Origin of the sequence: Pseudomonas sp. TMW 2.1634, from assembly GCF_001703595.1 — a bacterium.
Classification (GTDB): domain Bacteria; phylum Pseudomonadota; class Gammaproteobacteria; order Pseudomonadales; family Pseudomonadaceae; genus Aquipseudomonas; species Aquipseudomonas fragi.
The window spans coordinates 969,102-1,083,467 of record NZ_CP016849.1 but is presented as its reverse complement, the minus strand read 5'-3'; the positions used below and the strand labels follow the sequence as shown (position 1 = coordinate 1,083,467).

General features: G+C 57.4%; 111 protein-coding genes and 2 pseudogenes (2 of these 113 running past the window's edge). 70 read left to right on the top strand and 43 right to left on the bottom strand.

What is annotated here, in order from left to right:
* The 9 genes from BFC21_RS05185 to BFC21_RS05145 form a co-directional block, all read left to right on the top strand.
* Positions 1 to 682 carry the 3' portion of an AAA family ATPase gene (locus tag BFC21_RS05185; RefSeq protein ID WP_070413562.1) on the top strand. It extends 623 nt beyond the left edge of the window, so 682 of the gene's 1,305 nt are visible here — the last part of the coding sequence; the start codon falls outside the window, past its left edge; its stop codon occupies positions 680 to 682.
* On the top strand, positions 679 to 1,485 hold the full coding sequence (locus BFC21_RS05180) for a hypothetical protein (RefSeq protein ID WP_070413561.1): 807 nt from the start codon (positions 679 to 681) through the stop codon (positions 1,483 to 1,485). Before BFC21_RS05185 ends, BFC21_RS05180 begins: the two co-directional genes overlap by 4 nt.
* 248 nt (positions 1,486 to 1,733) lie before the next feature.
* Positions 1,734 to 2,600, top strand: coding sequence for a formyltetrahydrofolate deformylase (gene purU / locus BFC21_RS05175; RefSeq protein ID WP_070413560.1), 867 nt, complete (start codon positions 1,734 to 1,736; stop codon positions 2,598 to 2,600).
* Positions 2,597 to 3,517: a bifunctional methylenetetrahydrofolate dehydrogenase/methenyltetrahydrofolate cyclohydrolase FolD gene (gene folD / locus BFC21_RS05170; protein WP_070413559.1), complete on the top strand. Its 921-nt coding sequence runs from the start codon at positions 2,597 to 2,599 to the stop codon at positions 3,515 to 3,517. Before purU ends, folD begins: the two co-directional genes overlap by 4 nt.
* Complete coding sequence (locus BFC21_RS05165; protein WP_070413558.1) at positions 3,499 to 4,740, top strand: FAD-dependent oxidoreductase; 1,242 nt, start codon at positions 3,499 to 3,501, stop codon at positions 4,738 to 4,740. Before folD ends, BFC21_RS05165 begins: the two co-directional genes overlap by 19 nt.
* Positions 4,741 to 4,764: 24 nt before the next feature.
* Entirely contained in the window at positions 4,765 to 5,067 is a 303-nt protein-coding gene (locus tag BFC21_RS05160; protein ID WP_070413557.1) for a sarcosine oxidase subunit delta, read from the top strand.
* Positions 5,064 to 7,961 (top strand): 2Fe-2S iron-sulfur cluster-binding protein, encoded by a 2,898-nt coding sequence (locus tag BFC21_RS05155; RefSeq protein WP_070413556.1) that lies wholly within the window; start codon positions 5,064 to 5,066, stop codon positions 7,959 to 7,961. Before BFC21_RS05160 ends, BFC21_RS05155 begins: the two co-directional genes overlap by 4 nt.
* Position 7,962: 1 nt before the next feature.
* The gene (locus BFC21_RS05150) at positions 7,963 to 8,568 is read left to right on the top strand and encodes a sarcosine oxidase subunit gamma (RefSeq protein ID WP_070413555.1); all 606 of its coding nucleotides are present in this window, start codon (positions 7,963 to 7,965) and stop codon (positions 8,566 to 8,568) included.
* Between the two features lie 110 nt (positions 8,569 to 8,678).
* Positions 8,679 to 9,467 carry an IclR family transcriptional regulator gene (locus BFC21_RS05145; RefSeq protein WP_078468118.1) on the top strand — a complete coding sequence of 263 codons (789 nt, stop codon included), beginning with the start codon at positions 8,679 to 8,681 and terminating at the stop codon, positions 9,465 to 9,467.
* Here the strand turns inward: BFC21_RS05145 and BFC21_RS05140 are convergent.
* Both BFC21_RS05140 and BFC21_RS05135 read right to left on the bottom strand, forming a co-directional pair.
* A complete protein-coding gene (locus BFC21_RS05140) occupies positions 9,464 to 10,240 on the bottom strand; it encodes an acyl-CoA thioesterase II (protein ID WP_078468119.1) in 777 nt (258 codons plus the stop codon). The genes BFC21_RS05145 and BFC21_RS05140 overlap by 4 nt on opposite strands.
* A 371-nt stretch (positions 10,241 to 10,611) precedes the next feature.
* On the bottom strand, positions 10,612 to 11,586 hold the full coding sequence (locus tag BFC21_RS05135; protein ID WP_054895803.1) for a cyclase family protein: 975 nt from the start codon (positions 11,584 to 11,586) through the stop codon (positions 10,612 to 10,614).
* Positions 11,587 to 12,215: 629 nt separating this feature from the next.
* Here BFC21_RS05135 and BFC21_RS05130 point away from each other — a divergent pair.
* On the top strand, positions 12,216 to 12,929 hold the full coding sequence (locus BFC21_RS05130) for a FadR/GntR family transcriptional regulator (protein WP_054895804.1): 714 nt from the start codon (positions 12,216 to 12,218) through the stop codon (positions 12,927 to 12,929).
* A gap of 215 nt (positions 12,930 to 13,144) precedes the next feature.
* Here BFC21_RS05130 and BFC21_RS05125 read toward each other — a convergent pair whose 3' ends face one another.
* From BFC21_RS05125 to BFC21_RS05080, 10 genes are all read right to left on the bottom strand, one after another.
* Positions 13,145 to 13,834: a DUF3313 family protein gene (locus BFC21_RS05125; protein WP_256670882.1), complete on the bottom strand. Its 690-nt coding sequence runs from the start codon at positions 13,832 to 13,834 to the stop codon at positions 13,145 to 13,147.
* A gap of 252 nt (positions 13,835 to 14,086) precedes the next feature.
* Complete coding sequence (locus BFC21_RS05120; RefSeq protein ID WP_078466820.1) at positions 14,087 to 14,599, bottom strand: acyloxyacyl hydrolase; 513 nt, start codon at positions 14,597 to 14,599, stop codon at positions 14,087 to 14,089.
* Between the two features lie 151 nt (positions 14,600 to 14,750).
* Positions 14,751 to 15,080 carry a multidrug efflux SMR transporter gene (locus BFC21_RS05115; RefSeq protein ID WP_054895806.1) on the bottom strand — a complete coding sequence of 110 codons (330 nt, stop codon included), beginning with the start codon at positions 15,078 to 15,080 and terminating at the stop codon, positions 14,751 to 14,753.
* Positions 15,077 to 15,424 carry a multidrug efflux SMR transporter gene (locus BFC21_RS05110; RefSeq protein WP_070413552.1) on the bottom strand — a complete coding sequence of 116 codons (348 nt, stop codon included), beginning with the start codon at positions 15,422 to 15,424 and terminating at the stop codon, positions 15,077 to 15,079. Before BFC21_RS05110 ends, BFC21_RS05115 begins: the two co-directional genes overlap by 4 nt.
* A gap of 26 nt (positions 15,425 to 15,450) precedes the next feature.
* Positions 15,451 to 16,086, bottom strand: coding sequence for a membrane integrity-associated transporter subunit PqiC (locus tag BFC21_RS05105; protein WP_070413551.1), 636 nt, complete (start codon positions 16,084 to 16,086; stop codon positions 15,451 to 15,453).
* Positions 16,083 to 17,774 carry an intermembrane transport protein PqiB gene (locus BFC21_RS05100; RefSeq protein WP_070413650.1) on the bottom strand — a complete coding sequence of 564 codons (1,692 nt, stop codon included), beginning with the start codon at positions 17,772 to 17,774 and terminating at the stop codon, positions 16,083 to 16,085. Before BFC21_RS05100 ends, BFC21_RS05105 begins: the two co-directional genes overlap by 4 nt.
* Entirely contained in the window at positions 17,767 to 18,387 is a 621-nt protein-coding gene (locus BFC21_RS05095; protein ID WP_054895808.1) for a paraquat-inducible protein A, read from the bottom strand. The genes BFC21_RS05100 and BFC21_RS05095 overlap by 8 nt, the downstream gene beginning before the upstream one ends.
* On the bottom strand, positions 18,384 to 18,989 hold the full coding sequence (locus tag BFC21_RS05090) for a paraquat-inducible protein A (RefSeq protein ID WP_070413550.1): 606 nt from the start codon (positions 18,987 to 18,989) through the stop codon (positions 18,384 to 18,386). Before BFC21_RS05090 ends, BFC21_RS05095 begins: the two co-directional genes overlap by 4 nt.
* A gap of 448 nt (positions 18,990 to 19,437) precedes the next feature.
* A complete protein-coding gene (locus BFC21_RS05085; protein WP_120265761.1) occupies positions 19,438 to 20,559 on the bottom strand; it encodes a cell wall metabolism sensor histidine kinase WalK in 1,122 nt (373 codons plus the stop codon).
* A 56-nt stretch (positions 20,560 to 20,615) separates the two neighbouring features.
* Positions 20,616 to 21,317, bottom strand: a complete 702-nt coding sequence (locus BFC21_RS05080) for a response regulator transcription factor (protein ID WP_120265760.1) — start codon at positions 21,315 to 21,317, stop codon at positions 20,616 to 20,618.
* A gap of 84 nt (positions 21,318 to 21,401) precedes the next feature.
* On the opposite strand from BFC21_RS05080, the gene BFC21_RS05075 reads away from it, so the two are divergent.
* The 4 genes from BFC21_RS05075 (at position 21,402) to BFC21_RS05060 (ending at position 27,982) form a co-directional block, all read left to right on the top strand.
* Entirely contained in the window at positions 21,402 to 22,910 is a 1,509-nt protein-coding gene (locus BFC21_RS05075; protein WP_197432295.1) for an efflux transporter outer membrane subunit, read from the top strand.
* A complete protein-coding gene (locus tag BFC21_RS05070; protein WP_070413656.1) occupies positions 22,907 to 23,740 on the top strand; it encodes a MipA/OmpV family protein in 834 nt (277 codons plus the stop codon). The genes BFC21_RS05075 and BFC21_RS05070 overlap by 4 nt, the downstream gene beginning before the upstream one ends.
* Before the next feature lie 88 nt (positions 23,741 to 23,828).
* Positions 23,829 to 24,899 carry an efflux RND transporter periplasmic adaptor subunit gene (locus BFC21_RS05065; RefSeq protein WP_070413657.1) on the top strand — a complete coding sequence of 357 codons (1,071 nt, stop codon included), beginning with the start codon at positions 23,829 to 23,831 and terminating at the stop codon, positions 24,897 to 24,899.
* Positions 24,896 to 27,982 carry an efflux RND transporter permease subunit gene (locus BFC21_RS05060; protein WP_070413658.1) on the top strand — a complete coding sequence of 1,029 codons (3,087 nt, stop codon included), beginning with the start codon at positions 24,896 to 24,898 and terminating at the stop codon, positions 27,980 to 27,982. Before BFC21_RS05065 ends, BFC21_RS05060 begins: the two co-directional genes overlap by 4 nt.
* 1,009 nt (positions 27,983 to 28,991) lie before the next feature.
* Here BFC21_RS05060 and BFC21_RS05055 read toward each other — a convergent pair.
* Positions 28,992 to 29,180 carry a hypothetical protein gene (locus BFC21_RS05055; protein ID WP_070411906.1) on the bottom strand — a complete coding sequence of 63 codons (189 nt, stop codon included), beginning with the start codon at positions 29,178 to 29,180 and terminating at the stop codon, positions 28,992 to 28,994.
* A gap of 353 nt (positions 29,181 to 29,533) precedes the next feature.
* Between BFC21_RS05055 and BFC21_RS05050 the strand changes: the two genes are divergently transcribed.
* From BFC21_RS05050 to BFC21_RS04990, 13 genes are all read left to right on the top strand, one after another.
* A complete protein-coding gene (locus BFC21_RS05050) occupies positions 29,534 to 30,514 on the top strand; it encodes an IS5 family transposase (protein ID WP_034113392.1) in 981 nt (326 codons plus the stop codon).
* Between the two features lie 905 nt (positions 30,515 to 31,419).
* Complete coding sequence (locus BFC21_RS05045) at positions 31,420 to 31,698, top strand: hypothetical protein (protein ID WP_070411907.1); 279 nt, start codon at positions 31,420 to 31,422, stop codon at positions 31,696 to 31,698.
* A gap of 285 nt (positions 31,699 to 31,983) precedes the next feature.
* Positions 31,984 to 32,739, top strand: a complete 756-nt coding sequence (locus BFC21_RS27140; RefSeq protein ID WP_070411908.1) for a hypothetical protein — start codon at positions 31,984 to 31,986, stop codon at positions 32,737 to 32,739.
* Between the two features lie 109 nt (positions 32,740 to 32,848).
* Positions 32,849 to 33,079, top strand: a complete 231-nt coding sequence (locus BFC21_RS05035; protein ID WP_070411909.1) for an AlpA family transcriptional regulator — start codon at positions 32,849 to 32,851, stop codon at positions 33,077 to 33,079.
* Between the two features lie 4 nt (positions 33,080 to 33,083).
* A complete protein-coding gene (locus BFC21_RS05030; protein ID WP_070411910.1) occupies positions 33,084 to 33,926 on the top strand; it encodes a ParA family protein in 843 nt (280 codons plus the stop codon).
* A 70-nt stretch (positions 33,927 to 33,996) separates the two neighbouring features.
* A complete protein-coding gene (locus BFC21_RS27750; RefSeq protein ID WP_070411911.1) occupies positions 33,997 to 34,206 on the top strand; it encodes a hypothetical protein in 210 nt (69 codons plus the stop codon).
* A 14-nt stretch (positions 34,207 to 34,220) separates the two neighbouring features.
* Positions 34,221 to 35,807 (top strand): ParB family protein, encoded by a 1,587-nt coding sequence (locus tag BFC21_RS05020; RefSeq protein WP_070411912.1) that lies wholly within the window; start codon positions 34,221 to 34,223, stop codon positions 35,805 to 35,807.
* Complete coding sequence (locus BFC21_RS05015; RefSeq protein WP_070411913.1) at positions 35,804 to 36,352, top strand: DUF2857 domain-containing protein; 549 nt, start codon at positions 35,804 to 35,806, stop codon at positions 36,350 to 36,352. The genes BFC21_RS05020 and BFC21_RS05015 overlap by 4 nt, the downstream gene beginning before the upstream one ends.
* Positions 36,349 to 37,539, top strand: coding sequence for an STY4528 family pathogenicity island replication protein (locus tag BFC21_RS05010; protein WP_070411914.1), 1,191 nt, complete (start codon positions 36,349 to 36,351; stop codon positions 37,537 to 37,539). Before BFC21_RS05015 ends, BFC21_RS05010 begins: the two co-directional genes overlap by 4 nt.
* A gap of 264 nt (positions 37,540 to 37,803) precedes the next feature.
* Entirely contained in the window at positions 37,804 to 38,559 is a 756-nt protein-coding gene (locus BFC21_RS05005; RefSeq protein ID WP_070411915.1) for a PFL_4669 family integrating conjugative element protein, read from the top strand.
* Complete coding sequence (locus tag BFC21_RS05000) at positions 38,556 to 39,074, top strand: DUF3158 family protein (RefSeq protein WP_070411916.1); 519 nt, start codon at positions 38,556 to 38,558, stop codon at positions 39,072 to 39,074. Before BFC21_RS05005 ends, BFC21_RS05000 begins: the two co-directional genes overlap by 4 nt.
* Positions 39,071 to 39,541 carry a single-stranded DNA-binding protein gene (locus BFC21_RS04995; RefSeq protein ID WP_070411917.1) on the top strand — a complete coding sequence of 157 codons (471 nt, stop codon included), beginning with the start codon at positions 39,071 to 39,073 and terminating at the stop codon, positions 39,539 to 39,541. The genes BFC21_RS05000 and BFC21_RS04995 overlap by 4 nt, the downstream gene beginning before the upstream one ends.
* Before the next feature lie 217 nt (positions 39,542 to 39,758).
* Positions 39,759 to 41,726, top strand: coding sequence for a DNA topoisomerase III (locus BFC21_RS04990; protein ID WP_070411918.1), 1,968 nt, complete (start codon positions 39,759 to 39,761; stop codon positions 41,724 to 41,726).
* 39 nt (positions 41,727 to 41,765) lie between these two features.
* Here the strand turns inward: BFC21_RS04990 and BFC21_RS04985 are convergent, their stop codons facing one another.
* Entirely contained in the window at positions 41,766 to 42,023 is a 258-nt protein-coding gene (locus tag BFC21_RS04985; RefSeq protein WP_070411919.1) for a hypothetical protein, read from the bottom strand.
* A 209-nt stretch (positions 42,024 to 42,232) separates the two neighbouring features.
* On the opposite strand from BFC21_RS04985, the gene BFC21_RS04980 reads away from it, so the two are divergent.
* From BFC21_RS04980 to BFC21_RS04925, 12 genes are all read left to right on the top strand, one after another.
* Positions 42,233 to 42,574, top strand: coding sequence for a helix-turn-helix domain-containing protein (locus tag BFC21_RS04980; protein WP_070411920.1), 342 nt, complete (start codon positions 42,233 to 42,235; stop codon positions 42,572 to 42,574).
* A 902-nt stretch (positions 42,575 to 43,476) separates the two neighbouring features.
* Complete coding sequence (locus tag BFC21_RS04975) at positions 43,477 to 44,058, top strand: STY4534 family ICE replication protein (RefSeq protein ID WP_070411921.1); 582 nt, start codon at positions 43,477 to 43,479, stop codon at positions 44,056 to 44,058.
* 71 nt (positions 44,059 to 44,129) lie between these two features.
* Positions 44,130 to 44,387 carry a hypothetical protein gene (locus tag BFC21_RS04970; protein WP_058426001.1) on the top strand — a complete coding sequence of 86 codons (258 nt, stop codon included), beginning with the start codon at positions 44,130 to 44,132 and terminating at the stop codon, positions 44,385 to 44,387.
* Positions 44,388 to 44,487: 100 nt separating this feature from the next.
* Positions 44,488 to 44,982, top strand: coding sequence for a DNA repair protein RadC (gene radC / locus BFC21_RS04965; protein WP_058426002.1), 495 nt, complete (start codon positions 44,488 to 44,490; stop codon positions 44,980 to 44,982).
* Between the two features lie 52 nt (positions 44,983 to 45,034).
* Positions 45,035 to 45,781 (top strand): ABC transporter substrate-binding protein, encoded by a 747-nt coding sequence (locus tag BFC21_RS04960; protein ID WP_078466823.1) that lies wholly within the window; start codon positions 45,035 to 45,037, stop codon positions 45,779 to 45,781.
* Positions 45,782 to 45,887: 106 nt separating this feature from the next.
* On the top strand, positions 45,888 to 46,430 hold the full coding sequence (locus tag BFC21_RS04955; protein WP_058426004.1) for a PilL N-terminal domain-containing protein: 543 nt from the start codon (positions 45,888 to 45,890) through the stop codon (positions 46,428 to 46,430).
* Positions 46,427 to 47,098 carry a chemotaxis protein gene (locus tag BFC21_RS04950; protein WP_078466824.1) on the top strand — a complete coding sequence of 224 codons (672 nt, stop codon included), beginning with the start codon at positions 46,427 to 46,429 and terminating at the stop codon, positions 47,096 to 47,098. Before BFC21_RS04955 ends, BFC21_RS04950 begins: the two co-directional genes overlap by 4 nt.
* Before the next feature lie 9 nt (positions 47,099 to 47,107).
* On the top strand, positions 47,108 to 47,827 hold the full coding sequence (locus BFC21_RS04945; protein ID WP_070411925.1) for a TIGR03759 family integrating conjugative element protein: 720 nt from the start codon (positions 47,108 to 47,110) through the stop codon (positions 47,825 to 47,827).
* On the top strand, positions 47,809 to 48,357 hold the full coding sequence (locus BFC21_RS04940) for a lytic transglycosylase (RefSeq protein ID WP_070411926.1): 549 nt from the start codon (positions 47,809 to 47,811) through the stop codon (positions 48,355 to 48,357). The genes BFC21_RS04945 and BFC21_RS04940 overlap by 19 nt, the downstream gene beginning before the upstream one ends.
* Positions 48,354 to 48,869, top strand: a complete 516-nt coding sequence (locus tag BFC21_RS04935) for an integrating conjugative element protein (RefSeq protein ID WP_078466825.1) — start codon at positions 48,354 to 48,356, stop codon at positions 48,867 to 48,869. The genes BFC21_RS04940 and BFC21_RS04935 overlap by 4 nt, the downstream gene beginning before the upstream one ends.
* Positions 48,870 to 48,878: 9 nt before the next feature.
* Positions 48,879 to 50,984 (top strand): type IV conjugative transfer system coupling protein TraD, encoded by a 2,106-nt coding sequence (traD, locus tag BFC21_RS04930; protein ID WP_070411928.1) that lies wholly within the window; start codon positions 48,879 to 48,881, stop codon positions 50,982 to 50,984.
* An 86-nt stretch (positions 50,985 to 51,070) separates the two neighbouring features.
* Entirely contained in the window at positions 51,071 to 51,802 is a 732-nt protein-coding gene (locus BFC21_RS04925) for a TIGR03747 family integrating conjugative element membrane protein (protein WP_070411929.1), read from the top strand.
* 208 nt (positions 51,803 to 52,010) lie between these two features.
* Here BFC21_RS04925 and BFC21_RS04920 read toward each other — a convergent pair.
* The 5 genes and pseudogenes from BFC21_RS04920 to BFC21_RS04895 all read right to left on the bottom strand — a co-directional run.
* Positions 52,011 to 52,205: pseudogene (locus BFC21_RS04920) on the bottom strand (transposase domain-containing protein); the annotation flags it as partial.
* A 291-nt stretch (positions 52,206 to 52,496) separates the two neighbouring features.
* Positions 52,497 to 52,871 (bottom strand): hypothetical protein, encoded by a 375-nt coding sequence (locus BFC21_RS04910; RefSeq protein ID WP_070411930.1) that lies wholly within the window; start codon positions 52,869 to 52,871, stop codon positions 52,497 to 52,499.
* Positions 52,872 to 53,100: 229 nt separating this feature from the next.
* Positions 53,101 to 53,514, bottom strand: a complete 414-nt coding sequence (locus BFC21_RS04905) for a hypothetical protein (RefSeq protein ID WP_140915275.1) — start codon at positions 53,512 to 53,514, stop codon at positions 53,101 to 53,103.
* A gap of 58 nt (positions 53,515 to 53,572) precedes the next feature.
* On the bottom strand, positions 53,573 to 53,896 hold the full coding sequence (locus tag BFC21_RS04900) for a hypothetical protein (protein ID WP_070413470.1): 324 nt from the start codon (positions 53,894 to 53,896) through the stop codon (positions 53,573 to 53,575).
* Positions 53,897 to 54,100: 204 nt separating this feature from the next.
* Positions 54,101 to 55,147: a helix-turn-helix domain-containing protein gene (locus tag BFC21_RS04895; RefSeq protein ID WP_083294012.1), complete on the bottom strand. Its 1,047-nt coding sequence runs from the start codon at positions 55,145 to 55,147 to the stop codon at positions 54,101 to 54,103.
* Between the two features lie 535 nt (positions 55,148 to 55,682).
* Between BFC21_RS04895 and BFC21_RS04890 the strand changes: the two genes are divergently transcribed.
* The 9 genes from BFC21_RS04890 to BFC21_RS04850 are packed head-to-tail and all read left to right on the top strand — an operon-like array spanning position 55,683 to position 63,144.
* Positions 55,683 to 56,018 carry an RAQPRD family integrative conjugative element protein gene (locus BFC21_RS04890; RefSeq protein ID WP_070413469.1) on the top strand — a complete coding sequence of 112 codons (336 nt, stop codon included), beginning with the start codon at positions 55,683 to 55,685 and terminating at the stop codon, positions 56,016 to 56,018.
* A complete protein-coding gene (locus BFC21_RS04885) occupies positions 56,015 to 56,254 on the top strand; it encodes a TIGR03758 family integrating conjugative element protein (RefSeq protein ID WP_070413468.1) in 240 nt (79 codons plus the stop codon). The genes BFC21_RS04890 and BFC21_RS04885 overlap by 4 nt, the downstream gene beginning before the upstream one ends.
* A 17-nt stretch (positions 56,255 to 56,271) precedes the next feature.
* Positions 56,272 to 56,643, top strand: coding sequence for a TIGR03745 family integrating conjugative element membrane protein (locus BFC21_RS04880; RefSeq protein ID WP_070413467.1), 372 nt, complete (start codon positions 56,272 to 56,274; stop codon positions 56,641 to 56,643).
* Between the two features lie 7 nt (positions 56,644 to 56,650).
* Positions 56,651 to 57,064, top strand: a complete 414-nt coding sequence (locus tag BFC21_RS04875) for a TIGR03750 family conjugal transfer protein (RefSeq protein WP_070413466.1) — start codon at positions 56,651 to 56,653, stop codon at positions 57,062 to 57,064.
* Positions 57,061 to 57,702 (top strand): PFL_4703 family integrating conjugative element protein, encoded by a 642-nt coding sequence (locus BFC21_RS04870; RefSeq protein ID WP_070413465.1) that lies wholly within the window; start codon positions 57,061 to 57,063, stop codon positions 57,700 to 57,702. The genes BFC21_RS04875 and BFC21_RS04870 overlap by 4 nt, the downstream gene beginning before the upstream one ends.
* Positions 57,699 to 58,511, top strand: a complete 813-nt coding sequence (locus BFC21_RS04865; RefSeq protein ID WP_070413464.1) for a TIGR03749 family integrating conjugative element protein — start codon at positions 57,699 to 57,701, stop codon at positions 58,509 to 58,511. The genes BFC21_RS04870 and BFC21_RS04865 overlap by 4 nt, the downstream gene beginning before the upstream one ends.
* Positions 58,501 to 60,015: a TIGR03752 family integrating conjugative element protein gene (locus BFC21_RS04860; protein WP_070413463.1), complete on the top strand. Its 1,515-nt coding sequence runs from the start codon at positions 58,501 to 58,503 to the stop codon at positions 60,013 to 60,015. Before BFC21_RS04865 ends, BFC21_RS04860 begins: the two co-directional genes overlap by 11 nt.
* On the top strand, positions 59,978 to 60,394 hold the full coding sequence (locus tag BFC21_RS04855; protein ID WP_058426018.1) for a TIGR03751 family conjugal transfer lipoprotein: 417 nt from the start codon (positions 59,978 to 59,980) through the stop codon (positions 60,392 to 60,394). Before BFC21_RS04860 ends, BFC21_RS04855 begins: the two co-directional genes overlap by 38 nt.
* Complete coding sequence (locus BFC21_RS04850; protein ID WP_078466827.1) at positions 60,394 to 63,144, top strand: conjugative transfer ATPase; 2,751 nt, start codon at positions 60,394 to 60,396, stop codon at positions 63,142 to 63,144. The genes BFC21_RS04855 and BFC21_RS04850 overlap by 1 nt, the downstream gene beginning before the upstream one ends.
* Here the strand turns inward: BFC21_RS04850 and BFC21_RS04845 are convergent.
* Both BFC21_RS04845 and BFC21_RS04840 read right to left on the bottom strand, forming a co-directional pair.
* On the bottom strand, positions 63,131 to 63,412 hold the full coding sequence (locus BFC21_RS04845; protein ID WP_070413164.1) for a chorismate mutase: 282 nt from the start codon (positions 63,410 to 63,412) through the stop codon (positions 63,131 to 63,133). The genes BFC21_RS04850 and BFC21_RS04845 overlap by 14 nt on opposite strands.
* Before the next feature lie 3 nt (positions 63,413 to 63,415).
* Positions 63,416 to 64,357, bottom strand: a complete 942-nt coding sequence (locus tag BFC21_RS04840) for a prephenate dehydrogenase/arogenate dehydrogenase family protein (RefSeq protein WP_162939287.1) — start codon at positions 64,355 to 64,357, stop codon at positions 63,416 to 63,418.
* Between the two features lie 314 nt (positions 64,358 to 64,671).
* On the opposite strand from BFC21_RS04840, the gene BFC21_RS27745 reads away from it, so the two are divergent.
* From BFC21_RS27745 to BFC21_RS04810, 6 genes are all read left to right on the top strand, one after another.
* Positions 64,672 to 65,115, top strand: a complete 444-nt coding sequence (locus BFC21_RS27745) for a MarR family winged helix-turn-helix transcriptional regulator (RefSeq protein WP_078466828.1) — start codon at positions 64,672 to 64,674, stop codon at positions 65,113 to 65,115.
* 220 nt (positions 65,116 to 65,335) lie between these two features.
* Entirely contained in the window at positions 65,336 to 66,838 is a 1,503-nt protein-coding gene (locus BFC21_RS04830; RefSeq protein WP_070413166.1) for an acyl-CoA carboxylase subunit beta, read from the top strand.
* A gap of 12 nt (positions 66,839 to 66,850) precedes the next feature.
* Positions 66,851 to 68,077 carry a hydroxymethylglutaryl-CoA reductase gene (locus tag BFC21_RS04825; protein WP_070413167.1) on the top strand — a complete coding sequence of 409 codons (1,227 nt, stop codon included), beginning with the start codon at positions 66,851 to 66,853 and terminating at the stop codon, positions 68,075 to 68,077.
* Between the two features lie 2 nt (positions 68,078 to 68,079).
* Complete coding sequence (locus BFC21_RS04820; RefSeq protein ID WP_078466830.1) at positions 68,080 to 69,561, top strand: acetyl/propionyl/methylcrotonyl-CoA carboxylase subunit alpha; 1,482 nt, start codon at positions 68,080 to 68,082, stop codon at positions 69,559 to 69,561.
* Between the two features lie 23 nt (positions 69,562 to 69,584).
* Entirely contained in the window at positions 69,585 to 70,148 is a 564-nt protein-coding gene (locus BFC21_RS04815) for an acetyl-CoA carboxylase biotin carboxyl carrier protein subunit (protein ID WP_078466831.1), read from the top strand.
* 72 nt (positions 70,149 to 70,220) lie between these two features.
* Positions 70,221 to 71,615, top strand: a complete 1,395-nt coding sequence (locus BFC21_RS04810) for an MmgE/PrpD family protein (RefSeq protein ID WP_070413169.1) — start codon at positions 70,221 to 70,223, stop codon at positions 71,613 to 71,615.
* Between the two features lie 69 nt (positions 71,616 to 71,684).
* On the opposite strand, the gene BFC21_RS04805 is transcribed toward BFC21_RS04810, so the two are convergent.
* The 3 genes from BFC21_RS04805 to BFC21_RS04795 are packed head-to-tail and all read right to left on the bottom strand — an operon-like array spanning position 71,685 to position 77,118.
* The gene (locus tag BFC21_RS04805; RefSeq protein WP_070413170.1) at positions 71,685 to 75,182 is read right to left on the bottom strand and encodes an indolepyruvate ferredoxin oxidoreductase family protein; all 3,498 of its coding nucleotides are present in this window, start codon (positions 75,180 to 75,182) and stop codon (positions 71,685 to 71,687) included.
* The gene (locus tag BFC21_RS04800; protein WP_070413171.1) at positions 75,179 to 75,457 is read right to left on the bottom strand and encodes a DUF2783 domain-containing protein; all 279 of its coding nucleotides are present in this window, start codon (positions 75,455 to 75,457) and stop codon (positions 75,179 to 75,181) included. Before BFC21_RS04800 ends, BFC21_RS04805 begins: the two co-directional genes overlap by 4 nt.
* Positions 75,454 to 77,118 carry an FAD-dependent monooxygenase gene (locus tag BFC21_RS04795; RefSeq protein ID WP_070413172.1) on the bottom strand — a complete coding sequence of 555 codons (1,665 nt, stop codon included), beginning with the start codon at positions 77,116 to 77,118 and terminating at the stop codon, positions 75,454 to 75,456. Before BFC21_RS04795 ends, BFC21_RS04800 begins: the two co-directional genes overlap by 4 nt.
* A gap of 415 nt (positions 77,119 to 77,533) precedes the next feature.
* On the opposite strand from BFC21_RS04795, the gene BFC21_RS04790 reads away from it, so the two are divergent.
* A complete protein-coding gene (locus BFC21_RS04790) occupies positions 77,534 to 78,583 on the top strand; it encodes an EthD domain-containing protein (RefSeq protein WP_070413173.1) in 1,050 nt (349 codons plus the stop codon).
* Positions 78,584 to 78,626: 43 nt separating this feature from the next.
* Positions 78,627 to 80,006, top strand: a complete 1,380-nt coding sequence (locus tag BFC21_RS04785; protein ID WP_070413174.1) for a class II 3-deoxy-7-phosphoheptulonate synthase — start codon at positions 78,627 to 78,629, stop codon at positions 80,004 to 80,006.
* Positions 80,007 to 80,068: 62 nt separating this feature from the next.
* On the opposite strand, the gene BFC21_RS04780 is transcribed toward BFC21_RS04785, so the two are convergent.
* The 3 genes from BFC21_RS04780 to BFC21_RS04770 are packed head-to-tail and all read right to left on the bottom strand — an operon-like array spanning position 80,069 to position 83,654.
* Positions 80,069 to 81,196: an NADH:flavin oxidoreductase gene (locus tag BFC21_RS04780; protein ID WP_070413175.1), complete on the bottom strand. Its 1,128-nt coding sequence runs from the start codon at positions 81,194 to 81,196 to the stop codon at positions 80,069 to 80,071.
* 52 nt (positions 81,197 to 81,248) lie between these two features.
* Positions 81,249 to 82,052 (bottom strand): SDR family NAD(P)-dependent oxidoreductase, encoded by an 804-nt coding sequence (locus BFC21_RS04775; protein WP_070413176.1) that lies wholly within the window; start codon positions 82,050 to 82,052, stop codon positions 81,249 to 81,251.
* A gap of 33 nt (positions 82,053 to 82,085) precedes the next feature.
* Positions 82,086 to 83,654 carry an MFS transporter gene (locus tag BFC21_RS04770; protein WP_070413177.1) on the bottom strand — a complete coding sequence of 523 codons (1,569 nt, stop codon included), beginning with the start codon at positions 83,652 to 83,654 and terminating at the stop codon, positions 82,086 to 82,088.
* A gap of 167 nt (positions 83,655 to 83,821) precedes the next feature.
* Here BFC21_RS04770 and BFC21_RS04765 point away from each other — a divergent pair.
* Positions 83,822 to 84,124: pseudogene (locus BFC21_RS04765) on the top strand (conjugative transfer ATPase); the annotation flags it as partial.
* A gap of 86 nt (positions 84,125 to 84,210) precedes the next feature.
* The gene (locus tag BFC21_RS04760; protein ID WP_331712685.1) at positions 84,211 to 84,522 is read left to right on the top strand and encodes an HU family DNA-binding protein; all 312 of its coding nucleotides are present in this window, start codon (positions 84,211 to 84,213) and stop codon (positions 84,520 to 84,522) included.
* 129 nt (positions 84,523 to 84,651) lie between these two features.
* Here BFC21_RS04760 and BFC21_RS04755 read toward each other — a convergent pair whose 3' ends face one another.
* Positions 84,652 to 84,924, bottom strand: coding sequence for a LasR-specific antiactivator QslA (locus BFC21_RS04755; protein WP_070413180.1), 273 nt, complete (start codon positions 84,922 to 84,924; stop codon positions 84,652 to 84,654).
* 168 nt (positions 84,925 to 85,092) lie between these two features.
* Here BFC21_RS04755 and BFC21_RS04750 point away from each other — a divergent pair, with 168 nt between their 5' ends.
* From BFC21_RS04750 to BFC21_RS04730, 5 genes are all read left to right on the top strand, one after another.
* Entirely contained in the window at positions 85,093 to 85,347 is a 255-nt protein-coding gene (locus tag BFC21_RS04750) for a helix-turn-helix domain-containing protein (protein WP_078466833.1), read from the top strand.
* 108 nt (positions 85,348 to 85,455) lie between these two features.
* Positions 85,456 to 86,412: a TIGR03756 family integrating conjugative element protein gene (locus BFC21_RS04745; RefSeq protein ID WP_070413157.1), complete on the top strand. Its 957-nt coding sequence runs from the start codon at positions 85,456 to 85,458 to the stop codon at positions 86,410 to 86,412.
* Positions 86,409 to 87,791, top strand: a complete 1,383-nt coding sequence (locus tag BFC21_RS04740) for an integrating conjugative element protein (protein WP_078466834.1) — start codon at positions 86,409 to 86,411, stop codon at positions 87,789 to 87,791. The genes BFC21_RS04745 and BFC21_RS04740 overlap by 4 nt, the downstream gene beginning before the upstream one ends.
* A gap of 3 nt (positions 87,792 to 87,794) precedes the next feature.
* Positions 87,795 to 88,103, top strand: a complete 309-nt coding sequence (locus BFC21_RS04735) for a hypothetical protein (protein WP_070413459.1) — start codon at positions 87,795 to 87,797, stop codon at positions 88,101 to 88,103.
* Between the two features lie 10 nt (positions 88,104 to 88,113).
* Complete coding sequence (locus BFC21_RS04730; protein ID WP_070413458.1) at positions 88,114 to 89,670, top strand: conjugal transfer protein TraG N-terminal domain-containing protein; 1,557 nt, start codon at positions 88,114 to 88,116, stop codon at positions 89,668 to 89,670.
* Between the two features lie 8 nt (positions 89,671 to 89,678).
* On the opposite strand, the gene BFC21_RS04725 is transcribed toward BFC21_RS04730, so the two are convergent.
* Positions 89,679 to 90,044 (bottom strand): DUF3742 family protein, encoded by a 366-nt coding sequence (locus BFC21_RS04725; RefSeq protein ID WP_078466835.1) that lies wholly within the window; start codon positions 90,042 to 90,044, stop codon positions 89,679 to 89,681.
* Positions 90,045 to 90,501: 457 nt separating this feature from the next.
* Between BFC21_RS04725 and BFC21_RS04720 the strand changes: the two genes are divergently transcribed.
* Together BFC21_RS04720 and BFC21_RS04715 are read left to right on the top strand one after the other, a co-directional pair.
* Entirely contained in the window at positions 90,502 to 90,831 is a 330-nt protein-coding gene (locus tag BFC21_RS04720; RefSeq protein WP_070413457.1) for a hypothetical protein, read from the top strand.
* 130 nt (positions 90,832 to 90,961) lie between these two features.
* Positions 90,962 to 91,921 (top strand): ArdC family protein, encoded by a 960-nt coding sequence (locus BFC21_RS04715; RefSeq protein ID WP_070413456.1) that lies wholly within the window; start codon positions 90,962 to 90,964, stop codon positions 91,919 to 91,921.
* A gap of 137 nt (positions 91,922 to 92,058) precedes the next feature.
* Here the strand turns inward: BFC21_RS04715 and BFC21_RS04710 are convergent, their stop codons facing one another.
* Complete coding sequence (locus tag BFC21_RS04710) at positions 92,059 to 92,256, bottom strand: hypothetical protein (protein WP_007901093.1); 198 nt, start codon at positions 92,254 to 92,256, stop codon at positions 92,059 to 92,061.
* 224 nt (positions 92,257 to 92,480) lie between these two features.
* Between BFC21_RS04710 and mobH the strand changes: the two genes are divergently transcribed.
* Positions 92,481 to 94,205, top strand: coding sequence for a MobH family relaxase (mobH, locus tag BFC21_RS04705; RefSeq protein ID WP_070413455.1), 1,725 nt, complete (start codon positions 92,481 to 92,483; stop codon positions 94,203 to 94,205).
* Positions 94,206 to 94,953: 748 nt separating this feature from the next.
* On the opposite strand, the gene lpdA is transcribed toward mobH, so the two are convergent.
* The 5 genes from lpdA to BFC21_RS04680 form a co-directional block, all read right to left on the bottom strand.
* Positions 94,954 to 96,345 (bottom strand): dihydrolipoyl dehydrogenase, encoded by a 1,392-nt coding sequence (gene lpdA / locus BFC21_RS04700; protein ID WP_078466836.1) that lies wholly within the window; start codon positions 96,343 to 96,345, stop codon positions 94,954 to 94,956.
* 10 nt (positions 96,346 to 96,355) lie between these two features.
* Complete coding sequence (locus BFC21_RS04695; RefSeq protein WP_070413453.1) at positions 96,356 to 97,585, bottom strand: pyruvate dehydrogenase complex dihydrolipoamide acetyltransferase; 1,230 nt, start codon at positions 97,583 to 97,585, stop codon at positions 96,356 to 96,358.
* The gene (locus BFC21_RS04690; RefSeq protein WP_054895865.1) at positions 97,585 to 98,070 is read right to left on the bottom strand and encodes a VOC family protein; all 486 of its coding nucleotides are present in this window, start codon (positions 98,068 to 98,070) and stop codon (positions 97,585 to 97,587) included. The genes BFC21_RS04695 and BFC21_RS04690 overlap by 1 nt, the downstream gene beginning before the upstream one ends.
* A complete protein-coding gene (locus BFC21_RS04685) occupies positions 98,067 to 100,259 on the bottom strand; it encodes a thiamine pyrophosphate-dependent enzyme (protein WP_070413452.1) in 2,193 nt (730 codons plus the stop codon). Before BFC21_RS04685 ends, BFC21_RS04690 begins: the two co-directional genes overlap by 4 nt.
* A gap of 62 nt (positions 100,260 to 100,321) precedes the next feature.
* Positions 100,322 to 101,164: an SDR family NAD(P)-dependent oxidoreductase gene (locus BFC21_RS04680; RefSeq protein WP_078466837.1), complete on the bottom strand. Its 843-nt coding sequence runs from the start codon at positions 101,162 to 101,164 to the stop codon at positions 100,322 to 100,324.
* Positions 101,165 to 101,598: 434 nt separating this feature from the next.
* Here BFC21_RS04680 and BFC21_RS04675 point away from each other — a divergent pair, with 434 nt between their 5' ends.
* Complete coding sequence (locus BFC21_RS04675) at positions 101,599 to 102,429, top strand: shikimate dehydrogenase (protein WP_070413451.1); 831 nt, start codon at positions 101,599 to 101,601, stop codon at positions 102,427 to 102,429.
* 28 nt (positions 102,430 to 102,457) lie between these two features.
* Positions 102,458 to 103,198 carry an SDR family NAD(P)-dependent oxidoreductase gene (locus BFC21_RS04670; RefSeq protein ID WP_070413450.1) on the top strand — a complete coding sequence of 247 codons (741 nt, stop codon included), beginning with the start codon at positions 102,458 to 102,460 and terminating at the stop codon, positions 103,196 to 103,198.
* A 140-nt stretch (positions 103,199 to 103,338) separates the two neighbouring features.
* Here BFC21_RS04670 and BFC21_RS04665 read toward each other — a convergent pair whose 3' ends face one another.
* The 4 genes from BFC21_RS04665 to BFC21_RS04645 form a co-directional block, all read right to left on the bottom strand.
* Positions 103,339 to 104,376 carry an AraC family transcriptional regulator gene (locus BFC21_RS04665; protein WP_070413449.1) on the bottom strand — a complete coding sequence of 346 codons (1,038 nt, stop codon included), beginning with the start codon at positions 104,374 to 104,376 and terminating at the stop codon, positions 103,339 to 103,341.
* A gap of 291 nt (positions 104,377 to 104,667) precedes the next feature.
* The gene (locus tag BFC21_RS04655; protein WP_161952160.1) at positions 104,668 to 105,876 is read right to left on the bottom strand and encodes a DSD1 family PLP-dependent enzyme; all 1,209 of its coding nucleotides are present in this window, start codon (positions 105,874 to 105,876) and stop codon (positions 104,668 to 104,670) included.
* Between the two features lie 59 nt (positions 105,877 to 105,935).
* Positions 105,936 to 107,264, bottom strand: coding sequence for a D-arabinono-1,4-lactone oxidase (locus BFC21_RS04650; protein ID WP_161952161.1), 1,329 nt, complete (start codon positions 107,262 to 107,264; stop codon positions 105,936 to 105,938).
* Positions 107,265 to 107,341: 77 nt separating this feature from the next.
* A complete protein-coding gene (locus tag BFC21_RS04645) occupies positions 107,342 to 107,710 on the bottom strand; it encodes a cytochrome c5 family protein (protein WP_070413445.1) in 369 nt (122 codons plus the stop codon).
* Between the two features lie 684 nt (positions 107,711 to 108,394).
* On the opposite strand from BFC21_RS04645, the gene BFC21_RS04635 reads away from it, so the two are divergent.
* Positions 108,395 to 108,736 (top strand): hypothetical protein, encoded by a 342-nt coding sequence (locus tag BFC21_RS04635; protein WP_070413443.1) that lies wholly within the window; start codon positions 108,395 to 108,397, stop codon positions 108,734 to 108,736.
* An 11-nt stretch (positions 108,737 to 108,747) separates the two neighbouring features.
* Entirely contained in the window at positions 108,748 to 109,917 is a 1,170-nt protein-coding gene (locus tag BFC21_RS04630) for an MFS transporter (protein ID WP_070413442.1), read from the top strand.
* A gap of 1,168 nt (positions 109,918 to 111,085) precedes the next feature.
* Here BFC21_RS04630 and BFC21_RS04615 read toward each other — a convergent pair.
* From BFC21_RS04615 to BFC21_RS04595, 4 genes are all read right to left on the bottom strand, one after another.
* Positions 111,086 to 111,706, bottom strand: a complete 621-nt coding sequence (locus BFC21_RS04615; protein WP_070413440.1) for an NADPH-dependent F420 reductase — start codon at positions 111,704 to 111,706, stop codon at positions 111,086 to 111,088.
* A 177-nt stretch (positions 111,707 to 111,883) separates the two neighbouring features.
* Positions 111,884 to 112,849, bottom strand: a complete 966-nt coding sequence (locus BFC21_RS04610; RefSeq protein ID WP_070413439.1) for an SDR family oxidoreductase — start codon at positions 112,847 to 112,849, stop codon at positions 111,884 to 111,886.
* Positions 112,850 to 112,898: 49 nt separating this feature from the next.
* Positions 112,899 to 113,534, bottom strand: coding sequence for an NADPH-dependent F420 reductase (locus BFC21_RS04605; protein ID WP_070413438.1), 636 nt, complete (start codon positions 113,532 to 113,534; stop codon positions 112,899 to 112,901).
* 435 nt (positions 113,535 to 113,969) lie between these two features.
* Positions 113,970 to 114,366: the 3' portion of a class I SAM-dependent methyltransferase gene (locus BFC21_RS04595; protein ID WP_070413437.1), read on the bottom strand. The gene runs 236 nt beyond the window's last position; 397 of the gene's 633 nt are visible here — the last part of the coding sequence; the start codon falls outside the window, past its right edge — the gene reads right to left on this strand; the stop codon is at positions 113,970 to 113,972.

Here is a 114,366-nt window from a genome sequence, read left to right as displayed (position 1 = left end):
TTTGATTGCCTTCATCAACAACGGTGAACTTTTACCCCACGGGTCACGAATCAGCAGAATCAGTTCTGAGGAAATAATCTTTGTCGATGGGAACGGCAACGAGGTCAGTGTTGATTTCCTCAGCGATGGCTATCGCTCAATTCTCAGCCTCACCTTTGAGCTGATTCGCCAATTGACCATCAGTTACGGCCAGGCGGCTGTAGCACAGGAAATTCAGACCGGCGCCATAAGCCTACCAGGTATCGTAGTCATAGATGAGGTCGACGCGCACCTGCACCCATCCTGGCAAAAACGTATAGCACCCTGGTTCTTGAGCGTGTTTCCTAGGCTGCAATTCATCGTTACCACTCACAGCCCTATCATCTGTCAAGCCGCCGAACACGGCTCCGTATGGCGCCTACCGACACCAGGCACTGATGAATCGGGTGGGAAAATCCAAGGCGATACACTCAATCGTTTGATCTTCGGCAACATTCTTGAGGCTTACGACACTTCCTTTTTTGGAGTCGATGTGAGCCGCTCCGAAACCTCGCGCTCCCAGTTGCTGGAGTTGGCGCAGCTTAATCGCAAGCAAGCATTTGGTGAATTGAGCGAAAACGAGTCCATGAGAATAGCCGCGTTGCGTGCAACGATGCCCACTGCGGCATCGGTGGCCGAACGGTCGGGACTGGAGGTGGAATGATTCAGCTCCCTTACACGGATGTTCCGCAGGAAATGCTCTCTGGCTTGGCCGACTACCAGAGGGTTGTCGACAGTCAAGCCTCGTATGCGGAGCGAGTTGCCAAGGCCAAATCCGAGTTTTCCACACGTAACAAAAAAACCAACATGGTTTTCAAAGAAGTGCGAGCTGCACTGTCGAGGATGTGCACGAACACCCGCCGCTGCTGCTATTGCGAAGATTCGATGGCGGACGAAGTCGAGCATATCGCGCCTAAAGACCTTTACCCTGAACGGGTGTTTGACTGGCAGAACTATCTATATGCCTGCGGGCCGTGCAACAGCCCAAAAGGCAGCCAGTACGCAGTCGTAACAGCCACCGGCGAGCTACAGCCAGTCAATCGACCTAAGGGTGCTCCAGTCACCCCTCCTATGGGCGGAACACACGCGCTGATCAACCCGCGATTGGAAAACCCTCAAGACTTCTTATGGCTGGATATTGTCGACACGTTCAATTTTGTCGCGTTGGCTGATCCAGGAACCATTTCGGAGAGAAGGGCCATCTATACATGCAAGATTTTGGCGCTGAACAATCGTGATGTTCTCATTGAGGCCCGACGTGTAGCGTTCGGCTCATACCGAGCACGGCTTTTTGAGTACATCCATAAACGCAACGGTGGCGCCGAAGACGCTGAATTGCTCAGACTGATTGCCGGTTTGAGGTCAATGGCAAATCCAGCAGTATGGGCCGAGATGAAAAGGTCGCATGCGGCACGTCCTGAGATCAACCAGTTGTTCATTCAAGCGCCAGAAGCTTTGACCTGGTGATTTTGATCTAGCTTGGCAATCTGCCTCTGGTCGTGTGACCCACGACCTTAAAAATTTTCCCACCAGTTAAAAAAGTTTCCAGAAACCTCTGGACGCGTTGTCTCCTTTCGCCTATAAAACAGCCTTCATGAATATTTAATTCCTGATAGGAATTTTTATTCATCTGCAAAATACCCGTTCACCCCTGAATTTTTCGCGCTGATCGTTATCCGTTTGCTGAACTACCGCCATCTTCCAGAGGACATGCCATGCAACACGAAAAGAACCATTTCATTCTCAAGATCAGCTGTCCGGCGACCTCCGGCATCGTTGCGGCGGTCACCTCTTACCTGGCGGGCAACAGCTGCTACATCGGTGAAATGGCGCAGTTCGACGACGAATTCAGCGGCAAATTCTTCATGCGCGCGGTGTTCCGTTTCAACGACGGTCACGCCGGCGAGATCGCCCAGCTCAAGGCCGGTTTCGAAGACGTGGCCAAGGCGTTCGATATGCAGTGGGAACTGCACGACACCCGCGAGCCCATGCGTGTGCTGCTGATGGTGAGCAAGTTTGATCACTGCCTCACCGACCTGCTCTACCGCTACCACAAGGGCGAGATGGAAATGACCATCACCGCCATCGTTTCCAACCACCTCGACCTGCGCCCCATGGCCGAGCGCGAAGGCATTCGTTTCATCTACCTGCCGGTGACCAAAGACACCAAGGCCCAGCAGGAGGCGGCGCTGATGAGAGTGGTCGACGAGACCGGCACCGATCTGGTGGTCCTCGCCCGCTACATGCAAATCCTCTCCGATGACCTGTGCAAGCAACTGTCGGGCCGAGCCATCAACATTCACCACTCGTTTCTCCCTGGCTTCAAAGGCGCCAAGCCTTATCACCAGGCTTACGAGCGTGGCGTCAAGCTGATCGGCGCCACCGCCCATTACGTCACCAGCGACCTGGACGAAGGCCCGATCATCGAGCAGGAAGTGCAGCGCGTGGATCACGTCTACCTGCCGGATGATCTCGTCGCCACAGGTCGTGACACCGAAACTGTTGCCCTGTCGAAGGCGGTGAAATACCACCTGGAGCATCGGGTTTTCCTCAACAAGGACAGAACGGTAATCTTCCGGTGAGCACTTCCAAAATAATCGATGGCAAAGCCGCAGCCGACCGCGTACTCGCTCACGTCAAAGCCGACGTGCAGAAACTGAAACTCGAAGGCATTGAGCCTGCGCTGGCAGTGATTCTGGTGGGTCAGGACCCGGCCAGTCAGGTCTACGTGCGCAACAAGATCCTGCGCGCTGAAGAGGCCGGGATTCGCTCGCTGGAGTACCGCCTGAGCGCCGACACCTCTCAGGCGCAGCTGCTCAAGCTGATCGCCGAACTGAACGCAGATGACGGCGTCACCGGCATCCTCCTGCAGTTGCCGCTGCCTGCACACGTCGAAGAAACCCGTGCCCTGCAGGCCATCGCGCCGGGCAAGGACGTCGACGGTTTTCACAGCGAAAACGTCGGCGGCCTGAGCCAGGGGCGCGATGTACTGACGCCCTGCACGCCCAGCGGCTGCATGCAGTTGCTCGAAGACGCCTGCGGTGACCTGAGCGGCAAGCACGCAGTGGTCATCGGTCGCTCGAACATCGTCGGCAAACCCATGGCCGCCCTGCTGCTCAAGGCCCACTGCTCGGTGACCGTGGTGCATTCACGCAGTGTCGACGCCAAGGCTCTGTGCCGTCAGGCCGACATCGTCGTCGCCGCCGTCGGCCGCCCACGGATGATCGACGCCAGCTGGCTCAAGCCAGGTGCAGTGGTCATCGACGTCGGCATCAACCGTATTGAAGAAGATGGCCGCAGCCGCCTGGTGGGTGACGTCGATTTCGACAGCGCCCTGCCCCAGGTTTCGGCGATCACCCCGGTGCCGGGTGGCGTCGGCCCGATGACCATCGCCTTCCTGATGAAAAACACCGTGACCGCTGCCGTTCAGCAGGCCCACGCGCAGCGGTCCCAATTGCACAGCAGCACCTCGGAGGCCGTATGCCTTTCAATCTCCTGAAATACGGGCTCAGCTCGGAATACCCGGTCGAGGTCGATCTGCCTGCGCCGAAAGAACTCAAATCCTCTTACGACGTGGTGATCATCGGCGGCGGCGGCCATGGCCTGGCCACCGCGTACTACCTGTCGAAATACCACGGCATCACCAACGTCGCGGTGCTGGAAAAAGGCTATCTGGGTGGCGGCAACACGGCGCGAAACACCGCCGTGATCCGCTCCAATTACCTGACCAGCGAAGGCGTGCGTTTCTACGCCGAATCGGTGCGCATGTTCGAAGGCCTCTCCAACGAGTTTGACTTCAACATCATGTATTCGCACCGGGGCCAGCTGACCCTGGCCCACACCGACGCCACTGTGCGTTCGTTCCGTCAGCGCGCAGAGGTCAACAAACACTTCGGCGGTCGCACCGAGATGATCGACCGCCAGCAGATTCGCGAACTGGTGCCGTCGCTCAACCTTGATCCGGGGTACATCCCCGTACTTGCCGGCCTGTGGCACATCGACGGCGCCACGGCGCGGCACGATGCCGTGGCCTGGGGTTACGCCAAGCAGGCGGCCAAGCGTGGCGTGGAGATTCATCAGCTCACTGAAGTTCAGGAACTGGTCATCGAAAACGGCACCATCACGGCGGTCAAAACCAATCGCGGCACCATCAAGTGCGGCTGCGCGGTTCAGGCGGTCGCAGGCATGAGCTCGCAGCTGATGAAGAAGGCCGGGATTCGCTCGCCGATCCAGACCTTCCCGCTGCAAGCCATGGTCACCCAGCCATTCAAGCCCTTCCTCGACCCGCTGGTGAGTTCGTCCGCCCTGCACTGCTACGTGCAGCAGACCAGCCGGGGCGAAGTGGTGTTTGGGGGCGGGTCTGATCCCTACCCGCTGTTCAACACCCGCTCGACACTCGATCTGAAAGAAAGCCTGCTGGCCCACGCCATCGAAATGTTCCCGTTCCTGGCCAACGCCAAGCTGATGCGCCAGTGGGCCGGGATCACCGACATGACCCCGGATTACAGCCCGATCATGGGCCTGTCGCCGGTGAAGAATTACTACCTGGACGCTGGCTGGGGCACGTGGGGTTTCAAGGCCACGCCGATTTGCGGCAAGACCATGGCTGAGCTGGTCGCCAGCGGCGGCAAGGTGCCGGAACTGATTAGACCGTTCGGTCTGGAGCGGTTTTCGACCTTCCAGCAAGTCAACGAAATGGGCGCGACAGCGGCCAGTCACTGACCGCCATTGAGTAAGGAGAGAGAGATGAAAGTCATGACTTGCCCGCTCAACGGGCCGCGCAATATCAGCGAATTCACCTACGGCGGAGAGTTCAAGCAGATGCCCGATCCTCAGACCTGCAGCGACGCCGAGTGGGCCGATTACGTGTTCAACTGCGAAGACGTTCTGGGTGTGGTTCGCGAATGGTGGATGCACAATCCGTCCAGCTATTGGTTCCTGGCCGAGCGCCACACCGGCAGCGACGAAATCCTGCGCACCCTCGATCCCAAAGAGCTGTTCAGCCAGCGCGTCGAGTTCATCGCCGCTGCCAAGGAGACCGCCCGATGAGCCGCCTTCCCGCCCCCATGGGTCTGTTGATCGACCGCAATCAGCCGCTGGATTTCACTTTCGATGGCAAGCCGTATCAGGGCTTTGCCGGCGACAGCATCGCCAGCGCCCTGCTTGCCAACGGCCGCTTTCTGCTGTCTCGCTCGTTCAAATACCACCGCCCACGCGGCCCCCTGACCATGGCCGGGCAAGACGCCAACACGTTGGTGCAGCTGCCCAGCGAGCCCAACGTGCTGGCCGACAGTCACTTGCTGGAAAGCGGCGTTCAGGTCACCGGGCAGAACTTCAACGGCTCGCTGGACAACGACAAGGACGCTTACCTCGGCAAGTTCTCCAAGTTCATGCCGGTGGGCTTTTATTACCGCTCGTTATACAAGCCCAAGGGCGCGTGGAAACTCTGGGAGCCGATCATTCGCAAGAAGGCCGGCCTGGGTGTGCTCGATCTGAAATTCCAGCCCGAGTATTACGACAAAGCCTATCTGTTCGCTGATCTGGCCGTGATCGGCGCAGGCCCTGCCGGTCTTCAGGCCGCACTGACTGCCGCCAACGCTGGCGCCAAAGTGCTGCTGATCGAGCAACAGCCGGTCCTCGGCGGCTCGCTGACTTACGCCCGCTTCGATCTCGAAGGCACTCGCTCCGAGACCGTGCGCACTGAATTGGTCAGCGCCGTCGAAGGCCACGCCAACATTCGCGTGCTGAAAAAAGCCACCTGCAACGCCTGGTTCACTGACAACTACCTGCCGGTGATTCAGGGCATGCGCATGTACAAAGTGCGCGCCGCGCAATGCCTGATCGCCAGTGGCTCGTTCGACCAGCCGGTGATTTTCCGTAACAACGATTTGCCCGGCGTGATGCTGACCAGTGCCGCGCAACGCCTGATGAAGCTCTACGCAGTCAAGCCGGGCAAGCGCGCTGTGGTGCTGACGGGCAACGATGACGGTTATCTGGCCGCGCTGGACCTGCACGATCAGGGCGTTGAAATGGCTGCGCTGGTGGACATGCGCAGCAACCCCGCCGACCGCGCCCTGCTGCTGGCGCTGGAAAAGCGCGGCATCACCTGCCATCTCGGCAGCACGGTATTTGAGGCGCGGCACGAAAAAGGCATGCGTCACGTCAGCGGCGCCGACATCCGCACGATCACCGGGCAAGGTCAGGTCGCCGGCAGCGGGTTGGTTCTCGATTGCGATCTGCTGTGCATGTCCGGCGGCTATATGCCGGTCTATCAGTTGCTGTGTCAGGCGGGCGGCAAGTTGGCCTACGACGACCAACTGGCGGAATTCACCCTCAGCGGCCTGCCGAAAAACCTCAGCGTTGCGGGGTCGGCCCATGGTTATCACGCGCTGGACAATGTGCTGGCCGACGCTATTCATGCCGCTGCCGATATCGTCATGGCGCTTGATCTGGAACTGGCCGCCAAGCCTCTGGCGATGCGCCCTGAAGCGCAGGTCAACTTCCCGTGGCCGATCTTTCCGCACCCCAAAGGCAAGGATTTCGTCGACTTCGATGAAGACCTGCAAGTGCGCGACATCATCAACGCCACCAAAATCGGCTATCGCGACGTGCAGCTGGTCAAGCGCTACTCCACTGTAGGAATGGGCCCATCCCAAGGGCGTCATTCGGCATTGCCGACAGCGCGACTGGTTGCTGCCTCGACCCAGCGCAGCATCAGCGAAATTGGCGTCACCACAGCTCGTCCGCCCTTTGAGGCCGAGAAACTGGCCCACGTCGCAGGGCGTGCGTTTGACCCGTACCGGCAGACGCCAATGCACAAACGGCATGTGGAGGCTGGCGCGAAAATGATGCCCGCCGGCATCTGGCAGCGTCCGGCTTATTACGGCAAGACCACCGAGCGTGAGGCCTGCATGCAGGCCGAAGCGCTGCACGTGCGCAACAAGGTCGGCATCATCGACGTATCGACCCTGGGCGGTCTGGACGTGCGCGGCCCGGACGCCGCCGAATTGCTCAACCGCATGTACACCTTCGCCTTCCTCAAGCAGCCGATCGGTCGCTCCCGTTATGCGCTGATGACCAACGAGCACGGCGTGGTCATTGACGATGGCGTGTGCGCACGCTTCGGCGAGCACCATTTTTACGTCACCGCCACCACCAGCGGCGTTGATCGCATTTATCAGCAAATGCTCAAGTGGAACGCACAGTGGCGCCTGAATGTGGACATCGCTAACGTCACGGCGGCGATTTCGGCGGTCAACGTGGCAGGACCGGATTCACGCAAAGTGCTGGAAAAGGTCTGCCAGGATCTGGATCTGTCGGCTGAAGGTTTTCCTTATCTGGGTGTGCGTCAGGGCACCGTGGCGGGGATCAAGGCGCGCTTGCTGCGGGTCGGTTTCGTCGGCGAACTGGGCTATGAAATCCACGTTCCCGCTCGTCACGCATTGAAGCTGTGGGACGCATTGATGGAAGCCGGCAAGGCCTTCGATATCCGCCCGTTCGGCGTCGAAACCCAGCGTCTGCTGCGTCTGGAGAAAGGCCACGTGATCATCAGTCAGGACACCGACGGCATGACCCATCCGGGCGAGATCGACATGGGTTGGGCGGTGAGCCGTACCAAGCCGTTCTTCGTCGGCCGCCGCTCGGTGGATATCCTCGAAGCCCAGCCGCAGAAACGCAAACTGGTGGGTTTCACGCTGCCCAAGGCCAGCCCGCAACCGCTGGAAGGCCATCTGGTGCTCAGCGGTCCGGACATCAGCGGCAACGTGACGTCCTGCGAGTACTCGCAATCCCTGGACAAGATCATCGGTCTGGCCTACGCCGCGTTCGATCAAAGCCAGCCAGGGCAGCAGATTCCGATTCGTGTCGAGGACGGCGTGATCGTCCAGGCCACCGTGGTAAAACTGCCTTTCTTCGATCCTGAAAACCAGCGCCAGGAGCTCTGACATGTCGAGCCTCAACACAGAAAGCTACATCGAACCCGCTCCGCTTCAGCTCGGCGCTCTACAGCAATGTGTGCTCGTCGATCTGACCGAGATGCCGAGGGTTGGTTTTCGCGGTCAGCAGAGCGCCGATTACTTGCAGGCCCGTGGCTTCAGCCTGCCGGATGCGCCGAACCGGGCGGTCACTCAGGCCGATGGCAGCCATGTGGCACGTCTGTCACAGACTGAATACCTGATCCTCGGCAGTCTTCAGGACCGTGGCGAACGCGTCGCCGATGAGGAAGCGCGCTGGGAGCTGGATCACAGCGCCAACTATCTGCTGCCCCGGGAGGACAGCCACGCCTGGCTGCACTTGAGCGGCGTGTGCATCGCTGAGGTCATGGCCAAGCTCTGCGGCGTCGACCTGCGCCCTGCCGCCTTCCCGCCGGGCGCAGTTGCGCAGACCTCTGCGGCGCGCATCAACGTGATCGTAATCAATCTGGGATCGAAAGGACAACCGACATTCCAGATCCTCTTCGACCGTGCGTCTATTAAATATTTCAAGGACGCGGTGCTGGATGCCATGGCCGAATTCGATGGGCAGGAGCTGGAGATAGAAACACTTCAGTGAGCTCTAACCTTGCAGCAAATCATTTTACCGGCAGTGGCGATTTCAATGATGTCACCGCCTGCAAACCATGGGACCACAGACAGTACAAAGGTCGTTATCAAGGAGTATCCATGAACATAGCTGAAGTGCCTGACAAGGAAGCCGACTACAGCGTCCCCGCCCTCGCCCGCGGTCTCAGCGTACTGGGTATGTTCAACGCCCACACACGCAGCCTGAGCCTCCAAGAAATCGCCGAGCGACTGGGCGTTAGCAACTCGGCGGTTTACCGCATTCTGTTCACGTTAACCAACATGGGTTATCTGAACAAGCACAACACCCAGTACGAACTCGGCGCGCGGGTCATCAGCGACGGCTTCAGTTACCTGGCAAGTCGAGACATCGTCGAAGTGGCGATGCGGCACCTCAACGAACTGCGTGATCGCACCTCGTTGTCCTGCCACCTGAGCATTCGCGAGCAGACCGATAGCCTGTACCTGTATCGCGCGTTTGCCGCGCAAAGGCTTTCCGTGAATATTCCAGTAGGTACCCGCATCGCCTGTCACTGCACGGCTATGGGCCGCATGCTCCTCACCTCATTGAGTGAAATAGAGCTAGGGCAGTTATATCAGCTTGTCCGGCTGGACGATTATCCAGCACCCGCACCGCGTACGTTGCTTGAGCTACAAAATTTGATTAGCGAAGACCGAGACAGGGGCTGGGTATTGCACCGATCCGATTACTCAACCGCAATTGCCGCGCCGATCAGAGATCATAACGGACACGTCGTGGCCGCGATCAATCTCTCCGGCCCAGATGCGGTGATGGACTCTGAGGACGTTAAAGAGCAATTTCGAGCTTTACTACTGGCAAGTAGTATAAGCATCAGTAATGAACTGGGTTATTCCCATCCATTTGGTTAGATGAAAATAGCGACTGTTTGGCGTCCCGTTAATACCTGCACTCCACTCTCATCCCACACATCTAAGCTCTGCAAAGAGTAACCATTACCGGCTTTTCGGCTAAATGTACGTATCAAAAACCAGCCACCTACAGTCGAAGGATTTGGTAAATCGAATGTCCAAGAAACAGTGCTAAATAACGCGGGCGCATCAAAACAAGCACTGACACCCGGTGGCACGCAATCAGCGAGTGCAATCAGCGCAACAGTGGAGTCGATGCCTTCGGCGTCAACATGTCTAGCCCAGACGATTAACTCTGGTATCGCTGCACCTGAAAACGGTAACGCACCGCCTGCCGGACGAAATTCAAAGTTTTGAGCGCAAGGAGGAGCATTATGGTCTAACACTAAAGTTGGGAAGATATGCGGACCACCTACATCAGGCATTCGCGTAAAATCGTGGATAATCTTACTCACCCGGGGGCGAGCAAACTGCATGACCATATGTAGAATATGCCTATCTTCAGACACAGTGTCTGCCACCATTGAGATCAGCGACTTCCCCTCATACAAGTGCGTCGCGCTGAACGTCTGAGATGCAGAGCAAGGACCCAAAAATGACACATGGGCAGACATCAGGGGGGGCAGTTCCTCTGGAGCCTCTAGCATCGCTGTATGCAACGAAAGCGCGGCGGACAAGCCACCATAAACGGTTCGTCCTTGAAGCCAGTCTGATGGTGGGGAAAACGGTTCAGTTGCTTTAAACTGCTGGAAAATATGGGTTAACGAACTCATTGCGTTCCCCGATCAGATGTATTGGGAATTAGAAGGATTGAACTTCAAACTTTACAAAGACTATCGAACCGAAATCATCAAGCCTATTAGCACTCTGAGAGATTGCTGTGGCTGTGTGACCGGTTGATTACGCGAACGAGCAGGAGTACAGCTGGGCGACAGGCGGTACTTATAGCGGTATGTTAGGTCTATTGTCGGAGTTTAAGCCACGGCGGCGGAAGCTGGCCATTATGGCGATCGGACTCCAGAAAAGCACAAAAACTGTCAAGCACTAGAATAAACGTTAGCTCATATTTTTGTGGTCGGCGCTGACCCCATTCAGGCCAGCGCCAGACTATCTATACAATTACCTTATACGAACTTCCTCGCCCTCACTTAATCACGATAGGGTTGACCGGAGCCCCGCTACCGCCTACAACCTTTAGTGGTGCTGCTGTATAAAGAAAAGTCCATTGACCATCACGTACGCAGTCTTCAGCGAGTGCATCCAGCGCGATGATCTCGCTGAATGTCACTCCTAAATTTCGCATAAGTGCATTATGCAGAGGTAACTGGACGCCGCTCACCGGATCAACAGTAACTTCGTTGGCGATTGTGTCGGTTACAAGGTTAGGAATTTCCATTTCATGAAACCAATGCACCAGCTCTGGGCTGAAGGTGAGACCAGGCTCTAGAAAATTGTCATAGAACTCTTCCGCTGAAACTTTATAAAACTTACCAATCCACCCAGTCCTGATAAGCAAAATATCATGCTTCTGGATCTCGACCCCCTGAGCCTTCGCGGCAGCGACGAGATCAACATGGTTGAATGTTTCACCTCGGTCCAAATATTCCTTGCCGCGGAATCTGGCCATATCGATCAAAATGCCACGGCCAACAATACCCCGCTCCGCTAATGGGAGGACGCTAGCCTTGCTAAGTCCTCCTACAGTCGTCATAGCATCAAATCCGTTATAAATCTGATCGCCATACCACGTGTGCCCGAGGGCATCGTACTGACTGGAACCTTGCAGATACATAACCATCATGTCATCGGCGTATTGAAGCCCTCCGGCAAGCGCGTCCGCCTTCCCGGCAACGTACATCCCTCGATCCATAACGTTCATTCGTTTTGCTCCGGTACGGCCCGGCCACACAGGGTCTCCATGGGGAGACCCCATGGGAACCTGCAGGGTAAACGTCTTACCCTGTCTGATGGCCGCAGCGCCCCGTAATACTTCATATGGATTTAGGAAGTTGAGCGCGCCCACCTCATCATCGTCCCCCCAACGACCCCAGTTTTTTGGCAGTTTTTCAAACAGTGCCGCGACACCTGGCACGTTACTTACGTCAGTACTTTCACACATAACGGACACCTTTTATTTTTATAGCCTACGAGGCGTTGATGGATCTTGTGTTCAGCCAACAAATGGCTGGTTTTCTACGCTCCATCGAATATGACGACAAACGTGCAGCCGATGAGAGCCTCTGAGCGGGTGGGGTTCTACCGCACTCAACCCATAGAAAATTTCCCAAAAAGTCTGTTAATAAGAACTTTTTTCTGAGCGCGCAAAAGTGGGTCGGTGAATGACACTCCTATCACGTCACTTGACCTTTGGATCGGGAGGGATGAACGCGCGCAGGAAAAACCTGAGATCAATATGAAGCGGCATCTGAGAGGCATCTGAGGTGCAAGGCCAATGCTTTTCAGGGGCTTTTTTTGCGTGGCTATGGATGAGAACCATGTGCAACCTCATATTTTTATTCTTTCTGGTCATACATCATTGATACATGTCTTACCAGATAGAAAAGCTAGCTACACCCAGCAAGCTTGTCAACTACAAAAAGTCGCAGCAAGCTCTTTGAACGCAACCTACCAGGCATATTGCACGAAGAAAAGGCGGCCTTGTCATGCAGCATTGGACTTGTAAGACCACCCTAAAATCCGCCACTATTCGGCATTACTGTTGCGCATGCTCAAAAACAGGATGGACAGATGAAAAGTGCGACCTCTCAAACGCCACAGCCGCTTCCGCTGGAAATCGTTCATTGGCTCACGGGGGAAATAAATTCAGGTCGATTGGCCACAGGTGATCAGCTGCCGAGCGAACGAAAACTGTGCGAACAGTTCTCCGTTAGCCGAGCTGTGGTGCGTGAAGCGCTGTCGCAACTCAAATTTGAAGACCTGATCACAACGCAACAGGGCAAAGGTGCCTTTGTCGCCAAGCGCGGAGAGCGGCACGCTTTTAGGCTGAGCGAGGTCTCGTTGGGCGAAGAAAACTCGCTCCTGCACATCTTGGAGTTTTTGATCACCATCGAAGTAGCTGCCACTCGTCTGGCGGCAACGCGTCACACCGCTGAGGACCTCAAAAGGATTCGCCAAGCTCTGATTGGCATGGAATATGCTATTGTCAACGATCGGCTAGGTGATGAGGAGGACTATGCGTTTCACCAGGCAATCTTTGCAGCGGCACATAACCCCCACTTCAAAGCGCTGAATGAGTATCTGGATCATAGTGTCCGTCGTCTTATACGCGAAGCACGAAGCAATACTGCCAAAAACTACCATGAGCTGGTCCAGGACGTACAAAACGAACACCAAGCAATTTTTTTGGCGATCCAAGCTAGAGACTCGGTGAAGGCGGGCGAAGCGGCAGAGCGGCATCTGCGTAATGCAGGCAAACGAATGAACATGTACATCGAAGACTGACACTCACGCCTTCTGTTCGATCCATCCTCTATCGGGTGACTTAACACCTGTGCGGAGAACGACGACCAGTGCTTATAATTGATCACAGATATAGAGGCTGGAGTGGAACGAACGCCTACTGGGCGGCGTCAACAGTTGATCAATACTACCACCATCATACAGCCGCTCCCCCGCTGCGCCGTTCGCTCCCATGCCGCCAATAGAGGGCAATGCGTTTATTGCAAGGGTCTGCCAAACGGAGACAAAAACTGCGTTGCTTCGACGGAAAATCTAGCAGCAAGTGTCAGCGCGTGTGAACTTCGACTGTAATTGCCGAAAAACTCTTTTATGCCACCCGAGTCTGCCCACAGTAGCATCGCCTTCTGTTGCCCAGTCACCCCATCAACCGCCTCCAACTCAACAGCCAAAGCGCCGTTGAGTAATGGACCAATCGCGAGGGAGGTAAGCGTGTTCAGCACTGGAGAGGCTTCCGTGATACGCGTAATGCGTACTTTGACACGAAGGATGGGATCAGCCACCCCCTCCCCGCCTGACAGGTAGAATTGTTTCTGCATTTCATTATGGAACTTGTCCTGTAACACGCCGAGAACTTCTGCACCTACCTCAGGGGAAATTTCTTCTGACCCGGCTGGAGAGATCAGAACCGGGTCAATTATCGCAAACCTATATCGACCAAAGTCGCCAGGTTGGGGAGGGATCGACATGACATTTTCTCCGCTCGGCACTAGCCCCTGATAAGACTGTGCCTGATCAGACCTCACTGGGGTATGCGATGCACACCCGCTTATGCTGCCAACCACAAGCGCTAACGCGAAGCCAAACCGCACCTGACACTTTGCCTTCGAAGGAGGGCATGACACCCCGCAAAACACTCTATTAAAAGGCTTCTTTCCAGATTCCAGCATAATTCTCACGTCCCTCTCAGGCATGGGAATGCCCAGGCCAGGGCCAAATATCATTAATTGGACGTCAGTGACCGTCATTCATCATGAAGCTAAGCATATTTATGCTTGAGCACTTTCTGAACGACTGAATATGCATAAGTCATCTAACAAAATAGCAAAATTAAGCGACCGGTAAGATAGCTCTAGATTAGCTCAAGGTGCGTCCCTGCCATCAACAAGTAAGCTCAACACCCACTGGCCCTTGGCCTATTGCTAAAGAGCGTGGCTATAAAAGAGTGAAAATGATTCGATCCCATCATTCGGCTCTTTAATGCCTGCGTTTGAGTAATGAATCACTCGAGCACCCACGCGTTGCGTGTCGCCAATCTTCAAACCTACACCTAAACGATCTTCAAAATTGAAAGCAGATCCAAACTCTCTGTCGCCTGCACTACTGCCGGAAAAAACCGAAACCCCCACTCCCAATTCTATAAAAGGCTTAATATTGGAAGAGCCGAACTCATAAACAAAAACGGGAGCAAAAGAGAGCGAGTGTCGTGCCCCGGCTTTTTTACCTGATTCCCAGTAGGTATAACCGTAATCCCAATACCCTGTCAGTTTACCTGTCGAACTTTGCAGCCAAGACTGATCCCAATTTACTCCCACGCCTGCGCGAGCAGTTAAGCCACCCTGACTGGTCGATCCAATAGCCGAAGACAACTCAATCGCTTGAGCACCAAAAGATAGAGGTAAGAGTGCAAGCGCACCCAAGATGATTTTTTTCATATGAATACCTGCTCGTAGCCAGCATTATGAGTGAGTGCTATATCAGCCCCACCTATTAGAAAATAGGGATGACTCTATAAATCGGTCTTAGGAGAGCAATGCCGCGCCATGACACTCTCCATTATTAGAACTAACAGCCTGTTCAGGTCATTCAGCTGGCGTGCTGCGCCCCTAGTTCGATTAACAACACTCCGCCGACGATGAAGATAATCCCTAACCCCATTAATTTGGTCAGTGGATCCTTGAAAAGTAGCTTTGCAACAATTGCCGTCAGTGCGACGCCGCTTGCAGACCAGACACCGTAGGCCACCCCAATACTCACCCCCTCAGCGAGGGTTAAGCTAAGCAGCGAAAAGGCAACCAAGTAGGATGCCGCAACGGGCAAAATCCAGATTTTGCGGCGAAAACCATCCGAAGCACGCATGGATAGTGTTCCGCTGACTTCAAACAAAATCGCGCCGATCAAATAGAACCAACTCATAGTGTTTGCTCCACTTTCCCATGCGCCGCACCTGCGCCCATTTCGACCAACCACACGCCGGCAATGATGCAAGCAATCCCCAGGCCCATGATCCAACTCAGGGAATCATCGAAAATAACGTGTGCCATGACCGCTGTAAGCGCAACGCCACAAGCAGCCCAAATACCGTAGGCCACGCCAATAGCCATGCCCTTACGAAGAACCATCGAGAGCGATACGAAGGCGCCCACGTACCCGCAGACGACCACAACGAACCATTGAGGGTTATCCATAGCGGCTCGAAGTGAGAGCGTCGCCACCACTTCGAGCCCTATGGCTGCAAAAAGCCAAATCCACTTTTTCATCAGGTTACCTCTTAACTCCCTAAGTATTAGTTTGCCCCAGCCAGAGCTGCTAGAGAGGCATTGGTTTGACAACCAGCATTCGAGTCCGCCATCCAATGTGTCGCCGAACCCACGATACGACTGCCGAGTTCTTTAACTATTCGTTGGTGAGCCAGCACTAAGGCCTCTATTCCAGTACCGGCGTCCTGACGCATCACTGAGCTGCAGGTCAGGCTTCGATGAGCACCATCAGTCCCGGTGCGTCTTAGGCTCCAAGCAGCCTCAATCAATGAGTACCGACCTGGAACCGACTCAAAACGACGTACGTCAACCTGGAGAGAAACATGGGGCAAGCCAGGCTCGCGTGCAAGCCCTGCTCCGTCGACGCGGCCCATTTGTAGCCTTAACTCATGCCTCAACGCCGCTCTCACTTCATCTGCCAAGGGCGCGGCCCAGCGCTCAGTTTCAAGTATCTGCATACTGCTTTCGCCTTGACGAACAACGATCTGAGGCTGATCAACCTGAACGGGAACATTGACCGTCGTAAGTGAATATTGAAATGGCACGGCGGCGTTGGCGTTGACGGAATCTGTAGCAGGAACCAAGGTGTAATAGCGCGTGGGCGCAGAACTGCAAGCAGCCAGTGCCAGAAACGCCACGGACCAACAGAAACGTATGTTCACTTGGCAGACTCCGCCGGTTGAGCTGATGAGGCAGACGTGCTCGGACGAAAGCCATCGGGTTGACCTTCCTTTACTCGGCCGCGAATCAGCGCTTCGGGGTGTCGGCTCAAGAGATCACTGAGTACCCGCACTGATCGAGCGGAGCGCTGAACCTCATCCATAACTTGGCCAAATTGCTGGCGCTGTGGAGAGTCTTCAGCAAAACTTTCATTGACTACCGACAGTGTCTTTTGAGTCTGCCCCAAAGCATCCCGCATTTGCGGCAGGACTTGCCCGTTAACTTGCTGCAAGGTCTTACGCATCTCGACCAAGTTGGCATTGAGGTTATCCGCAATGCGTTCGACTGGAATTTTGCTCAATTTTTCCACGATACGCTGCACCTGATCCTGCAACTTGTCTAAACTCCCGGGGATCGTAGGCATTTCCATAGGTCTGGCCGCAAGGTTAAAAGGTACCGATTGAGCATGAGGGACGAAATCAAAAGAGACATAAAGCTGGCCCGTCAGCAAATTTGCCGTTTTGACCTGAGCGCGCAGCCCCTCTTTGACAAAGATCGATATCAACTGGGCTGATTTCTTACCGTCTTCATCATGACCAGCATCATAGGCCGTCAGTATTTGCTCATAGGCCTGGCCCAAGCGCTGGGGATAAATGACCGCACCGACCACGACTGCAAAGTTATTAGTCGAACGGTTGAAGTCCAAATCGGTTGACACCACCTTGCCGATATTTACCCCTAGAAACTCCACAGGCGCATTTATCGCCAAGCCGCGCATTGACTGATCAAAATGCATACGAATGAAGAACGGCTCACCATCAGGCGGTGCCAAAGCTGTTGCCTGATCTTTAAAGAGTGGAAACGCGCCGCGTTCGTCTGCTGCCTTCGCATCATTCCCATAGGGCGGTTCCATAAACGCAATGCCGCCCGACACAATCGAGGCGACTGACTGAGTATCAACCTTCAGCCCATCCGCTCCAAAGGTGACGTCCACACCGCTGGCGTTCCAGAAACGAGTGCCTGTGGTGATAAAGTCATCATTGGGAGCATTCACGAAAATCTCGATTTCTACGCCCTTACCGTCGGCAGACAACTGATATGAAACGACCTGCCCAACTTCGATGCGACGGTAATAGACAGGCGAACCAACGTCCAGTGAGCCAAGGTCATCTGCACTCAATGTGTAGCGCTTGCCTTTCTGCCCATAGGTAATTGGCGGTGGACTTTCCAAACCCTTAAAAACGATTCTGGTTTCAGGGGACTCACCAGGGTCAGCTCCGATGAAGGCGCCCGAAAAAAGCGTATCCACGCCTGAAATACCTTGCGCACCGATTCGAGGGCGAACCACCCAAAAGCGTGAATCCTGAGCTGTAAAGGCCTTGGCGGCGTGCTCTAACTGGACAGTCGCCACCGCGTGGTCGCGATCATCGCTCAAGGTAATGTCGGATACTTGCCCGATGACAACGTTTTTGTATTTGACCTGTGTTTTTCCAGCGACCAAGCCTTCAGCACTGAGAAAGGTGACTTTTATTTCAGGCCCCTTTGACAGGATGCTGTGAGCCGCCATTGATAAGCCAATTAATGCCGCCACTATGGGTAGTAACCAAACCAACGAGACCCCCTTACTTCGATCCTTTACACCCGGCGCTTCAGGCTTTCGTTGAGTTTTGACATTAAACTGATCAGACATCTTCAACCTCAGCATCCCACATAAGACGGGGATCGAAACTCATAGAGGCCAGCATGGTGAAGACCACGACAAGGCCGAAAAAAACAATCCCGATTCGTGGCTCGATATTGCTCAGCAATTCAAACTGCACCAGTGCGGCAAGCACAGCGACGACCAGCACGTCAAGCATCGACCAGTAGCCAATGCGCTCTACGACGCGATAGAGACGAGCGCGCTCCAAGGTGCGCCATTGGCTACGTCGCTGGGTGCTCATCAGTAACAGGAACATAATCAGAAACTTCATACAGGGCACTACAACACTGGCTATAAAAATGAGCGCCGCGATGTCCCATGCCCCGCCCTTCCAAAGTTCGAGCACACCACTCATGATCGTACTCTCGCGGCCATTACCGACAATATCGGTGCGCATCACCGGCAATAAATTGGCGGGGAGATAAAATAGCAAGCCCGTCAGAAGAAGCGACCAGGTTCTAACAAGGCTATTGGGTTTGCGTCTATGCAATGTCGCGCCACAGCGCGAACAAATTACTGCATCACTGGAACTTGCCTTCTTACAGGTGTGACAGAGAACCAGTTGCAACTCTGAAGCAATTGGCGGACGTTGAATCGTCATACGTCCTTTGCCTCATCCCATAGCCGCTGCATACTTTTGCTGGTGACAATGATGCTGACAACGCAGAGTAATACTAATGCAACCAGCCCCATACCTGGGCGCACATCTAACAGCCCACTTAGTTTAATGATGGCGACCAAAATACCGAGTAGACATACTTCCAGCATGCTCCAGGGCTTCAACTTCACTAAAAGCCGCATACACCCCATAAACCCCGGTGCACGCCTACCCTGGTAGGCAAATCCAAGCAACCAGCACAAGAGACCAATTTGCAGCCCTGGGGCTAGTATGATGCATACACCTGCTACGAAGGCAATTGGCGTAATATCTCCTCGTGCAAGTGCCCATACGGATGACCACAATGTTGCTTGATTCCCCGCACCCTGAAAACTTATATCGATTACGGGAAAAACATTAGCAAATACGAACAAAAGCGCGCTGGCTATCGAGATTGCAAACAACTGTTCAATCGTCAGCGCTGAACCTTGCTGGAGCACACCATCGCAACGCGTGCAAATGGATGTCTGACCTGGCTTCAGCGGCAAGGATTCGAAGACTGAATCGCAGTGCTCACAGATAATCCAGTCATCACACTGATGCATAAGAGTGTTCCTAAACGTTGTTCCGGCAGTCAATTCGACTAATACGCAAACGCAGAAAGCGGACTTAGACATGCTCACTGACTTGAATAATAAGTGCACACCAACATAAACCACGCCGGCACACCAATAAGCACTCGGAACAAGGCTACACCCTGTTTTTCAATAAACGGTTTGGAAAATATCAAGATTTGATCAAGATGTTACACAGACGTTAATCGGATCCTGATTTCGCCGCTTCGAGTACGTTTGGCGGGCCAAGGACCGAGAATCCTGCTACCCGCCTTCAACGCTGTCGGGACGCATCCGAGACGTCGCGCTTACACCCGTCAAAGCCTCAACTCACTGAGCAGGAGGGTTAAGCAGTCTCAAGCTTGCAATTGGCACACTACTGTTGCTTGATTAATCGCTGATCCGAGCAGTGAGTCAACCACATGCTCAACCTCCTGAATCAGCCATAGGGAATTGACATACGAATGGCTAGCCCACCCCCTTCACGGTTGTATGCGCTGATAGAACCGCCGTGAGCGTCGCAAATAGCGGAAGCAATTGACAAGCCCAACCCAGTCCCTCCCAAAGGACGGGCGCGAGAACTTTCCGCTCGCCAAAAACGGTTGAATATACGCGTCAACTGGTCATCCTCCACCCCAGGTCCACGATCGGCAACAATCAGGTGAAGCGCACTTTCACATTGACTGGCCTTTATTTCTACGGACTTACCCGGTGCGGCGTAGCGGATCAAATTATCGATCAAAATGGAAAGGACCTGGCCAAGCCGATCTCTGTCAGCCAGCAACATTAACTCAGGCCCAACCTCGATCTGGATGACAACATTAGCCACAGCAAGCTGAGGTGCGGCCCACTCAAGTCGCTCCGACACCAATGCGTTCACCGAAAACAGACTTTTCTCCATCGCTAACTGGCCCGCCCGGGCCAAAGATAATAGATGCAGGTCACCCACCAGCCGATTCAACTGATCAAGTTGGCCCTTGACCAGCATCAACTGTTGCGGATCACTGGGGAAGACCTCATCCAACATCCCTTGCACACGCCCAGCCGCCGCATTAAGGGGTGTTCTTAACTCATGGGCAAGTACAGCACTGGATACCCGAATCTCACGCTCATATTGCTCGAGCTTGGCAGTCATTCTATTGAAGTCTTTCGCCAGCTTTATGATTTCAGCGGGGGCGCCAGGGACGCTCAGCGCACGCACCGAAAAATCGCCCTGCGCCACCTTTCGAGCGGCACGGGCCACATCCGAAAACTGCCGAGATAGCGGGCGAGAGGCCAGTAATCCGCCCAAAATAACAACGGGAATTGAAATCATGACAAATGAGGCTAGCCACAGCCAATCACGGCTCGCGATACCGGGGAGGAAGTCACGTACATCGTAATAACGCTGGAATAGCTCCCATAAGCGAGCCTCATTATGATGCGGATCTGCGCGAAGCTCTTCGAGTTCCGGTCTCACCGACGCAGGAATTTGCTGGGTCGTGTTGTAATCCCAAATTGCAAATCGCAGCCACATACCAAAGGCAATACTGAGGATGACACCAAGCGCGAGTGCACTCATCCGCAAGCAGACCCAATACCAGAGTGTAGAGCGATGTTTACGCGAAAATGGTAATTTCACTGCGTCCCCCGGAACCGGTAGCCGACGGCGCGTACGGTAACCAAAACATTGGCGATACCATTGGCCTCCAGCTTACGACGAAGATTATGGATATGCGCGTCGATGACTCGATCTAAAGCTCCGCTCTCTGGTACGCACGCCTCCAACAGTTCACCACGGGTAAATGCTTTGAAGGGAGCTCTCAGCAACGTCGCCAATATATTAAATTCCGTAGGCGTAAGGTCCAACACAACACTGCCCTGTTCCAGACCTTCAACATGCGCGGTAAATGTTTGAAGATCCACCAACAGCGCACCATCGCGTAGCTGATCTTTTGATATAAGACGACTGGAATCTGTTCGGCGTAGTACAGCGACCACTCTGGCGACAACTTCTTTCGGATTGTAAGGCTTGACTATGTAGTCATCCGCCCCATAGCGAAGTGCGCCTAACTTATCAGGCTCATCACCGATTGCGGTCACCATAATGACCGGCGTGTCACCCAAACGGCGAATAGCGGAAAGAACTTCTGTGCCGCTCAACTTGGGCAACATGACATCCAGCAACACCAGATCCGGTTTCCAGCGTGCGTGCATTTCAACACCCCGAAGACCGTCTTCAGCAATAGCTACTTCAAAACCGTCTCGGCGAAGGTAGGCCTCAAGCGTACTTGCACTCAAGGCGTCGTCCTCAACCACCAGTATTCTTTTACCTACCATGCGAGCCTCTTAATAAAACCTTGATAATTTCCGCAACGATTCTTGAAAGTCTGCTGCCACCATCTCACTCCAAGATAACAGCGAATGGTTGAGTTGATGGCTACTTTCTTACCAACAGAGAATCAGACCGGTTTCTTCCGACGCAGTGGGACACTGGTATTCGGGGTGCTGCTCCCTGTAGTCATCAGTCTATCTGCTTGTTCACTGGCACCAACGTACCAGCGACCTGAAGCACCGATTCCAGCACGGTTTGACAGCTCGACGGTTCCCACCTCCAAGGTTCCGGAAGGAAGATCGGAACCGCTCTCTAGCCAGGAACGCCTTTTTCTTACGGCGTTTTCGACAAGCGATGATCTTGTCCCGCTCGTCGAACGTGCTTTGGCTAACAATCGTGACTTTAAAGTCGCGACGCTCCAGGTCGAACAAGCACGCGCGCTAAATCGAATTGATCGTGCACAGCAGTTACCCAGCGTGAATGCCTCAGTCCAACGCTTCCGGCAGAAATTCAATGATCCCAGCCTCGACGCTCGCTACGGGCAGAAATTGAGCGCTGCGACCATCGGCACATCGGATTTCGAGCTGGATTTCTTCGGCCGGGTTCGCAGTCTTTCCGACGCATCCAGGCATCGGTATATGGCCAGTGCTCAAGGACAACACGCGTTTCGCGGTGCTCTGATTTCAGAAGTTCTACGTGCCTATGTTATTGATCGCGCAGCTGCGGCTCAAGCGCAACAACTGCAAAACGCATATCTCGATACGCTGACCCTGCTCAATCTCGCCGAACGCCAACGAGACGTTGGGACGTTATCTGAAGATGAAGTGAACCTGCAACGCAGCGACACCGAACACTCACACGCAAGAATGCAGCAGGCTCAAACCGACGCGGCCGCCGCACGACATGCGCTGCAGTTGCTGACTGGCTACGCTGGCGCCTCCCCCGCGGGAAAGGTCGAGGAATTGGCCAACCCAAATGAGTCGCTCGACTGGCTGAATTCGTTGCCCTCTGAGGTGCTGCTGGAACGTCCCGACATCCTTCAGGCGGAGGAGCAACTACGGGCCTCAAATGCTGACATCGGTGCGGCCAGAGCCGCGTTCTTTCCATCAGTTACGTTGAGTACCTCATTGGGTACTGCCAGCGATGGTTTGGGAAACCTATTCGATGCAGGTGGCCGCGTTTGGACCTTCATTCCTCAAATCACGCTGCCCATTTTCAATCATGGCCGTAACAGCGCCAATCTCGATCTGGCACAGCTACGTAAACAGGCGGCTGTGGCCGACTACGAAAGAACCGTGCAATCAGCGTTCCGAGAAGTATCCGATGTGCTCACAGCCCGCAACGCGCTGATTGAACGAGTGCGCAGCGAGCGTGGACTGGGGATCACAGAGGATGAACGTGTTCGGCGAGCGACTGCGCGCTTCGACGCAGGATGGGAGGACCAACCGCGGCTGTTGTCGGCACGCCTGCGGCTCCACCAAACCCGCATCGACGGTATTTTCGCGCAACGGGACTTAGCCCTCAATCGTATCGCCCTTTTCCACGCCTTCTATGGCGTAAGCATGAACGCTCCAGCAACGTTAGGAAAAAAATCATGAAAAAACTTTCTGCATACGCATTACGACGCTCTGTTGCCCAAGTGTTCTACGGTTCGGTGATGTCCTTGCCCCTGGCTCTTCAGGCGCAGGCTGAAACAGCTTCAATCACCGACAGCATCTTTGGTGGCGATACTCAAGCCAGCGTCGGTGTCGGTGTTGCTGGTGGGCCCCGCTACATGGGCTCAAAGGATTACCGGAGTGTACCGGTTCCGGTTCTCTCGCTAAGCCGCGGCATTTTTTTTGTTGATACCTATCGAGGGCTAGGCTTGCAATGGCAGTCGCCTTCAGGCTTCTACATCAGTCAGTCCTTTTTCTACGACGCTGGCAGGGATGATCGCAATAACGACTTTAGACCTGGGGCTAACCGACTCTCAGGCATGGGCGAGGTCGACAGCACAGCAACTAGTATTCTGTATCTAAGTCAGCAATTGACGCCGTGGCTCTCGGTCAATGGCGAAGCCGAATTTGCGCTGGATGGCGGAGAAAGGGGCACGCGCTATCGCGCCGGACTCGAAGCGACGGTGTTGAACCAGTCAAGAGACATCATTGTGCTTGGGCTTGACGTCCGAGCTGCCGATCATCGCTACAACCAGGCCTATTTCGGCGTAACTGGTCAGCAATCTCAGCAATCGAGGTTTACCGCATTTACTCCTGGAGGCGGCCTGAATCAGTACGCTCTGAACGCGAACTGGACTCATAAATTTGACGAAAACTGGTCAACGTATGTGCTGGTAACCGCATCGGAATTGGGCGGAAAAGTTGAGGACAGCCCTCTGATCGAACGCAAAGGCGCGCTGAGCGCCGTTACCTCCATCAGTTATACGTTCTGACCCTGCTAGACGGCGGTCGCTCAACTATCAAACATCGGGAATACATGTCGTGATCCATGCCCCTCGCGCGCCTCTTGTACCGTTAATAATGATGTTAAGTCTAATTGCAGGGTGCGGCCGTTCAACGCCGCCCCCACAAACCCCGCCCCGTTCTGTGAAGGTTGAAACCGTGCGTGATAGCGAGGGCAATCGCCTTCCTATCACGGGCCGGGTCCGGATTGAACAACGCGCTGATCTGAGCTTTGAAGGTTCAGGCCGTATAGCTTCCATCGCCGTGGATGTCGGCGATACGGTTCGGCGAGGCCAAACACTCGCACGGCTGGATCCAGAGCCTGCACAACTCAAACTACAACAGGCCCGTGCGGATGTGAGCGCCGCCAAAGCGCAAAAAGCCGAACGAGATCTGAATTTTCGCCAGCAGCAAGCATTGTTTGATGATCGCGTGATCTCACCCGCGACCCTCGCCGCTGCTCGTGCAGCCTACCTGAGTGCCAACGAGCAGTTGGACAGCGCAAAGGCAACAGAAGCGCTGGCCAGTCGAGCCGTGCGCACCAGCGCCATTGTGTCGCCATTTAATGGACGCATCGTCGCTCGTTCAGTTCAACCCTTCGTAGATGTGACAGCAGGACAAAGCGTGCTTCAGATTGAGGGCGCCGAGAAGGCTGAAGTCGTCGGCATGCTTCCTGCCGCGTTGGTTACTAAACTTAAGCCAGGGGATGTCGCATCGGCCTATACAAACGCAAACCCTGCGCAAGACGTCTCCATCCGATTGGAAAGCCTGTCCAGTCGCCTGGAAAATGGCGCGCTGGTACAAGCCATCTTCCGTCCAGTCGAACCAAGCAGCGAACTTCGCAGTGGCGAGACGGTGCTAATTACGTTACCAATAGCGCAAGCGCATGCGCCTTCTGTGCCGGTTACGGCACTTATCCCACAAACACAGAGCAAACAAGCAAGTGTCTTTGTGTACGATGCAGCCACCGCCAAAGTCAGCCGTCGCGAGATCACCCCCGAAACGGTGGAAAACGGTCGAGTACTCGTACGTGACGGCCTTGCCGTCGGCGAAACCGTCGTGGTTGCAGGCGCCGCATTCCTGGTTGATGGGCAGGCGGTACGTCTGTATCAACCCGCCACACACATCGGCCGGGACAAAGCCTTATGAACCTGACTCGAAGCGCACTCGGCGCGAGCCGGCTGACCTTATTTACCGCACTCCTGATTTTGATAGGCGGGGTATTAACGTTTCTGCGGTTTCCCTCCCAAGAGGAGCCAACGATCACCATTCGTGACGCGCTCGTTGCAATTTACTTTCCGGGTATGCCGGCAGAACGCATAGAAAATTTGCTAGCCAGACCGACCGAAGAAAAGTTACGCGAACTGGCGGGCATAAAAAAGATCATCACAACCGTGCGCCCCGGAAGCGCGATGATTCAGATCACGGCATACGACCAGGTCAAAGACCTTAGTGCGCTATGGCAGCGTGTACGCGCTAAGGCGAGCGAGGCAGCGGCAGGATACCCGCAGGGCAGCCTGGGACCGTTTGTCGATGATGATTTCGGCCGCGTGGCCGTGGCATCCGTCGCAGTTACCGCGCCCGGCTTCAGCATGAGCGAAATACGCGAGCAACTTAAAAATACTCGTGAGCAGCTCTACGCGTTGCCAGGCGTTGAACGTGTCTCTATATACGGCTTGCAAGAAGAACGCATCTACCTCGAATTTGACCGCCAGCGCTTGGCTGGCCTCGGGCTGAGTCCCAACGCCGTACTGGAACAACTGCGTACTCAAAACGTTGTGACACCTGGAGGACTGCCCTCTGTTTCCGGATCGGCTTTCACCGTGATGACAACCGGTGAGATGCGAACTCTGGACGACCTGCGTCGCTTTCTAATCTCCGCACCGAGGGGCAATGACACAACAGTTGTGGCGTTGGGTGAATTGGCAGACGTTCGTTTGATGCCAGCCGATCCGCCGGAAACGGCGGCAATTTATGAGGGGCAACCGGCCGTCGTACTTGCCGTTTCGATGGCATCCGGGCAGAACATCGCAGCTTTCGGCCTCCAATTACGGCAACGATTGAACGAAATCGCCAAACAACTACCGGCCGGTTTTTCCCAACACGTCGTGACCTTCCAGGCCGACGTGGTTGAGCGTGAAATGGGCAAGATGAATAGCGTGATGGCCGAGACGGTCATTATCGTGATGGCTGTAGTGATGTTGTTTCTGGGCTGGCGCACCGGGCTTGTGGTGGGGGCAATCGTGCCGCTAACTATTCTCGGGTCATTAATTGTCATGAGCGCGCTGAAGGTCGAACTGCAAACGGTGTCCATCGCAGCGATCATCATCGCCCTGGGACTTCTGGTGGATAATGGCATTGTGATTGCCGAAGACATCGAACGACGTCTTCAGGCCGGAGAGGAACGTCGCTCTGCTTGCATAGAGGCAGGGCGGACGCTAGCGATTCCACTGTTGACTTCATCGTTGGTTATTGTGTTGGCGTTTTCACCTTTTTTCCTAGGTCAGACCAGCACAAATGAGTACTTGAGATCACTTCCGATAGTGCTCGCTGTAACGCTGCTGGGGTCGTGGGTATTGAGCCTGACGGTGACACCCTTGTTATGCCTTTACTTTGCCAAGGCGCACGCCCCAGCAGACAATAATCAGGCAGCCTACGATTCAAAACTGTATCGGGGCTATCGGCGCGTTATCCAAGCGCTCATGCTCCATAAACTGATGTTCATTGCCGTGATGCTGGTTATGCTGACTGGAGCCGTTGCGGTACTCGCGTCCCTCCCCTACAGTTTTTTGCCTGAATCAGATCGGCTGCAATTTCAGATGCCATTGACGCTAGAACCCGGTACCGATTCTCGTCAGACACTGCAGACCGTCAAGGACATCAGCAACTGGCTAGCGAATGACCAGGAAAATCCAGAAATTGTCGACAGCATCGGCTACGTCTCAGACGGTGGCCCACGCATCGTACTGGGATTAAATCCACCGCTGCCTGCGACGAACGCAGGCTACTTCACCATCAGTGTGCGCCAAGGCAGTGACATGGATGCGGTGATCGCTCGTGTGCGCAACCATATGCTTGCGGCGTACCCGCAAGTGCGTGCTGAGCCAAAGCGATTTTCCTTGGGCACCACCGAATCTGGAAAGGCGGTCTATCGCGTCAGCGGACCGGACGAGACCGTATTACGTGCAGCGGCCAATCATATAGCTAAGGCTTTGCATGGTCTGCCAGGCACGGTCAACGTGCAGGACGATTGGGATGCTCGAATCTCAGGTTACGAAGTGGTGGTTGACCAGGTACGCGCCCGACGCGCGGGCGTGACCAGCGCCGATGTCGCTCAAGCGCTGCAGACTCGATACTCAGGCGCACAGGTGTCTCAGATCCATGACGATGACACGACCGTGCCAATCATGCTGCGTGGGTCGATGACTGAGCGTGACCAAGCTGAAGACGTGGGTAGTACATTGATCTATCCGCAAGCGAACGGCTCGCCGGTTCCGCTGGCGGCTATAGCGCAGGTGACGCTCAGTTCAGAGCCCTCTGCGATTCAGCGTCGCAATTTAAACCGGACCATTACCATCTCAGGCCGCAATCCTGAGCTGACGGCGGCGACCCTAGTCGCGCAGATTGCACCTAAGGTGGCAGAGTTTAAACTTCCACCTGGATATCATATTGAAATTGGCGGGGAGATGGAGGAATCCGCAGAGGCCAATGAGTCGTTAGTGCAATATATGCCAGTTGCCGTATTGTCGATGTTGTTACTGTTCGTCTGGCAATTCAACTCGTTCCGAAAACTGCTGATCATCGTTGCCAGCATCCCTTTTGTACTGATTGGCGCCGCGCTGGCCTTGGTAGTGACCGGCTATCCATTTGGATTTATGGCCACATTTGGATTGCTGTCCTTGGCAGGGATCATTGTGAATAACGCGGTCCTGCTGCTTGAGCGAATCGAGGTGGGTGTCGCCGAAGGCCAATCCCGTCACGATGCTGTCCTGACGGCAGCAGTAGAACGGCTAAGGCCTATCTTGATGACCAAACTGACCTGCATTGTCGGACTGATCCCGTTGATGATGTTTGCCGGCCCTTTGTGGACAGGCATGGCGATCACGCTAATTGGTGGTTTGGCACTCGGCACCTTAGTTACATTAGGGTTGATCCCAGTGTTGTATGACCTGCTTTTCGCGGGCGCCATCGGGGAGCGGATCACCAACAACGAGAAAGAACAGCACGTTTAGACATGGAAGCGTCCGACTGAGGACGCCTTCCCGGCGTTGGGCGATACCGGGCGTCGGTCGCAACCATTTTTCGATGTGACCGATGTCTCGCCGACGGGCCCAGCCTTGAGCGAGAGTACGGATGATTACCATTGGAAGTAATGCTCCGACGAAACGCCGGCGCTATTGCAACCGATCGGACGCTCTTCACGCCACTTCAGCGCAGATTGAACTGCATGAGCGGCGCTAGACGAGCTTTCCCCTCTGTCGTAGCGTTGCGTTCCATTGGGCAAAGACTGTGAAGGGAGAAATCACATGAGCACCACAAGAAAATTCGTGATGGTTTTGTCTGCCGTGGGCATTTAGGGCGGATGCGCCGTAACAACTCTGACACTCTCGCTCGCAAACCCATGAGCACGCTTGAGCAGGATCGGCAATTGGTCACCATGGGGATTTTTCGGCCATCTGTTTTGGAAACTGATGCCGAATTGGAGAAGATTTCGCCTAACAGTCCTAGAGCCCTACAACCGCTGAGACAAAAGCTTGCGGCCACTCAGCAACAGCAGAACAGACTTCAAGCAGAGGAAGCCTTACACCCGCCAGCTACAGCCACTTCGCAACCGGAAGACCAACAACAGCGCATGTGTTCTTTGAATAATAGGGCCGCCGTATATTTAGTGCCTTGCTAAAGCATTCTGCGCACAGTTCCTGCGAACGCGGGTTAGAGTGACTCACGCTGGTACGCCCTGCTAAGGCCCGAAGCTTGACCAAGTAAGCGTAGAGCTTAAACAGCTACAGTGTGTCCTACCACTCCCCACATCGCTCCAGGGCTGGATCAGGCCGATGCCGATCAATTCGCGGAGTCGAGATACTGAGTGTGGATTACCCGCTGCATTCGGATCCGATGCACGTTGACTTGTCTATCTCCAACCTGATGGCGGGCCTCTGCGACAAAAAGGCCTATCCAGCGAGACCTAGGATGTTCACCTTGCCCAGAACGATGAGCTCAAAACCGGGCGCTAATCACAGATTAATCAATATCCATTGCCTTTAGGCGATCTATTACGTTGATCAACTGCTCCACCTCGACCATAAGCTTCACGGCATCATGGGGATGGCCTGAGCGTTTAAGATTGAACGCTAGCTCAGCAAGCCGCTCGGCATACAATTCAAGCTTGCTGAGGATAAGCGAGCGCTCGAACGTGGACGTTTGGGCCATCACAGCACCTTTTTTATTATCATGGCCTCTCAAATTAGGCCGAGCCCATTAATAAACGGTCGAGTTATTGTGAATTTTTCGTTAAGACGTCAATTTTTATAAAAAAATACTGTTCTCGCCAAAAAAAAACTCCAACCAATTGATTCATAATGAAATATCAAAAATAGACCGAATCAGCCGTACTACTAACTGTTGCGGCGGCATGGCGAATGGCTGCGCTGGAGCAACAGCTCTCAGGCTCAGAGAGCTGTGGATAGCCTCTACGCTATTCGAATATAGATTTCGCCTAAGGAATCTCCGAACAAGTTTTCAAATGTGCTGAAATACGCCTGACCACCTGATCCGAGCCGCCTATGAGCCAGATGAGCTTTTCCGATTTCGAATACGCCGGCAAGCGCAAGCAGACACGCCGCGAACGCTTCCTCGCCGAGATGGATCAGGTCGTGCCCTGGACGGGTCTGCTGGGCCTGATCGAGCCGTTCTACCCCAAGGCCGGTGGCGGCAGAAAACCCTATCCTCTGGAAACCATGCTGCGTATTCATCTGTTGCAGAATTGGTTTTCCCTGAGCGATCCGACCATGGAAGAAGCGCTCTACGAAATCACGCCCATGCGCCAGTTTGCACGTTTGACCTTGAGCGCCCCGATACCTGAAGACACCACGATCATGAATTTCCGGCACTTATTGGAAAAGCATCAGCTTGCACCTGCAATCCTCGCGGTCATCAATGGTTATTTGCAGGACAAAGGCATGTCTCTGCGTCAGGGCACTATCGTCGATGCCACCATTATTCATGCTCCCAGTTCGACTAAAAACGAAGAGGGAAAGCGCGACCCTGAGATGCATCAGACCAAAAAAGGTAACCAGTATTTCTTCGGAATGAAGGCCCATATTGGCGCTGATGTCGAGTCCGGCTTGGTTCATCACGTCCACGGCACCGCCGCCAACGTCGCCGATGTCACACAGGTCGCCGAGCTTTTGCATGGCGAAGAAAATGCAGTGTATGCAGACGCCGGATACACCGGCGTTGAGAAGCGTGAAGAGCATGAAAATCGTGAAGTGATCTGGCAAATCGCGGCGCGCCGCAGCACCTATTCCAAGTTGAATAAACGCAGCGTGCTCTACAAGGCCAAGCGCAAGATTGAGTACTGCAAAGCCCAGACACGGGCCAAGGTCGAACATCCGTTTCGGGTGATCAAATGCCAATTTGGGTACGTGAAAGTGCGCTTTCGTGGGCTGATGAAAAACACGGCTCAGTTGACCACATTGTTCGCCCTGTCGAACCTGTGGATGGCTCGAAAACAACTGATGGGTATGGGCGAGTTGCGCGCTTAACATGGAAAACCGGGCGAAAAACGCCCTCGATGAACACTGCATCAGGTCGTTTTGAGCAAATAGCGCTGCGTGCCGTGCAAATTACGACTTGCGGCCGCCGCGCAGCAAGTTGATCGGAGCATCCCTAATGAGACCGGGGTACATGCTTAAGGTCCCAGTCCGCGTCAAGCAACTAAGTGCAGACATAACGGCCAGCGATCAGTAGTCCAAGTCTTATCTGCCAAAGGGTCGCATTTGAATATCACTACAGATTGATCGACCACTCATCATCTAAGTCTCTGAATATCCGGCCATTGATAAGAAATTGATAGACTCTTCATACAATCTTGATAAATAGATGACAAGCTAGAGGCACAAGTAGTAAAAAATCCGTTTTAGCGGCCACTTGCCTAATAAATAGGAGTAATCCTATTTAAAGTCTGGTGGCCCTCCGCCATAGACATTTTCTCCTTTGGGGCTATGGCGTTTTTCTCCTGCAGCTGTCGCCTTAGGCCTGGGCTGCCAAGACCTGTCGGCAACTTTAGTGCTGGATCGTAGATTTCATGACCTAGCTAGCACCTATCAGAAGAAGGATCTTCACCTAACCCGCATTGAACGCCAGTACCGTCTACGTGCCACTCACTAGCCATGCTAGGCAGTACATCAAGCGAGCGGGTTCGTTTAAGTCAGTTGTTAGCAGGAAGCTCGTATCTTCTAAAACGAATGTGAGACCTAACGATGCATCCCCGTCTACCATCCAAAAAAAGGCCTTGGGCACGGAGATAAAGCGATGTCAGAAACGCATAGTGGTGATAGTGATACGCAGCTGCAGAACACGGCTGCGCTCTAAGCTACATAGATGGCGAGGACCGCATTATCGTCAGTTTTCCGTTCCAGGCATGTAGCAACGGGAAGGAGGTCGATTCATGTATGAGTCCCTACAAGGCATCGCCGCCATCGCGGCCGCCAACCAGTTTTTTGATGACTTGTGCCAGTTGGTGGACGATAGAGAAGAGCTGCCCCTTTTACGACCTCAGGTCGAAGCATATCGCTGGAAGGCCCTCAATCATGCGGGAGCGGGGAACACATATCATCAAATGCGAGGGTTCCTGTGTGGTCTGATGGTCTCCGAAATATTGGACGTTGAACAAGGCCGGCACCTGCATCAGCGCCTCGAAAATAGTTATGACGGTGGATGGAGTTGATTAGGGCTCCAGCCGGCAGGAGAGACAGCTGAGAGGTAAAAATAGTTGCGATATCGTGTCCATCCTTAGTTTTGTTTTGCGATGTCCTAACCGTCCTGTGAGGGGAACGGCTCGGCATTCTTAGAATAGCCACCCCTCACATACCGCCTGAAAAAACGCATCAGGACGACAGAAATTGTGACTTATCAGGGAATATAGGACAGCAACCGCATGGAAGCCTAGATCAAATGTTGGATCTTTAGACGTTACCTAGCGGGTCTGCCCTTTGATAACAGGGCTACCTCTATGTACGATCTCAATAGCTTCCGCTCAATTGAAAAGCTGTTCTATAGTCCCATCGAAGCAGCAATACGCTGGTGCGATCTTATTGCTCATGAGGCTCAGATTCTGGAGTTAACATGGGACACCCCAGGGCGAATTATCCACGGCTTTCCACAATGGCCATGCTTGCACATCAACACAGAAAAAATTCTGGATGCCATTCGAAACCACGAACTACCTTACGGAGCTCTGGGAACTACGGTTGCACCAGGTACTCCCGTCGATATTAAATTACTGACTGTCAGGCATTCGGATTTAAAGCGGTGGATGTTTCACTACCATCCAGATCAGCGCCCCACCTTCCTTTTCAGCCCAATTGCCGCCGATCAGGTTGCGATCCATTACAGCACCTACTTGATATTACAAGCAGATCGGGACGCCTTACAGGTGCAGTTAAAGGCAACCGAGAAACACCTCCAAACGCTGATCGATGAGCTCAAAGCAGCTGGGCTGGAGCGCGAGAATCTGCGCGTGCTTGCCGAAAACAAAGAGCAGGTCAGTAACCAAAGCAAAGCGAGCTACCTGAATGTCATTGGAGCGCTGGTAAATACCATACTGGGATCGTCCTCAACAGGAAGAAAGCACTCTATATTCGATAGCCAGGCTTCCATCGTCGACTCCATAACCGCGTATTACGACGGAGTACCAGGGCTGAGCAAGCGATCGTTGGATGAGAAATTTGCGGCCGCAAAACGTAGTCTCGCCCAAGCCAAAAGATGAGGGTTGCACCGCAATCACCGACGTTGCATTGCAATGACCGGCAGTGTTTTTTGGTATTGAATCCAGGTCACTTCCCACCCAACGCCATCTGGCTCTAGGAGTGACCACCATGTCCCATCAATCCTCCCCCACCGTTGCTGCGACGCCAAAACAAATCGAACGTCATATCATGCGGCGCGACGAGGTAGAGCGTAAAACCGGTTTCAAGCGTGCCCACATCTACAACTTGATGAAGGAAGGTAAATTTCCTCAGGCTAGACGCATTGGCATGCGTGCGGTCGGCTGGGACTCGCTGGAGATTGAGCAGTGGGTCGTTGAACGCTTAGATAAACTGGCCTGATGCCATGCGTGTGATTTCGGTGGTATCCACCAAAGGTGGGGTGGGCAAAACCACAATAGCCGCCAACCTTGGCGGTCTATTGGCAGATGCGGGTCTGCGCGTTCTGCTACTCGATCTGGATAGCCAACCCACCCTCTCCAGCTATTACGCCTTGAGTCAGAAGGCTGATGTGGGTGCGTACGAGTTCATCGCATTCAACTTAACAACCCCTGCGCAGTTCATTTCCAAGACAGTGATTACAGGACTTGACCTGATCCTATCCAACGATGACCAAGGCCGACTTGGCTCACTGTTAATACACGCCCCGGATGGACGGCTGCGGCTGCGCAATCTGTTAAGTATATTGCGCCCCCATTATGACCTGCTGTTGATCGACACGCAGGGTGCACGCAGCGTCCTGCTGGAGGTGGCCCTATTAGCCTCCGATCTCGCCCTTTCCCCTATCACTCCGGAAATGCTCGCGGCCCGCGAACTGCGCCGCGGTACCTTGAAGCTGCTCAGTGAGCTCGAACCGTTTAGTCACCTGGGCATTTCGCCGCCACCCTTGCGGCTATTGCTTAACCAAGTGAACGCCAATCGGGTAGACAGCCGGATGATCATCAATGGCCTGCGTGAAAGCTTCGCTAAGGTGACCAACATCTCAGTTCTAGACACCGTAGTTCCAGACCGAGTGGCTTATCTCAATGCCGCCTCCCTTGGTCTACCAGCCCACCGTATCGAGACTCGCCAGTCACGTGAACGACGCTCGTCCTCATCATTGGAAACCATGCAAGCGCTGGCTATTGAGTTGTTTCCGGAATGGCGCGAAGCGATTTCTAGGTTGAGTAGATACGCAGAGGTTCGATAAGGCGAATTCCGAAGACGGTATTTTGTTTGTTCAACCTTGAGGCCAACAGCGTTTGGCGAGGAGTCTTTGGATGTTGGATCAGTTTCCCATCATCGTTCAGCCATCCATTCGGCAAGATCATCCACCTAGTGAAGAGTACTGCACTGTGGTCTTTCGCCTGCAGCGTGGGCGCTCGGCCATGGGTAGGTTTCTCGCGAAACTGTCTCGGTATTTCGAAGGTTCGGGAACAGCCGAGATCGTTAAGTTTGAGGTCGGTGACCATTTGCGTAACCGGCGTTAACTGAGGCTGTTCAAATGAAGAAGCTCAGTCAGGAGGAGATCACCGACAAACTGCACCAGGACCATTTTCCTCGGGGTCCAGAACTGGAGCGACTATCCGATCCAGTCATCGACACCCCTATGCTGGTCACGCTGGAGCAGTTGCGGCCCTACGAGCACAACCCACGCTTCATCCGCAATCCGCTGTATGACGATATCAAAGCCTCGATCCGTGAACGTGGGCTGGATCAACCACCGCCGATTACCCGCCGCCCGGGAGAAACTTATTTCATCATCCGTAACGGCGGTAATACTCGCTTGGCGATTCTCGGCGAACTGTGGCAGGAAACCCGTGACGAACGCTTCTTTCGCATTCACTGCCTATTCCGGCCTTGGAGCAATGAAATCAGCGCCCTGCTCGGCCATCTGGCCGAAAGCGATCTGCATGGCCAGCTCACATTCATTGAGCGTGCGCTTGCCGTGGCCAAACTCAAAACCATGCTCGAACCAGATGGAGCTGTGCTCTCGCAACGTGAGCTGGCACGACGTCTCGCCGCTGGGGGTTATCCAATTTCGCAGTCGCACATCAGCCGGATGCTGGACACCCTTGAACACCTACTGCCCGCCATCCCGCAAACCCTGTACGCCGGATTGGGTAAGTCCCAGATCGAACGCCTGATCGCTCTGCGTAGCCAGGCCGAACGAACCTGGAACCGTTATCCAACCGCCACCGTTGAGTTCGCCGAGTTTTGGTTCGGTACCCTCGTCGACTTCGATGCCGACCCCGAATCCTTCGATCTTGAGCAAATCCAGGATGAACTGCTCGAACGCATGGGCCGCTTACTCGGACAGTCCTACCGCATGTTAGCCCTGGAACTGAGCGATACTCAAAGGGTCATCTCGACGCCTAGCGTTGTCGTCACCACGCCCTCAGAGAACAGCCATCTGCCGAGCGTTGATGAAGCCGCGGTAGGAACTCCCTCCTCCGAGTCCCGCCCCAAATCAACTGAGACCAGGACTCAGACCGAAACAGCGCGAGAGGAACTGCTTACACCGCCTGAAACCAATGTCGTTTCAGCGGTCAGCCCTACGTCCCGAGTTCATCAGATTCGCAAACAGATCGAGCGCGAAACTGCCACCGAAGCAGCACCGACGGACGACGGCTGCACGATCGACGACATCTGGATCATCGCACCAACACTGGATAACCCCGAACAACTACGTTTAGCTATCGCCGGACTGGCTCGGGAAATGGCGACCTACGCCGGACATCCCGAGAGCATCATCGATCAGAAGCATGGCATGGGCTTCGCCCTCAACATCGAGCGAGTTGATCTTGCAGCACCTCGCGCGACCGGCGTTCATTTAATGCTACTGGCCCTGCTGCGTGCTCAAGACGAAGTGAACTGGGAGGATCGCAAGCAACTGCCTTCAGCGCTGTTCGGGCAGCTGTTGTTGGGGGTCTATCAACTCCCGCTCACAGATCGTCCCGCCATGGATGTGGGACTGGAGCGGCTGCCCGACAGGCTGTTAATCAAACTGTATCGCCTGATCCGTTTGGCCCGTCGTCTCATCGACCTAACGCTTGCCCCTGAAGACGACTCACCGGAGAAATTGCCATGAGCCTGTCCTTCAATGTGCTCAACCAGGCCATGCTGACCCAGGTACTGCATGAGCTGCGTCTAGGTAATCTGCAACGCTGCAAGGCACTCGGGCTGAGTGAGGACGACATCTACTTATTGCAATCCTTACCGCCCACCACGCTGTCGCGCCTGGCCCATGCCACCGTGTCTTGGGTCGAGGTTAAGATCGACTCACCAGTGTTACACCGGTTGATCGAGCAGGCTGATCGCGACGAGCAGAACGAGCGCTTGATCAACCGAGCGCTCAAACTCGGCGCCAGCAGCACCATCATGTATCGGTGCTTCGGCTTGGCGCATTCGGAAACCGCCCTGCGTCGACGTCTGCTCAAGATAGAAACCCGTAAGGGCCGTCCTCAGAATTTGAGCGAAGCGCAGGAACATGCGCTCTGGCAGCGATGGTGCCAGCTACGCGCTCAGGACGGCTCCGAGGATCAGCTCGACGCCATGATGATGCTGGCGGAGGAGCAACGGATCAGCTTGACCATCGTCTGGCAGCAGATCGACCAGTACAGCAATGGAACATGAACACTACTCCTTCCAACCGCTGGCAGCGTGTCCTGCAGCAATGCACCCAGCAACTGAGTGAATGCTGGCCAGCACGCCCTACCACTGAGCAACCCTCCAACCAGGTTCTGCAGGCTAGCTTTCTGTTCAGTGGTCAATCACACGAGGTCGTACCGCGTCGGCTGCTGCTGGACAGTCGGCTGACACCGTTGGAACGTAATGCCTGGCAGGTGTTTCGGCTCATTCTGCAAGGCCGTGGCGTGGTCACGCCACGCTATGAGGATTTGCAGCCGTACTTGTCAAGCGTGCCCTACGGTGCGGCAGCCTCCCGTGAAACCATTGCTCGGGTGTTGACGATGCTCAGGTTGACGCGCTGGCTCAGTTTGGTGAGTCGCGGACGCGATCAGCTCAGCGGACGTCTTCAAGGTTCGTTGTACGTTCTGCACGATGAGCCGTTAACCCCCGCCGAAGCCATAGAACTGGATCAGGATTACCTGGAGCTAGTCGGACATGCCCTCGGTCATGCAACGAAGGCTGTGCGTATTGTCGCCCAGCACATTGTGGAGGAAATCCGCCAAGACACGAACATCGATCGGGATCGGTTACCGACGCGACTCGACAGCTGGGGCGAACTTTGGGCGCAGCAAGGATTGGATCCGGCAACCGATGCCACTCTGCACGATTCCGAACGGGGGGAAGATGCCCTCGTTCGAAATCGTGCAGGCCCTCGTTCGGAATCCGAAACAGGCGTGAACGCCAGTATTTCTGGCACCGTTCGGAATCCGAATGGCGCCTGTACTGTATTAAAAGAAAGTATAAGTACTGTACGGTGCGCGACCCCAGCGGTGGATAACCTTCACTGGCCCGAGCCGATGCACCTGAGTCCGAGCGAGCGTCAGGCCGTCACCGTGGCGCTGAATAAGCTCAAACCCTCGGATCGTCAAGCAGTACTCAACGAAGCCGGTGCACGCTGTGCGGCCGGTGGTATCCGCAAGCCAGCGGCCTATCTGATGGGACTGATACAGCGAGCACTGAAAGGCGAATTTCGTCCTTGGGTAGGTCAGGCAGAGTCGTCCCCCGTTGCAGTACCGGCCACACCGGCCCCCTCGCGCCCCTCTCGACAACCGGGCGAACCTGCATCAGCCCTCGCTCAAGCGTGCCTGAATGAGCTACGCCAACTGCGCGGCAAACGCTCTGAAGGTCAGTAGATTTGATGCCAGTGGCATCAAATCCATGAAGTTCCACTCTACGAACACATCGGACCAAACCATCAAACTTTTAAAGAAAAGCCGGGACATCTCCTCCCGTGAATGTAGACGTCAGTGGATTTGATGCCAGTGGCATCAAATCCACTGACGTCTACATAGTTAACCCTCTTAAACCAAACCGAACAGACCGCATTCAGCTTTTTGGCTGTCCTTGCCCCTCATCTGTCGCAACGTTCCTGTCCAAGCGAATGCGAGGACAACACCGTGGCCGATCACTATCAACTCAATCTGGGTTCATTGCGCAGCAGCATCACCCTGACCCTGCACACCCACCACGCCGCCCGTATCTGGCAAGGTAGGGTCGCACGTGAAGGCGTCCACTCGATCATGGGCATGGCCGGCTACATCAGTGTCACCAACCTGATCAAACAAACCGCGGCCCAGGACGATCCCTACGCCGACTGGGCCATCGTGCAACTCGAAGAAAAACTGATGCAGGCCAAGGCTGGGATGCTGGAACTGACCCAACAGCTGGACCGAATCAGACAGGACCTGCCGACACAGATCGACATGGGCGACAACCTCAACATCCACCCCGTCACCTTGCCATTGTACATCGGCAGCCAGCTGGGTTTTCTGGCGGTCTACCTGCTGACCGAATACGACACTCTGGTGCGCCGGACCCTATTGGCCCATCACACCGCCCTGATCGGCCGCATCGACATGGAAGCCTGGATCGACGACGGCGCCCATTTGCTGCGCAGCCTGTTTGGTCAGGCACAGCGCTACCGGCACGCCGGCGTCACGCGTGATGACATGGCGGCGAACAACGCCCGTGCCATTGCGGCCATCGAGAAGATGGGTTTACCCCCGATGGACATCCTGGAGGGTCATCGCCGCTCCCAGTTCGCGCCGCCAATCACTCGCCGTGGTGCGGTGGCAGTGGATGACGCCGACGCGTTGGCAGAGGACGTGGGAGCGTCGTCTGCGACAGTGAATGAGCCGGAGGACGAAGCATGAATCCGATGATCCCGGCTCATCCAATGCCCTTCGAAACATTGACACCGGATGCCTATCGACAACTCGAACACGCTGCCTACCTAAAAGGCCTTTTAAAACCTTTTAAGGGTAAGGGGGAGTTGGAGCATCTGGCGCAGGTGGCGAGGGAAATCGAGGCGCAGTTGTGCCGCCTGATGGAGGCGGTGTTGCAGCAGGCTGGACAGCCCCCTTACTCACTGTTGGATATTCGATTGGTGCTGCAGAACACCAGCGCTGGCAGCACCTTTTTGCGTTGGCGCACCCGTGATTTTGCCCGTATGGGAGTCTCGGTCTGGGAACGCCAGGTCTGCAACAAAGCCTTGCCGCAGGTCGTACGCGAGGGATTACACCGTTTCGAATGCAATCGCATCGCGCTGAACCTACAGATGAGTGTGGTGCATTCGCTCTACCGCCAGGCCACGACCTGCGCGATCAAAATGGACAGTGCCGAACGGCTGCTGCGCCAGTTCACAACCGCAGTGGAGGTATCAGGATGAGTACTTTTTTTGTCGGCGAAGGCAACATTGGCAGTACGCCAGAGTTCCAGGAGTTTTCATCAGGCAATGACGAGCCACGGCGTTTACTACGGCTGAATGTGTACTTCGACAACCCCGTGCCACGCGAGGGCAGCTATGAAGATCGGGGCGGCTATTGGGCGCCAGTTGAGCTCTGGCACCGCGAGGCAGAACACTGGAGCACGCTGTACCAGAAAGGCATGCGTGTGCTGGTCGAAGGCCGTACCGTACGCGATGAGTGGGAGGACAGCGAAGACAATGCGCGGGTGACCTTCAAGATCGAGGCCCGTCGAGTCGGCATCCTACCCCATCGGGTACACAGTGTGGTCATGCGGGAACGATCCAGTGAACCGGCCGCATCTGCGGCAGATGTTAAGCAAACTACAGACCATGCCAGGTCGTCTGCGTCAAAGTCCAAAAAGCGCAGAGAGCCGTCGTCTCCAGGTTGACGGGCATTAGGCATAAAAAATGCGCCTACGCGAAGTTTCTTGCCATTATTACTCGCTGCTCGTGAAGATCCGCCCTGCTGCCCCACGCCACACCTAGGCCCGATCTATCCATGGCTGCCTTCATCGACAAATATGAGGAACCTGTCATTCGGGTTTCTCATAGCTCGCCACTGCTGTTTCCAACAACGCTGCTCCGAACTCAACCCGGAGCAGTTCTATGCGTCTCTTTCTCTGCGAGAAACCCTCCCAAGGTCGTGACATCGCCAAGGTTCTCGGAGCCAGCCGACGTGGCGATGGTTGCTTGATCGGGCCCGAGACAACCGTCACCTGGTGTATCGGTCACCTGCTGGAACCGGCCCCACCTGAAGCCTATGGCGATCAGTACAAATCCTGGTCGTTGGATCATCTACCGATCGTTCCCGAACATTGGCAGGTCGAGGTCAAACCCAAGACTGCAGCACAGTTCAAAGTCATCAAGCGCCTGCTCAGCGAAGCTAGCACCGTCGTCATCGCGACCGATGCCGATCGCGAAGGCGAGATGATTGCCCGCGAGTTACTGGAACGCTGCAACTACCGAGGCCATGTTGAGCGCCTCTGGTTGTCCGCACTCAACGAGGCGTCAATTCACAAGGCACTGTCCTCACTGAAGTCTAGTCAGGAGACCTTCCCGCTCTATCACTCAGCCCTCGCACGCAGCCGCGCTGACTGGCTGATAGGCATGAACCTGAGTCGGTTGTTCACCCTCCTCGGACGGCGGGCAGGTTACGACGGTGTATTGTCAGTTGGGCGCGTCCAGACACCCACGTTACGTCTGGTGGTCGATCGGGATCGGGCAATTGCCAGCTTCGTCTCGGTGCCCTACTGGGACGTGGACGTGCACCTGTCCTCAATGGGGCAACCATTCATCGCGTCGTGGTTACCACCCAGTTCAGGGGCTGACGCGGCCGGCCGTTGCCTGCGGCGGGCGCTAGCCAGTAGCACCGTCCAAGCGATCTCTAGCAATGAAAGCGCCACAGTACTTTTGCTGCAGACTGAGCATTTCCGCGAAGCGCCCCCCCTGCCCTTCGACCTGAGCACACTGCAAGAAGTCTGTTCACGCAAGCTGGGACTCGGCGCTCAGGAAACCCTTAACATCGCCCAAGCCCTATATGAAACGCACAAAGCCACCAGCTATCCGCGCAGCGATTGCCGCTATTTGCCAGAGAGCATGTTCAACGAGGTAGCCGCGGTATTCGATGCCCTGCTCAGAATGGATCCTGCGTTAAGCCCAGCGCTCGCAAGCGTCGATCAATCATTGCGCTCACGAGCATGGAACGATGCCAAGATCACCGCGCACCACGCCATCATACCCACCACCGAGCCAGCGAACCTTGGGCGGATGTCCGAACAAGAACGCCAAGTCTACCAACTGATTCGTAGCCACTACCTCGCGCAATTCCTGCCGCATCACGAGTTTGATCGAACCGAGGTCGAACTGGAGTGCGGCGCCGAACGTTTGACTGCTGTTGGCAAACAGATCCTCGTCCAAGGCTGGAAAAGCTTGCTATCCGACAGAGCCGAAGGCGATGAACCCGGTCAAAAATCCCAGGTATTGCCCGTCCTACAGCAGGGTACGCGGTGCGCAGTGGACAACGTCGAACTCAAATCCATGCGCACCGCTGCTCCCAAACAGCTCACCGAGGGCGATCTTATTAAGGCAATGAAAAATGTGGCCAAGCTGGTCAACGATCCGCGCCTGAAACAGAAACTTCGGGACACCACCGGTATCGGCACCGAAGCCACGCGAGCTGGCATTATCAAAGGGTTGATTGATCGCGGTTATTTGTTGAAGAAAAAACGAGCGTTGATGGCCTCCGCAGCGGCCCATACCCTGATCGAGGCAGTGCCCGCTGCAGTCGCGGATCCGGGTATGACAGCGATCTGGGAGCAGGCTCTGGATGAAATCGAAGCGGGACGTCTGACCTTGGATGCATTCGTTGCCAAGCAGGCGCACTGGATTACACAGCTGATCGCAAACTGCGGAGCGCTCACTTTGTCGGTACCGGTCGAAGCCGGGCCGGCTTGCCCCAATTGCAATGCCTCAATGCTCAGGCGTAAGGGAAAATCAGGGCCGTTCTGGTCATGCTCCCAGTACCCGGACTGCAAAGGCACTGTGCCGATCAGCAAAGGTACGCGTCTTCAATGAGTCGCCATTGGTGTTCACATGAACCTCGGGGGGGTGTTGTCAGTGCATCATCAACGGCGCCTGACCCTTCTCCAAGTCGTCTAGCGGTCGTCCTATTTCACGGGCCAAGGCGATGCCTGTCGCGATCCATATCTGCCCCAGCTCGTTGAACGCTTTCAGGTGAGCAGGATCTTCGTTAAGCCAATGAACAAGGCTGTCGCGGTGTTCAGGGTTATCAGGGCAGTCATGGATCTTGATAAACAGCTCCAGTGTTCGAGCCCAGATCAGGTCCATGTCTTGCTCTCGCTGCTCATCCATGCTCAACCTTGCCTCCATTTGGTCCTATCAGACCGCTCAGTCTCACTGGTCACTACGCGCTCTAATTCCTGGGGGAACACATGTCACGTCGCGACAACCAGATATTTCAGTCAATATAACAACCCTATAAGTCGATACTCAACCTACAAGGATGTTCATGTCAATGGGTCTTTGCTCAACCATTCGGGTTGAATTGGAGAACTCATCACTTGGCACATAAACATCCAACCCAAGCCCAAATCGGGCGCATGATCGCGAAGCACCGAACCCAGCGTAATCTGACCCAGGAAGAGGTGGCTGAACGCCTGGGGATTGGCAGTGAAGCCATCTCGCGCCTGGAGCGGGGTGTGGTGGAGCTCTCCGTGGTCAAGCTGATGCAGTTAGCAGATATTTTTGAATGCAGGATGGATGAGCTGCTCACGGAGTCGAGCAGTCGTCCCAACGACCAAGGCCAGATGATTGCGGGTATGCTGAACGGTCTGAAAGAGAGTGACCGTGCCTTTATCCTGGCCACCGTCGAGCAATTGGCTGCTCATCTCGCCAAGAAATAGGCTCCTTCACTCGTAGTCGATCTCGAGGCGTTGAGGGTTGCCCTCAGCCTTGACGTCATCCTTCCCACTCTGCTGTAGTGCCTTCGGATCATCGCCTACGGCGACCCAAGACCGATGCGCTCCGGGTAGCTCGGTCGGACTTCTAGAGTTCGGGGCCTTCTCTTCAGTGGGATTTCATTCCTGTTTGTGCTCGACCTGATCAATGTGGCGGATGACCGCTGTTGCTTGTACCAGGCAATAGCGGTCATCCGCTTCGGCGATTGTATTCAGCCCCGGAGCCCGCCGGGGAAACACTGGGCACCCTTTGTGCGCGGATGCGTGCCAGCATGTTCCGATCCAGGCCACGACACGGGTCGGTTGGCGAATCATGGCGCAGTTAAATCAAGTTTTGCGAGGAGCTTATCGACTGCGTATGACCGTCAAAGGTGGCTTTTCTCTTCTTCGCCTGGCACCCCGCCAGGCGCACTCTTCACTTTCTTCAGTCCAGTGACTACCACTATATTCCGGCCATAAAAAATCGGGTGGCAGCGTCTTGACGCTCCCCTATGACAGGCTTATACAAAGGGCGTGGTTCGCTGTCGTTGACAGCCCAGCCCAGGTAGCCAGAACCTTCAAGGCTACGCCACGTTCGTGGTGGTTTACCCAAGTGCGATCAGCGTTCGGAAGCTCGCGCGGTTACCGCTTCAGCGGTGATGAATGCCCACTACCCTATGCTTGCGGATCACCAACGCAGATGCTCCTCTGCTGCACCGCTATTTCCCCAGACGCATCGTTCTGATCGTCATCGGCTTGCCGGTGCCGAGTCGCTCATCGCTCGCCTTCACCTTACCCACTCTGACGGGGGCTCACTTCCCCGTCAGGGACTGTGCGTCGCCGTTTTCCCTTGAAACAGGAGAACTACCATGGCCCACGCCAACCAATCCCAAGAAGTGACCACCTACTTCAACCTGCACACCGTCGGTATCGGTTACCTCAACCGTGTTCGTGAAGTCCAAGTCCGCCGCGGCCAGCCGTTCATGGCCTGCGATATCGCCGCCCTGCACGGTGCCTCCGATGCGGTCGAGTACACCCGTTTCGACTGCAAAGTCGCGGGGGGCGAAGCTGAACGCTTGATTCGACTCTATATGGACGCCGTCAACGCCGAGAAAAAGGTCTTGCTGTCGTTCCGTATCGGCGACCTGTGGATCGATCCATTTCTCTACGAGAAAGGCGAGAAACAAGGCCAACCGGGCGCCAGCCTGAAAGGTCGTTTGCTGTTCATCGACTGGATCAAGGTCAACGGCACGTTCGAATACAAAGCGCCCGCCAGGCAGCAAGTAACAGCACCTGCTGAGCCAGTGCCAAACAGTGAGCCATCCTCAGCGTCGGCAGATGCCGAAGCTGAGGAGTCCGCAAACCCAACAGAGGCTCGGGTCGAACCTGAATCTCCACCCACTCCCCGCACGGCCCGCCGTGATGCCACCCGTACCGTTCAGTCCGCCTGAACAGTCCACGATGTTCCTCATCAAGGCGCTCCGTCGAGCGCCTTTTCTTCAATCCGCACAGGAGAACCAACATGGAATCCTTCTGGCTTTGCGACGACTGCCTGTTCGCTACGGCTTACGAGGACTACAGCACGTTGTCGCTCTACTACACGACGAATGAAATCGAGAAACGCATCGCTGACATCCCTCGTGGACTGGTTCGCTTAATGCCCATCAGTGCCGACTTCGATCCCGAAACTGGCTGGGGAATAAAAGCCTTTTCCCCATTGCCCTGCGACGGTTGTGGTTCACACCTACACGGTCAACGCCACCGATTCACGCGGCTGTAAACAGCGCGCCACCTGCTAACGCCCGCGACTCCACACCCACCTCGGGGACACCACTCCCCTCGGGCGTGTACCCCTGATTTTTCCCTTCGGAGGTACCCCCATGAACACCCCACTCACCCTGATTGAGACCTCGGATTTCGAGGCTGATTGTATCGTCCAAGAAAACCAGGTGATCGACGAAGCACTGCATATTCTGGATCGTCGGCTGTTCAACCGCGGCCCTAACCTGACGTCGCCTGACGCCGTGGCCTCATACCTAAAACTGCATCTTGTGCAACAAGAGCATGAAGTCTTCGGTGTGATATTTCTCGATGCCAAGCACCGGGTGTTGGCGTTCGAAGTCCTCTTTCACGGCAGCATTGATGGCGCCAGCGTTTACCCCCGCCAGGTCGTCAAGCGTTCCCTAGCGCATAACGCCGCGGCCGCCATTTTTGTTCATAACCACCCCTCAGGTTGTACAGAACCCAGCCAGGCGGATCACGTCTTGACTGCACGGTTGAAAGAGACCTTGGCCTTGATCGAAGTGCGCGTACTGGATCACTTCATCGTGGGTGAAGGTCGTCCTCTCTCTCTTGCCGAACATGGCTGGCTTTAACCCTCACAGGCGTCTTCGGGCGCCTTGTTCATTTTCATTCTGGAGAACCTTCATGAACCCCACACACCAAGCTGCAGCCCTGCTGACGGCCTCCAACCCATTTGCTCGCGGTTACGACAACCTTCATATCGAACGGCTGCTACTGATCACCTACGAAGACGACTGCCCTCCCTGCTTTCGACCCGTGCACGACACACAGGCCCATCTGCCCGACGACGAGCTGCAACTGTTCCCCTGCCTGTTCAATGACGATTTCGCCATTATCAGCAAAGGCCATTCCATTTCGGATGATTTGGACGAACGCTGTCAGTCCAGTGGGCTAGTGCGCCAAGTGATCTACGCTGTAATGGGCGAAATGCTCAACGAGCGGCATCACCTCGGTGATCTGTACTCCCTGGAAGAGGCCCAAGCCATGGTCCATCGCTTGAGCTTCGAAACGGGACACTACAGTCGAGCCTGGGAAATCAGTACCGCGCACCTTCCCGAAGCAGCGATGCTTTATCTGGAGGAGTGGGTCAGTAACTTCGCTCTGCGGCAAACCGGCCTCTTGTTCGAGCTTTTTACGCTGCCAGATTGCTGCGGTATCGGTTGCAAACTGATCGGCACGCCATGGACGGACGAGAACTTGCTGAACATTGAGGGCAATCGTTATTCGAGCTTGAGACAAGAACAACTCGACGCAGGCACACCGGAAGCCTTGGTCAACGTACTGTATTTGGCGGCATTGGCGGATGTGCGATTGTTGATCTTCGACCCCGACGCTGCCGTCTTGGATGGGCTCGCCATTTTCGATGAATAGCAACGTGTTCAGCGTTAACACGACCCACCTTGAATCAACTTTCTCACTGAATCGCTCCTTCACCTCATGTCAGGTTCTGCACTGAATCTGACATGAGGTTTTTTCCATGGAGCGTTTTTTCACGCCTGTCTGCCTGCTGGGTTTGTTGAGCGCCTGCACCGCGCAAATCCCCAACCCTTTGCCGACCGATCCAGAGATTGACAGTGGCTCCAATCGGGCCCAGCACTCGAAGGGCATAGCCGAAGAAAGCCATCCGGCAGAGCTTCGTTATGGCCGCTACACGCTGGTCAGCACCGAGCCCACCACGGAACAACGCGATCTTCTTGCCCAAATCATTGACGTGAGCATCCCGTCCAGCCTGAACCCTTCGGTGCAGGATGCATTGCAGTACGTATTGCAGCGCTCGGGCTATGCGCTCTGCCCCGTTACCGCGTCGGTGAGGGTGCTGTTTACTCGGCCCCTCCCCGCTGCCCATTACCGGCTTGGTCCAATCCCTTTACGCCGCGCGCTGCAAGTGCTCGCTGGCCCCGCCTGGCAACTCACGACCGACGAAGTCAGCCGTTCAGTCTGCTTCGAACAGCAGAAAACGGAGACCGGCGTCGCGCTGATCACACCCGTCTCGCCCTATCTGTTGGAGGCACGCCCATGAGAGCCTCGACGTTTCAAACCCTCATCATTGGGCTGCTTTGCTTGGCGATCGCCGGCCTGAGCGGTGGTTTGTATAACCAGTATCAACGCGTGGCCGAACTGCAGAGCACGAACACGCAATACCGACAAACCCTGGACTCCCTACAACATGATTCAAGCGCCCTCAAGGACGCCCAGGAGAAGCTGCATTACGCACTGAAAGACCTGAAGCAGATGGTCGATACCGGTGAGCAACAGGCCAATACCCTCGATCCGATGCTGGATCAGTGGGCACAAGAACTACAGGAGCTGCGCGATGGTCTGGCAGCCCGCGCCACCGAGGCAGACCTAACAGCGCTGCGCGCACGCCTTGAACAGGTCGAGCAGCAGCTCCTGGACCTCAGGACAAAGCCATTCCCTCCACCGCCGACGCCTTCTGCGACCAAACCGAAAAAGACCGCTCGCCCCAAGCCCGTCCCGCTCTCGCCACCGTTCTCGGTGTTGGGGGTCGAATCCCGTGGTGGTCAGCGTTTTTTGGCAGTCGCACCTCATGACAGTCGCTCGCTCACGGATGTCCGGCTGCTGCATAGCGGCGAGCAGCTCGGAGCCTGGCACCTGAAAGTGCTGGAGTCGAACTCAGCCATCTTCGCGGTGGCCACTCAGCCAGACCAGACCGTGCACCTCCCTTGAGAAGCGAACATGAACAGAGCGCTACTGCCCACCGTCGTCTGTCTCGCTTCGCTATTGGCCATGGGCGCTGCGATGGGCAACCCCGTCACGACACAGTCACGGACCCAGGACACGCAGTCTGCTCCGCTGGGGCGCTCTGACTCTGAACAGGCGGCGAGCTGGGGTCTGACGGAGCAGGAGTGGACGCGCTTCGAACAGATCCAAGCCGGCCCACGCGGTTTCTGGAGCCCGCACCTCGATCCGTTAACCGCACTCGGGGTCGAGGCCCAGACCGACCAAGAGCGCCAGCGCTATGCCCAATTGCAGGTAGCGCTGGAAGCCAAACGCGCTGAGCGCGAGTTGGCCTACCAAAACGCTTACACCGCGGCCTGGGCCAAGCTGTTTCCCGGGCTGCTGCCGATCCAGGGCATGGCATCCCCGTCCCCTGCCAGCTCAGCGGTCATGCCGCGTCAAGCCTTGTTTGTGGAGGACCACTGCCCAGCGTGCACCGCCGAAGCGCAGCGTCTGCAAAACAGTGACACGGCGTTCGATATCTACCTGGTGGGCAGCCAAGGCGAGGATGAACGCGTCCGTAGCTGGGCTCGGCAAGCAGCCGTTGATCCGACCAAGGTTCAACGCCGGCAGATCACCCTGAACCATGACCGTGGTCGCTGGTTCAGCCTGGGAGCCCCGGGGCCATTGCCTGCCACATTTCAAGAGGTGAATGGACAATGGCAACGCATCGACTGAGTGGTATTGCGCTCATGCTGACAATGCTCGCCGTCCAGGCTGACGAACTTCCGCCTCCGGCCTACCAATTGGCGGCGCATGACGCCGACATTCCTTCTACGGTGCTATTCGCTATCGCCCTGCAGGAGAGTGGTATCCACGTCCGTGGTCGACTGCTGCCCTGGCCCTGGACACTGAACATCGCTGGAACACCTTACCGCTTCGCCACTCGCCAGGCCGCCTGTCACGCTTTGCTTCAGGCCCTCGCCCGACATGACGCCAAGCGGGTCGATGCCGGACTCGGCCAAATCAACCTGGGTTACCACGGACAACGTTATTCCACCCCCTGCGAAGCCCTTGATCCCTACCGAAATCTCGCCGTGACCGCCGCGCTGCTGCAGGAGCATCACGCCGTCACCGGTGACTGGGTGTCAGCTGCCGGACGCTATCACCGCCCGGCAGGAGGAACGTCGGCGGCGCGTTACCGCGCCGGATTTACCCGGCAACTCGAACGACTGCAGGTTTCCTTTAAACAGGGCACACCACCATGAAGCGAATTCACAGTGCGTATTACTTCGCCGTGCTCTTGGCTGCGCTCGCCCATCCAGGACTGTCGTTTGCAGAAGCTCAGCCTGGCGGTTTCACCCGTCCCCAGTTTGACGCTTCCAGGCCGCCAATAAACAACAAGACCCTGCCTGCTCGGGCCATACATGCAGACCTACCTGCATTTGCCGATGAAACCTGGATACTGCCCGTGCGCAGCTCTCACTTGAGCCCAGGCCAAATCACAACTCGCGCCCTGGACATGCCGGGCTTGCGGCCATTTTTCCTTGTCGGGCAGGATCCCCAATCGTTGGCTTGGCTGCATCAGCGTGCGACTGAACTGCAAGAAATGGGGGCGGCCGGCCTCGCCGTCGAAGTGACCGATACTGAAGCCCTGGCCCGAATTCGAGCGGCCGCGCCGGGCATCACCATCCTGCCGGTCAACGGCAACGACATCGCCACCCGCCTGCAGATTGAGCACTATCCCGTCTTGATCACTTCCACCTCACTGGAACAGTGAGTCCAGGTCATGGCCGAGCATGCGATGGAGTCCAAGCTCCGGCCAGCGGTGGAGCTGTACACCGTAGCAATCTGTATCGCTGCCGCGGTGTTGTGCGTGTACTCGCCCTGGGCTGTGGCCCTGTCATCCGAGATCGGGCTGGTGGCGGCGCTGGCCTATGCCCTGTTCGGCCTTATCCGGCTGCGACAAGCTTGGGAGGTGCTGCGTTATCGGCGCAATATCCGGCGGCTGCCCCGCTACGAGCTGACCAGTCGGCAGATTCCGGTAAGCCGCAAGCGTCTGTTCATGGGTCGCGGCTTTCGCTGGACCCGCCTGCATACCCAGCGCTTGGTCGAGGCCCAGGATCCGGCGGTCGCCCACTATGTCGACCAACCGACCAGCTACCGCCTGGCCCGTGGACTCGAACGGCGCCTGGAGCATGCACCGTTTCCACTCTCGATACTGGCCCGTGTCACGGCCTGGGACAGTGCCTTCAATCCGTTGCGGCCTTTGCCCCCGGTAGGTGGCTCGCCACTGTTGCATGGGGTCGAGCCCGATGAAACGGAAGTCAGTCTGCCGCTGGGCGAACGGGTCGGACACACCCTGGTGCTCGGCACTACCCGTGTCGGCAAGACCCGGCTCGCCGAGGTGTATATCACCCAGGACATTCACCGCGTCGAACATGAGGTGGTCATCGTCTTCGATCCTAAGGGCGATGCCGACCTGCTCAAACGGATGTACGTCGAAGCCAAACGCGCTGGTCGGGAAAAGGAGTTTTATGTGTTCCATCTAGGCTGGCCGGAGATCTCCGCCCGCTACAACGCCGTGGGGCGTTTCGGACGTATTTCGGAAGTGGCGTCGCGCATCGCCGGGCAGCTCAGTGGTGAAGGCAACTCCGCAGCCTTTCGCGAGTTCGCCTGGCGTTTCGTCAACATCATTGCCCGCGCTCTGATCGAGCTGGGCCGACGTCCGGACTACCTGCAGATCCAGCGACATGTGGTCAACATCGACGCACTGTTTATCGAATACGCCCAGCAGTTTTTCGCCAAGACCGACCCAAAGGCGTGGGAAGTGATCGTCCAGCTTGAAGGCAAGCTCTCCGAGAAGAACATCCCCCGGCATATGATCGGGCGCGAAAAGCGTGTGGTGGCCATCGAGCAGTACTTGGCGCTGAAGCGGGTATTTGATCCGGTAATGGACGGACTGCGTTCGGCGGTACGATATGACCGTACTTACTTCGACAAAATCGTTGCCTCGCTCCTGCCGCTGCTGGAGAAACTCACCACCGGCAAGACCGCCCAGTTACTGGCTCCAAACTACACCGATTTAGATGACCCGCGGCCAATCTTCGACTGGATGCAGATCATCCGAAAACGCGGCATCGTCTACGTCGGTCTGGATGCACTGACCGACGCCGAGGTGGCCGCCGCGGTGGGCAACTCCATGTTCGCCGACTTGGTCTCGGTCGCCGGACACATCTACAAACACGGCATCGACCATGGCCTGCCCCAATCGGGTAACAACAGTGACAAGTTGCCGATCAACCTCCACGCCGATGAATTCAACGAGTTGATGGGTGATGAATTCATCCCGCTGATTAACAAGGGCGGCGGTGCCGGTATCCAGGTAACCGCCTACACCCAGACCCTCAGCGATATCGAAGCGCGAATCGGTAACCGCGCGAAGGCCGGTCAGGTGATCGGCAATTTCAACACCCTACAGATGCTCCGCGTGCGCGAAACCGCCACTGCGGAACTGCTCACCCAGCAGTTGCCCAAGGTTAACGTGCTGACCAAGACCCTGGTGTCGGGTGCCACCGACACCTCCGATCCTGAAGCCAATACAGACTTCACCTCCTCCTCGCAGGACCGTGTCAGCAGCACCAGTGTGCCGCTGATCGAGCCGGCTCACATCGTCAGTTTGCCCAAGGGGCAAATGTTCTCCTTCCAGGCCGGTGGGCAGCTCTGGAAAGTCCGCATGCCATTGCCAAAACCCTCCAACGACGATGCCATGCCCAAGGACCTGCAGGAGCTCACCCAGCGAATGCGGGCGACCTACAACGCGCAAGCGGGGCAGTGGTGGAGCGCAAGCAGTGGCGGCCCAACTACCAACTTCGATTTAGATCAGGTGGGGTAGCCCTACCCCTCCTGGTTTCGATTCAGCAAAACACATACAGAAGGCGCGTTAACGCCATCAGCCATGTGGCACCAATGGAGTGAATGATGGTGACTTCCGTACAGAACACGCCGCCACAACCGATCCAGCATCCGGGAATGATCGTCTCGGCCATCAGCCTGGTCCAGCGCATCATCGGCTTGCTGGTTGCCTCACTGCTGTTCTCGATTCTGATTGAATTCGCCGGTTTGCTGCTATTCTGGAGTGATCAGGGCTGGCGACACAGCCAAGCCATGTTGAGTAGCGAATTGGGTTGGGTCAGCGAGCACTTCAAATCTTCACTCATCATTCAACAACCCGGACAGACGATTGTCCAGTGGCTGGATTTTCTCAATCAATGGTTGTTGGTCAAGACCGGCTTTGCAGATTTTGCCCAGCAGGCGCGGGTGTCGAGCCAGGGCAAAAACTTCTGGAGTTGGATCAATCAGCTGTACGTAAGCATTGAGGATTTCGTGCTGGCGGCGGTGTATGTGACCTTTACCTTCGTGGTGCGCCTGGCCATTCTGGTCCTGTCCACACCACTATTTTTGTTGGCCACGTTTACTGGTTTTGTCGATGGTTTGATGCGCCGCGACCTACGCAAATTTGGCGCTGGCCGAGAGAGTAGTTTTGTTTATCACCGTGCTAAACGTGCGGTAATACCACTACTGGTCGTGCCTTGGATTATCTACCTATCCCTGCCCTTTACGATTAATCCAATGGTGATATTTCTACCTTGCTCCGTGATGCTTGGGGTGACTACGGCAATCACAGCCGCGACGTTCAAAAAATATCTCTAAGCGCTAAGTTAAGCTTTTTTCTAAAATCATTACGGGGGTGGTCATCCTTCGCGAGTGGTGTTTCGGCTGCTTACGCGCTGAGGTACGCCTTCGCTAAGAAATGGATTTGCGCGCAGCAATCCCCCAATCTACTTTGGTAGTGCACAGGCCCAATGTCCGCTATATAGGCCAAATGACGGTAGGCGCACGGCGAACACGCCTTGCGTAGTTAAACGGATGCCCACTTGTGCGGCAGCAACTCCATGATCTCAATCGCCCGTCGCGTCGGCAGACAAGTCAAACTTGCTTCAGATAAGCATATGGATCATGCCCATTCATGCGCGCATGACTGGATCAAACTCATGATCGCAGCAGCCCGTTTTCCGCTGCTTAGCGATCCGGCAAGGAACCAATTCGAGCGCCCAAAATAGGCGTTGGTGGCGCAGATACCCCGCCATCAGGTCGGGGGTAGACTAGTCCACGTACATCGCATTCCCAATACAGCCCATAACCCATCCCCAGAACCTCAACCTCCGCGAGTTGATTGGGCTCGGCGTGTCCCAGCCCCGGCTCCATGTGGAGCGGAGCTGGAAAGCGAAATTGCCGCCATTGGTCAGGCCCGATCACGCGGTCAAGCTGGCGATAGTAGCAGGCCGTCGTCATGCACGGCTCGCCCTCCTCCTCGCGCTCGCCGAAATTTTGCACTGAAATGCTTTTAGCAAGGCACTAAATATATGGCGGACCCATTATTCACAGAGCACATGCGTTGCTCTTGCTCTTCCGGTTGAGAGGGGGCTATAGCTGGCGGGCTTAAGGCTTCCTCTGCTCGAAGTCTGTTCTGCTGTTGCTGAGTGACCGCAAGCTTCTGTTTCAGCAGTTGGAGGGCTCTAGGACTGTTAGGCGGAACCTTTTCCAATTCGGCGTCAATTTCCAAAACAGACGGCGGAAGAATCCCCATAGCGACCAATTGCTGATCCTGCTCAAGCGTACTCATGGGTTTGCGAGCGAGCGTGTCAGAATTGTTTACGGCGCATCCGCCCAAAATGCCCACCGCAGACAAAACCATTGCGAATTTCCTTGTGGTGCTCATGTGATTTCTCCATTCCCAGCCTTCGCCCAACGAAAAGCAACCCTACGACAGAGGAGTGAGCTCGTCTAGTTACTCATGCAGTTCAAAAAACTTGCTCCGTGCATGTGCCATCCTGGATCCGAGGTAACGCCTAACCCTTCGACCGTGCCAACTGTTAGCTGGCATGGGGTGGCGCGCTGGATCGTACTATCTTGATTCAGCGCGCATCTCGGGGCCACCCATGCCTTAATTAGAACCACTTATTACAGCTTCCGGGAGAGTTTTTAATGGTCTTATAGTCAGTGACTATATTTTGCGCGTTAAATGCAATTTCTAGAGTACATTTTTTATCATAGTATTTTGTGCTGGATGTAGGTGTCAGCATCACGCCACCGCTAGGGCCTGCGCTGACGGTATTCGCAGTGTCCGTTAAGGAATATTGACTTTCATAAAACCATCTCGCAACAGACCCGCCGTCAGCATTCTTAACCAGTTGGGCGGGCTTTCCATATTGAGCATATGCTACCTGTATATTAGCCCCCTCAAACTTATTCTGATTTATAACGTCCGGAATGGTGGGCACAGTATTTGCCAGCACTTCACAGCCGGATGCTAACACTGACAAAAGAATTAATATCAAATACTTCAATTTGCATTCAGGCATACTGAACCTTTTCTGCCGTAAAAATTGATGAGCGTGAATGCTGCTTGAGTACGCAGTCTTATCCTCCAAACGGTGCGCTCTTTATCGGCTGACCTTTTGGTGCGCAGGCTGGCGGGTTGGACATGCCGAATGTCAAGATGTTACCTCCGTTGATAATGCAGTTAAACTGCTTGTTATCATTGGTTTTTAGCAGTACGTAGGTATTGGTACCTTGCGTTCGCCGGTTGATAACTGTCAGGTCGGCTGGAGCATAGCCCAACGCACCAGCGCTTTGAGATTTTACGTCATCGTCACTCAACATATTCGTCTTACTGGCAAGAGCATTGCAGCCACTCAAAAGCGCAAGTGTGGTTAACATTACATACAACTTAAGCAGCGACATATCACACATCCTTTTGTTGACTGAAAAACTGAGTAGATGATCGAATTGAGACATCCGTAACCTACCTCACCTGGATTGAGTAGAGTAATAGCTGTACAAATTTCATCAATCCGGCGGATCGAAGGGATATCAACTATAAAACGTAATAAAAAAAAACGAGAAAAAATTCTTTGCCCCTGCGTCCCAATTCCTTGCCTGTCCGTCTCAACCCGAAGTCATTTGATCAAGCACGGTCCGAAGCGAAAAACCAGTGTGCACAGAGGTCTGGCCTGCTGAGCCGAAGTGTTCAGATGCAATGAGGCAGTCCCGCGCCTCTTTTGGCGAATAGCCGAAAGCCTTCTTGAACGAGCGACTGAAGTGTGACTCGCTTTTGAACCCAAATTGAAAGGCCAGCCCGGAGGTTCGATGCTGAACGTTGCTATCTCCTTGGAGAATAGCCCTTATCTTGTCTAACCGGCGTCGTTGTATGTAAGCCGCAACACCGGACTCTTGCTCGAATAAACGATAGAGTCCAGCCCTTGAAATCCCCATGTGCCGGCATATGAACGCTGGCGCCAGATCGGGGTTCAGCAGATGCTGTTCGATCAGGTTCCGGGCGCGGTTGAACAGTGAGCGATCAATTTCGGTTTCAGCGCTTTTGAGGTTTGGAATGGAGGGTGTTATCGCGGCCGCGACCATGGCCAGAGTCGCTTGTTGTATATAGAGTGTCTCATCACTTTTAAAACTGGCTGACCGCGCTCGTAGTGCACGCATGTGATCGGCAAGCAGGTCGCTCAAACCGCCCCTCAATACCAGCCCATGAATGTCCTTATTGCCTAATTGCGCTGCCAGCAAGTCCCGAGGAACCGTCAGGATAATCGTATCGCCTGCCGTGATAACGCAATCCAGTTGCTGAGCAAGGTCCAACACATAAATCTGCGAGTGACATGCCACCAACGGTGCCTGACCGGCCAAGCCGTTGATCGAATGAGACAGGCCTAGGCAGATATAGTAATGGTCGAGGCCGTCGCGGCGGATCATCTGAGCTGACCGTTTGACATCATAATGCACTGGTTTTTGTGTGCCCTCCCATACGCCGCACCCCATCAACAGCGCGCCCAGGTAACAGGTGGTCAGCCGATAGTTGAACGCTATTGATTCAGACTCGCCAATCCTCACGTCAAAGAGTGCATTCACCTCTTCACGCCAGACTTCAAAACGCTGTCTAGGTGGGTAGGGTTGAGTGCTGAAGCTATAAGAGGCGTTCTCCACATGTACTCCTGCTAAAACAGATAGAGCGACCTAAACTGCTGAAGTTCAATGGCCATCATCTGTGCGATGATACGGAGATGATGGCGACTTCCCTGAAATTCTTCCTGTTGTATTTTCTTGGCGCAATCAATGTCAAATGAAAGATTTATTGTTCATGTGCTTCGGCCGTTAAAGCCTTTGATCAGGGCAATACAAAATCGCAATGAGAGACTCCTACGAACCGTCTTGATCCTCTGACCACCTAAAGGGTGCGATGACTTCGAGAACATAGGTGAATTGAAAAGAGGCGAACTGGAGAAATATCTGCAGCAGTACCTACTGCGTCGATATCTGGGAATGGTGAAACGAAGGGGTTTCCAATCGGAGGCGGCCGGAAACTCCAGGCCCCGATGTCACGAATCTTGCGTGGCTGGCTATTTGGACACGCCAACCTGCGCCGAGCCCCCTGAAAAGCGATACATCTCACTTCGCGTTTGTGACTGAATAATTCGACCTCTAACGTAATTCTGGCTCAATCTCCAAATGGGCCAACGTCATGTCGACTACCGTCTTTCGCTATTTTTTACTCTTTTCACTGATTATCGTCCATGGGAGCAGCTATGCCGCAACTGCTCATGAGCAGGAACAGCTCAGTCTAATTCTGCAGCAACTCGACATTATCGAACGTCTTGCAACTCAAGCGACGGCAACCAGCGCGTCTGAACCTGGCAATCGCTATCGCTTCGACTATCCCTCTCTGATGCAGGACATCCAACGTATTCGCCAAGGCGTGCAAGGCTATCTCTCTCCTTCTCGCGCTCAACCCCGCGATCCCACTGAATTGGTCGGCGATTATCGCCTCGACACCCCGTCCGTAGAGCCGTCGCCATGAGCATGACTGACGCGCAGACAGCTGCCTTCCAAAACGCCTCCGGCTTTTCGGCGCAGAGCAGTTCGTCGCTCTGGCTATGCCTGGTTTTGGTCCTTGGTTTGCTGTGGTGTGCCTGGGTGATGTGGACGGCTTACCGGGGATGGGCCACCGGCAGTGTGCGCTTCGGAGCCTTCGGCGGCAGCGCAGCGCGCGTGCTGCTCACCTTGCTGGTCCTGATGTTCTTCACCCTGTCCTAACACCGGAGATCACCGTCATGCTCAAGTTCCTTATCCCCCTGAAAAACAACCTGCATGATCGTGCCAGTCAGCGCGTGATCGGTCTGCTGCTGGTGCTCGGCCCAAGCCTAGCCTTTGCGGAACTACCCACTATGGAAGCCCCTTCACGCGGTGAAGGTTCCGGGTTGATCGAGACGATCAAAAACTACGCCTACGACGGCGGCATCCTCCTCGGCCTGCTGATCGCCCTGCTCGCTTTCTTGGGTGTGGCCTGGCATTCCCTGACTGTATATGCCGACGTGCAGAACCAGCGCAAGACTTGGAAAGACCTCGGCGCCGTCGTCGGCATCGGAGCCTTGCTGGTGGTAATCATCATCTGGTTCCTGACCAAGGCTGCCGCGATTCTGTGAGGTTGGCATGAACGACGCTATCGAACGCCTTGCCGACGGCACCTTGGTTTTTCTACCGGAGCGGCTCAACCGTGATCCCGCCGTCTTGCGCGGTTTAACCAATGATGAGATGTGGTTAGCGCTCGGCACCGGCGCCGTCATTGGCCTGCTGCTGGGCGTTCCTCTGGCGATCGCCACCGCCTCCATTGCCATGGCGCCGACCAGCATGATCGCAAGCATGGCGTTAGTGTTGTTTGCTGGCGGCACGCTACTGCGTCGCGCCAAACGGGCCCGGCCAGAGACCTGGTTGTACCGCAAGCTCGAATGGATAGCGGCCAGCCGCTGGCGTCTGGGGCGCAGCAGTCTGATCCTGCACTCCGGCGCCTGGACGGTTCGCCGTTCGCGTCGACTGCGCCCTGCCCTGTCCCGGTGGCTGCCATGAGCCGATTCCGAAACAAGGTCGATGCCCAACAGGCCCATATCTTCAGCCTGCGTCTGGCGGTAGTAATTCTCGCCCTGCTCTGTGCCGGACTCTGGTATGGCTGGCGCACGGCACCTACCGACCTGACCGTACATGTCCCCCCGGATCTGCGTTCGGGTAGCACGCGCAAATGGTGGGATATCCCCTCAGAGAATGTCTATGCTTTTGCCCTCTACATCTTTGGTCAGCTCAATCGTTGGCCCTCAGATGGCGAGCAGGATTATCGCCGCGCCATCTATGGCTTGCAGTCCTACCTGACACCTGCTTGCAAGGCCTTCCTTGACGGAGACTACGAATACCGCAAGGCCGCCGGCGAACTTCGCCAGCGGGTGCGTGGCGTCTACGAAATTCTGGGCCGAGGTTATAGCGAAGATCCGGAACTCAGGGTCAAGCAACTCGATCGCGACAGCTGGCTGGTCACCCTAGACCTCAACGCGGATGAGTATTACGCCGCCGAACCGGTGAAACGGGTGGCGGTACGTTATCCATTACGCGTGGTGCGTTTTGATCTGGACCCCGAACGCAATAAGTGGGGGCTGGCACTGGACTGTTATCAGGGCACGCCGCAAAAAATCGCTCTGCCTGGAGGTGAGCTATGACGCGGATTTCTATCCTGGGGCTCACCATCGCACTAATGCTATGGGGAGTTGCAGCGCAGGCCGTCGAACTGATGCACTGGGAACGCCTCCCCCTCGCGGTTCCGCTGGTGATCAATCAGGAACGAGTGGTCTTTGTCGATGAGGATATTCGAGTCGGCGTGCCCTCAACCCTGGCGGGTAAGCTGCGCGTGCAATCAACCGGCGGCACGCTGTACCTGCGCGCGTCGGAAGCCATTGCACCGACCCGACTGCAACTGCAATCGGTCGCGACGGGCGAGATCACCCTGCTGGATATCGCGGCCACGCCTGGCGATCAACCGCTGGAGCCCGTGCGTATTCTCAAGAATGCCAAGGTGCAAGCTACCGAGGCTGAATCTAGCACTTTCCTTGCTCCAGAACGCACGCCGATCCCGGTCGCTTTGACGCGCTATGCCGCGCAAAGCCTGTACGCGCCGCTGCGCACCGTGGAGTCTCTACCCAATGTACGCCGCGTCCCGCTCAAGCTACGCACCGAACTGCCGACTCTGCTGCCGAGCGAAAACGTGTCCAGCACACCCATCGCCGCCTGGCGGCTCGATGACTATTGGGTGACGGCGGTGAAATTGCGCAATCGTAGTTCAGAGATGGTGCAACTCGATCCACGTCGGCTTCAGGCCAAGCTGTTCGCCGCGACCTTCCAGCATGCTTTCCTCGGGCCGGTCGGCAGTGCAGAAGACACAACGATCGTCTACCTCGTCACTCGCGGTGCCGGCCTCGAACACGCCGTGCTGCTCCCGTCCGTTGCGCGAGGTGCTGACGATGAAGGCTAACGCCTTGCTCAAATGGTTGGTACCGGCTGCGCTACTGGCCGTGGTGTTTATCATCCTGAAAACCTGGATCGCCGGTAATACTCCCTCTCCAGAGCACCCAGTTGATCAGGGCAACATCCGGTTATCCGCCGAGCAAGCCAAGTCGCTCGGCATTGCTGGCGATACCCCACGCGACACGGTCGCCACCTTGGTCGGCCAGGTGAAGGCCATGCGCAGCGACATGCTCGGCCTGAAAAAACACAACGATTCGCTGCAGACGGAGAACAACCGCCTGCGCGAGCGAGAAAACAGCGTCGATTCGCGTATCCAGACGGCTCTTGGCAGCGTGACCCAGCAGGTCGACGAGGGCCGTCGCCAAGCCAACGAGGCCCGACTCAAAGCGGAACAAGACAGTCGCCAGGCTCGCGGTCTGCTGACGCATTTGCAGGAGCAGTTGTCGGGGTTGACCGGTAAAGGCAAGGACATGCCGATCGGATTGGGGCTTGAGCCGGGCGACGGGGCGCAGTTCGACGGGCAGCATTTTGCCAATGATGCGTTGCAGTGGATTGAGCCCTCGGATGCTCCACCCACCGACGCCCGAGGCAAAACCAAGACCTCCCCCGCACTGAGTCTGCCTACCGCCTTCAACTCACTGGAAGGCTTGAAAGACAACGCTATTGATCGCAGCCAGAAACAGCTGCGTGCAGTTACCCAGGGTGAGCGTGATCCGACGCGATCCGCTGATCGTACCGAAGGCGCGAAGCCGGTCTACACCATTCCCGAAAACGCGACATTGATGGGCTCGGTCGCCATGACCGCGCTGATCGGCCGAGTCCCGGTGGACGGCACGGTGAATGATCCCTATCCCTTCAAGGTGCTGGTCGGCCCCGAGAACCTGACTGCCAACGGCATCGACCTGCCGGACGTCGCGGGGGCCGTGATGAGCGGTACGGCGTCCGGTGACTGGACTCTGTCTTGTGTACGCGGACAGGTCGAGTCAATCACCTTTGTGTTTACCGATGGCACCATCCGCACGGTACCTCAGCCGAAGGCGGTCGCCAGCCGCAATGCCTCCACCGCCCAGAGCTCGAACACCGACAAGATCCGCGGCGGACTCGGCTACCTGTCCGATCCGTATGGCATTCCTTGCATTGCCGGCGAGCGCCGCTCGAACGCCCAACAGTACCTCGGCAGCCAGAGCCTGATCACCGCGGCTGGCGCCGGTGTCGCTGCCTTGCTCGGGGATGAGCAGCACAACAGCAGCGTGATCAGTTCGGGCGGCAGTACGCTCGGGGTCACCAGCAGCAATGGCAATAGCACGCTGAATTCAATTCTCAGCGGTGGGGTCGGCGACATCCGCGAGTGGGTCAACAAACTGTATGGCGAAGCCTTTGCTGCCGTGTACGTGCCACCTGCCGCACAGGTCGCACTGCACCTCGACCATGAGATCACCATCGACTACGAGCCCAAGGGCCGGAGCGTTCGCCATGAAAAAGACCATGCTTCTCTGCCTGACCTGGATTAGCTTGCTCTGCTGGGTCCTGACGGGGTGTTCCACCGACAAGGACACGCTTTTGCCCCATGGCGAGCAAACCATGCTGGACATCTGGAACGGTGCCGGTTCGCAAGGCACTCAGCAGCAACTGCTGGATGCTCGGCAGCAGTTACGCCGTCCGCTGGCCCAGGCAGATTTCTCCGCCTCTCTCCAAGAACCGTACACGCGCACCGCGACGAACGAGATCCACAATTTGTTCCCGCGCCTGCCCAATCCCGATCTGGTGCTGTACGTGTATCCGCATCTGAGTGGTACCGAGCAGGCACCGATCCCGGGTTACTCGACCGTCTTTCCGTTCTACCAACGGGTGCAGTACGCATTGCCTGGTGAACGTCAGGAAGACTTGTAGTGCGTACCGGCGATGCGGGCAACCGCACTGCCGCGTGGAAAGCCTGGCGCCACCCATTGCGCCCTCGCGCCACCTTGGCCGATGACGCCACACTCTATGCGCACAACCCTAGCTTCACCGATCACCTGCCGTGGGTCGAGTATCTCGACACCGAACAGTGTTTTCTGCTGGATGACAATCGCTCGGTGGGTGCGGTATTCGAGTTGCTGCCCATCGGCACTGAAGGGCGCGAACCCGATTGGTTGATGGCGGCCCGAGATGCCCTTGAGGATGCCCTGCAGGATAGTTTTGACGAGCTGGATCAAGCGCCTTGGGTGGCGCAGTTTTTCTGCCAGGACGACAACGATTTCACCCCCTACCTGAACCGGCTCACTGGCTATGTTCAGTATAGCGCCCGAGGCACGGTCTTCACGGAGGCGTATTTGGAACTCAGCCGCCGTCATCTGAAGGCCATCGCCAAGCCCGGCGGTCTGTTTGAAGATAAGGTGGTGACGCGCCTGCCCTGGCGTGGCAATAACCGCCGGGTGCGCCTGGTGGTCTATCGCTGGCTTGAGTCTGACGCTGAGGAGACAGGACTCACCCCGGTGCAATCCCTGCATCAGGCTTGCGAACGTATCGCGTCTTCGTTGCAGACGTGTGGGGTGCAATCGACGCGAGTAGATGGCCGCGGTCTGTATGCCTGGCTGGTGCCCTGGTTCAATCCGGCACCCAATCTAACCGATGAAGCGCCCGAGGAGTTCTACCACCGCGTGGCCTATCCGGAGTTGGGCGATGGTGAGTCGCTGGAACTGCCCTTCGATCATGACTTTGCCGAACGGCTATTCTTCAACGAACCGCGTTCGGATGTGCAACGAGGACTCTGGTACTTCGATGAGCAACCCCATCGGGTCATGGTGGTGGACAAACTGCGACGGGCACCGTCGATTGGTCAACTCACCGGAGAAACCCGTAAGGGTGATGCAACCAATGCCCTATTCGACCAGTTACCCGAAGGCACGGTGATGAGTCTGACCTTGGTGGTCAAGCCGCAGGATGTGCTCGAAGACCAGTTAAACCGATTGGCGCGCAAAGCCATCGGTGAAAACCTGGCCTCGACCCAGACCCGTCAGGATGTCGAAGAGGCTCGTGCGATCATCGGTCGCCAGCACAAGCTGTACCGCGGCACCCTGGCGTTCTATGTGCACGGTCACGATGAACAGCAACTGCACCAGCGCTCGGTCAGCCTGGCCAACGCGCTGTTGGGCGCGGGGCTGCAACCGGTACGTGAAGGCGATGAGGTCGCCGCCTGCAACAGCTACCTGCGTTGGTTGCCGATGGCTTACAACCCGGCCCGCGACACACGCAACTGGTACACCCGCCTGATGTTCGCCCAGCACCTGGCGAACCTGGTTCCGGTTTGGGGCCGCAGCACCGGCACCGGTCACCCGGGTATCACCCTGTTCAACCGCGGCGGCTCGCTATTGAGCTTCGACCCATTATCATGCCTGGACCGGGCCATGAACGGGCATCTGCTTTTGTTCGGTCCGACCGGCGCCGGCAAGTCAGCCACCCTGGTCACCCTGCTGATGCAAGTCATGGCGGTGTACCGTCCTCGCCTGTTTATCGTCGAAGCCGGCAACTCATTTGGCTTACAAGGCGACTACTTCGCGACGCAGGGTTTGTCGGTCAACAAGGTCCAATTGAAACCTGGCGCCTTGGTCAGCCTCGCGCCTTTCGCTGATGCTTACCGTCTAGTCGAGCAGCCAGATAAGGTGGCGAGTCTGTCGATTGATGAGTGGGACGATGAGGCGGTAACCAATCGTGAAGACCAACGTGATGTGCTCGGCGAATTGGAGATCACCGCCCGGCTGATGATCACTGGCGGCGAGGCCAAGGAAGAAGCTCGTCTGAGCCGGGCTGATCGCAGCCTGATCCGCGAGTGCATTTTCGAAGCGGCGCAGGCGTGTGTCGCGGCGGGTCGCCAAGTACTGACCCGCGATGTACGTGACGCCTTGCTGCGCACCGCCGCCGACTTGCACTTACCAGAGAAGCGTCGTGAACGTGCCCAGGAAATGGGCGAATCCATCGACCTGTTTTGCCAGGGATTCGAGGGCGAACTGTTCGATCGCGAGGGTACGCCTTGGCCCGAAAGCGATGTTACCGTTGTCGATCTGGCCACGTACGCTCGCGAAGGCTACGAAGCCCAGATGTCCATCAGCTACATCAGCCTGATGAACACCGTGAACAACCTTGCCGAGCGCGACCAGTACTTGGGCCGACCAATCATCATGGTCACCGACGAAGGCCACATCATCACCAAGAACCCGCTACTGGCGCCATTTGTGGTCAAGGGGACGAAGATGTGGCGCAAGCTTGGGGCCTGGTTCTGGCTGGCGACGCAAAACCTTGCCGACTTCCCTACTGCCGCGCAGACCATGCTCAACATGATCGAATGGTGGATTTGTTTGAACATGCCCCCTGCGGAGATAGAGGAAATCGCCCGCTTCAAGAAGCTCACGCCGGAACAGAAAGCTTTGTTGCTCTCCGCCAGTAAGGAGCCTGGGAAATACACTGAGGGGGTCGTGCTGTCGAAAAAACTCGAAACGCTGTTTCGAACCGTACCACCCAGCCTCTATCTCGCCTTGGCCATGACGGAGCCCGAGGAAAAAGCTGAGCGCTGGAGGTTGATGCAGGAGAACGGTTGCTCGGAGTTGGAGGCCGCTTACCGGGTAGCTGAACGGATCGATAAAGCGCGGTTCAGTCGCCGATAACCGAAAGATGATTGCACACAACCTCGTCAATAATTGTGCGAAATATCTTGAGGATCAGTACTGGGTTAAGGCCGTGCTGTGTAGCGAGAGCCAAGTAGCGCTGTTCCTGTTGTGACTCGCGCACAGAATCCTGGGCCTGCCATTGTTGCCGTGCCTTGAGCCGCCCTACCTGCTCGGTAACCTGAAACCGTCGAGAAAGTAGGATGATTAGCTGTTCGTCCAGCTCATCGATGGTTTCCCGCAAGCGTGCCAGTTCAACGTTATTCATTGCCTACACCACACGCCCCAACAATCTGTTGGCCAATACCGATGAGTGGCTGATCTTGCCATGCAACTCCACCGGGCGTTCCTGCAAGATCGCACACCATTGGTTCAGTACCTCGATGAAATGCTCGGTCTGAGACAGCAACGCGGCAGTGTTGTCTTCAAAGATACTGGTCCACACCGTCACATCCGAGGAGGCCAGACGAATCTGCTCGAAAAAGCTGCGCCCGATGAATGAACCGGTTTGCGGGTTGATGGCCAATTGATCGCCAAAGGTCTCCATCAGCGAGAAGGCAATCAAATGGGGCAGGTGCGACGTCAAGGCGGCGATGTGATCGTGCTGGCGCGCGTCGACCCGACACGTGACGGCACCGAGGGCCCGCCAGAATCCCTCGACACGTTCGATGGCACTCGTCGGCGTGGTGGCAAGGGGTATCAACAGGCAACTCTTGCCAGCAAACAGATCCTCACGCCCGGCCCCCGGCCCGCTTTGCTCGCCGCCAGCCATGGGGTGGCCCGGCACAAATGAAACATGCGCCGGCAAGCGATCGCCCACCTCATTGATCACCATTTGCTTGGCCGAGCCGACATCGGTCAACACCGCGCCGCGTTTCATGCCCTCGGCCAACGCTATGACCACCGTTGCCACCGCCCCCGTTGGCACACAGACCACGACCAGGTCACACTCATGTAACTCCGCCAGGCTGCCCGCACACCGCGGCGCGAGGCCAAGCGCTTCAACCTCATGGCAGACCTGGCGACTGCCATCGAAGAGGTGCAGGTGAATATGGGGATAGTTTGATTTCACCGCCCGCAGGATTGAGCTGCCCAGCAATCCCAAGCCAACGATACCCAAATGCCGTATGTGCTCCATGCTTCCCACCCTCCAGGCCTGAGTCGTTTCACCGATGCGCGCTATGAAATTAATACGCAAGTGATCAATAAGCAAGAACGCGAAAATCCTGAAGATGCAATCAATCGACGAGCTGCCACATGAATTCCGTCAGCTAAAAAAGCTTAATCTCCCGAAAACACGGGTCCGCATGCAAGCCTCCGGCGCACCCGCCGGATCGGCATCGCCGGCAATACTCTGCTAGAATTGGGTGTGAATACATCCTGACTGTTCGTGTGTATTCACTTTAAAGCAGGCTACAGCCGTGAGGCATTGCAGCTAACCCGCAGTCCCGTCGTTAACCGGCAGGCAGATCGCTTCAGCCACTACCACCGGAGAAGCGGCAGTTAAATACAACAATAGGTGTACCGATGTATTCAAGCTTACGTTCCTTAGCAGACGATACGTTTTGTCTGCGCCTGCAGCGAGCGGCCAGGGTGTGGCGCAAGGTTTCCGACGAAGAGTTGAGCAATCTTAACCTGTCCGAGGCCACGACCACGCCCTTATGGCTCATCAATAAACTAGGCGAAGGCCTGCGCCAGCGTACCCTTGCTGAACATATGGGACTTGAAGGACAGTCCCTCGTGCGCCTGCTTGATCAACTGGAAAGCGCCGGCCTGGTGGTACGCAGGGACGATCCTTCCGACCGTAGAGCCAAGGCCCTCTACCTCACAGACGCCGGGCGCAAGCTGGCGGAACAAGCCGAACTGGTTGTCAGGAAGATTCGTGCCAGGCTGCTGGACGGGGTCCCCGCCGAACACTTGGCCATTGTCGACGGGGTATTCGACAAGATCATCACGGCCGCCATCGACTGACACCTTTCGCGCCGGATCAGCCCCCGACCCGGCGCGCGCTCCGTTTCAAGCACTCATCCCCCGCTAAAAAACATTCGCTTACAATACTTGCGATTAGATCGCATGAGATCTAGTCTCCTTCATGCAGCATCCGTCTGTCGTGTTTCAACCATCGACCGCATCTCTGCAGCTCAGCCAAGGGACGGCGTTCGGCACACTCTTTAGCCAGTGGAGCTCAGTCATGTCAGATTCGCCAGAAGTCAGGGACGCTACGCGTGAACGGATAGCTCCCGCCCCGGCCTTACACCGGCAACAAATCATCGACCTGCTCGACCCGCAAAGCTTCCACGAACTGGACGCCCACGCCGAGCATGATTGCGTGCATTTCGGGGCTGCCGCCCGCAAGACCCGGGGCGACGGTATTGCCACCGGCCATGGCACCATCGAGGGTCGCCCAGTTATCGTCTACGGTCACGACGGCAGCTTCATGGGCGGCAGCTCAAGCCGCATTCATGCCCTTAAAATCTGCAAAGTGCTGGACATCGCCCTGCGCACCGGCGTGCCGATCATTGCACTGAACCACTCATCAGGGCTGCGGATTCATGAGGGGGTGGACGCCGACTCGCAGTTCAGCCACGTGTTCTACAAGACCGTCAGGGCTTCAGGGGTCGTGCCGCAGATTTCCATCGTTCTCGGCGACTGCATCGGCGGCGCGGCCTACACACCGGCGCTCACGGATTTCATCATCATGGTGGACAATCAATCGGCCCTGTTCCTGACCGGGCCCGCCGTGATCCGCCGCGCCACCGGCGAAGACGTGACCAAGGAAGAAATCGGTGGCGGCTTCATGCACGCCAGCGAAACCGGGCTTGCCCACTTCCTCGTGGACAGCGTCGAAGAGGCATTGAGCCTGACCCGCGACTTGCTGTCCTACCTGCCGCAAAACAACACCGCCCGACCAAAACTGACGGAAGGTCCCGCCACCTGGCGCTACCTGACCCCTGCCGTCGCCGAGCAGGTCCCCAGCGAGAAAAACCTGCCTTTCGATGTGCGCCAACTGATCGAGGCGGTTGCCGACGAGCAATCGTTCCTTGAAGTGCAGCCGCTCTATGCACGCAATATCGTGATTGGGTTTGCCAGGCTGGGCGGCCAAAGCATCGGCATCATTGCCAACCAGCCGTCGTGGCTGGCGGGTTGCCTGGACATCAATGCGTCCACCAAGGCGGCGCGCTTTGTGCGGCTGTGCGATTCATTCGGCATTCCGCTGCTGACGCTGATCGACGTTCCAGGCTATCTGCCGGGGCGGCAACAGGAACGTTCGAACGTGATTGGTGCAGGCGCCAAATTGATGCATGCCTACTGCGAAGCCAGTGTGCCGAAAATCGCCGTGGTGTTGCGCAAAGCCTATGGCGGCGCCTACCCCACCCTGGCCAACCGCTCGGCCACCGACCTGATCTATGCCCTGCCCGGCGCCGAGATTTCGGTGATGGGCCCAGAAGGCGCCGTCGATGTGATTTTCCGCAAGGATATTGCTGCCGCCGCCGACCCTCAGGTACGCCGGGAAACCCTTATAGATGACTACCGTCAGGCCCACGCCAGCGCCGAGTATTCGGCCAGCCGCACCTACATCGAAGGGCTGGTGGAACCCGAACACTTGCGCAATACGCTGATCGCCAATTTCGCACTTTTGCAGGACAAGATCCCGGGGCTGCCGGCGAGAAGACATTCGAACATTCAACTGTGAGGGAGCATGGTCATGGCTATTCCAAGGGACCCAAGTAACGATTACCACAAAGAGCAAATAGCCCGGCGCCTGGCCTGGGTCGCGGAACAGACGGACACCCCGTTTCCTTACATTGGCGGTGCGCCGATCAGTGGCGAACAAGTCAAAGGTACCTGTGAGAATTTCATTGGTTTTGTCGGCACCCCCTTGGGTGTCGCGGGCCCGCTGCTAATCAATGGAACGCGGGCCCAAGGTGCATTCATCGTGCCGCTGGCCACCAGCGAAGGGGCGCTGGTCGCCTCCTTTTCCCGGGGCATGAACCTGATCACTGACAGCGGCGGCTGCACCATTACCAACCTGGACAACGCTCAGCCTTCACCTGGGCAGCCGGCCTACCGGTTCCTCGGCGATGCGCTGACGAAGATTTCCGCGATCGTTTTGCACAACGCCAGCGACGCCCCGCAGTTCGACGCCTGGCTCAGGGCGCACATGGTCGACATTGTTGCGACGGCCAACGCCACCAGCAACCATGCGCGTCTGCTGGAGTTGACGCCGCTGCTCCAGGGCGACCTGGTAGGGCTGGCGTTCACCTACGAAACCGGCGACGCCATGGGCCTGAACATGGCCACCAAAGCCAACGAAGCCGTGTGCCGCTACCTCAAGAGCCAATGCCCGCAGTGGGTGGACTACTACTTCAATACCCTGGGAGGCGACAAACGTTTCGTCGCGGACCAGGCCAAAGGGCGTTACGTGTCGGCCAGCGTAAGAATCCCCAAGGCCTTGGTGGAACAGCGTCTGCGCACCACGCCCCTGCGCATGCAGCGCTTCCTGCATGCCTGCAACAGCTTGCTGGCCCAGCGCGGAGCCACCGCGCCAAACATTCACGTGGCCAATGCGCTGACAGCATTGTTCATCGCGTGCGGCCAGGACCCTGCCTTCGTCACGGTATCGTTCAAGAACGCCTGCACCACCTTCGATGTGCTGGACAACGGAGACCTGCTCGCCAGCGTGACCCTGCCCAACCTGATTGTTGGCACCGTCGGCGGCGGCACACGCCTGCCCGCCCAGCAAGAATGCCTGCGCATGCTTGGCTGCGCCGACGATGCGCGCAAATTGGCGGAAATCGCGGCGGCCGTGGCGCTGGCCGGGGAAGTCTCGGTGGCAGGAGCCGTCAGCGCCGGTGAATTTACCCGCGCCCATACCACCCTGGGTCGCGGCCAAAGCGCCGAGGCAACCCCCATACAACTGGCAGGGGCATGACGATGGTGAGTCGAATACTGATTTGTTGTCGCGGGGAAATCGCACACCGTTTTATCCGCACGAGCCAACTGCTGGGCATCGAGACCGTGGTGATTTACAGCGCCGACGATGACGAAGCGCCCTTTGTCCTTGCCGCCGACGCCACTATCCGTGTCGAAGCCTGGGACCCGGCCACGCTGATCGAAACCGTGATCGGTGCGGCGGTGGACTGCGGCGCCGACGCCGTCGCGCCTGGCTACGGGCCCTTGGCGGAAAATGCCTTCTTCGCCGAAGTATGCGGGTACGCAGGCCTGGTGTTTATCGGCCCCAACGTGGCCGCCTTGCGCCATACCGGCGACAAGATTGCCGCCCGCACGGCAGCCCAGCGCGCCGAGGTGCCCGTAGTGCCAGGCCTGACCATCGACGCCGACGTCGAGACTGGCGCCCGCGCGGCCGATGCCCTCGGCTACCCGGTGTTGCTCAAGGCCGCCCTCGGCGGTGGCGGGCGCGGCATCCGCGTGGTGACGCAGCCGGCTGAGTTTGCCGGGGCCTTTGCCGAAGTGCGCCATGAAGCGATGCGCGCCTTTGGCAGCGATCAACTCTACCTGGAGAAATTTCTCGGGGAAGCCGTGCGCCACATCGAAGTCCAGGTGATCGCCGACAAGCATGGCCATTATCTGCACCTGGGCACGCGAGAGTGCAGCGTGCAGCGCCGTCGACAGAAAATCGTCGAAGAGGCGCCGGCCCACAACCTCAGCGACGACGTTCGGCAACGCCTGCATGACGCCGCGCTGGCCGTGGCCCGAGAGGTTGGCTACGACAGTGTCGGCACTGTGGAATTTCTGGTGGACGCCAGTGAGCAGTTCTACTTCATCGAAATGAATGCGCGAATCCAGGTCGAGCATCCGGTGACGGAGCAAATCACCGGCATCGATATTGTCGAGCAACTGATTCGTTCGGCTCAGGGCCAGCCGCTGAGCATCACCCAGGCGCAGGTGCAGTTTCACGGGCACGCTCTGGAGTTCCGTCTGTGCGCTGAAAGTGCCCATGGCGACTTCCTGCCTACGGGCGGCCACGTCAGCGACTACCGCGTCCCAGAGGGGCCGGGGATTCGTGTGGATTCCGGGATCCAGATCGGCTCACTGATGTCGCCGATGTTCGACAGCCTGTGCCTGAAACTGATCGTCTGCGCCAACCACCGAGCCTTCGCCGTGCAACGCGCCCGCGCCGCCCTGGACGAGTGTCTGGTGGCGGGCTTCAGCACCAACCTGCCGGTGCACGCGTGGCTGCTGTCTTACCCGCCCTTCATCGATGGCAGGTATGACCTGTCGATCTGCAACCACTTCCCCTCAGCCCATGCGCTGCCCGCCGAGGATGCACGACTCATGCACGCCGTGGCGGCACTGGCGCGGCATTTACAGCCGCCCTCTGCGCCTGCGCCACGACCGGCCAGCCACCAAGCGTCAGCCTGGACGCAGCGCAACAGCCACTGGCTGTTGTCCTGATAGCCCTCAAGGAGCAAGCCTGCATGAGCAGATCAGCGAACACAGCGTCGCTCACGACATTGGCCGGCAGCGTCGAAGGCGATGCCGGCACGGCACAGGTTCATATCGAAGACCTCGGCAACCAGCGCTATCAGGCGGTGTTTGCAGATGGCCACACCCTCGTGCTGGATATCCTGCGCCAAGACGAACTGCCTCACGGCACCACCCGCTTGGCGCTGAAGGTCGATGGCCAACGCAAGACCGTGCACGTCACCCCCAATGGCGCCCAAGAATCGACCCTGGACCATGCCGGCAGCCGACGCAGCATCAGTTGGCACAGCGCCAGGCGCCGCGACGGCGACGGGGCCACTGCGCGCCAGGACTTCAGTGCAACCCTGCTCGCGCCCATGCCTGCACGCGTGCTGGAGATTCTGATCAGCGAAGACAGCCTCGTCGAAGAGAACCAGCCGTTGCTGCGCATCGAAGCCATGAAAATGGTCATGACCTTGTCGGCGCCCGGGCGCAGGCGGATCCAGACCCTACACATCCAGCAGGACGACGGCATCCTCGCCGGCCAGTTACTGATCACCTTTGCCAAAGTGGATTGAACGTGTTGCACCTCTGACGTCGCCGCAACAGGGCGGCAATCGGTCACGTTTCTCATATTCAATGGAGTTGAAATGACACTGGAAGCCCGCATCACCCAATACTGTGACGACCTGACCTTTAGCGCCATCGACCCCGCAGCCCTGGAAATCGCCAGCCGCTCCTTGCTCGATGCCCTCGGCGTATCCCTGGCCGGCGCCCGTGACGAGGGGGTCAAGGTGCTGGCCGGCATCGTCGAGCAATGGGGCGGCCAACCCCAAAGCCGTGTACTCGGCCGCCAGCAGGCATTGCCCGCACCGGCGGCGGCGATGCTCAACGGTGCCGCCGCGCGGGTGCTCGACTTCGATGATGTAGCCGACCCTTTGGGCACCCACCCCAGCGTGGCCATCCTTCCGCCCTTGTTGGCGATCGCCGACCTTGTAGATAAGCCCATCGACCGGCAGGCCTTCATCACCGCCTTTGTCATCGGCCAGGATCTGTCCATTCGCCTGTCGCGGGCACGGAAGGAAACGCTGTTGGAGAGTGGCCGCTACGACCTGTGCAAGGTGATCGCCGCCACGGCCGCTGCCGGCAAACTCTATGGGCTGCGCGGCACACAACTGCAGCATGCACTTGGCATCGCCTACACCAGCGCCTTGGGCGAAACCCAATGTATGATCGACGGCGCTTCGACGGTGTTCTATCAGCAGGGTCTGGTGGCAGCCAATGCGGTGCGCGCCGTGGTACTTGCCGCCAATGGCTTTACCGGGGCGAGCCAATTTCTGACCGGCCGCTGGGGCTACTACAACGCCTTCGAACCCGGCTCCCAAGTGGAGACCATCGACGCCGACCTGGGCAGCCTCTTCAGCAACACCGACGGTATTGCCTTCAAGCCCTACCCCACCTGCCGCCCGAATACTTCAGCGGTCGCCTTGGCCCTGGAACTGGTGCAGGGGCGCCGTCTGAGCGCTGCCGAGGTGGTGCGCATCGACGTCCAGACCAACCAGCAGATCCACGACCTGGTGAGTGCCCCGGTCGAACGCAAGCAGGCCCCCACCACGGTGGTCGAGGCGCGCTTCAGCCTGGCATACAACATCGCCACGGCACTCACCAACGGCGATCTGTTCATTGATGACTTCAACGAGCAGGCGATCCTGCGACCCTCGATCATCGCGTTGAGTCGCAAGATTTTCCCCCGCCAGGACCCGGCCTGCGAAATTGCCGAACTGGGCACCCACGGCAAGATCAAGATCCGCATCGAGCTGACCGACGGAACGCTCCTGCAAGGCGAGGTCAGCTACGCCAAGGGCAACCCACGAAACCCCATGAGTCAGGAAGAACTGCAGGCGAAATTCAACAAGTGCCTGGCCTATTCGGACGCGGCCCATGCCAAAGCGCAATCGGCAACCATCGTCGACTGGATCTTCGACCGCGACGCCATAAACCCCGCCTATCAGGTACTGGCCAAGGCCCTGCACGCGCCGCTTTAAATCGCCCCAAACGACAACAGGCACATCAAGGATGTGCCTGTTGTCGTTTGGGCCTTGAAGCGCTGGTCTTCAGGAGACTTTTTCTACCTCCACGACCGCGATGCGCTTGACCGCACTGCGCTCCACCTGCCTGCCATCGATCTGCGCCAGCAACTCGACCTGCCGTTGCTCCGCAATGCCGATCGAGCGGGCCTTGACGTGCCCGTACCCGCGAATGGCTTCAGGCAAACGTGCCCAGCTCACCAGCATCGGCAACGTGTCGGCAGTCAACTTCGGCAGCAATGCGATCAACGTACTCTGGTACTCCTCCAGCAGGCGTTGTTCTTCACGACGCTCCTTGAGCAGGCCGAACGGGTCCAGAACCGTATGTCGCAAAAAGCGCAGCCCGGCCAGCGCGCGGAAGACCGGAATGATCCAGCCGGACACCTTGATTTTGCGTGGTTCGCCCGTACGCTTGACCAAGCCATCCAAAAACGGCGGGGCGAGATGAAAGGTCACCTTGGGCCGCCCGACGAAGGATTCGCCCAGGCTGCTCAGAAACGCCGGCGAACTGTGCAGCCGTGCCACTTCGTACTCATCCTTGAAAGCCATCAGCTTGAACAGGTTGTGGGCCACCGCATGGGCCAGCGTAACGTCCCCGAGCCCCTCGGTGGCTTTGACCACCTGCTCGACCAAGGCGCGGTAGCGTGCGGCGTAACGTTGGTCCTGGTAGTCCACCAGCAACGCACTGCGCTGTTGCACAACCTGCTCCAGGGTGAGCGCCTGCGGCGGCTGGGCAGCCGAGGCTGGCTTGAGCTGGCTTTCGACGAAGGCGGGATCCGCCGCCAGCAGACGCCCCCAGGCAAACGCCAGCCGATTGGACTGGACGTCGCCGCCGTAGATTTCCAGCGACCGGTCAAGGGCGCTGAGGGTCAGGGGCACCACGCCCTGCTGCCAGGCGACCCCCAGCAGCAGGATATTCGCCTGCATCGGCCCAACCACTGCCGCCGCCACTTTGCGCGCATCCACGGACTGGTAACGCTCGGCGCCCACAATGTCGATCAGGCGCTGTTCGATAGCCGCAGTTTCCAGACGCAAGGCCGGGTCCAGCAACATGGCACCCGCCTGGACTTCACTGGTGCTGGCAACCACCCGGGATCGGCCGCGCAGCAGCACGTTCAAGGCTTCATCTTCGGACGCGACAGCCAGATCGGAAGCGATCAACACGTCGGCGCAGGCTCGGTCGATCCGATGCTGATGCAACTGCTGGGGGTCATGGGCGAAGCGGATATGGCTGAATACCGAACCGCCTTTCTGAGCGAATCCGGTAAAGTCCAGGACCGACACTTCAAGCCCTTGCAGGTGCGCGGCCATGGCAATCGTTCCGGCCATGGTCACCACGCCCGTGCCGCCAACCCCCGTGATCAGCAGTTCAAAAGTCCGCTCAAAACCTGCAGGTTCGGGCGTTGCCAAGGCCCCGGCCAGGGCCAGGACCTCTTCGGCCGGCAACAGTTTGCGGCGCGCCTTGGCCGGGGTGCCGGTAACCGTGACAAAGCTGGGGCAAAAACCCTTTACGCAGGATTGATCGAGGTTGCAGCTGTCCGTATCAATGCTGCGTTTGCGGCCGAATTCGGTCTCCACCGGCACCACGGACAAACAGTTGGACTTGGTCTGGCAATCGCCACAGCCCTCACACACCTGCTGGTTGATTACCACACGCGACTGCACCTTGGCCGGCGGTAAGCGCTTGCGTCGGCGACGGGCCTCGGTGGCACACACCTGATCGAACACCAATACGCTCACGCCAGGCAATTCCCGCAGGCGCCGCTGGACGCTATCCAAGGTATCGCGATGGTAGACCTTCACCCCGTCCGGCAAGCTGTCGCGGGCCTTGTAGCGACTCGGGTCATCCGCCACCACGACGACTTCGCGCACCCCTTCGCTCAGCACCAGTTCGACCACCTGGCGCACGCTCAGTTTACCGTCCACCGGCTGGCCGCCTGTCATCGCCACCGCATCGTTGTACAGCACCTTGTAGGTGATATTCGCGTTGGCAGCGATGGCTTGCCGAATCGCCAGGTAGCCGGAATGGAAAAAAGTACCGTCGCCCATGTTCTGGAAAATATGCGGAGTCGCCACAAAGGCCATCTGCCCCAGCCAGTCCACGCCCTCGCCGCCCATCTGCACGCTGCCACTGGTGGCGCGGTCGGGCATGCGGGCGGCCAGGGCGTGGCAGCCGATGCCTAACCTGGCCTCACTGCCTTCCGGCAGTTGGGTCGAGGTGTTGTGGGGGCAGCCCGAACACAGGTAAGGCGTGCGCTTGAGCCAATGGAACTCACGGGACACCGGGCCCTCGATCCAGTAACGCGGTACGTCGATGGCCAGGCCGAACGGCGCCAGGCGCGTCGACAGGACCCGCATGATCCTCGACGGGCGCAATTCTTCGGCGACCGACAACAGCGGCTGCCCGCGCTCATCGAGTTTGCCGATGATCAAGGGCCGGTTCTCCGGCTTGGCGTTGAACAGGCCACGCTTGAGTTGGTCCTCCACGACGCCTTGTTTTTCTTCGATAATCAGCACCCGCTCACAGCGCCGGGCCCAGGCCTCCAGCACCGGCGACAAGGGGTAGACAACGCGGATGCTGAGCAGAGCGACGCCAGCCTTTTCCAGCGCGCCCAGCGACACTCCGCCTCGCTCCAGGGCTTCGCGCACGTCGCCATAGGCCTTGCCGACCGCCGCGATCAACAACCGAGGAAAGGCCGGCGCCACTTCCACTCGGTCCAGAGGGTTAGCCCGAATAAACCGCCGCGCCGCCTCGATCTTGTGAGAAAACCGCCGCTCGATCTGCATGCCTGGCAGGTCCGGCCAGCGCCAGTGCAACCCATCGGGGCCCGGGTCGACGGCCGGCGCCACGAAGCGTGGCGCTGCCACCGCATCGACTGATCTGGAGGCTTCAACGGTTTCGGTCACAGCCTTGAACCCGACCCACAACCCGCAACACCGCGACAGCGCCCAGCCCCACAAGCCGCAGTATTCATAGTCGGCAAGCCCAACCGGATGGATCACCGGCAACCCCCAGGCCATCAACGCCTGATCCGACTGGTGGGACATCGACGACGAGACGCAGCCATGGTCGTCACCGGTGACCACCAGCACCCCGCCATGGGGCGACGAGCCATACGCGTTGCCATGCTTCAAGGCATCCCCGGAGCGGTCAACACCCGGTCCTTTGCCATACCACAGGCCGAAGATGCCGTCGTGCAACCGGGCCGCATCGCTTTCCACCCGCTGTGTGCCGATCAGCGTGGTCGCCGCTAGGTCTTCGTTGATCGCCGGCTGAAAGCGGATATTGGCTTTTTCCAGCAGCGGCCTGACCCGCCACAGCTCCTGGTCCAGCCCGCCCAGGGGCGACCCTCGATAACCGCTGACAAATCCTGCCGAGTTGATACCCGCCGCCCTATCCGCAGCAGCCTGGGCCAGCAGCAGGCGCACCAGCGCCTGCTGGCCGCTGAGGAAGACTTTCCCGGCAGGCTCCTCAATGCCGCGCAAGTAACGAGAGTCGAGCCGATATTCCAGATCCAGAGTCATGTCCGAGCCTCTTGAGTGTGCACGTGATTTGGATGGGAGGCAGTGACAGAAAGGGTTTTCAGTCCTTGGCGGGCGATCAGAATCGCCTCTCGCAGTACGGTTTCATCGCCAATATGGTTCATCAGCAGCAGCACCAGTTGGGCATGAAGCAAGTGCCCGGCCGACGCATCCAAATCCTGGCAGGCGTCCGTCAGCAGTTGGAAATAACTGTCCGGGCTGCTCAAGCGGCATTCCGTGGCCAAGCCAGTGCTCGAAGGGATGGCTGACGGGCTCATGACACTTGCTCCTGTGCATAGGCCAGCACTTCGGTGGCTGAAGCGATGGCAATGGCACGCTCGATGGCCAGCGGATCGAGAAAGCTCAGGGTCGTCAGCACATGCTGGTCCGGACGGATCACCACCACTTCCCCCGGCTGTAACCCGTAGCGCGAAACCGCCAGGCCGGCGTGGTCCCACAGCAGGTCAAGCGTCGCTGCGGGCTCCCGCGAGCTCAGCACGATGACGTCGACCGGGTAGGCCGAGGCAATCGTCTTGGGCACGGCGCCTGAACCGGGCTCATACACCAGCACGGTAAACCCCCGGCGCCCCAGGTGGTTGAGCAGCCAGTCGGGCTGGCCGCGCACGCTGATCGGCGCATCGGGAGCCGCTGTACCGGGTGAAATCCGCCCCCCGTCAGGGTCGGCGAAATGCTCGAACTGACCCACCCCTTCCAGCCGTGCGGGTTTTGACAGGCGCCCGGAGTTAATCAGCGCCCGCCCCCAGGACGTGTTGCGAGCCAGCGCCAATGACGCTTCGCGCAGCACGTGTACGGCAGGACTGGGAGGGGTGATGAAATCCGCGCTGCGGGTGGAATTGAGGATGTTTTCGTCGGCGGCGAACACCCGCTCCTCGTCATATGATTGAATCAGCGAGGTTGACGCACCGTGCAGGAGAATACCCGCCAGGCGCCAGCCCAGGTTGTCCGCATCCTGAATCCCGCCATTGCCTCCGCGCCCGCCAAATGGGCTGACCTGATGCGCGCTGTCACCTGCAAAGACGACCCGCCCCTGCACAAAGGTCTCCAGCCGCCGGCAGCGGAAGGTGTAGACGCTGATCCAGTCGATACGCAACGGCGTCTGCTCACCGAACATCGCGTGCAGCCGTCGGGCGACTCGCTCGGGCTCGCGCTCTACGGCAGGGTCGGCGTCGGGGCCCAGCTGGAAATCGACTCTCCACAGATCATCCGGTTGCTTGTGCAGCAGCACCGAATGGTTGGGATGAAAGGGTGGGTCAAACCAGAAACGCCGTTCTGCAGGAAAGTCCGGCTTCATTTCCACATCGACGATCAGGAAGTGGTCATCGAACACTTTGCCGATAAAGGGCAAGTCCAAGGCATTGCGCACCGCCGACCGAGCACCGTCGCACGCGACAAGCCAGTCACATTGCAGCTGGTAGGCGCCGTCAGGGCATTCAACGCTGACGGTCGCCCCCTCGGGCCGGTGCTCGACCCCCACCACCCGGCTCAGGCACTGCAGGTCCACCAGGCCCGTGGCCAGACACGCCTCCACCAGCCATTGCTCGATGTAGGTCTGCTGGATATTGAGGAAGGCGGGGCAGCGAAAGCCAGGCTCCAATTGGAAGTCGAAACTGAACACTTCATGATCTTTGTGAAAGACCCGGCCGAGTTTCCAGTCGACTCCCTTTTCCCGCAACTCATCCGGCAACCCGAGGCGGCCGAGAATTTCCAGGCTGCGCTGGGCAAACACAATGGCTCTGGAACCTTCCGTCAATGTCTGCCGGGCCTCCAGCACCACGCTCGCCACGCCTCGACGGGCGAGATCAAGGGCCAGGGTCAACCCCACCAGACCGGCACCGACAATCACGAGGGGCACCGTGCGGGCCGTGCTGAGCTGAACATCCAAAGGGGTGGAATAGGTCAAGCTGGACGGCTGATGCATGAGTCGTCGCCTCCGATGGCAAAGTGTCGCGTTCACGAACGCAAGCAGGTCCTGGCAAGGAACTTAGCTCCCTTACGCGTAGTACGCAAGTACGCCATAAGTGAAGATTTATAGTGTTAAAAACTATGTTTATAGCGTTTTTGACTACCCATCAGACGCTGTTCCTCTACGCCGCCTTGCCCTCCCGGCAATCAATCCCTTGATAATAAAAACAATTAAACCCAGAAAAACCAGAGCTTCCAGCTCTCTTACACCGCCACGCCGATCCCGTTCGAGAAAAACCCGAAAAACTATATTGCAAGCGATCTATTCGTGAGCTACTTTATTTTTCGAGATGAGCCCATGTTGAACAGAAGCCCAGGCGTACCGGGACGTCGAGTCCATGGAAGGGCAATGACTTATTTCAGGAGAAGCCATGATCGACATCATCCAGGAAGGCGCCGCACTCACGTCCGATTCCGCCGCTGAGAGTCAACCGCTGACGGTGCTTTGCACACTGTTGTCGCGCGCCGACAACACGCCGTTGAGTCAGCGGCGCAAAGGCCCGCTGCAAATGCTCGACCTCTATGGCGAAGTGCTAGGCGACCCGGCCAACACCGCGAACGCCTTTGAAGTGCAACCCAATCTCAACTTCGAAAAATGGACCGAGTACTGGCGCAAGACTCACGGCCCGCGTTTCACCCATGCCCTGCCGACCCAGGCGGACGGACACCATCCCTTGCTGCGCTACGACCAGATCCACCGCCTCAGCGCCGGCCCTTCCAACCTGCGGCCGCTGCCGTATCTGCCACCCCTCGATGAAGACGGCCGGCTGTTCGACACGGTGATTGGCCATGTGCCGCCCTATCAGCGCTCGGAATGGGACGGCATCGCCTACCTCGGCTTCGCCAATACCGACGCCTTGCAAGTCACCTTCGGCCACGAGGAAATCACCCGGGCGATCCTCCCCGAGGACCAGGTGATCTTCCGCGAACTGTGCCCGATTCTGTGCCGCCAGCACATCGTGATACCCAGCGCCACCTCCAGGGAATCAATCCTGTTGATCAGCCTGGTGCGCCGTGACCCGGCGTTGAGCCGCGACCAATTCCAGCAGCGCTGGCTGGAGGAATATGCCCCTCGCCTGCTGGCGCAACCGGCGGCCCACCGCCTGGTCAGGAGATATGTGCAATTGCATAACATCGGCCCGATCGTCGCGGGCCAACCGCTTTACCACGAAGTGGGCAAGGACATCGACGGTGTAGCCATCACCGCATTCGGCTCTATCACAGACCTGGAGGAATTCCTGGTTGACCCAGCGATAGCCGCGCTCACCCAGAGCCAGTTGCAACTGATCGACCCGCAACACCATGAGTATTGGACCGCCCTCGCCTTCCAGGTAGTCAACCAACTGACCGGTGAAACCCGCACCACCAGCCACGCGCCAGTTCAACAGGACGTCACCGAACCCGCCGAAGCAGCGACCTGATCAACACGATCAATCCCCTTATGGAACAAGCGGAGATGCATCTATGCCCAATGAATGGTCACCCTCATCCTGGCGTGAAAAAAATGCCCTGCAATTGCCCGAGTACGCCGACCCCGAGCGCCTCGCCGCCGTCGAAGCGCAGCTGCGCAACAGCGTGCCGCTGGTGCTGGCCTCCGAGGTTCGCTCACTGAAGGCGCGCCTCGCCCAAGTCGCGCGGGGTAAAGCGTTTTTGTTACAGGGCGGTGATTGCGCCGAATCCTTTGCCGAGTTTCACCCTGGCGGGATCCGGGATCTGTTCCGAGTCTTTCTGCAAATGTCAACAGTGCTGGCCTTCAGCACAGGCGTACCGGTGGTCAAGGTGGGGCGTATCGCCGGGCAATTTGCCAAGCCACGCAGTACGCCTCACGAAACCATCGACGGCGTCACACTGCCGAGTTATCGCGGCGACATCATCAATTCCATTGAGTTTAACGAGCAGGCACGCCGACCCGATCCCGAGCGGATTCTTCTGGCCTACCACCAATCCAGCGCGACGATGAACCTCTTACGCGCCCTGGGCCGCAGTGGCTTTTCCGACATGCGTCATGTGCAGCAGTGGAACACGCGCTTTATTGCCAGCGCACCGGAGGGGCGACGATATCAGTTGATCGGCCGGCGGATCGAGGAAGCCCTCAAGTTCATGAATGCCTGCGGCGTCTCACCGGAATCGGTGCAGGCACTGCGTGAGACCGAGCTGTTCACCAGCCACGATGCCCTGCTGCTCAACTACGAAGAGGCCTTCACCCGACTCGACTATGCCAGTGACGAGTGGTACGACTGCTCAGCGCACATGCTGTGGATCGGCGAGCGCACGCGCGGCGTTGACGATGCCCACGTAGAGTTCCTCAAGGGCGTGAAGAACCCTATCGGCCTCAAGTGCGGGCCCACCCTGCAGGAAAACGACCTGCTGCAGTTGATCGACGCGCTCAACCCGGAGAACGAGGCCGGGCGCCTCACCGTGATCGTACGGATGGGCGCCGACGTGCTTGCAGAACGCCTGCCGCAACTGGTGCGCGCGGTGAAAACTGAAGGCCGCGATGTGGTGTGGTCCGTCGACCCGATGCATGCCAACACCATCAAATCCAGCACCGGGTACAAGACGCGTCGTTTCGCATCGGTCATTACTGAAGTCGAGCGTTTCTTCGATGTCCACCAGGCAGAAGGCACCCATGCCGGCGGTGTGCATTTGGAAATGACCGGCGCCGACGTCACCGAATGCACCGGGGGTGGCCAGCGCATCTGCGACGCGGACTTGAGTAATCGCTACCATACCCATTGCGACCCGCGCCTGAACGCGTCCCAGGCACTGGAACTGGCCTTTCTAATTGCCGAAAAACTGAAGATCGAAAACCCCGAACCGGCGAACCTTGAGCTTGCCCTTTAAGCCCTTACCGCACACCATAAAAAGCCCATCCGATCAGGCTCGGATGGGCTTTTTATCGGATATCAAACGTCCGTCATCATCGCTTCGCGATCAAAACGCTTGATATCCAGCAAGCGGTTTTCGAACACTTTGTTGGGCCATTGAGGATCCGCCAGCAGCATCCGCCCCAACGCCACCAGGTCCACCGCCCCCGACTGCAACTGTTCCAGCACCGGGGCCAGGTCTGCCTGCCCGGCATCCGGACTTTCGCTGCCGCGCAGCTGGGCAATGGAGTAAGCCTTGTCCAGCCCCACGCTGCCGACCATCATGACCGGCTTGCCACTCAAGCGCCGGGTCCAGGCGGCCAGGCTGTCGGCGCTACCCTCGAAGGCCGGCTCCCAGAAACGTCGCGTGCTGACGTCGAAAATATCGACACCGGCCTCCACCAGAATGTCGAGAAAGACTTTCAGCTCGTCGGCATTGTCGACAATCCGCGCCTCGTAATCACTGATTTTCCATTGGGAAAACCGGAACATGATCGGGAAGTCCGGCGCAGTAGCCTCACGCACAGCACGCACGACCCGCGCCGCAAGCCGGGTGCGGTTGGCCAGCGAGCCCCCGTAGTCGTCCTCGCGCTGGTTGCTCCTGCTCCAGATAAAGCTGTCGATCAGGTACTGATGGGCACCGTGGATTTCCACCCCGTCAAACCCGGCGGCCTGTGCATCCCTGGCCGCCTGGGCATAGGCCGCAATGACCTGCTCGATATCGTCAAGGGTCATCGCCTTGACCACGACGTCGTCGCCCTCTTTGATTTCCGTGGGGCCGTAACCCGGCACCTGAGGGTCCGGGCCCATGCCCGGGCGTCGGATCGGGCCGACGTGCCACAACTGAGGTACGATGCGCGCGCCCGCCTGATGCACCGCCCCTACAACCCGCTTCCAGCCCTCCAGTGCCTGAGGGCCGAAGATATCGGGTACATTGGTATAGCCATTGGCAGCTGGGTGGCCGATAAAAGTGCCCTCGGTGACGATCAACCCCACCCCGCCTTCGGCCCGACGCTGGTAATACGCGGCAGATTGCTCGCCAGGTACACCTCCCGGCGAACGCTGACGGGTCATGGGTGACATGACAATACGGTTTTTCAAGCTATGCCGCCCAAAGGGGATTGGCCTGAACAGCACTTGGTGCTGGGGTTCACGCGCTTGACTCATGATGTGCTCCTGGACTGATTCGCGAAGACGAAACGGCACACGCAGTGACCGCTCACGCGGTACTGGCCAGGAATCCGCCATCGATGCGCAAGTTTGATCCATTGATATAGGCCGCCCTCGGACTGGACACAAAAGTCACCAGGTCGGCCACTTCATGGGGCCGCCCCAAACGTCCGACCAGGGTCGGTGAAATCTCCGCGGCGATCTTGCTTTCAATGGCCGGCCAGTCGCCTTTCCAGGCATTTTTCTGCGCCACCGAATGCCAGTGGTTCTCTGCAGCGGGTGTCAGCACATCCCCTGGGCTGATGCAGTTAGAGGTGATGCCCGTACCACCAAACTCCTTGGCGAAGGTTACCGCCAGGCTCACACAGGCCGCCTTGGTCGCCGCGTAGGCGCCAAAATTGGCGAAAGGCCGCGTGGCGGCGATACTGCCCAAGGTGATGATCCTCCCCCAACCGCAGTCGATCATGCCGGGCGCCAGCAACCGCACCAGGCGGATCACCGAGCCGACATTCTGGTCGTACAGATTCAGCCAGTCGGCAGTCTCGCTTTCCAGTACCGGCGTGGGTGGAAACGCGCCCGCATTGGCCACCAGAATATCAATGCCGCCGAAGGCTGCCAGCGCATAATTAACCACCTCGCGCGCCTGATCGTCACTGACCAGGTCGCCACAAGCCACTGCGGCCCGCCCTCCCGCCGCGTGAATGGCGGCCACCACCGCCTCACTTTCAGGCCGTCGCCGGCCATGAACAACCACTTCGACACCTTCGGCGGCCAACGCCAGGGCAATCGCCTTGCCGATGCCGCTGTTGCTGCCGGTGACCAATGCTCGTTTACCCGTCAGTTGTAAATCCATTTATCCACCTCAACGATTGGTATACCCAAGTGTTCAGTTTTTTTCCGGCGCTCCGCCGACATTGTCAACTTTCACCGTCAGCGCACACAGCACCGCACACACTGCCGTCAGCACCGCAATCAACACCAGCACCGCGCTGAACGAATGCTGATAAACCGTGGCCAGCAGTTGCCCCAGGGCGTCCTTGTCGGCGCTGGCGGCCTGCCCCAGCACCGAATTCAGTTGGCCGCTGGCAACGCGGCCCGCCCAGTCACCGACCCGCGCAGGATCCAACAATGGATTTTCACCCGACAACCGCTGCAAGCCCGAAGCTGTATACCCCACCAGCAACGCACCGATGATCGCAATGGCAACCGCTTCGCCGGCGACCCGCATGGTGGTGAAAATACCGGCCGCCATCCCGGCGCGCTCCTTGGGCACCACGCTCATGGACAGGCCGTCCATCAGCCCCCAGGGCAAGCCGCTGCCAATGCCGATGACCAGCATCGGCAGGACGATGGTCCAGATACTTGCGCCCGGTTCCAGGGCAAACGCCAGCCAGCATTCACCCAGCGCGGCCAGCAGCAGGCCGGCGCCGCACAGGTAACCAGGGGCAATATGGCGCGACAGTGAGCCGGCCAGGAACGGCACGATCAGCATGGGTGCGGTCAGCGGCAGGATGGCCAGACCCACTTCGGTCTCGTCGTAGCCTTGAACGCCGATAAACCAGATCGGCAGGTAGACCAGCAACGCGACAAAACAGAACCCGGTGGAGATGGGTAACAGCTGCACCCCGACAAACCGCGGAAACCGGAACAGACTCAGGTCGAGCATGGGCTCGCGGGACTTGAGTTCTACGATGACAAACAGCAGCAGCAACACGCCGCTGCCCACCAGCAACGCAACGACATTGGGATAGCCCCAACCCTTTTCCGGTCCAGACACGATCCCCAGGATCAGCGCACCCAAGGCCAGCGTAAACAAGGCGATGCCCCACCAGTCGATACGCTTGGCATTGGGATCACTGGACTCATTGACCTTCTGGAAACTGAACACGAATACCAGCAGTGACGCCAGGGCAATTCCGAAAAACAGCGCGCGCCACCCCAAGTGAGCAATCAGCACCCCCACCAGCATGGGCCCGAATGCCAGACCGACACCGAATGAGGTTCCGAGGAAACTAAAGGCCCTCAGCCGCAGATGATCATCGAACTCCTGGGCGATAAGCGCAGAGGCGGAAGTCAGCGTCAGCGCCCCGGCGATGCCTTCAATGCCACGGAATACGTTGAGGAACGTGATATTCGGCGCAAAGCCGATCAACAACGACGTGAGAAAAAACAATAACAGCCCCGAAATAAAGCATCGCTTACGACCGAATCTATCTGCCAACGCCCCTCCCGCCATCACGCAACTGCCAAAGGCGACATTGTACGCGTTGACCACACCGCCCAATTCCAGCAGCGAACCGCCTAGGTCCCGGGCAATCATCGGCGTGGCAATCGCAGGGCCGGTGAAAACGATGGGAATAATGATTCCCGCTGCGCAAAGCGGTATCAACACTGAGTAGCGGTTCTTCGAGACCGGTTGAACGCGTTCTTCCAGGAGTTCTTGAGAAATGCCCATTTAGTCATGCCCTCGACTCGAAAAAATCCTTAAACCTCTGCCAGGCTATAGCGGCCAACCACTCTTACAGCTGAGGAAATTTAAGTTTTATGCTCTCACGCTGATAGATCGCATGCAACTCAATTTTAGTCTCTGAATGACTACTTACGACTAGTCCAGATAAGAAAAACATGCCACCCGTGGAGAATGAGGAAATCGCCCGCTTCAAGAAGCTCACGCCGGCACAGAAAGCTTTGTTGCTCTCCGCCAGTAAGGAGCCTGGGAAATACACTGAGGGGGTCGTGCTGTCGAAAAAACTCGAAACGCTGTTTCGAGCCGTGCCACCCAGCCTTTACCTCGCTCTTGCCATGACGGAGCCCGAGAAAAAAGCCGAACGCTGGAGGTTGATGCAGGAGAACGGTTGCTCGGAGTTGGAAGCGGCTCTCCAGGTAGCTGAGCGTATTGACCAGGCCCGTGGAATCGGGACATAAGGACAGATTTGGAGCCCATATGGCGTTACGTCTGCGCAGGGCTGGAGTGCCGTTTTTTGGTGGATGTGCCCGAACTATCTGCGTAGATTACTCATCGACACTCAGCCAAGCGGAAGGAGTCACACATGAATAAAAACGATCTAATCGAGGCCATAGCGGGCTCAGCCGACCTCCCGAAGTCCACCGCGGGACGCGCACTGGATGCCCTCACAACCATCATATCCACTGCGTTGAAAGGCGGTGAAAACGTCACCTTGGTTGGTTTTGGCACCTTTGCGGTCAAAGCGCGTGCAGCGCGCGACGGACGTAACCCTCAAACGGGCGCCACCATCAAGATTGCAGCCTCGAAGACGCCTAGCTTCAAAGCCGGTAAATCGCTGAAAGACGCGGTTAACTAGACGCTGGTGGCGATTACCTAATACCAACTCTGCGAGAGCGCTGGTATTGGGCTTCGGCAGCCGAAACGCTGGCTGAACTCTGGGAGCCTTCGAACTATGTGTTTGAACGCGTCTTGAGCGGCGTTTCTTTCAGCTTTGATTTGAGCTGGGTGGCACACTGCTTAGCCGCTGCTGAATCCTCAACAAAAAACCAGCTTCAAAAGCATCCTGGCAATCACCGACAGGAAAGGTTTTGCGCGTTTGCGCCAATTCCCACCACAGTGGAATCTCGCCGGACGTATCAAGCCAAGCCTGGGCGCATTGCACGCCACGTTCGATCATTGGGGCAAATTCGTTGCCCCAAGGTGTCAAAAGACTCGAGCAACCATCCGCCGCAGGAATTGAAACGTAGTTTTCGTCCATACACACCCAAGATTTCTGATTTATTGTTAGACGCGCAGGCCAGCCCCGAAATCTTAACGACACCAAATGAACGCTCGATAACAGGCAAGGGCATCAAATAGCCTAGATCAACGCCAATGTAGACTATATCCCGTGGATTGAGAGTCCCTCAAGGCGCAATTTGCGCGCATGACTCAAGACTACGAACAGCTTCGTCTGCAGCTGGCGGAAAACATCCGCTTGATGCGACGCGTGAAAAACCTTACCCAAGAGCAGCTCGCGCTCATGGCCGAGGTGGATCGCACGTACGTCAGTCAAATCGAGCGATGCACAGGCAATCCGTCGCTGTTGGTCCTGTGCAAGCTCGCCAATATTCTCGAAATCACCACAGATCAGCTACTTGTAGAACCCGATATCCTGCGCAGCGCCCTTCACGTCAAATAATAGTCTCACGTCTCACAAATCCGATAGATCTGCCTTCATAATTTCCACTGACAGTCTTCCGCCCGAAACCGAACCTGACCTGGCCATTCACCTTATTGAGCCTGGATCATGCCTGTTGCCTGCTCGTCCATCCCGCCCACAAAGCTACGGCCTTTGGCGCTGAGCGTCCTGCTGGCGTGCGGCCCAAGCATGGCGCTGGACACCGGCAGCATTACGTCCTCTGCACTTTCGCCAAGCTGTCTCGAATACAGGGTCGTCGGTATTTGTTTCTGGCTCCTGTGCACACCCTTCGGCTGCACAGTCAAAACCTCGACCAAGGTGCGTCATTTCATTCCTGAGCTGGTGGTTTCGAGCTACGCCACTACCGGCAATAATCCATGGACCGAGATGGCCACCCTCTCCGTTCCCATCAATGGTGCGGAAGGTGGCGGCAACCTGATCACGCCAAACACCCACCGCGACAACCTGCCCCGCTTCAAGAACGTCGATGGCATCGGCCACCCCGGTGGCTGGATCGCCACGCAACTGGCTTCGCAATCCGGCTACGCCTGCGCCAGCGGTGCAACTGCACTCATGCCTTACTACCTGAGTACCCTGGATTCACTGGCCTGGCGCCATGGCATCCCAGAAAGTTTGTACCCCGAGTCGCTCGTACCGGGGATCCATGAAATTGGTCGTCAGGCTTCGGGAAACATGTGGGGCAACGTTTATCCCCGCCAGGGCTTTCTGGTACAGCCCGACGATTTCAAGGCGGCCGCAGTCATGGCGCAACGGGCCGGCGACGTGGTTACCCGCAACTGGCAGCCGCATGTGTATGTAGCGCTCACGCCCGCCAAACGCGACGGCTACTGGCCACCTGGCCCGATCGTTGAAAACGACGCTTCGACCCACACATGGCAATTGCTCTACCCTCAGGTTCAGCCCACGTGCGCCATCTTCCCAAGCGATCCGGTACAGAGTTCGGACGGGGGCTACGCCTGGTCGTTGTGGCGGCCCTATAGCTGTTGCAAACGTGAGGGACAGACATTCCTGTTCAGCATCGACTTCGAAGGCGGTGCTTCATGAGCCGGCTTCACGCGCGACCCTGGTTGGGCACAATGAGTCTGGTGCTCTATGGACTACTCGCCATGGCCACGCATGCCCACGCCGCCGAAGGCGATTACCGCCTGGGTACTCAGGGCGAAGTACTCGACGACCGAGTGATGTACACCATTGGTGGCGGCTCGGCAGCGGGCTCACCAAGTTCGCTCTATCGCCCCAACGGGCTCGGCGTCGGCGCGTCCTGGCGAGCAAACATGATGTGCGGAAACATGAGCCTGACCAATACTCTGCAAAACCAGTTGAACGGCTTCACCGAAGGCTTCCAGCAGATCATGGGCAGCGTTGTGCAGAACGCGACCCAAGCGGTGATGTCGCTGCCAGCGTTGATCATCCAGCGCGCTAACCCCGGTCTCTATGAGTTGCTGAGTAACGGGGTGATGCAAGGTCGTATCGACTTCGACCGCTCCAAGCTGACCTGCCAGGCCATGGCCGAAAAGATGGCGGACAAAATCGGTCAAGCCGGCTGGGGCGCATTGGCCAAGAACCAGGAGATGCAGGGCAACCTCGAACAAACCGGCGGTGATGCGGTGGCCGCGGTGAAAAACACCGAAACCCATAACGGCAACAAGGGGGTGTCCTGGGTCGGCGGCTCAAAGGCTGGAGGTAATGGGCAAACACCTATTCGGGTGACTTCCGACGTAGTACGCGCGGGCTATAACCTGCTCCATAACCGTACGGTGGATGATAGTGCCTCGATCAGCAGCAGTGATTGCCTGGGTGGCGCTATTTGCCAGACCTGGGCTTCGCCCCAGGAGGAATCCGAATGGGCCGTTCGCGTATTGGGCGAGAGCGAAATCGCGACCTGCGACAGCTGCGAAACCCTGCGTGCTACCGCTGGCAGTGGATTGACGCCCCTGATCCAAGAAACCTACAACGAGCACCTGAAGGCCCTGCAAGGGATGCTGTCTGGCTCCCTGCAGCCTACCCCTGACAACCTGGCCAAAGCCTCCAGCTCAATGCTGCCGGTGACCCGTGGTGTGATTGAAGCCTTGCGTGACGATCCTGATCAGGAACTGCTGGCGCGACGCCTGGCCAGCGAGACAGCCTTGTCCAGTGTGCTCGATAAAGCGCTTCTGCTGCTGCGCACACTGCTGGCAGGCAGCCACGAACCAAACATTGCTTCTGCCGAGCCGGCCCAAACGGCCTTGGCAAAAAACATCGACACGCTGGAGCGTGAAATACGCCTGCTGCAGGCCGAACTACAGGTTCGGCAGATGCTGGCCACCAACACCGCCAGCCTGGTGCTCGATCGGCATGCCGGAGGCGCCGATGCTTCGCGTACCGTCGAGCAAGGCGACCCTGAGCCGGGCCGACTCAATGATGCTGACGCCAGGCGTAAGTGAGCCATGAAACGCTCACCGCTATTCACTCTGCGTTCAGGTCTGGGGATTGCCGTGCTGATGATCCTGACCGCCGCACTGGTGGCCTGGATCGGCCGTACTGCGCTGGGCAGTTTCGAGGCACGGCAGCAGGCAATCGAATCCGTACGACCTTATCTGCGGTGGTGGCGCGCCCTGCTCTACGGCGCCCTCTTTGCGCTCTGGTGGGATCTGCTTCGGCGCTACCGACATCGACCCCAGGATCGACTGCGCGTGAAACGCATCGGGACATTAGGGCTCTTGCTCTTTACCTGCGTCGAGCTCACTCGATTGTGAGGTCACCACCATGCTCATGAGCACCAACAGCTACCTGGAGTTTTACCTCTCCCTGCTGGCCTGGATCATCAACAACGGTATCTGGAACGTCATGTCCGATACTGGACTATTCGCTGCGCCCTTCGGCGCGATCATCTTGCAAGAGTGGTTGTCGGCCCGTCAGCAAGGCGCGGATGAAGGCAACAAAGGATTGCTCTCGGTACCTCGAATCGAGAACCGGCTTTGGCTGGCCTACATTGTCGTATTGTTCGGCTGCGCGCCGGTCTTTCCGCTAAACCTCGCTTCAATGGCGTTTGATGATGCAGCGAGCCAACGCTGCGGTGTCAGCGTGGCCAAGCCAGCAGAAACTGCCTGGGGCACCACGTTCAACACCATCGGCGAACGCTCTGCAAACGTGCCAATCTGGTGGTTTCTGGTGCACGCCCTGAGCAAAGGAGTGACCGCAGCGGCCACCGCGGCCATCCCCTGCGCACCGGATATCCGACAGATGCGCATGGAGATCGACAGTTCTCGCATCGATAACCAGGTATTGCTACAGGAAGTCGCCGACTTCACTCGCGACTGCTACGGCTATTCCCGCTCTCGACTTTTCACCAACCGTCCTCAGTTGGACAAGGCACAAAGTCACGATGCGTCCTGGATCGGCTCACGCTATTTTCTCGACACGCCGGGCTACTACGACACCGATCGCTCACGGACACCGCGAGTCAGTTGGCCCTATGATGAAACCCGAGATACTTCCTTGCCACGGTTGGAGAATGGCGCGGGCTACCCCACTTGCAGACAGTGGTGGAGTGAAAACGGTGTCGGGTTGCGCGAGCGCTTGATCGAGCAGGTCGATCCTTCGCTGCTGACTCAACTGAAAGGTTGGTTGACGGGCCGTTCAAGCAACGAGATCGAAGATGCCACCCTGCGTGAGCTGGTCAGCCCGCGCCAGCAATCGCTGTCCATGTCGCCCGGACAGGTGTACCAAGACTACGGCTCCAGCGCTCGTGGCGGTTCGATCAATCAGGGGCTCAATAACCTGGCCACCAATACCGGGTTGGCCCTCGGCTCCTTCAGCAACTTCCCGGCAATGAATGCACTACGCGCAGCCTTGCCGATGGTGCAGGCGTTCCTGATCATGGGCATCATCATCAGCTTGCCGCTGATCCTGCTGGTCAGTACCTATCAGTTGAAGACCGTCATGACCGTGACGTTCGCGCTGTTCACCTTACACATGCTGACCTTCTGGTGGGAACTGGCGCGTTGGGTCGACTCCAGCATGCTCGATACCCTGTACAACCAGGTTTCGGCTTCCAATCAGGTGCTGTTGTCGCTGCCCACATCCGGGTTTATGGATGGGACTGTCACCGCGCAGGTGATCGAGTACGTGATGGGGGCGATGTTCATCGTGCTGCCGATGGTTTTTCTAGCCACCATGAGTTGGGCCGGATATAGCGTAGGTTCAGGCGTAGAAGGAATGTTCAGCAGGGGAACCCACGCAGCACAGACAGCGAGCTCTAACGGAACCTCTCAGTTGATGAGCGGTGCAAGAATTGTTTCGGGTAAATCGAGCTCAAAATAACCAAGAGGCTACTTCAGAGAACCCCATTTATCGTACCGCTCAGGCCAAGACGTTCTATGCATTGGATCATCGAGATCGTCAATACCTGGAGTGTCTGAATCTTGAATTGGGATAGCTGCTAATACGACGATTGTGCACATCAGCACAAATAACCAGAAGCTGACAAAAAGAAATACTCCGAGCAGAGCCAACTTGGCAGTCAGAAAACTCGCGCGAACAAGAAATTTACCTGCGGGCATACCTACCGTCTCCGCACGCTCAACCACGCGGGATTCAAACGTTTTCAACCTACGGTAACCACGCTTCACCGACATACCACAGACGTGCGCCCAGCGGTGGGCACGTGAACGCTGAACAGGTTGCTGAATCGGCATGGTCTCGCCCTCTTCTGAGCGTTTTCATGGTTGAGACAAGAGCAATAGCGTACTACTGAAATCGGCCGGCGTCTGACCGTTTATCAGTTTGCCCCAGCCGAAAAATCTTCACTGGAAGACAGAAGACAAGCTCCGTGAAACAGCGTCTCTACAGTCATTGACCCATACAAATCGTCCAGTTAAATACAAGGTACGGATCGCTGTTATCGACAGCACTTTCCCAGGTAGTCAGAACCTTCAAGGCTACGTCACTTCGATGATGGTTCTTCCCCAAGTGCGATTAGCGTTCGGTAGCTCGCACGGTCACCGTTTCTACGGTGATGAACGCCTACTGCTCTTCTGAGCGTCTTCCGAGCCCCGCTCGTCAGGAAAACCCTCTTGATTTTCTTCAACCCACTGCGGGGAAATCTTTTCCCGCACGGGACAGGTTTCTTCGCGTTTTCAACGGAGACATACCATGCCCGACTCACTTACACCGGAAACACTGAACACCCTTCGGTTGCCCATCGTGTTCACACCTGGCGCATGGCAACGCGCAGTACAGCTCGAGCGTTCAGATCACGCGGGGAAGCTGCAGATCGATCGGTTGAGCCACGTATTGCGCGCAGCCTTCGAAGCCCACCTGGCCTATCCACAAAAGCCCTATGTGCTGTTCGAGGTAGTCCACATTGAACCAACCGATCACTTCGACCACGACCCGTTGCTGCAATTGAGTCTCAGCCTACTCCAAGAACCGGGTCAGTCTGGTGCCTTACTGATAGCGCTTGCAGGAGAACACCAGCGCTAAGCGCAATGGGCGGCGCCCACCTCCACACTCGGACGCCATGCAAGACCTGCATCAATCCAGCCCATCACCCAACCGGGGAACCCTCCCCGACGGGCACGGAGTTCCTCCGTTTTCTCTCGAGGAAATTGCCATGCGCGATATCTACCAAGACGTAACTGACAAGATCGTTACCGCGTTAGACCAAGGCGTTGCTCCCTGGATCAAACCCTGGTCCTCAAGTGGCTCAGCTTACATCGGTCATCAACCCTACCCCATCAACGCCATCACGCGACGTCCGTATTCGGGCATCAATTTACCGCTGCTCTGGGCCGAGGCCAGTTTGCAGGGGTTTACTCAGGATCGTTGGCTAACCTTCAACCAAGCCAAAAAAGCCGGTGGGCACATCCGTAAGGGTGAGCACAGCACTCTGGCTGTGCTCTACAAGCCTATGGAGCGCGAGGAACAGACTGAGTCAGGCCAACCCGTACTCGATGAAAACGGTCAGCCCAAGGTCGCTCACTTTGGCATTCTCAGGACGCATTTTTTGTTCAACATCGAGCAAACGGAAGGGCTCGAAACGTTCAACGAAACCTTGCTCGAAGCGTGCCCGACCGCCCCCTTCCTAGCCAACAGTGCTGCAGAAAATCTGCTTTTAAGTACTGGCGCACACATCGTTCATCGGCCTGCCGACGAAGCCTTTTACCACCCGATCAGGGATCTCATCCAACTGCCGACAAAAGCGCAATTTCACGATGAAGGTGGGTACTACGCCACCGCACTGCACGAGCTGACGCACTGGACCGGACATCTTTCTCGGCTGCAGCGCGAGGGTGTGACCTCATCCTGTCCGTTCGGCTCGCCAGGCTACGCGTTTGAGGAGTTGATCGCCGAGATGGGCGCTGCTTTTTTATGCGCTTACGCTGGCATTCAGGGAGAGCTGCGGCATGAGGGTTACATCGACTCCTGGCTCAGCCTGCTCAAAGCAGACAAGCGTGCGATCTTTCGCGCCAGTGGCCAAGCCCGAAGCGCCTCGGAATATGTACTCAACCTGGATCAGCAACTGAAGCAAGCGGTCTTGGATGACTCACTGTGCATGAACGACGTCGCTTAATTGTTACCCCACCACTGCAAACGCTTCACAGGGCCCAACGCGAGTTGAGCCCTTTTTTCTGTTTCCAGAAAACAGACAGCATCATACGGCGGGCCCATCACGCAAAGAATAAGAGAGGGGCGCACACCCGCAGCCTGTCATTCCGCATCCAGATTCTGCGCCAGAAAATCCACCAGCTCGAGCGGACTCCGGCTGTCGATCACCTTGTAGATCAGATCGCGTTTACTGCGCGGCAACTTCTTGACCACGCTCTTCGCTGAAGCCCTGACGGCTTCGTCGGTCCCATGGATACGTGCCGCGAGCAGCAGCACGAGCGTGGCGTCAGTAAGGTTCATGGCAAGACCCAAAAAATAGGCACCGCAGTGTACCGACTCTTTTCTTTTTCGTACCAGCCCCCCAACAAAACGAAGCCTAGCAGTATCGGTATTCCGATTGCCGCACAAAGGGACACGAGCCAAAAAGGACGGGTAAGGGTTGGAAGGGAATGGGGACTCAAGGGTAAGAGCGCTATCCGAAAAGGCGAAAAGGCCACTGACCCACCCACCTTCTGGAGGTCACAATGCTCAGTCTGTTTCGCCGCAAAAGGCAGAAGCCCCCTCCGCTACTGATCGTGAGCGTCGCCGAAGGCTTCCTGCCCATCGAGTCGGCCCACAGCTTGTTAGCAGCAGAGCACCGCCGTCAGTTGCTCGATCGCATCTGGCAATACACTGCCCTCTCCCACGTCCAATTCACCCAACTCTATTTAAATCCAATTCATCGCTACGCCGAACAAGTCCAGCAACTCCCGGCCAGCGAGACGCACCACCATGCTTATCTCGGCGGCATGCTCGACCATGGCCTGGAGCTGGTCGCTTGCAGTTTGAAACTGCGTCAGTCGTATCTGCTTCCCACCGGTGCTGCGCCCGAAGACCAAGCCGCCCAGACTGACGCCTGGTCCGCGGGCATCGCCTATGGCGCCCTGCTGCATGATATAGGCAAGATTGCCGTGGACCTGCTGGTCGAACGCCAGGATGGCCGTGTTTGGCATCCTTGGCAGGGCTCCCTGGATCAGCCCTACCGTTTTCGTTACATCAAGGGTCGTGACTACCACCTGCACGGCGCCGCCGCAGGCTTGCTCTACACCCACATTCTCGACCGCCCAATCCTCGATTGGCTCAGTGGATTTCCGCCACTGTGGGCCAGTCTGCTGTATGTCCTGGCGGGCCAGTACGAACGTGCCGGCGTTCTCGGTGAGTTGGTGATGCAGGCCGACCGTGTTTCCACCGCGCAGAACATCGGTGGCAACCCGAAGAAGGCACTCCTGGCCCCGACGCATTCGCTGCAACATCACTTGATCACCGGACTACGTCATCTGGTTCAGCACGAGCTGAAACTCAACCAGCCGGGTGCCGCGGGATGGCTGACCCAGGACGCCCTCTGGCTGGTCAGCAAGACGGTCACGGACAAGCTACGAGCCTATCTGCTGTCGCAATCGATTGAAGGCATTCCTTCGTCCAACCTAGCGGTGTTCGACGAGCTGCAGTCGCATGGGCTGGTCGAGTCCACCCCGGAAGGTAAAGCCATCTGGACCGCGCTTGTGGCACAGGGAAATTGGCAGCAGAGTTTCACCTTTCTGCGCCTTCAACCAGCACTGATTTGGGGAAACGAAGACCGGCCCGAGGCTTTCAGCGGAACGGTTAGCATTGCAGCCCATGACCACTCAACTGACACCCAGATACCAACACCAGCGCCCGAGACAGTCAGTGCACGATCAGGTCAAAGCCAACCGCAGCCGGATCCCACGGCGCTAGAGGATGCCGATTACCTCGGCACGCTGCTGGACATGTTCGAGTTGGAAGAGCCTGAGGCCAGTGACGCACCGTCAGAAAGCGCTCTCGAAACTTCAACCCTCCCTTCGGATAACCCAGGCCAAGCTTTCTTGGATTGGGTCAAGGAGGGTATTCAGAGTCACAAGCTGATCATCAATGACAGCAAGGCCAAGGTTCACACGGTGGGCGGTACCGCGTTCCTGGTCACCCCCGGAATTTTCCAGCGCTATGTCCAGGAATTTCCAGGTATCGCCCACGGTGCGAACGACGGCGTCGACGAGTGGCGCTGGGTACAGAAACAGTTTGAGAAACTGAAGGTCCATCGAAAGCGTGACAACGGTCTGAATATCTGGGCTTGCCAAGTACGAGGACCCAGGAAGAAAACCATCCTGAAGGGGTATCTGATTGAGGATCCAACGCGCTTTTTTGAATTGATACCGCCTGATAATTCTTTTCTCAATATCGAAACAAATTAAATTTCCAGAGTGCCCATTTATCGGAGGTTAAAAGCCAATCGGCCATTTGGCAGCGGATATGTTCGAAGCGCTGAACACCCGCTGCACGGACATTGTCCATTCTTATCCAATTACAAACCCAGCATGTGAGTAGATCCTTCATCGCCGATTGGACTCGAAGAAACGGTATTTCGAGGTTACCAACGAGTTGCTCGAAGAGTTCATCGCCAAGCTTCATGAGGTAAGTGTCAAGCTTTACGAAGTCCTCGCCATCATGAAGCTAGAACTGGGCGACTGAGCGCCTATCATCTGCCCTCACTAACGTACCCGAACGTCAAGCGGGATCAAAGTTTTGGCGACCACGGCGGCGTGCCCGCTCCATTACTGTTGGGATATTCTGCCTGGAGACCTTCGCGCAAGATGTGATTGCTCCCGTGACCAGCCCACATGCCAAGCGAGCTTCATCCCGAAGCAACGCCCATCCCTGCCAAGGAGTGCACTATGCCAGCCAATTACCCTCCGGAGTGGTTTCAGATGGGGGACTTCCGGCGGCGTCGACTATTAGCCTGATGCGACTCACTAAATCATAGCCTGCCCCTTCCTGTGGCCGCGAGCTTGGTTATTGCGGACTATGTCGATCCCCCTACCCTGGCCAGGCGACTCCCTGACTGAAATCCGCAAAGCATGCAGCCGGGCCGAAGTATTCTCGGCGTCCGCCGACCATACACGACCCGACCTCCTAGCTCGTCACTCAGACCAGGATAAAAACTCAGATATGCAGAGTTCGTTCGTATGCTGCCAGCACGGCTTCATGCATGGCTTCAGACATCGTCGGGTGCGGCAGGATACTTTCGATCAGTTCGGCTTCGGTAGTCTCCAGGCCCCGAGCGATGGCATAGCCCTGAATCATCTCGGTGACCTCCTCGCCAACCATGTGGGCGCCCAGCAATTCGCCGCTGTCAGCGTCGAACACAACCTTGACGAAGCCCTCCGTGGCCCCCATCGCAATCGCCTTGCCATTGGCCGCGAATGGAAACTTGCCGACCTTGAGCGTCTTGCCAGCAGTGCGAGCCTGGGCCTCGGTGTAACCGACGCTGGCGATTTGCGGGTAGCTGTAAGTACAGGCTGGCACGCTGCGGGGATCCAAGGGATGGGGGTTCTGGCCGGCGATCTTCTCGACACAGATCACTGCTTCGTGGCTGGCCTTATGCGCAAGCCATGGAGCTCCCGCCAGATCGCCGATCGCGTAAACACCCGGCTCGCCCGTGCGGCAGAACTCATCCACCAGCACATGGGTGTGCTGTACTTTGATCTTGGTCCCTTCCAACCCCAGGTCGTCGACATTGCCAACAATACCTGCAGCCACTAGCACCACGTCTGCCTGCAGGGTCTCATTGCTCTTGCCTTCAAGGTGCAGATGCACCGTGCCCTGCTCCACTTTGCTGCTTTTGAGAGCACAGCCGGTGTGTAGGTGGATACCGTCCCGAATCAGGGCCTTTGCCACATGGGCACTGACCTCTTGGTCCTCCACCGGGAGAATCCGATCGGCCATTTCCACCACGCTCACCTGCGCGCCAAGAGCGTGATAGAAACTGGCGAATTCGATACCGATCGCGCCAGCGCCAACGATCACCAGCCGTTTGGGTACGCTTTCCGGCACCAGTGCCTGACGATAGGTCCAGAAGTGCTTGCCGTCCGGCTCCATGCCTGGCAGCCCGCGCGCCCGCGCTCCGGTTGCCAGAATGATGTGCGGTGCGCTCAAGCTGAGATCACCCTGCTCCCCGGACACTTTCACTTGCTGGGGCCCATCTAGCCGTGCATGTCCATTGAATACCTGGACGCGGTGCTTTTTCATCAGCCCACTGACGCCCCGGTTCAACTGGGTCGCGACATCGCGGGACCGCTTCACGATAGCCTTCAAGTCAGGTTTGGCGGAACCGACCTCGATACCAAAGCTGGCCGCACTGCCGATCAGACGCAGCACGTCGGCACTGCGCAACAGGGCCTTGGTAGGAATGCAGCCCCAGTTCAGACAGACCCCACCCAACTGCGCTTTTTCCACTACCGCCGTGCGCAGACCCAACTGGCTGGCACGGATGGCCGCCACGTAACCACCAGGCCCCCCACCGACGACGATTACATCGAATTTCACTTCACTCATGGAACATCCCTCAAATCAGCATACCCAGCGGGTTTTCCATCAGGCCCTTGAACGCTGCCAGCCATTGGGCCGCCAGCGCTCCGTCCACTGCTCGATGATCTACTGAAAGGGTGCAACACAACACCGAACCAACGCGCAGTTCACCATTTTCAACCACTGGCTTTTTCTGGGTCGCGCCCACCGCCAGAATGGCTGCGTGGGGTGGATTGATGATGGCGCTAAACTGCTCGACGCCGAACATCCCCAGGTTACTGATGGTGAAACTGCCGCCCTGGTATTCCTCGGGGCGCAGACGTCCATCGCGGGCCCGTCCGGCCAACTCCACCACATCCGCGCTAATTTGCGAAAGCGCCTTACTGTCGGCATTACGCACTACCGGTGTGATCAGGCCGTTATCGGTGGACACCGCTACGCAGACATCCGCGTGGTGGTAGCGCCGCAACGCCGTTTCGGTCCAGGTCACATTCATCTCCGGAACCTGTCGGAGGGCGACTGCAACCGCCTTGACGATGAAGTCGTTGATTGAAATCTTTCTCGGCGCTTTCTGGTTGACCTGCTCGCGCAGGGTAAGCAACGCCTCCATCCGGCATTCCACCTCGAGATAGAAATGCGGCACTGTGGACTTGCTCTCGACCAAGCGGCGAGCGATAGTCTTACGCATGCTGCTGTGCGGGACTTCCTCAAAGTCGACGGCCGATATCGAAGGTTCAACGGCTGCGGACGCAAGGCTAGCGACGGCGACCGCTACGGCCTCGACGTCGCGCTTGACGATTCGCCCATTCGGACCGCTGCCCTTGAGAGTCGTCAGTTCAAGCCCCATGGCCGCTGCCAGACGGCGCGCCAGAGGACTTGCGAAGATTCGCCCGTTGTTGCGCGCGTCAACTACCGGCGTCTTATCAGCCCGGGACTGAAGTTCAGGTGCGTCCTCTATTACCGACTCATTGGCCGCCGACAGCGCACCGGCCTTTGCAAGCAGTTCGTCGATATCTACATCGGTTTCGCCTCTGGCAAACAGCACCCCAATCGGCGCGCCCACTTCCACTTCGCGTCCCGGTTCGACCAGGATCTTGCCAAGCACCGCTTCTTCTTCAGCAGTCAACTCGACCAGCGCCTTTTCGGTTTCGATCTCGGCGATGCAGTCTCCGGTGTTGAACGCGTCGCCTTCCTTGAGGGTCCAGTTCTGGATCGCGGCGTGGGTCGTATTGGCCGACACCTCGGGCATATGTAAGAGCTTGGCCATCAGGCACTCCGGTCGTTAAACAAGTCTGGACGGTAGGCGGCGATATCAGCGTACTCGACCAATTCCAGCACGTTGCCTTCCGGGTCCCGGCAGAACAGCGCCTTCACATCAGGACGCAGCTGGATCGGCACGTCGCCGGCGAAGAAGCTCGCGCCGGCATTTTTCAGCTCGTTTACTAGGCTTGAAATGTCTTCCACGATGAATGTCAGGTAGCTCGCATTTTGGCGGTCCAGGATCAACCCCTGCTCGTGGTGGGTCGGGGTGCGCTCTGGCGCCAGCAGCTTGATGCGTTCGCCGTAGGGCGTCTGCAGACGCATTACGCTGTAGCCGCCTTCACTCAAGCCCACCTGTTGCGCGGCGGAGGCCGGCATTTGCACCTGGGCGACAAAGGTAAAACCCAGCACGTCCTGATAGAAACGACTGAGGGCAGGAAGATCGACGCAGCAAATTCCTACCTCCATTGGTACCAGCATCTTTACGCTCATTGGTGTGCCCCTTTTTCGCGGATGACCAGTTGCAGGCCTTCGATGACTTCCTCGGTACGCGCGCAAGCGGCACGTTCCAGGACTTTAGAAATACTCGGCGAGCCTTCGCCTCCGGTCACGCGCTGGATCGGCTGGTCAAGCCAGTCAAAGCAACGGCGCTGCAGTTCGTCCGCAAGCCAACCACCATAGGACGTACCCCGAGCCCCCTGCTCGACAATCAGCACGTTGTTGGTCTTGCGGATACTCGCCTCAACCGTGGTCCAGTCAAAGCTGGCGCGGTCGAGAAAACGCAGGTCAATGACTTCGGCATCTATGCCAGTCTGTTCTACCGCTTCCATAGAGTGTCCTACCATGCTCAAGTACGTGAGGATGGTCAGTTCACGACCTTCACGGCGCACGGCTGCTGTGCCGAACGGGATCTGATAGTCCAGGTCATCCACCGGCACTTCACCGCTCTGGCTGTACAGGTCGACGTGCTCGATCACTAACACCGGGTCTTTGCAGGCCAGCGCGGCATTCATCAAGCCGATGTAGTCGAACGGCGTGGAAGCCGCAACAATGCGCCATCCAGGATTGGTCACGTAGATACCGGCCGGGTCCATGGAGTGCTGCGAACCATAACCTGTGCCCATGGCGATCTTGGTGCGCAGCACCAAGGGGACGTCGCTTTGCCCGCCGAACATATGCCGAGCCTTGCCGATCTGGTTGAACACCTGGTCGGCGGCGACCCACATGAAGTCGGGGTACATGAACTCCACTACTGGTTTAAATCGTCCATCCAAGGCCATGCCACCACCCAATCCGCAGAAGGCGTTCTCGCTGATGGGGGTGCCGAGGATGCGCTCTGGAAAAAGCTCTTTCAGACCGCGGGTAGCGCCGTTGGTGCCACCTTTGAGACGGTGAACGTCTTCCCCCATGACGACGATACTGTCATCAGCTTCCATGCGCCGGTTCATAACGTCGGCGATAGCATCGATAAACTTGCGCTGCTCCAGGCTGCCACGATAGCTCGCCTGCTCACAGGTGTGGGCATCGGCCAACTCGCTTAAGTCGCCACGAATACCCACATCACGAAAATCAGGCGAAGGCCACAACTGAGGTCTAATCCTCCGCTTGCCTGGTTTGCCTGCGGGGTCAGCTTCCAGCAGTGCGGCAGCCGATTGGGCCATTGCCAACTTGACGGCTTCACGCAGGTCGGCCAAGCCGGCATCGTCGATCAACTTGCGCTCTTTCATTTCCCGGGCCAACCGCTCCAGGGGATCACGGGCGCGCCAGCCCTGCTCTTCTTCCTTGCTGCGGTAGCCGAATGCGCTGCCGGGGAATGGACCGTTCTGATGGAAAAACCGGTACACATCGGCCTCGATGATGGTCGGACCGTTACCGGCGCGCATATGCGTCAGCGCTTGCTGCATGGCCAAATAAACTGCCAGCGGATCCATGCCGTCGACTTTCCAGCTCGGGATATTGAAGCCCTGCCCACGTGCCGACAGTCGCGGCTCGGCGGTGGCTTCCTCAACCGTGGTGGAGACCGCGTATAGGTTGTTCTCGATGAAAAAGCAGAGCGGCAATTTCCAGGCCGCCGCCAGGTTCATGGTCTCCAGCACCGAACCGATGTTCACTGCGCCGTCACCGAAGTAGGTGATGGCTACGGTATCGGTGCCGGCATGCCGATGTGCCCAGGCGGCACCCGCCGCAAGTGGCACGCCACCACCGACGATGGCGTTGGTCCCCAGCGCACCGGCCTCAGCCCACTGCAGGTGCATGGAGCCGCCACGGCCTTTGCAGAATCCCTGGGACAAGCCCAGAATTTCCGCCAGGGTACGTTGCAGCAGATCCTGGATGGGGGCTGTTACAGGTACTTTCGGATCAATTCCATCAGGCATCAGGTATACCAGTGCCTTGGCCAGGAATTGGTGATGACCACGGTGCGAACCATTGACTTCATCCGCAGCGCCCAGGGCGACAATCGAACCCACCGCGCCTCCTTCCTGACCGATACTCGAATGCGCAGGACCATGCACCAAGCCTTCACCGGCTAATTCAAGGACGGTCTCCTCGAAGGCACGGATCAAGTGCAACTGGCTGAGCATGGTACCCAGCAACGCAGGGGAGGCCTGCTTCCAGTCGGCGTCAGTGGAACTGAGCTCGACCCACGGCGAGGCCGACGATAAGGCAACACTTTTCGGCATTTCACTTCTCCACAATGGTTCAAATCGACAGGCTACGGCGGACCGGCAAAACGAAGGGCAAGTTAGAAACCATTGGCGGTCCAACCGCCGTCCGACACGTAAATCTGCCCGGTGATGAAGGTTGCGCTGCTGGATGCGAGGAAAAGCGCCAGTTCTGCCATCTCGCCAGGTTCGCCGAGGCGTTGCAGCGGTGTACGCTTGCGCAGAGCCTCGACGTCCAGGCGTCCGGCCCGCTGCAGTTCATCCACCAGCGGCGTGCGGGTATAACCAGGGCCGATGGCGTTCATGCGGATACCGTGCCGGGCCCATTCCACCGCCAGACACTTAGTCATGGAGACCACGGCGGCCTTGGTCGCACAGTACGCTGTGCGGTCAGCGGAGTGAGAAACCCCCCACATCGACGAGGTGTTGATGATTACGCCAGCCTGCTGGTCGATCATGTACCGAGCCGCCGCCTGGGCGCAGAAAAACACACTGTTGAAGTTGATCTCGATAGCCCGTCGCCATTCGGCGGGTGTGATATCCAGGGATGGCTTGTTGATCGACACCCCCGCGTTGTTGAGCAAGACATCAATGCGCCCGAAACACGCCTTAGCGTGAGCGAAGGCGGCCTCTACAGCCGCTTCATCGGTGACTGACGCCTGAAAACATTCGACACGGGTCGTCGGGAAACGATGCTGCAACGTGATCTTGGCGTCTGTCATGGACTGGTCATTGATGTCAATCAGCAGCAGGTGCGCGCCATTACGGGCAAAACCTTCGGCCAGGGCCAGGCCAATACCGCTGCCGCCACCGGTAACCACGACCACCTTGTCTCGGATTCCGGAGTAAGCGCTGTGCTGGAAAACGGCTGAATGGTGCTCGGACTGTTCGGGCGTAGCGGGAGTGTGATCTGTATGGGACATGATGTTCTCACTTGTTATTATTTATGGTCATACATCTTTAGTTACTTGTCAGACCAGTTATCAAAAATAACTCTCAGCCTGGGGTATGTCAAAGTGTTTTGCTGAAAAAATATCGCCCCACCAGCCAGATCGGCTCCAGGCGCATCGATGTGTAGCTGCAGGACAGAATGGCCTGCGGCCCTTGACACCGAAAAGCGAAGCCTCCTACTATCCTGTCAGACAACAATAAAATATGTCAGACAGGTTAGTATTATGAGTCCTATTAGAGCGCTGTTGCGCACACTGGCTTCAATGTTCCACCCCGCCTGCGCCAACCCTGGCCACGGTTCGCCTCCCTCCCAACTCCCGATCGATTTTTTTCGGATCTGCACCCTGTGCCCAGGTATGCGTCTCGCCCATCCATGCGCGCTCACACTCCCATCTTTGAGGTTTCCATGCACATCAGTGGCCAGACACAACTGATCGGCATCGTTGCCGATCCGATCGCCCACGTAAAAACCCCGCAGGTGATCAACCATAGCGCCGCCAATCAGAGCCTGGACTTGGTCTGCGTGCCTCTGCACGTACGCGGCGCGAACCTGCGCAAGGTACTGCTCGGGATATCCGGCATTGCCAACCTGCATGGCCTGGTGGTGACCATTCCATACAAGGAAAGTATCGTTGAATTCTGCGACGAACTGACCGACACCGCACAGCAAGTCGGCTCGGTCAACGCGGTAAGGATCGACCCCGAGAACGGTCGGCTGATCGGTGGCAACTTCGACGGCGAAGGTATGCTCGCCGGGTTGCACCAGCAGGGGCACCGGCTGGAAGGCAAGCGCGTACTGCTGGTGGGAGCCGGCGGTGCTGGCAAGTCGATTGCCTGGTCGATTGCCAAGCAAAGCCCCGCTCGACTAGCGATCTACAATCGCTCCCCGGCTCGTGCTGAGGCCCTATTGGAACGCCTGAAAACGCAGTTCTCCGACATTGATTTGAGCGTGAGCGACGGCAATGCGCAGAGCTTCGACGTGATCATCAACGCCACGTCGCTTGGGCTCAAGGACGACGATGCCCTGCCTCTGGATCCGGGTACGCTGCGGGCCGGTGCTCTGGTCTGTGAAGCAGTCATGCGTTCAGGCGACACCGCGCTGCTGACAGCGGCACGGGAGCGCGGCTGCCGCGTTCACCATGGGCAACACATGATCTACGGCCAGATCGTGCAGATTTGCCGCTTCCTTGGCGTCGACCTGCAGCACGAAAATGTGGCGCGCATTCTCGGACCATGACCCCCGGTATCCCTTTGGAGAAACGACCATGTACGATTTCAACAATCGCGTCCTTCTGCTCACAGGTGCCAACGGTGGAATTGGCCGTGAAGTAGCGAAACTGTTTTATCAATGCGGCGCATTTCTGGTACTTACAGACCTGGATGGCGACGGCTTGGCGGATTTTTCCCTGGAACTCGACCCCAGCGGAGAGCGCGTCGTTACCCTGCGGATGAATGCGGCCAACCCTGAAGATTCGGCCAAGGCGGTGCAATTGGCCATAGATCGCTTCGGTGGCATTGACTTCCTGGTGCCTTCGGCCGGTTTGTACCAGTCGCAACCGATTCGGCAGATGACCGATGAACAATGGCGTCAGACCCTGGGCATCAACCTCGACGGCGTGTTTTATCTGTGTCGTCGGGCGATTCCTGCATTGCGCGCCAACAGCGCGATCGTCAACCTGACTTCGATAGCTGCCCACCGCGGTGCGTTTTCCAACGCCCATTATGGTACCTCCAAGGGCGGCCTGCTAAGCCTGACTCGCGCCCTAGCCCGTGAACTGGGTCCGAAAACCCGCGTCAACGCCGTATCCCCCGGCATCATCGAAACCCCGATGACTCAAGCTTTGATCGCCACCCGTGGCAGCGACTCAGTGGAACAAACCCCTCTCAAACGTCTTGGCCAACCCAGCGAGATTGCCTCGGTGATAGCTTTCCTGTGCAGCAGCGGCTCGAGCTTCATTACCGGTGAAGTGCTGCATGTGAACGGCGGGTTATACATCGCCGGATGAGCGCCGTCCCCTCCCTGTCCTTTCAATGAGGACGGGGAGGTACTGCTCAACAATGCGCCGCCCCCCCGTATTTTCGATGACCGTCACACCCTACTTCAGCAGCACATATACTGTCCTTGCATACGGACCGCTCCTAGGAATTATGCAAGCCCGCGTCCTTCACCACGAAACGCACTGGGACTCAACCCGGCCCAGCGCTTGAATGCTCGCCGAAAACTGCGAACATCGCTGTAGCCCACCTCTTCCGTGATTCGTTCGAGAGTCAGGCTTGGGTTACTCAACAAACTCATAGTTCGTGCTCGGCGCACCTGCTCGCGCAAGCTTTCAAAGGTCAGCCCATGCTCGATCAGCCGTCGACGCAAGGTGCGCCCACTCATATTTAAGTCACTGGCCACCTTTGCCAGCTGGCTACGCTGCAAATCCCGGAAAATTGCGCGCTCTACCGCTTGAATCAAGTCCATTTTCTCATGCAATTGAGTGCTTTCCTGCTCCAGTAAATCTAAGGCTTGGCGCAGCGCCAGCGCGTGATGATTGGGAAGGCGCACGTCCATCCAGTGACGAGCCAGGACCATACGATTATGCAGACCACCGAACCGCACATCTGCGCCAAATATATGGAGATATTCATCTATGTAAAGCGGCGCGGTATGCCTGAATTCTACCCGCAAAGGCGCGAAATCTTGCCCCAGCAGAGCTCTGCCATACACCATGAGGCTGGCCAGGAACTCCTCGCTCACAAACACCTGCACCTCTGCGTCGGGCAGCAAGCATTCGACGTCGACGAAGACTTCCTGTCCGCATTCATAGGTATGTGAAGAGGCGATCGCACCAGAGGTATGCTGATGGCGTTCGCCAATTGCAAAGGCATCGCGCAAGGTCTTGCACAGCGAAACGACATGGCCGAGCAGGCCCAACGTACCGAGTACATTCTGATACCCGACCCATAGCCCCAACCCCTGATCGGGCAGTACCTTGAGTGCGCGCTGAATCATCGCGACCGCCTGGCGATAGGAGACTCTCTGGGCCGGATCGTCCAGATCAGCCAGGCTAAAACCCAAACCGCGACAAAGATGTTCCGCGCTTACCCCTTTTTGCGCGACCACTTGCCCGAGGGCTTGCAGCAGAAAGGTTGACACAAGGGCCATGTCATGATGTGGATCAGCCGGTTTCCTTTGCATGGCGCTTCGATTCCCGACCGAATTTTTCAGTTCTTGTTTTGGACAACATGATAACAATCATAGGCCCTTGCAAGAGGTGCTGCATTCTTGGCAAAAATTGTCCGCTAAAGTCCCCCATATGGCCGCCATTACCCTACCCTTCCGCGCGATGAGGGCTTATTACAGTCAGCTCTTTAGAGGCCAAATGGACATGAGCAAGAACTTGACTCTGGTTACAGCTCAGGAGCCCCCTCCCCTGTAAACCGAATCTGAAGTGGTGGAAAATTTTCCCCAAAGCTCTATAGCAGATCTTCAGATGTAAACGGGCCAAGTGTCGACGATCTTCCCGCCCCGTACTGCCAGCAACTCCCCAAACTGCAACAGCACAAACTCGCTCTGGGTCGGGCGCAGAAACACCTGGTCTTCCACGTTCAGCCCCACCTTAGGCGAACCATTGACCATCTCCTGATTGGAACTGCGCCCGTATAGGTTATTACTCTGCAACCCTTTGGGCGATTCAAACTCAGCCATCCAGTTCCCCCCATAAATAAAGAACGTGGCGCGCTGATTGGCATCCCACCACGAGAACAACCGCGACTTGCCGTCCAGCGCCGGAATATCCACTGGCCCGGTGCTCTTCAACACAGGCGTGGCGATATAGGTCGCCGGCGCATGCTCACTCAACGACGGTAAGTCATAGTGCGTCGGCTTGAGCAACGCGGTGCCCACCGACACCTCGCTGCTGAGTTTTTCCTGCTCGTGAATGCGATAACTCGGGCTGCCCGCCGTGTTCAACGTCAGCCCGTCACGCCACAGCGGCGCAAAGTGCTGACGGGTGTAATCCACATAGCCGCTGTAGCGTTGCATGACTTTCTCGAACAAATCCTGAGGCGAACCCAGAATCCCCGGCACGCCCATCCCCACAAACGGGTCGTAGCCCATGAACCCGCTGAATTCCAACTGCTGCGGGTGCGCGCTGATCAGCGTCAGCATCTGCCCCAGCACCGCGTTGTCGCTGATGCCGCCGCGATGCAGGCCCACATCCAGTTCAATATTGACCCGCAGTTTCGTGCCCAACCCCTGGGCAAGCGTCAGGTATTGCTGCAGGCGCTCAGGCGTGTCCAGCAGCCATTGCAACTGCCGGGACGGATCGAACGGGCCTTTGTGAGTTTGGTAAAACAGCTCGGCCGATTGCACCGGCAACGGCTTGCCCATGAGCATGTCGGCCTCGGGAAACGCCAGCGCATCGTGATTGAGAAACGGCTGGTGAAACGACATCAACCGCTGCGTCCCGGCGCGCTTGGTGATGTAGGCCAGTAGCCCCGGCGACGGCAGGGACTTTTCTACCAGCCGTAAGTGTTTACTGCCTCGTTTGACCGACTGCATGACCACATCGATGTTGTGGTCCAGGCGATCTAAGTCGATCAGCATCACCGGGCGCATCGGCCCGTGGGCCTTGAGTTCGGCGTTTAAAGTGCGGAAGTAATCGTTGTAGGGGCTGCCCCGGTCACTTGGGCGCAGCAACCAGGCACCGGCGGCCAGCAAAGCGCCAGTGCCTAGTACAAAATGTCGGCGGTTCATCAGGCCACTCCCAAAATAGACGACAGGTGCGCGTTGAGGAATTTACCGCTGGGATCAAGTTCGCGGCGCACTCGGGTGAACTCCTCCCAGCGCGGATACAACGGTTCCAAGGTGCGGGCATTGAGGGTGTGCAACTTGCCCCAGTGCGGGCGGCCGGCATATTTCCAGAAGATCGGTTCCACGGCGGCGAAGAAGTTGTGGTGGTCCATGGTGTAGTGCTGGTGCACGGAGATTGAACAGCTGTCGCGCCCCTCGAACATGCTCAGCGGAATGTCGTCGGCCTTGACGTAGCGGTACTCGATGGGAAACCAGGTGCGCAGGTCCTTATCGCTGATCAGCTTGAGGATTTCCCGCAGGCAGGCCGGACCGTGTTCGGCGGGCACCGAATATTCCATCTCGTTGAAGCGCACGTCGCGCACGTTGCTGTACACCTGGAACGACTCGGCCACCCGGTCATCGAAGTTGGCAAAAAAACGCAGGCTGTTGAGCAACGTGCCCCGGACGTCGGAGAAATCGCTGACGTATTTGTCAAGTTTTTCGATGATCGACACGAACTCGTTACCGCCCGCCTCGGCCGGGTCCATGGGCGGGGTTTCGGGGTCGGTGGTTTCGTTCAGGGCGATGGACAAGGCGTAGTCGGAATGGGTCACCACGAGCATTTCCCAGTGCTGGTTTTCCCGGGCGTTTTTCGCCACGTCTTCCAGCAGATCTTCGGTCTTGGCGATCCACTGGTGCTGTCGCAGACGGTAGGGTGCGCGGTTTTGCAGGCGGACCTGGGTGGCCACGCCAAGGGCTCCGAGGGACACCCGGGCGGCGCTGAACACGTCGGGGTGGCGGTTGGCGTCGCAGTCCAGTACCTGGCCCTGGGCGGTCACCAGCTGCAGGCCGGTGACACAACCAGAATACGAGGTAAAACCCACGCCCGTGCCGTGGGTCGAGGTGGAAATCGCCCCGGCCAGGGTCTGGTAGTCGATATCCGCCATGTTGGGCAGCGCCTGGCCGACGTCCTTCAATGCCTGGCCCATGCGCGACATCGGCGTGCCGGCGGCGAAGGTGGCCTGCAAGGTGTGCGGATCGTGATCCAACAGACCGTTGAAATAACTCAGGGAAAGCAGCGTGCCGTCTGTGGGCACCAGGGCACTGAACGAATGGCCCGAGCCCACCGGCCGCACCTTGCCCGGTGCCTGGCCGATGACCTGCACCAGTTCATCGAGGTTTTTCGGCGCCTGCCGGGCCAGGGGCAAACAGGTTTGCGCCCCCGACCAGTTGCGCCAGGGAATCAACCGCGGTGCCCGGGCCAGCTGGGCCAGCACCGGGTTACTGGTCAATGCCGTGAACGCGCCAGCTACCGCGCCGCGCTGCAATAATTCTCGCCGTGAAAGCCCCATCGCCTACCCCGTTATTCTTATTGGATGTGTTGACCCGACATAAAGCTGATCAGCCCCAGGAATTGGTCTTCGGAGCACTGCACGCACAGGCCCATCGGCGGCATGCCGTTGTAGCCATTGATGGTGTGGTCCAGCAGAGTGTCCGGGCCCTGGGCGATGCGCGGGCTCCAGGCCGGGCCGTCACCGGTCAGCGGTGCCCTGGAGGCCGGATTGGCGTGGCATAGCTTGCAACTGGTGTCGTAGACCTGGGCCAGGGCTGAGTCGCCGGGCATGGCGTTGGCCGCCGTGGCGCGTTCGGATGAATGTTTCGGTTTGTCGCCACAGGCTGTCAGCAGGCAGGTCACGGCCATCAGCAGACTTATGCGACGGGGGTTGATTGCCCGCATAGCCACCCTCTCTATCTTATTGTGTGAAAGCGTGATCAACACTAATACAACCACGGCACGGCGTTGAGGTCATTCGGGGACAGAAAGGGGACCAGAGCGGACAGCCCTGCGTAATCTGCACGGCCGATACTCTCAACGTCGAATACGCCGTGACTCATGGATAAAGGGCTGACCCTCTCACTAGCATCGGGGGTTCAGTTCAAGCGTCTTGTAAAAATCAGCCCGAAAATTGTGCCGAACCGTACAAAGGCAGCGCTTTGCATGCTGGCTGTTGTGGCCTGTAACGCCGCTCTTTGTGTACCAGCGAAACCTGGCCCACAGGCTTGTCAAAATGGAACACGTGGGCCATGAGCGAGTACTTGATTTTCCTCTATTTCATCCAGATGACGCACAATCCGCACACCAAGTCGACACCTACTGAACGATATCAATGCACCATTTCACAAGCTGGAGGGTCCTTTGCGCTTGGCAGCTCAAGCATTTTGCCGAGGTATAAATACGGCCGGACACTCGTTAAAACTCTCTTCGTCGAGAGCGCTAACACGCGCAAGTAGCCAACCGCTCACCGCCTATCTAGCGGCGAGCTCACCACGGGAGTACCGTACCTAAGGTTATACGTAACAGTTCTTATCCCGCTGGTTATACCCTCATCTATGCTCACAACATCGACCGGGAACTGACGACGTGCTGCAAGACGCAGTGGTCGACTTAGGACGTTCGCTCATTCGAGAAGTTGAGGAAGAAACGGGCCTGACAGCTGAAGACTTCACGCTGGTAGACGAATGGATCCGAGTTGAAAGTGACATGCATTTCGCCTTTTTCAAGGATGCGCAGTTGAAGTGGTCGCGCCTGGAAGTCTCCGATCCAATCGAAAAATTTCTGGCGGAGCAGATAGATCCAGAACCGTCCGACGTCGTGTTGGAAAAAAAGCATCAGGTCTGGCTGGACTCACCCTACCGATGTTCCCGCGAGAGTATTTTGAAAAGAGTCTGCCTAATCGTTGAACGCTTGGCGTCGTTATTCTAGGTCGGTCACAAATGGAAAAACCGAATATCGAATATGGCAACCAGCTACGCTGGTTTGCCCTCACCAGGATAAACATTCTCTCAGCACTTTCGCAGATCGTGCAGATTGGTACAGTCACCCCGCTGCTATCGCTTTCGCTTGAGCAGCAAGGGGTGGAGCCAGCAAAAATCGGGGTGGTTGTCAGTGCCTCGTGGTTGGCTATTTTGCTGCTCTACAAATGGGTTCCACGCTTACTGGCCCGTATGGGGCTCGTCAGAACTAACATCCTCAGTGCAGCGCTGACTATTGCTGCGCTGATCGGTATGCCCCTGACAACCCATCTGGCATTGATTTTTTCACTGAACTTCTTGCTCGGCATCGGCTTGATCCTGCGCTGGATCGCGTGCGATACGTGGATCGTTGCAGTCGCCTCGAAAGACGAGCGCGGCCGGGCGATCGGCGTCCATGAGGCCTTGATGGGCCTGGGTATTGCTATTGGCCCGCTCCTGCTGATTGTATTTGGCGTGGGAAGCGCCGCGCCCTACTACGCCTGTGCCTTTATCGTGTTGATGTCCGGCGCGCTGGCCTTAACCCTCAAGACCTACGATACGCAACCGAAAACACCGGCAGAAAATCACCATGGAAAATTGTTTAGCGTCATTCCAACAGCTCTTTGCGGCGCATTTATTGCTGGCTTTTCTGAAACCTCAGCCGTGTCGTTCCTTGCAGGCTACAGCCTCTCGGCTGGCTACCTGTTGACCGCCGCGACACTCCTAATATCAGTATTCGGAATTGGTGGCACCGTCCTTCAACTGCCAATTGGCTGGATGGCTGACCGCAGCTCTTACAAGATCGGCCAGTTAGTCTGCAGCTTGATACTGTTGCTGGGTTCGTTGGCCATTCCGCTCAGCCAGCCGCATCCTTGGTTGGCGACGATGATCGTGTTCCTCTGGGGAGGCGCTATTGGCGGCATGAACACCTTGGCTGTAATCGAGGTAGGAGACCGAGCTGGCGAACATCAAGTGTCCACCGCCATGACGGCGATTGCGATGTTCTACACCTTGGGCAGCGTATTGGGTCCCATTGTTACCGGGGCCACAATGTCTTATGTCAGCGAGCAAGGATTGATGATCTCAGTGGGAGCAGTTGGTGCGCTGTTCATTGCAATTGTGCTGTTGCGTAGCATTTCGCCAGCAAAGTGATTCGCACCAACTGGTTGGCTGAAACTGTGCCCTGCTGTTATCCAGCACTCAGTAAGTCACGTTCTCGCCTGCTATAGCGGGAAAGAGTCTCAGACCGCAGTTAATGACTAGCATTAATGGCCAGACAATCATCGCAAATTTTTTTATCGCCCTAGGCTTGCGGCTTACAGCACATCGGCTCCCGGCCAACCAAACTGCTGGGCAATTCACATCCTATGGGTCATCAATCCAGAGCCGCGCCTACCCTTGTACCCGTGTCAAAGAATTTTCGACCGGCCGTTATCGCAAGCCATACTATGCAGCTATGGAAACATGATGCTGAAACCGTCGCTGCCTTCGCTGTCGAACCATTGCCGCATCTCATCGGCGACGGTCTGCTCAACGCCGACCAAGGGCAACCCTGCGCATCCCCCGAGACGGAGGACCAGTTGCCGGACGGTCAGCTACTCGGGGGCGGCCAGCACAGCGATCCGTTCCTGAGAGCTCTGGCTGGCATTAGTAGGCGGAATCATTGGGAGAAAACATCTAGATCGAATGTGCTGGCATCCGCCCCCCAGAGCGACGGACAGCGAGGCAATAGCGCTCTGCTCCTGCGCCAGGATGTCGGTAACCTGTAGGCAAACGTCGCTAGAGCCCCTACAACGGGGGCCGGTGCCAAGAGTATTCACAGACATGGTGATGCTCTCGTTGATCAAAGCCTGGAGCCCGAATACATTTCGGAGGCCCGCGCCAGTCCTTGCGCATCGATATACGCCCGGATGTTGGTCAGTTTTCCATTTCGCACAGTAATGGCGAAGAGCCAATCGTCCTCCCATGTCCTAGTTCGCAACCTCAATCCTCCCACTAGCGAGACCAATGACCAGCACCCGGTCTCCCTACGCCGCAACCTCGCCGGTTTCCATGAGAAAAGTTTCCATCGTGTCGAATTGCGTCCGAAACAGATCCACCAATCCTGAGTGCCAGCGGCGCGTGCCGGCCAGCGGTCAGTCCTCGCCCGGAATGATTCAATCGATATCTTCGGCAGCCCACGTTAGCAGACCTTGCATATCGGCGCGGCCGGTGGCTGCAAACGCATCCTTCACGATCTGAACATACTCTTGCGCGTTCATCGAAATCTCGCCATCTCTTTTCAGATCGCGACGCAATGGACCTGACGGGTGTCGGCGACTCAGCCGATCTCGACGTTCAAGGCGATATCCCAAGTACCGGCACCATTTTTTGCAAGGCCGATCATCATCAGGCCGAGCGCCTCGAGCGTCTGCGCCATGTGCAGGCCGCCGACATCCAGCGGGCGCAGCCCAAGACTCTCGATGAAAGTCGAGACGCGTGCCTTGACTTCTGGATCGTCGGCGGCGATGAACGTGTCGAGGCGCCCTCCTTTGGCAAGGACATGGCCGAAAAGCGTGTTGAACGCCTTTACGACATGCGCGCTGGCGGGGGCGATCTTGGCGATCTCCTGCGCACCAGAACTGCCGGCGGGAGAGACAAGGCCCGAGAGGTCCGGGGAGGCCGTATTGGTGATGTCGATGATCACCTTGCCGTCGAGCGCGTCCCCGTAGTCGGCCACCACCGACGCCGCACCAGTGTAAGGCACGGCGAGAATGACGATTTCGCCGGCTGGAGGGGCCTCGTACTTCCCTGTGGTCGCTCCTGCTGCGAGCTGGTCGGCCAATGCTTGCGCCTTGGCCGGGTCGCGGCTGACCACCTCAACGGTGTATCCCGCTTTGGCGGTACGACCGGCGATCGCCGCGGCCATGCCTCCTGAACCGATGATGCTGATAGTGCTCATGTGTAATCTCCAAATGAGTTGGGGTATTGCCCGCTGTCTCTGAATGGGCTTCCCCCGATTAGTATCCCGTGCGTGCCGGGCAGCATCCGCCGCCCTTCTGCCATGCTCGGGGCGAACGGATCGCGACGTCGCTGTTCGCCGGACGATTTGCGACTCGGCGAATAGCCTGATGATCACTCAGGCGGCAGGGAAGTAGTGGCCATTGTCCATATCGGCAAACAGGCCGGGCTGCACTGGTGCCCAGCCGAGAGTCTGGCGCGTGATATCGTTCGACGCCGGGGTATCCAGCGTTACCAAGTTCGCGAGGAAGCCGAAGAAACCTGGCCCCATCATTACGTCAACGGGAATGGGCACGGCGGGAAGGTTCAGACGGCTGCCAATGGCCTCCGCGATCTCGCGGTACGGGATAGACCCTTCGGCAACCGCGTGCCAGCATCTGCCAGCGGGACCCTTCTCCAGCGCCAGGCGGAACAGGGTAGCGAGGTCGCGGGCATGCACTGCCGCCCACCGGTTGGAGCCGTCGCCGGGAAAGCCAACGACGCCCTTTTCCTTTGCTTGCCCGATCAGGACCTGAAGGAAACCGGCCTTGTCGGTTGAGCTGTGCATGATTTCAGAAATGCGCACGACCGAAGACCGCACGCCCCGCTCTGCGAGACCGATGACGGTAAGCTCCACGATGTTACGAACCCGCAGGGAGCCCTTATATTGATCGCCAGCCGGAGAAAGAGCCGGATCCTCCTCGGTCGCCGGTCGGCTCTGCAGCGGCCCAGGAACCGGCCACCCCACGTTAGTTGGCGAACCGATGCTTCCCGACACGACCAGCGGTTTTCCCGTTCCAGCCAGTGCATCACCGTAGGCGAGCATGATCTGGACTTCCGCTGCGGCAACAGCGTCGAGCCCGCCGACCGGAAGCAAGTCTTGTCTGTGCGCTACATGGATCACGCCGTCGGCGGCTGCAGCCGCCTCCTTGAGCCCGTCGAGATCATCGAGATCACCGCGACGCACCTTTGCGCCAAGCGCAGTGAGCGCCTGCGCCGCACTGTCCGACCGGGCCAACGCAGTGACCTCGTGGCCGGCGGCGATGAGGTCGGAGATGATGTATGGACCGGAATGACCGGTCCCGCCAGTGACGAATACGTGCATGTTGGTGTTCCTTGTAAGTGATGTGATGCGAAAAGTTATGCGAGTGCACTCAGCCGAGAAAGCTGACGCCGATTGAGAACCTGGTGTGCTTGACGGAGTGGGTCATGAGACCCAGCGACAGCAGGCAGACGTGCTCCAGCGTCCGCGCCATGGGCAGTAGCCCAACGTCAAACGGCCGCAGCCCGAGACCTTCGACGAACGCCGAGACACGTCCCTTCGCCTGCGCGTCGTCTCCAGCGATGAACACGCCCAGCGAGTGGCCTTCGACAGGACCGGCAGCCAGGACGTGGGAGAAATGGGTGTTGAACGCCTTGATGACTTCGGCGCCGGCTGGCGCAGCTTTGGCGATTTCCTGCGCGCCGAAACTGTCCTCAGGGGTCACAAAGCTTTTGAAGTCAGGGGCGACGGGGTTGGTAATGTCGACAAGAAGCTTGCCTGCCAATTCTTCGCCGTACTGCGTCACCACCTCGAGAACCGCTGAATAGGGAACCGCCAGGATCACAATATCCCCGGCCGGGGCGGTGCCGAACGTTCCTGTCGTCGCGCCAGCTCCGATCTGCTCGGCCAGCGCCCGCGCCTTGGTGGCGTCACGACTCATCACCTCGACGGTGTGTCCGGCTTTGGCGGCAAGGCCGCCGATCGCTGCGGCCATGCCACCTGAGCCGATGATGCTGATAGTGCTCATGTGCAGTTTCCTTACAGATATGGGTTGACCATTCAAGGACTGCCGGCGTGATCCGGTGACTGCGTTCAACCTGCGAACCATGCTGATCGCCTCACTTGCAAAAAGCAAGTGAATTGCAGAAATTTACTTTCGTTATGCAAGCAATGTTAAGAATCACCTATGAAATCAATATCTAAAGAAGACATTCGGTTCCATCGGCGCAGTGAACTATGGCGTGGAGATCTTCGGCGACCGGTGGTCGCTCTTGATCATGAGGGTGGTGGCTCGACTACATCGAAGCCCCTGGCAGGTCGACAAAGAGGTGAAGGCGCTGGTCCGCAATCGCGGATGTATCTTTCCCGAGATCAGAAACCTCGCGACCAGAATGGCCTTGTCCAAGCCACCTGGTCGACTGCTACTACCGACCCCTTCCCATGAAGACGGCGTCGTGACCTGTCAGGGCTTCACGAACCGATAGACGAAGCGATCTGTCTCGCCCTTGATGGCGGGATCGAACGCCTTGATCGAGTGTGGATCGTCCTTGTTCGCGAGCAAAGTGCTTTGCGCGTCCAGTACAAAACCGGCCGCTTCCACCTCCTTGTGAACGGATGCGGGCTCAATCCGATGCAGTGACTGGGCATTGCTCGCGCCCGTCCCGATGGCGGCGGCGTGGTCGATGATGACGTAGGCCCCACCAGGCTTCAGCCGCTCAAAGACGGCTCGATTGAAGTCGGCGGCCGTGGCGCCCCTCGCCTTCATCAGATCAGTGTGGAGATCGTGGTAGAACAGGTGCAGCCACAGGACATCCGCCGGTTGCGTGACCTCCGGCATCGCGGTCAGGTCGGCGGAGACG

Bases quoted from the DNA above. Each gene is read 5' to 3' on its own strand.
- BFC21_RS05180 (WP_070413561.1), top strand. From the start codon at position 679: ATGATTCAGCTCCCTTACACGGATGTTCCGCAGGAAATGCTCTCTGGC.
- purU (WP_070413560.1), top strand. From the start codon at position 1,734: ATGCAACACGAAAAGAACCATTTCATTCTCAAGATCAGCTGTCCGGCG.
- BFC21_RS05165 (WP_070413558.1), top strand. From the start codon at position 3,499: ATGCCTTTCAATCTCCTGAAATACGGGCTCAGCTCGGAATACCCGGTC.
- BFC21_RS05160 (WP_070413557.1), top strand. From the start codon at position 4,765: ATGAAAGTCATGACTTGCCCGCTCAACGGGCCGCGCAATATCAGCGAA.
- BFC21_RS05155 (WP_070413556.1), top strand. From the start codon at position 5,064: ATGAGCCGCCTTCCCGCCCCCATGGGTCTGTTGATCGACCGCAATCAG.
- BFC21_RS05150 (WP_070413555.1), top strand. From the start codon at position 7,963: ATGTCGAGCCTCAACACAGAAAGCTACATCGAACCCGCTCCGCTTCAG.
- BFC21_RS05145 (WP_078468118.1), top strand. From the start codon at position 8,679: ATGAACATAGCTGAAGTGCCTGACAAGGAAGCCGACTACAGCGTCCCC.
- BFC21_RS05140 (WP_078468119.1), bottom strand. From the start codon at position 10,240: ATGAGTTCGTTAACCCATATTTTCCAGCAGTTTAAAGCAACTGAACCG.
- BFC21_RS05135 (WP_054895803.1), bottom strand. From the start codon at position 11,586: ATGTGTGAAAGTACTGACGTAAGTAACGTGCCAGGTGTCGCGGCACTG.
- BFC21_RS05130 (WP_054895804.1), top strand. From the start codon at position 12,216: ATGAAAAGTGCGACCTCTCAAACGCCACAGCCGCTTCCGCTGGAAATC.
- BFC21_RS05125 (WP_256670882.1), bottom strand. From the start codon at position 13,834: ATGCTGGAATCTGGAAAGAAGCCTTTTAATAGAGTGTTTTGCGGGGTG.
- BFC21_RS05120 (WP_078466820.1), bottom strand. From the start codon at position 14,599: ATGAAAAAAATCATCTTGGGTGCGCTTGCACTCTTACCTCTATCTTTT.
- BFC21_RS05115 (WP_054895806.1), bottom strand. From the start codon at position 15,080: ATGAGTTGGTTCTATTTGATCGGCGCGATTTTGTTTGAAGTCAGCGGA.
- BFC21_RS05110 (WP_070413552.1), bottom strand. From the start codon at position 15,424: ATGAAAAAGTGGATTTGGCTTTTTGCAGCCATAGGGCTCGAAGTGGTG.
- BFC21_RS05100 (WP_070413650.1), bottom strand. From the start codon at position 17,774: ATGTCTGATCAGTTTAATGTCAAAACTCAACGAAAGCCTGAAGCGCCG.
- BFC21_RS05095 (WP_054895808.1), bottom strand. From the start codon at position 18,387: ATGACGATTCAACGTCCGCCAATTGCTTCAGAGTTGCAACTGGTTCTC.
- BFC21_RS05090 (WP_070413550.1), bottom strand. From the start codon at position 18,989: ATGCATCAGTGTGATGACTGGATTATCTGTGAGCACTGCGATTCAGTC.
- BFC21_RS05085 (WP_120265761.1), bottom strand. From the start codon at position 20,559: ATGAGTGCACTCGCGCTTGGTGTCATCCTCAGTATTGCCTTTGGTATG.
- BFC21_RS05080 (WP_120265760.1), bottom strand. From the start codon at position 21,317: ATGGTAGGTAAAAGAATACTGGTGGTTGAGGACGACGCCTTGAGTGCA.
- BFC21_RS05075 (WP_197432295.1), top strand. From the start codon at position 21,402: ATGGTTGAGTTGATGGCTACTTTCTTACCAACAGAGAATCAGACCGGT.
- BFC21_RS05070 (WP_070413656.1), top strand. From the start codon at position 22,907: ATGAAAAAACTTTCTGCATACGCATTACGACGCTCTGTTGCCCAAGTG.
- BFC21_RS05065 (WP_070413657.1), top strand. From the start codon at position 23,829: ATGATGTTAAGTCTAATTGCAGGGTGCGGCCGTTCAACGCCGCCCCCA.
- BFC21_RS05060 (WP_070413658.1), top strand. From the start codon at position 24,896: ATGAACCTGACTCGAAGCGCACTCGGCGCGAGCCGGCTGACCTTATTT.
- BFC21_RS05055 (WP_070411906.1), bottom strand. From the start codon at position 29,180: ATGGCCCAAACGTCCACGTTCGAGCGCTCGCTTATCCTCAGCAAGCTT.
- BFC21_RS05050 (WP_034113392.1), top strand. From the start codon at position 29,534: ATGAGCCAGATGAGCTTTTCCGATTTCGAATACGCCGGCAAGCGCAAG.
- BFC21_RS05045 (WP_070411907.1), top strand. From the start codon at position 31,420: ATGTATGAGTCCCTACAAGGCATCGCCGCCATCGCGGCCGCCAACCAG.
- BFC21_RS27140 (WP_070411908.1), top strand. From the start codon at position 31,984: ATGTACGATCTCAATAGCTTCCGCTCAATTGAAAAGCTGTTCTATAGT.
- BFC21_RS05035 (WP_070411909.1), top strand. From the start codon at position 32,849: ATGTCCCATCAATCCTCCCCCACCGTTGCTGCGACGCCAAAACAAATC.
- BFC21_RS05030 (WP_070411910.1), top strand. From the start codon at position 33,084: ATGCGTGTGATTTCGGTGGTATCCACCAAAGGTGGGGTGGGCAAAACC.
- BFC21_RS27750 (WP_070411911.1), top strand. From the start codon at position 33,997: ATGTTGGATCAGTTTCCCATCATCGTTCAGCCATCCATTCGGCAAGAT.
- BFC21_RS05020 (WP_070411912.1), top strand. From the start codon at position 34,221: ATGAAGAAGCTCAGTCAGGAGGAGATCACCGACAAACTGCACCAGGAC.
- BFC21_RS05015 (WP_070411913.1), top strand. From the start codon at position 35,804: ATGAGCCTGTCCTTCAATGTGCTCAACCAGGCCATGCTGACCCAGGTA.
- BFC21_RS05010 (WP_070411914.1), top strand. From the start codon at position 36,349: ATGAACACTACTCCTTCCAACCGCTGGCAGCGTGTCCTGCAGCAATGC.
- BFC21_RS05000 (WP_070411916.1), top strand. From the start codon at position 38,556: ATGAATCCGATGATCCCGGCTCATCCAATGCCCTTCGAAACATTGACA.
- BFC21_RS04995 (WP_070411917.1), top strand. From the start codon at position 39,071: ATGAGTACTTTTTTTGTCGGCGAAGGCAACATTGGCAGTACGCCAGAG.
- BFC21_RS04990 (WP_070411918.1), top strand. From the start codon at position 39,759: ATGCGTCTCTTTCTCTGCGAGAAACCCTCCCAAGGTCGTGACATCGCC.
- BFC21_RS04985 (WP_070411919.1), bottom strand. From the start codon at position 42,023: ATGGATGAGCAGCGAGAGCAAGACATGGACCTGATCTGGGCTCGAACA.
- BFC21_RS04975 (WP_070411921.1), top strand. From the start codon at position 43,477: ATGGCCCACGCCAACCAATCCCAAGAAGTGACCACCTACTTCAACCTG.
- BFC21_RS04970 (WP_058426001.1), top strand. From the start codon at position 44,130: ATGGAATCCTTCTGGCTTTGCGACGACTGCCTGTTCGCTACGGCTTAC.
- radC (WP_058426002.1), top strand. From the start codon at position 44,488: ATGAACACCCCACTCACCCTGATTGAGACCTCGGATTTCGAGGCTGAT.
- BFC21_RS04960 (WP_078466823.1), top strand. From the start codon at position 45,035: ATGAACCCCACACACCAAGCTGCAGCCCTGCTGACGGCCTCCAACCCA.
- BFC21_RS04955 (WP_058426004.1), top strand. From the start codon at position 45,888: ATGGAGCGTTTTTTCACGCCTGTCTGCCTGCTGGGTTTGTTGAGCGCC.
- BFC21_RS04950 (WP_078466824.1), top strand. From the start codon at position 46,427: ATGAGAGCCTCGACGTTTCAAACCCTCATCATTGGGCTGCTTTGCTTG.
- BFC21_RS04945 (WP_070411925.1), top strand. From the start codon at position 47,108: ATGAACAGAGCGCTACTGCCCACCGTCGTCTGTCTCGCTTCGCTATTG.
- BFC21_RS04940 (WP_070411926.1), top strand. From the start codon at position 47,809: ATGGCAACGCATCGACTGAGTGGTATTGCGCTCATGCTGACAATGCTC.
- BFC21_RS04935 (WP_078466825.1), top strand. From the start codon at position 48,354: ATGAAGCGAATTCACAGTGCGTATTACTTCGCCGTGCTCTTGGCTGCG.
- traD (WP_070411928.1), top strand. From the start codon at position 48,879: ATGGCCGAGCATGCGATGGAGTCCAAGCTCCGGCCAGCGGTGGAGCTG.
- BFC21_RS04925 (WP_070411929.1), top strand. From the start codon at position 51,071: ATGGTGACTTCCGTACAGAACACGCCGCCACAACCGATCCAGCATCCG.
- BFC21_RS04910 (WP_070411930.1), bottom strand. From the start codon at position 52,871: ATGAGCACCACAAGGAAATTCGCAATGGTTTTGTCTGCGGTGGGCATT.
- BFC21_RS04905 (WP_140915275.1), bottom strand. From the start codon at position 53,514: ATGCCTGAATGCAAATTGAAGTATTTGATATTAATTCTTTTGTCAGTG.
- BFC21_RS04900 (WP_070413470.1), bottom strand. From the start codon at position 53,896: ATGTCGCTGCTTAAGTTGTATGTAATGTTAACCACACTTGCGCTTTTG.
- BFC21_RS04890 (WP_070413469.1), top strand. From the start codon at position 55,683: ATGTCGACTACCGTCTTTCGCTATTTTTTACTCTTTTCACTGATTATC.
- BFC21_RS04885 (WP_070413468.1), top strand. From the start codon at position 56,015: ATGAGCATGACTGACGCGCAGACAGCTGCCTTCCAAAACGCCTCCGGC.
- BFC21_RS04880 (WP_070413467.1), top strand. From the start codon at position 56,272: ATGCTCAAGTTCCTTATCCCCCTGAAAAACAACCTGCATGATCGTGCC.
- BFC21_RS04875 (WP_070413466.1), top strand. From the start codon at position 56,651: ATGAACGACGCTATCGAACGCCTTGCCGACGGCACCTTGGTTTTTCTA.
- BFC21_RS04870 (WP_070413465.1), top strand. From the start codon at position 57,061: ATGAGCCGATTCCGAAACAAGGTCGATGCCCAACAGGCCCATATCTTC.
- BFC21_RS04865 (WP_070413464.1), top strand. From the start codon at position 57,699: ATGACGCGGATTTCTATCCTGGGGCTCACCATCGCACTAATGCTATGG.
- BFC21_RS04860 (WP_070413463.1), top strand. From the start codon at position 58,501: ATGAAGGCTAACGCCTTGCTCAAATGGTTGGTACCGGCTGCGCTACTG.
- BFC21_RS04855 (WP_058426018.1), top strand. From the start codon at position 59,978: ATGAAAAAGACCATGCTTCTCTGCCTGACCTGGATTAGCTTGCTCTGC.
- BFC21_RS04845 (WP_070413164.1), bottom strand. From the start codon at position 63,412: ATGAATAACGTTGAACTGGCACGCTTGCGGGAAACCATCGATGAGCTG.
- BFC21_RS27745 (WP_078466828.1), top strand. From the start codon at position 64,672: ATGTATTCAAGCTTACGTTCCTTAGCAGACGATACGTTTTGTCTGCGC.
- BFC21_RS04830 (WP_070413166.1), top strand. From the start codon at position 65,336: ATGTCAGATTCGCCAGAAGTCAGGGACGCTACGCGTGAACGGATAGCT.
- BFC21_RS04825 (WP_070413167.1), top strand. From the start codon at position 66,851: ATGGCTATTCCAAGGGACCCAAGTAACGATTACCACAAAGAGCAAATA.
- BFC21_RS04820 (WP_078466830.1), top strand. From the start codon at position 68,080: ATGGTGAGTCGAATACTGATTTGTTGTCGCGGGGAAATCGCACACCGT.
- BFC21_RS04815 (WP_078466831.1), top strand. From the start codon at position 69,585: ATGAGCAGATCAGCGAACACAGCGTCGCTCACGACATTGGCCGGCAGC.
- BFC21_RS04810 (WP_070413169.1), top strand. From the start codon at position 70,221: ATGACACTGGAAGCCCGCATCACCCAATACTGTGACGACCTGACCTTT.
- BFC21_RS04805 (WP_070413170.1), bottom strand. From the start codon at position 75,182: ATGACTCTGGATCTGGAATATCGGCTCGACTCTCGTTACTTGCGCGGC.
- BFC21_RS04800 (WP_070413171.1), bottom strand. From the start codon at position 75,457: ATGAGCCCGTCAGCCATCCCTTCGAGCACTGGCTTGGCCACGGAATGC.
- BFC21_RS04795 (WP_070413172.1), bottom strand. From the start codon at position 77,118: ATGCATCAGCCGTCCAGCTTGACCTATTCCACCCCTTTGGATGTTCAG.
- BFC21_RS04790 (WP_070413173.1), top strand. From the start codon at position 77,534: ATGATCGACATCATCCAGGAAGGCGCCGCACTCACGTCCGATTCCGCC.
- BFC21_RS04785 (WP_070413174.1), top strand. From the start codon at position 78,627: ATGCCCAATGAATGGTCACCCTCATCCTGGCGTGAAAAAAATGCCCTG.
- BFC21_RS04780 (WP_070413175.1), bottom strand. From the start codon at position 81,196: ATGAGTCAAGCGCGTGAACCCCAGCACCAAGTGCTGTTCAGGCCAATC.
- BFC21_RS04775 (WP_070413176.1), bottom strand. From the start codon at position 82,052: ATGGATTTACAACTGACGGGTAAACGAGCATTGGTCACCGGCAGCAAC.
- BFC21_RS04770 (WP_070413177.1), bottom strand. From the start codon at position 83,654: ATGGGCATTTCTCAAGAACTCCTGGAAGAACGCGTTCAACCGGTCTCG.
- BFC21_RS04755 (WP_070413180.1), bottom strand. From the start codon at position 84,924: ATGGACGAAAACTACGTTTCAATTCCTGCGGCGGATGGTTGCTCGAGT.
- BFC21_RS04750 (WP_078466833.1), top strand. From the start codon at position 85,093: ATGACTCAAGACTACGAACAGCTTCGTCTGCAGCTGGCGGAAAACATC.
- BFC21_RS04745 (WP_070413157.1), top strand. From the start codon at position 85,456: ATGCCTGTTGCCTGCTCGTCCATCCCGCCCACAAAGCTACGGCCTTTG.
- BFC21_RS04740 (WP_078466834.1), top strand. From the start codon at position 86,409: ATGAGCCGGCTTCACGCGCGACCCTGGTTGGGCACAATGAGTCTGGTG.
- BFC21_RS04735 (WP_070413459.1), top strand. From the start codon at position 87,795: ATGAAACGCTCACCGCTATTCACTCTGCGTTCAGGTCTGGGGATTGCC.
- BFC21_RS04730 (WP_070413458.1), top strand. From the start codon at position 88,114: ATGCTCATGAGCACCAACAGCTACCTGGAGTTTTACCTCTCCCTGCTG.
- BFC21_RS04725 (WP_078466835.1), bottom strand. From the start codon at position 90,044: ATGCCGATTCAGCAACCTGTTCAGCGTTCACGTGCCCACCGCTGGGCG.
- BFC21_RS04720 (WP_070413457.1), top strand. From the start codon at position 90,502: ATGCCCGACTCACTTACACCGGAAACACTGAACACCCTTCGGTTGCCC.
- BFC21_RS04715 (WP_070413456.1), top strand. From the start codon at position 90,962: ATGCGCGATATCTACCAAGACGTAACTGACAAGATCGTTACCGCGTTA.
- BFC21_RS04710 (WP_007901093.1), bottom strand. From the start codon at position 92,256: ATGAACCTTACTGACGCCACGCTCGTGCTGCTGCTCGCGGCACGTATC.
- mobH (WP_070413455.1), top strand. From the start codon at position 92,481: ATGCTCAGTCTGTTTCGCCGCAAAAGGCAGAAGCCCCCTCCGCTACTG.
- lpdA (WP_078466836.1), bottom strand. From the start codon at position 96,345: ATGAGTGAAGTGAAATTCGATGTAATCGTCGTCGGTGGGGGGCCTGGT.
- BFC21_RS04695 (WP_070413453.1), bottom strand. From the start codon at position 97,585: ATGGCCAAGCTCTTACATATGCCCGAGGTGTCGGCCAATACGACCCAC.
- BFC21_RS04690 (WP_054895865.1), bottom strand. From the start codon at position 98,070: ATGAGCGTAAAGATGCTGGTACCAATGGAGGTAGGAATTTGCTGCGTC.
- BFC21_RS04685 (WP_070413452.1), bottom strand. From the start codon at position 100,259: ATGCCGAAAAGTGTTGCCTTATCGTCGGCCTCGCCGTGGGTCGAGCTC.
- BFC21_RS04680 (WP_078466837.1), bottom strand. From the start codon at position 101,164: ATGTCCCATACAGATCACACTCCCGCTACGCCCGAACAGTCCGAGCAC.
- BFC21_RS04675 (WP_070413451.1), top strand. From the start codon at position 101,599: ATGCACATCAGTGGCCAGACACAACTGATCGGCATCGTTGCCGATCCG.
- BFC21_RS04670 (WP_070413450.1), top strand. From the start codon at position 102,458: ATGTACGATTTCAACAATCGCGTCCTTCTGCTCACAGGTGCCAACGGT.
- BFC21_RS04665 (WP_070413449.1), bottom strand. From the start codon at position 104,376: ATGCAAAGGAAACCGGCTGATCCACATCATGACATGGCCCTTGTGTCA.
- BFC21_RS04645 (WP_070413445.1), bottom strand. From the start codon at position 107,710: ATGCGGGCAATCAACCCCCGTCGCATAAGTCTGCTGATGGCCGTGACC.
- BFC21_RS04630 (WP_070413442.1), top strand. From the start codon at position 108,748: ATGGAAAAACCGAATATCGAATATGGCAACCAGCTACGCTGGTTTGCC.
- BFC21_RS04615 (WP_070413440.1), bottom strand. From the start codon at position 111,706: ATGAGCACTATCAGCATCATCGGTTCAGGAGGCATGGCCGCGGCGATC.
- BFC21_RS04610 (WP_070413439.1), bottom strand. From the start codon at position 112,849: ATGCACGTATTCGTCACTGGCGGGACCGGTCATTCCGGTCCATACATC.
- BFC21_RS04605 (WP_070413438.1), bottom strand. From the start codon at position 113,534: ATGAGCACTATCAGCATCATCGGCTCAGGTGGCATGGCCGCAGCGATC.